We start from the raw sequence: 115,343 nt of genomic DNA on the forward strand, positions 1-115,343 counted from the left end.
GGTCGCGGCGTGGTCGAGGTAAGCCATGGTGAGCCCGATTCTACGGCTCCGGTTCCACGGGCCTCAGAGCAAGGTTGGCCGAACGTGAACCGCTTTCCCGCGCGGCTGCGGCCCGTCGTCCCCGGGCCCGGCCGCGCCGTGCCGGCGCACGGTCGTCCGACGGCGGCTCAGAAGCTCCAGGAGATCGTGCTGTCGAACTCCATGAACGCCGCCAGCACCAGCAGGTCGGCGATGCCCAGGCCCAGACCCAGGTAGGCGCGGCCGGGGCGCGCGGTGCCGCGCCACAGGGCGACGCTCGCCAGCACGATGGCGGTCGGGCCGAGGAAGAGGTTGAGGACGAGCAGGCCGAGGAGGCCGAGGACGAAGGACGCGACGGCCATGCCGTCGGTGTCGCGGATTCCGGTGCGGCGCGTGGCCGGAGCGGTGAGCTGCATGATGATCGACTCCCAGTCGGGTCGGCGGGACGGTGGTCAGTGGGCCTGCGTGTGGCGCCGGCGGCTGTGGCGCTCGCGGATCGCGAAGATGCCGAGCCAGGCGGCGATGACCACGCCGGCGGCGACGGAGAAGGTGAGCGGCGCGTGGGCCACGGTGCCCAGCACGACCCCCAGCAGCAGGAGTGCGGCGACGATGAACAGCATGGGAAGAGCCCCCAGGGTTTCGGTGAACGGTTGTGGTTACAGTTGTTCACTGACTTCCCAGTCTAGCGCCTCCCATGACTTTCCAATTCCAGAGAACAGTTGTTAACTGCATGGTATGAGTCACACCCTCGGCATCCGGCAGGCCCAGAAACAGAAGACCCGGCAGGCACTCCTGGACGCGGCCCTGCGGCTGCTGGAGGAGCAGAGCCTGAGCAGCCTCGGGCTGCGCGAGGTCACGCGCGCCGTGGGTGTCGCCCCGACGGCCTTCTACCGGCACTTCCGCTCCACCGCGGATCTGGGCGTGGCCCTGGTCGAGGAGGCGCTGGGCAGCCTGCACCCGATGATCCGGACGACGGTGTCCGCGACGGGCGACCACGAGGAACGCATCACGCGTGCCATCGAGCTGATCGCCCGTCACGTCGACGGGTACCCCGCACATGTCCGGTTCATCGCCCGTGAACGCCATGGCGGAGTCCAGCCGGTACGGGAGGCGATACGGGAGCAACTGGCCCGCTTCGCGCGGGAGGTCAAGGACGAACTGGCCAAGGACTCGGTGTCCGAGGGCTGGACCGAGGACGACCTTCTGATGCTCGCGCACCTCTACGTCGACCAGATGCTGATCACCGCGTCGCTCTTCCTTGAGGCACTGGAGGGCCCGGAGAAGGAGCGCGCGGAGCGGACCCGGCACGTCACGCAGGTGGCGACCCGCCAGATGCGGCTGATCGGCCTCGGCCGCCACCACTGGCTGGACTGACACCCGGCGCGCAACGCGGCGGGGCGGCACGCCCGTTCGCCGAGCACGCCGCCCCTGTCGTATCCCGGGGCCCGGCCGGGCCCCCGCACCTCTACGCCTACTGCTCCTTCTGCGCCTGCGGGGTCTGCTGCCCCTGCCCGCCCGAGGCCTGACCGCCGCCGCCCGGAGCACCGCAGCCGCCGCCCTGACCCCCGCCGGGACCGCCCTGCCCGCCGCCCTGAGCGCCGCCCGGCGCACCACTGGGCGCGCCCGAAGGCGCCCCGGACGGCGCTCCCGACGGCTTGGCACCTCCGGAAGCGGCTCCCGAAGGCGCCCCGGAGGGAGCCCCCGAGGGCGCACCGGAAGGAACACCCGACGGAGCCCCGGAAGGGGCTCCCGAAGGCGCCCCCGACGGGGCCTGGCAGGCCTGCTGCTGTCCGGAGCCGCCGCCGCTGTTCGAGGACGACGAGGAGTCACCCGAGCCGCAGGCCGCCAGAGCGAGGGGCGACAACGCCAGCAGGGCCACGGCGGGAAGGAGACGAGCACGCTTCATGAGAGACAGCTCCAGGGAGGATGAGGAAGTCCTGAGGCGAGCACTCAACCAACGCCGCTCAGGACTCCCCTCGGGACGCCCTGTGATCTGCCTGTCAGTGAGGCAAAGTTCAGCCGAGCCGGACCCGGGCGAGCTGCCGGGACTGGGCGACCAGCCGGCCGGCGCTGTCCCAGACCTCGGCGTCCTCCTCCAGGAAGCCGCCGGCGAGGTTGCGCGTGGTGATCGAGACGCGCAGGGGGCCCGGCGCGGGGCGGCAGCGGACGTGCACGGTCAGCTCGACCGTGGGGACCCAGCCCTTGATCCCGATCTCGAAGGCGGTGGGCGGCAGGGCGTCCACCGCGAGCAGCACGGAAAGCGGGTCGTGGTCGCGGCCGTCCGCGAGCCCGAACCAGGCGCGCATCTCGCCCTTGCCGGACGGCTGTCCGAGGGCCCAGCCCAGCGTCGAGGGGTCCAGCTTGAGCATCAGGCGGTCGGCGATGGCCGAGCTGCCGTCGACGGGGGCCGGCCCGTCCTCGGGGCCGAAGCATTGCTCCATGGGCGGGATCGCGGGCGGCTCGGCCGTCGTGCGGACGTCGTCGGGCAGGGCGTCCAGGTCGCCGTAGGAGGCGAGGACGCGGATGCGTTCGACCTCGCGGCCCTCGTCGTCGTACTGGAAGAGGGAGGCCTGGCCGGTCGAGAGGGTGCGGCCGGTGCGGGCGACGTCCGTGCGGACGACCGCCGGGCCGGGCTGGGACGCGGTCAGGTAGTGCGCCGAGACGGTGAACGGGTCGGAGTGCGGCAGGGCGTCCGCGAGCGCGCGGCCCAGGACGGCCAGCAGGTAGCCGCCGTTGACGGCGCTGATGATCGTCCAGCCGGCGGAGAGGTCGATGTCGTAGACGCCGGGTGCGCGGAGGGTGAGCGCGGTGTCGCGGTCGAACTCGCTGTCGCCGATCGTGGCCCGGACGGCCGGGGCGGAGGCTGCTTCTGGCATGACTGAACAGTACAAGAACTAACTACTAAGCGGTAGCTTTCTCACCCTGCCCAGCACTCCCGCCGGGTGAGACCCGGGCAATATCTCGGTAAGTGTCCGACTCGTCCGTACACCCGCGGGCCGTTCCCGTCCTCTGTAGGGGCATGAGCCTCACCGGGACCCCGTTCCTCTGCACGCTGGTCGTGCTGTCCGTCGTCGCCCTCGTGCTGCCGCTGGTCCTCTGGTCGCGCCTCCGCGGGCCCCGGCCCCTGCGCGCCGCGGCCCGGACACTGATGCTGCTGTTCGCGCAGGGGACGGCCGTGGCCCTGGTCTTCACCCTGGTCAACAACGCCAACAGCCTGTACGACACCTGGGGCGATCTGCTCGGCACCGGCGACCATGTGCGGCAGGCGGCCGATCTGGGCGCCGACGGCACCGGCGGCCTCGCCCTGAAGCGGCTGCCCAAGGTGCGCCAGGCCTTCGAGCCTGCCACCGGGCCCGGAATGCGCGCGGCCGGCGGGGTACGGGTCACCCAGCTCAAGGGCCGGGTATCGGGCGTGAACGCCGAGGTCTACGTCTGGCTTCCGCCGCAGTACGACGAACCGGCGTATCGGCATCACCGTTTCCCGGTCGTCGAGCTGCTGCCGGGCTACCCCGGCTCGGCGAAGGCCTGGTTCGGCTCGCTGCACGCGCAGGAGCAGCTGCTGCCGCTGATGCGGGACGGGCAGATCGCCCCGTTCATCCTGGTCGCCCCGCGCACCAGCCTGCTGCCCGGGGTGGACACCGGGTGCGCCAACATCCCGGGCACCGTCAACGCCGACACCTGGCTGAGCGTCGATGTGCCGAGGATGGTCATGGACAACTTCCGCGCCGAGTCCGCCCCGGGGGGCTGGGCCGTCGCCGGCTACTCGGCCGGGGCGCACTGCGCGGCCAAGCTCGCCGTCGCCCACCCCGACCGCTACCGGGCCGCCGTCAGCCTGTCCGGCTACAACGACCCGATCGGCGAACGCGACTCGCTCGCCGCGCAGAACCCCGCCCTGCGCGCCGAGAACAACCCCTACCTGCTGCTGCGCGGGGCTCCCGCCCCGCCGCGGATCGCGCTCTACCTCTCCGGCCAGCCGCACGACGGCTACGAGGCTGCCGTGGCTCTGGAACAGGCCGCGAAGGCCCCGACGACCGTGCACGTGGTGTTCGTGCCGAGCAGCGCGGGAGGTCACACCATGGCGCTGTGGCGGCCGCAGGTGGTCCCGGCGTTCCGCTGGCTGACGGAGATGACGGGCGACCATCCCGTCACGGCAGGAGGGGCTGCTCCTCCTCGCTCACCGTCGACCGCCGGTGCCACGCCCGCGGAGCTCGCCAGTGGTATCGCATCGCGAGCAGGCGCAGTACGAAGGCCGTGATCACCGCGAGGGCGCTGGTCAGCGGGGACAGGACGTCGTAGCGGATGCACAGCACGACCATCGTGGCGCCGACGATCGCCGGGACCGCGTACAGGTCGCGGTCCCAGCGCAGCAGCGAGGGCACCTCGTTGGCCAGCACATCACGCAGCACGCCCCCGCCCACCGCGGTCGCCAGGCCCAGACAGGCCGAGGCGGTCAGGCCGAGCCCGTACTCGTACGCCTTCGTCGTCCCGGCGACGCAGAACAGGCCGAGGCCGGCCGCGTCGAAGACGTTCACGGCGACCTGGATGCGTTCCACATGGGGGTGCAGGAAGAAGACCAGGAGGGTGGCGAGGAGCGGGGTGAGGAAGTACCCCAGGTCCGTGAAGGCGGCGGGCGGTACGGCCCCGATGACCAGGTCGCGGAAGAGACCGCCGCCCAGCGCGGTGACCTCGGCGAGGACGGCGATGCCGAACACGTCGAAGTTCTTCCGGACGGCCAGCAGGGCGCCGGAGATCGCGAAGACGAAGATGCCGATCAGCTCGAGCGAGTGCTGGACGGACGGGGTGAAGAGTTCCTGGAGCACCCGAACATTTTTACCCATGGCCGAGCCCCCGCCCCCCGGGTGAGGGGCGGGGGCTCGGACGGAATCACTTCTCGACGGAGGGCGTGCTGTTCTCCGCGGCGGCTTCGTGAGCCGAGGACAGCAGCTTGGTGTCCTGCGGCTGCTGGTCCTCGAAGTTCTCCGGGTGGTGGCAGGCGACGCGCTGCCCGGCCCGCAGCTCCACCAGCGGCGGCTCGGTCGTCTTGCACATCTCGGTCGCCTTCCAGCACCGGGTGTGGAAGCGGCAGCCGCTCGGCGGGGAGATCGGCGAGGGCACGTCGCCCCTCAGCAGGATGCGCTCGCTCTTGGCGCCCCGGCGCTTCGGATCCGGTACCGGCACGGCCGACAGCAGGGCCTTGGAGTAGGGGTGCATCGGCGACTTGTACAGCTGGTCGCGCTCGGCCAGCTCGACGATCTTGCCGAGGTACATCACCGCGATCCGGTCCGAGACATGCCGGACGACCGACAGGTCGTGCGCGATGATCACATACGTCAGGCCCAGCTCCTGCTGGAGGTCGTCCAGCAGGTTCACCACCTGCGCCTGGATCGACACGTCCAGCGCGGAGACCGGCTCGTCCGCCACGACCAGCTTCGGGTTGAGCGCGAGCGCGCGGGCGATGCCGATGCGCTGGCGCTGTCCGCCGGAGAACTCGTGCGGATAGCGGTTGTAGTGCTCGGGGTTGAGGCCGACCACCGACAGCAGCCGCTGGACCTCCTTCTTCACCCCGCCCTCGGGCTCGACGCCCTGGAGCCTGAAGGGGGCGCCGACGATCGTGCCGATCGTGTGCCGGGGGTTCAGCGAGGAGTACGGGTCCTGGAAGATCATCTGCACATCACGGCGCATCGGGCGCAGATCGCTCGTGCCGAGGTGCGTGATGTCCTTGCCCTCGAACTCGACCTTGCCGTCGGTCGGTTCGAGCAGCCGGGTGATCAGCCGGCCCATGGTGGACTTGCCGCAGCCCGACTCGCCCACGACACCGAGCGTCTCGCCCTTGCGGACCTCGAAGTCGATGCCGTCGACGGCGCGCACCGCGCCGGTCTGCCGCTGGAGCAGGCCCTTGCGGATCGGGAAGTGCTTCTGCAGGCCGGTCACCTTCAGCAGGACCTCGCCGTCGGCGGCGGAGTCCTTGGTGAGGGTGGCCCCGCTGGTGTCCGGTTTGCTCACCGGTTTCTCGTCGCTCACAGCTTCGGCGCAATCTCTTCGGTCCAGATACGCTCCCGCTGCTCCTGGGTCATGTGGCAGGCGGCCCAGTGACCGCCGCCGACCTCGGTCAGCTCGGGGCGGACCGTGCGGGTGACGTTGTCCTTCGGGATGTCCGCGTACGGGCAGCGCGGGTTGAAGGCGCAGCCGGACGGGAGGTTGATGAGGGAGGGCGGCGCGCCCTTGATCGGGATGAGCCGGTCGGTCTCCTCCCGGTCCATGCGCGGCATCGAGCCGAGCAGGCCCCAGGTGTAGGGGTGCCGGGGCTCGGAGAACACGTCCTCGGCGGGGCCGCGCTCCACGCACCGGCCGCCGTACATGACCAGCAGGTCGTCGGCCATCTCGGCGACCACGCCCAGGTCGTGCGTGATCATGATGACCGCGGAGCCGAACTCCTTCTGCAGGTCATGGATCAGATCGAGGATCTGCGCCTGCACGGTGACGTCCAGGGCGGTGGTCGGCTCGTCGGCGATGAGGAGCTCGGGGTTGTTCACCAGCGCCATGGCGATCATCGCGCGCTGGCGCATACCGCCGGAGAACTCGTGCGGGTAGCCGTCCACGCGCTTGGCGGGCTCGGGGATGCCGACCCGGTCGAGCATCTCGATCGCCCGCTGCCTGGCGACCTTCTTGTTGACGTCGTGGTGGACCCGGTACGCCTCGACGATCTGCTGCCCCACCGTGTAGTAGGGGTGCATCGCCGACAGCGGGTCCTGGAAGATCATGGCCATCTTCCGGCCGCGCAGCCGCCGCACCTCGTCGGGGTCGGCCGCGATCAGCTCCTGGCCGTCCAGCCACACCTCGCCGGAGACCTTGGCACGCGCCGAGCGGTGCAGGCCCATCACGCCCAGCGAGGTGACGGACTTGCCGGAGCCGGACTCGCCCACGATGCCCAGGGTCTTGCCCTTGCGCACGTCGAAGCTGACGCCGTCCACCGACTTGACCAGACCGTCGTCCGTGTCGAAGTGGATGCGCAGATCCCGTACGGACAGGAACACGTCGTCCGCGGTGGACGGGGCGACGGAGTCCGGTTCGCCGAGCGCGGCTTTGTCGAGCTTGCTCACGAGTACCTCACCCGGGGGTCGATGGCGGCGTACACCAGGTCGACGATCAGATTGCAGAAGACGATGAAGAACGCGGCGACCAGGGTCACGCCCATCACGATGGGCAGGTCGTTGTCCTTGATGGCCTGGACCGAGTAGGCACCGATGCCCTGCAGGGAGAACACGGTCTCGGTGAGCACCGCGGTGCCGACGAGGGTGCCGAAGTCCATGCCGAAGATGGTGACGATCGGGGTGAGCGCGGAGCGCAGGCCGTGCTTGGCCACGACCGTCGTCTCCTTCAGGCCCTTGGCCCTGGCCGTCCGGATGTAGTCCTCGCTCATCGTCTCCAGCATGCCCGCCCGGGTGAGCCTGGCGTAGAGCGCGGAGAAGAGGAAGGCGAGGCTGACCCAGGGAAGCACCATGTGCCAGGCCCATTCGGCCGGGTTCTCGGTGAACGGGACGTAGTCGATGCTCTCCCAGACGGGGATCTCGTAGACGAAGAGCGCGAGCAGGATCTGGCCGGTGAAGAAGATCGGGAGCGAGACGCCGGCGAGCGCGATGAACATCGAGATGCGGTCGATCGGCTTGCCCTTGCGCAGGGCCGAGATCACGCCGGTGGTCACACCGGAGACCAGCCAGATCACCGCCGCACCGACGGCCAGCGAGAAGGAGACCGGAATCCGCTGCTCCAACTGGGGCCACACCTCGATGTGGCTCTTGAAGGAGTAGCCGAAGCAGGGTGCGCCGCAGTGCGTCGCGTCGGGACCGAACTTGTAGTCGGCGCCGATCACGAGGCCCTTGATGAAGTCCCAGTACTGGACGTAGACCGGCTGGTCCAGGCCGAGGTTCTGCTTGATCGCGGCGACGGACTCGGGGTTCGCGTCCTTGCCGACGTACTGGGTGGCCAACTGGTCGGCCGTCTGGCCCCCGAGGCGGGGCACCAGGAAGAAGATGGCGAAAGTGACTGCGCTGACCACCAGCAGCAACAGCACCGCGCCCATGACGCGTCGGAGGATGTACGCAGCCACAGCTGTACGGCCCCGGGTGGCCGCGGCGGGATCGTCCGCCGCGGCCACCCGGTGCCTTCACCTGCCTTTCGAAAGGATCCGGCCTGCTGGGTTACTTCGAGGAGCTCATCAGCAGGTAGTCGTACATGCCGAGGTAGGCCTGCGTGACCGTGACATTGGCCGCGGACGTCGGCCTGAGCAGCAGGTTCTTGCGGTAGATGACGGGAACGACCGAGGCGTTGTCGAGCACCATCTTGTCGATGTCGCCCCACGCCTTGGTGCGGGCCGCGTCGTCGGTGTTGGCGATCGCGTCCGTCAGGGCCTTGTTGATCTTCGGGTCGTCCAGCTCCATCAGGTTGTTGCCGCCCGAGGGCTTGATGGCCGCACCGTTGATGATCTGGTCGAGGAAGCCGTAGCCGGTCGGCCAGTCGGCACCCCACGCCATCGAGAGCATGCCGAGCTTGTTGTCGTGGACGTAGCTCGGGACACCGGCGAAGTTGGAGAAGTACTTGCCGGAGGGGAACTGCTTGATCTCGATGTTGATGCCGATCTTCTTCAGCGACGCCTGGACGGCCGTGGCCTGCGCGACCTCGGCGGGCCGGTCGGAACGGGCCGTCAGGATCGTGTTGAAGCCGTTCGGCTTGCCGCACGCCTTCAGCGCCGCCTTGGCCTTGGCCACGTCACCCTTGTGACCCTCGGTCGCGTAGGTGTCGAACTTGGTGTAGCCGTTGACCGACGGCGGCAGCAGCGTGGTCGCCACGTCGCCCTTCGGCGAACCGCCCATGGCGTCGAGCACCGACTGCTTGTCGAGGCCCCACTGCACGGCCTTGCGGCAGTCGGCGTTGTCGAACGGCTTCACGTTCACGTTCAGCGCGATGTACTGCGTCGCACCGGCGTACGAGCTGTCCGTCTGGTCGGCGTACTTGCCGCGCAGCACCTTCGGCTGGGTCTGCGGCTGCACACCCGTGCCGGCCGCGTCAGCCGTGATCTTGTCGGAGAGCAGGTCGTTGTCGACCGTGACCGGGTTGACCTTGAACTTGATCGTGACCTTGTCCGGCAGGGCCTTGCGGACCGGGTCCGTCTTCGCGTCCCACTGCGGGTTGCGCACGAGGGTGGCGCTGCGGCCCTCCTCGTAGGACTGGAACTGGTACGGGCCCGTGGACTGGATGGCCTGCACGTACTTCGCGCCGGTGTCCTTGGACTGCTGCACCGGGGCCGTCTGCGAGAACGTCGCCAGGTAGTCGAAGTCTGCGAACGGCTGCTTCAGCTTGAAGACGATCGTCTGGTCGTCCGGCGTCTCGATGGACTTGATGCCCTCGGCGGACTTGTCCTTGTAGGGGCCCTTGTACTTGTCGCCGCCCTCCAGGTACGCCTTGAAGTACGTCGGGCCGTTGGACAGCGCCTCGGGCGCGAAGTTGGAACGCTCGATGGCGTACTTCACGTCCTTGGACGTCACCGGGGTGCCGTCCTGGAACTTCACACCCGTACGCAGCTTGTACGTCCAGGTCTTGGCGTCCGTGCTGGCCTTGCCGAGGCCCTCGGCGAGGTCAGGCACGACCTCCAGGCCGTCCTTGCCCGCCGCCGGTTTGAACGTGGTGAGCGTTCTGCCGTAGAGGCGGGAGAAGTTCTGCACCCAGCCGTAGTACGTGTTGCCCGGGTCGAGGGAGTCCGGCACGTCCGAGTGCTCGTACGAGACCGTCCCGCCCTTCTTGCTCGACGCGTTGACGATCGAGTTCAGCGCGGCGTCCTTCTTGCCGTTGCCTCCCCCGTCGTTGTCGTCACCTCCGCCGCCGCACGCGGCAGCACCCAGCGACAGTGCCAGGACCGACGCAACGCCGGCGGTCACCCTTCTCGTCTTCACCTGAGGAAGCCCCCTCATTCGATGGATCACTTGCTGCGAGGGTCGAGGGCGTCACGCAGCCCGTCACCCAGCAGGTTGAAGGCCAGGACGGTGATGAAGATCGCCAGTCCGGGCACGAACATGTACTGCGGATCAGCCGTGTAGAGATCCACAGCGTTGCTGAGCATGCCGCCCCAGGAGGCCTGCGGCGGAGCGATACCGACGCCGAGGAAGCTCAGCGCGGCCTCGAACAGGATGTTCGTCGGGATGATCAGCGTCGAGTAGACGAGGATCGGCGCGACGAGGTTGGGGAGCAGTTCCCTGAACAGGACGTACGGGCCGCGTGCTCCGAGGCTGGTTGCGGCCTCGATGAACTCCCGCTTGCGCAGGGTCATGGTCTGCGCGCGAACGATGCGGCCGATGTACGGCCAGCTGAAGAAGCCGATCACGAAGATCAGCACGCAGATGCGAAGGGGCAGGCCGTCGAGACCGAAGAAGCCGTCCTGCACCGAGGCCGAGATCGAGATGGCGAACAGCAGCAGCGGGAACGCCAGGAAGGTGTCCATCAGCCTGCTGATGACGCTGTCGATCCAGCCGCCGTAGTACCCGGCGACGACACCGAGCACGGTGCCGATGCACACGGACAGCAGCGTGGCGCCGCCCGCGACCAGGAGGGAGACCCAGGAGCCGTCGATGACGCGGGCGAGCATGTCCCGGCCGTACTGGGGGTCCACACCGAGCGGGTGGTCCCAACTCATGCCTCCCCAGCCGCCCTTGGGCGCGAGGAGCGCCGGGTCGATGAGGTCCTGGTTGAACTTGTTGGGATCGAGGTTGAAGATCCACTGGATCGGCTTCGAGAACACCGCCATCAGCACGAGCAGGACGACGACGACGCCTCCCGCCATCGCCACCTTGTCCCGCTTGAAGCGCATCCAGGCGATCTGGGTGAGCGAGCGCCCCTCGATCTGGCTCTTCTTGACCCCGGAGAGCACGGCCTCGGGCTGTGCTCCGGCTTCCGCCCCGGTGGTCTCGATGGGTGCGGTCACGGTGCGATTGACCCCTCTCGGGCCGGCGATCGCCGACCCCCTGGCTGCCGCTGTAGCGGTTTTGTTTGTCTCGTACACGAGACCGACCCGGCCCGTGTCTTGCGGGGAGTCTTCAACGCTTTGGCGATCTGTTGCCAGACTTGGCGATGAAAGGATGCGTAAACGTGATGCTGTCTGCGAGGTTCCGTTATCCGGACAGCGGGTAACAGGGGTCGGACGCGCTGCGACAGGGGCATATTAGGACATCGCTGCCCTTTTCACCCTTATCTACGCGCGGAGAGTTGAGTGGCCGTCGCTTTCGGGGGCGGCCTCGAGGGACCTGCGGAACGGGTCAGTACCTGCCCTGGGCAGGGGGGTATCCGTAGCCCGAAACCGGCGCCTGGACAGGGGCGGTGGCGTGGGCCTCACGGTCGTAGAAGGGGCGTGCGCCGGTGCGCAGCCACATGGCGACCGGGTCATGCTCGTCGGACATCGCGACGGTCGAGACAGGGAGCCCGTCCGGTACGGCGCCGAGGGACTGCTGCATCATCGCGCGCACCGAATCCACGGCCGGCGGCGAGGTGTCGTAGACATCGAGTCCGATGGCGAGATACGGCGCCCCGAGCGCCGGTTGCACCCAGGCCCGGCGCAGCGACCGGACGGCCGGGGTGCGGTGGGCGTTCTGCGCGAGCAGGGCGTAGAACTGCGGGATCTCGATGGCCGGTTCGGACAGCCGCAGGGGTCCGGCGGGCTGGCGGTCCAGGCCCGTGGCGATCCGGCGCAGGTCGAGCCAGGGGATGCCGACGCCGCCGCCCGGGGCGTGCGGGTTGAGCCAGAGGCCGTAGTGGTCGGGGTACAGGGCGCGGGCCACGTCGATTCCGTCGACGACCTCGTAGCTGCGGTTCCAGCCGCTCGCCGAGAGCTCCTGGGCGGAGGTCACACAGGGGGCGTAGCCGTAGCCCTGGACCTCCATGTTTCCGTACTGGGCGTCGGGGGATCCGGCCTGGCCGTGCCACAGGAGCATCCAGATCTGGCCGCTGTGCGGGGTCGCGAGCGCGCGCAGGAGGGCCTCGTAGGCGTCATAACGCCCGGGCGTGACCTGGCGCAGCATGTGCTCGACCTGTCCGGCCGCGGCAGTGCCAGCGCTCACTTTTCTATCGCCCCTTCGTACAACACCCTCGTGCCAGCCGTGCACCTAGCTTAAGCCCGTGCGGGGGCTCGGAGCTTGGTGCCGGTCGGCGGGTGCGGGTCGTATGTGGTCGGGCGCGCCCACGCGGCGGAGCCGCATGATGGTACCGTCCCGCGCCCCTGAGGTATCTGACCTACCGCTGGTAAAAGGGCCGGACCCTGTCCCGCATCCACTCGCCCACCGGGTCCTCCGCGACGTCCAGGAGTACCAGGTTGACCGGCCAGGGAGCCGGGGCGGCGGTGACGGCGCGGGTGAGGGCCTCCAGGGGGAGGGCGCGCAGGTCGCCTTCCCACTGGGAGAGTTCGACGCCGACGAACATCACCGGATCGGCGGTCTCGATCGCGGCGAGGCAGCGGCGGGCGGTGACGACGACGCCGATCGCCTCGAACTCGGCGGAGGCGGCGGCGAGGAAGTCCACCGGGTCGTCCTGCCAGTCGGGCTCGAAGAGGCGCACCCGGCCGCCGCTCGCTGGGCCGTCCAGCGGGGTCCGGCCGGCCCGGCACAGCTCGGCGACGGCCGACGGCGGGAGCGGGATGCCGACGACGCCGCCCGGGTTGATGACCATCCCCGCGTGCGGGGGCAGACCGCGGGCGAACTCCACGGCCGGCGCGATGGTGTACGACATGTGCGAGCCGACGACCTGGCGGAACTGCTCCTCGGAGCTGAACACCGGGACGTACGCCTGGCCTTCGATCTCCATGCCGGGGAGGTCGAGGGGGCCGCTCTGCGGGCCGCCGCCGCTGGGCAGCGGGATCCACACGAAGCTCCGGCCGAGCACCTCGACGATCCGCCCGCCGGCCGAGGGGCCGGCGCCGAGGGAGGCCGAGAGCACCTCCTCCAGCTCGTTGCCGGGCCATCCGCCGTGCGGGTGTGTCTGCGTCTGCGCCGGGAAGTCCGCGGAGAAGTCCGCCGGGAAGTCCATCTGCCTACCGCCTGCCTGGAACCACTGCTGTGGCTCAAAGGCTAGCGGCTCGGGAACGGGGGACGGCCACCCCGTGAACCACGATGGGGGGCCGCGGGCGAACGGTCCGTTGCTCTCCGGGCCGACCGACCACGGTTGCCCGCCCATGAACACGGTTCACCGACCCGTGCCGCCTGCCCCATGAACACGATTCACCGACCACGGCCGCCGACCCCACGAACACGGCTGACCACCTGCGGCCGCCGGCCCTGTGAACCCGGCTCACCCACCGCGGCCGCCAGCCCTGTGACCAGAGCCGCCGGCCGCGGACGGCCGGTCCCGTCCGCGCCGGTTCACGGGCCGGGGCCGTCAGCCCGCGAAGGCGATGCGGTGCAGGGTGTTCGCCGCGTCGCGGTCGGCGAGGATCGCCGAGCCGCAGCCCGTGGGGAGTTCGCCGCGCTCCACCTCTCGCAGGAGGCGGTGGGTGGCCGCGCGGTGGCGCAGGAACGCGTACCGCGACACACCGCGGCCGCGGTCGCGCTGGCCGGCCAGGGCCTGCTCGGGGGTGACGTCGAGCATCAGCAGATGCAGCGTGCCGCCCCGGCGGCGGGCCTCGCGGGCGAGCCAGCGGCGGACCCAGGCCTGTGTGCCGCAGTCGTGCACGACGACGCCCTCGCCGGTGCGCAGGGCGCGCCGCAGCCCGGCGTAGTGGGCGAGGCGGACGAGCGGGCGGTAGACCGCGTACGGCAGGGCGCGCGGCATGCGGCGGTCCCAGTGGTCGCGGGTGTCCTGGGAGTCGATACGCCGGCCCGGCACGGTGCGCCGCATCAGCGTGGACTTGCCGCTGCCTGGCAGGCCCGTGACCACGACGATGTCGCGGGGGCCGAACAGCAGCGCGTGCGGGCCGCGGCCGGCGCGCTCGCGCAGATCGCGGACGACCGGCACCGGCTGCGGGCCGCAGGCCGCGCGTACCGGAGCGGTCGGCTGCTCGGGCAGCGCGATGCCCGACGTCGTGGCGTACGCGGTGGTCCTGTTCACCGTGATCGTCCTCCCCTGGGGCCAGGTACGGAGTCCCATGCCCGCCGAGTGTAAAGAGAAGGTAATGCCCGATGTCTCTGGTTTTAGTCCTCTTCCTGCAACAGGCCTGCTACAGGGTGGTCCCCCTGCCACCCCGCGACGATGCGTGCAATGATGTGCGCGCCAACTGCATACCGGCCGTTTGAATCCGCGCGGGAGAGTCCCCAGCACCGTCCGACGCTGGGGCGCCGAAGGAGCAAGTCCCTCCCTTGAATCTCTCAGGCCCCGTTACCGCGCGGGCGAGGCACATCTGAAAAGCGGGCCGCACCCTTCTCCGGAGTCCGGGGAAACGGCGTGGCCCCACCCAAGGTGCAAGCCGTGTCCCGTGTGGTCATGGCGAACCTCTCAGGTTCCGATGACAGATGGGGAGGAACGACCTCGCCCGTCATGCCTTTGGGAGACGACCGACCGATGAGCAGTACAGGAGAACTCCGCCACACCGCGCTCGATGCCCTGCATCGTGCGCTCGGCGCGACGATGACCGACTTCGCCGGCTGGGACATGCCCCTGCGCTACGGCTCCGAGCGTGACGAGCACAACGCGGTGCGTACGAAGGCCGGGCTGTTCGACCTCTCCCACATGGGGGAGATCACCGTCACCGGGCCGGGGGCCGCCGCCCTCCTCGACCACGCGCTGGTCGGCAACATCGGCGGGGTCAAGCCCGGCCGCGCCCGCTACACCATGATCTGCCAGGCCGACGGCGGCATCCTCGACGACCTGATCGTGTACCGGCTGGCCGAGACCGAGGCCCCCGAGTTCATGGTCGTGGCCAACGCCTCCAACGCCCAGGTGGTCCTGGACGCCCTGGTGGAACGTTCCGCCGGCTTCGACGCCGAGGTGCGCGACGACCGGGACGCCTACGCGCTGCTCGCCGTGCAGGGGCCGGAGTCCCCGGGGATCCTGAAATCCCTCACCGACGCCGACCTCGACGGCCTGAAGTACTACGCCGGTCTGCCCGGCACGGTCGCGGGTGTCCCGGCCCTCATCGCCCGCACCGGATACACCGGCGAGGACGGCTTCGAGCTGTTCGTGAAGCCCGAGCACGCCGTCGAGCTGTGGCAGGCCCTCACCAAGGCGGGCGAGGGCGCCGGTCTGGTCCCGTGCGGGCTGTCCTGCCGCGACACGCTGCGCCTTGAGGCGGGCATGCCGCTGTACGGGCACGAGCTGAGCACCTCCCTGACGCCCTTCGACGCCGGACTCGGCCGGGTGGTGAAGTTCGAGAAGGAGGGCGACTTCGTGGGCCGCCAGGCCCTGACCGAGGCCGCCGCGCGCGCCGAGCAGAACCCGCCCCGCGTCCTGGTCGGCCTCGTCGCCGAGGGCCGTAGGGTCCCGCGCGCCGGGTACCCGGTCGTCACCGGCGGCGAGGTGATCGGCGAGGTCACCTCCGGCGCCCCCTCCCCCACGCTCGGCAAGCCGATCGCGATGGCGTACGTCGACCCCGCGCACGCGGCGCCCGGCACACCCGGTGTGGCCGTGGACATCCGGGGCAGTCACGAGCCGTACGAGGTCGTGGCGCTGCCGTTCTACAAGCGCCAGAAGTAGAGACTGGCCAAGCGCCAGAAGCAGACACCGGCCGCGGGCCGTCACAGCGGTCCCGGGCATCACACCCCCGCTCACCAGCGGTCCCCCTTCATCAGCACTCCCGCGCGTACAGGAGAATCCAGGCCATGAGCAACCCCAAAGAGCTGCGTTACAGCAAGGAGCACGAGTGGCTGTCGGGCGCCGAGGACGGCGTCTCGACGATCGGCATCACGGAGCACGCGGCGAACGCGCTCGGCGACGTCGTCTTCGTCCAGCTCCCGGAGGTCGGTGCCACCCTGTCCGCGGGCGAGACCTGCGGCGAGCTGGAGTCGACCAAGTCGGTGTCCGACCTCTACTCCCCCGTCTCCGGTGAGGTCACCGAGGTCAACGAGGACGTCGTGAACGACCCGTCGCTGGTGAACTCGGCCCCCTTCGAGGGCGGCTGGCTGTTCAAGGTGCGCGTCACGGACGAGCCGGGCGACCTGCTCTCCGCCGACGAGTACACCGCGTTCTCCGCCGGCTGAGAGGTCGTAGCCGTATGTCCGTCCTGAACACATCCCTGCACGAGTTCGACCCGGCCGTCGCCGCCGCGGTCGACGCCGAGCTGCACCGGCAGCAGTCCACGCTCGAGATGATCGCCTCGGAGAACTTCGCCCCGGTCGCGGTCATGGAGGCACAGGGCTCGGTCCTCACCAACAAGTACGCCGAGGGCTACCCGGGCCGCCGCTACTACGGCGGCTGCGAGCACGTCGACGTGGTCGAGCAGATCGCGATCGACCGCGTCAAGGAGCTGTTCGGCGCCGAGCACGCCAACGTCCAGCCGCACTCCGGCGCCCAGGCCAACGCCGCCGCGATGTTCGCGCTGCTCAAGCCGGGCGACACCATCATGGGTCTGAACCTCGCGCACGGCGGGCACCTGACCCACGGTATGAAGATCAACTTCTCCGGCAAGCTCTACGACGTCGTCGCATACCACGTCGGCGACGACGGCCGGGTCGACATGGCCGAGGTGGAGCGGCTGGCGAAGGAGTCCCGGCCGAAGCTGATCGTCGCGGGCTGGTCGGCCTACCCGCGGCAGCTGGACTTCGCCGAGTTCCGCCGGATCGCGGACGAGGTCGGCGCGTACCTGATGGTCGACATGGCGCACTTCGCCGGGCTCGTGGCGGCGGGGCTGCACCCGAACCCCGTTCCGCACGCGCACGTGGTGACCACGACCACCCACAAGACGCTGGGCGGCCCGCGCGGCGGTGTGATCCTCTCCACGGCCGAGCTCGCCAAGAAGATCAACTCCGCTGTCTTCCCCGGTCAGCAGGGCGGACCGCTGGAGCATGTGATCGCGGCCAAGGCGGTCTCGTTCAAGGTCGCGGCCTCCGAGGACTTCAAGGAGCGCCAGCGCCGTACGCTGGAGGGTGCCCGCATCCTGGCCGAGCGTCTGGTGAAGGACGACGTCCGGGCCGTGGGCGTGGACGTCCTGTCCGGCGGCACGGACGTGCACCTCGTCCTGGTCGACCTGCGCCACTCGGAGCTGGACGGACAGCAGGCCGAGGACCGCCTCCACGAGGTGGGCATCACGGTCAACCGCAACGCGATCCCGAACGACCCGCGCCCGCCGATGGTGACGTCCGGTCTGCGGATCGGCACGCCGGCCCTGGCGACCCGGGGCTTCGAGACCGAGGACTTCGCGGAGGTCGCGGACGTCATCGCCGAGACGCTGAAGGCGCCCGCTCCCTTCGGGGCCGCCGACGCGGACGCGCTCAAGGCCCGGGTGAAGGCCCTGGCCGACAGGCACCCGCTGTACCCGGGCCTGAACAAGTAACGAAGAAACCTTTCAGGGCGCCGCGCCCGTCACGAGCGGTCGCGGCGCCCGGCCCACCGCACCACCCCCGTAGTCAGGAGTTCCCGTGGCCATCTCGGTCTTCGACCTGTTCTCGATCGGCATCGGCCCGTCCAGCTCCCACACGGTCGGCCCGATGCGCGCGGCCGGCCTGTTCGCCCGGCGGCTGCGCAACGAAGGGCTGCTGGAGTCGGTCGGCTCGGTCCGTGCCGAGCTGTACGGCTCGCTCGGCGCCACCGGCCACGGCCACGGCACGCCCAAGGCGGTCCTGCTCGGTCTGGAGGGCGACTCGCCGCGCACGGTCGACGTGGAGAAGGCCGACGACCGGGTGGACCGGATCAGGACCGGCGGCCGGCTGAATCTGCTGGGCGAGCACGAGATCGCGATCTCCTTCGACGACGACATGGTCCTGCACCGCCGCAAGGCCCTCCCGTACCACGCGAACGGCATGACCCTGTGGGCGCATGACGCCTCGGGCGCGGAGCTGCTGACGAAGACCTACTACTCGGTCGGCGGCGGCTTCGTCGTCGACGAGGAAGCCGTCGGCGCGGACCGCATCAAACTCGACGACACCGCCCTGAAGTACCCCTTCCGCACGGGCGACGAGCTGCTGCGCATGGCCCAGGAGTCGGGCCTGTCCATCTCGGCGATGATGCTGGAGAACGAGCGTGCCTGGCGCACCGAGGAGGAGATCCGCGAGGGCCTGCTGGAGATCTGGCAGGTGATGCGGGACTGCGTGGCGCGCGGCCTGTCCCAGGAGGGCATCCTGCCCGGCGGCCTCAAGGTGCGCCGCCGCGCCGCGAACACCGCGCGCAAGCTCCGCTCCGAGGGCGATCCGAAGGCCCTCGCCATGGAGTGGATCACCCTCTACGCGATGGCGGTCAACGAGGAGAACGCGGCCGGCGGCCGGGTCGTCACCGCCCCCACCAACGGCGCGGCCGGCATCATCCCCGCGGTCCTGCACTACTACGTCAACTTCGTGCCGGGAGCCGACGAGGAGGGCGTGGTCCGCTTCCTGCTCGCCGCGGGCGCGATCGGCATGCTGTTCAAGGAGAACGCCTCCATCTCCGGTGCCGAGGTCGGCTGCCAGGGCGAGGTCGGCTCCGCCTGCTCGATGGCCGCGGGCGCCCTGGCCGAGGTCCTCGGCGGCTCCCCGGAGCAGGTCGAGAACGCCGCCGAGATCGGCATGGAACACAACCTGGGCCTCACCTGCGACCCGGTCGGCGGGCTGGTCCAGATCCCGTGCATCGAACGCAACGGCATGGCCGCGGTCAAGGCCGTCACCGCCGCCCGCATGGCCATGCGCGGCGACGGCTCCCACAAGGTGTCCCTCGACAAGGTCATCAAGACGATGAAGGACACCGGGGCGGACATGTCGGTGAAGTACAAGGAGACGGCCCGGGGCGGGCTGGCGGTGAACATCATCGAGTGCTGAGCGCCGGGGCACCGGGGCCACCGGTCGTGGTCTTGCGATGCGAGATGGCGATACCGAAAATCAAGATGGCTGACATCGTTGCGGTGACCATGTTTCACGCGTGAAGGACCGAGCGATGCCCGCCCCAGCCACTGGTTCAGCCCCGACGCCCGTCAACCCGCGGTCCCGCGTCCTCGTCGCCAGCCTCATGGGCACGACGATCGAGTTCTACGACTTCTACATCTACGCGACCGCCGCGGTGCTCGTCTTCCCCCAGCTCTTCTTCCCCAGCAGCGACCCGACCACCGCGCTGCTGTCGTCCTTCGCGGTCTTCGGCGCCGCGATGGTCGCCCGCCCGATCGGCGCCGTCGTCTTCGGGCACCTCGGTGACCGGCTCGGCCGCAAGAAGACACTCGTCGTCTCGCTCCTGACCATGGGCATCGCCACGTTCCTCATCGGCGTTCTGCCCACCTACGCCCAGGCCGGCTGGGTGGCCACCGCCCTGCTCGTGCTGATGCGGCTCGCGCAGGGCTTCGCGCTCGGCGGCGAGTGGAGCGGAGCCGCCCTGGTCGCGACCGAGAACGCCCCCAGCGGCAAGCGCGCCCTGTACGGCACCTTCCCGCAGTTGGGCGCCCCGCTCGGGTTCATCATCGGCAACGGCCTGTTCCTGGTCATCGGCGCCCTGCTGCCGTCCGCGGCCGGTGCCGACCCCTCGCAGCCCTCGGACGCCTTCGTCAGCTGGGGCTGGCGCGTCCCCTTCCTGTTCTCCGCCGTGATGGTCGCGATCGGCCTGTGGGTGCGCTCCCGGCTCGTCGAGTCGGCGGTCTTCGCCAAGACCCGCGAGTCCGGCGGGGTGCGGCGGCTGCCGCTCGCCACCGTGGTGCGCAGCCACGGGAAGCAGTTGGTCCTGGGCACCTTCATCATGCTGGCGACCTATGTGCTCTTCTACCTGATGACCACGTTCTCGCTCAGCTACGGACGCACGGCGAAGGATGCCGCCGTGCCCGGACTCGGGTACGACTACACCACGTTCGTGCTCATGATGATCTTCGGCGTGCTGTTCTTCGCCGCGTTCACCCTGATCTCAGGGCCGCTCGCGGACCGGTACGGGCGGCGCGCCACCCTGATCTGGATCACCGCCGCGATCGTGGTCTTCGGACTGGTCTGGGTGCCGCTGATCGAACTGGGCACCCTCGGCGTGGTGCTGTGGCTCGTGCTCGGCTTCACCCTGATGGGCATGACGTTCGGCCCGATGGGCGCGCTGCTGCCCGAGCTCTTCCCGACCAGCGTGCGCTACACCGGCTCCGGCATCGCGTACAACGTCAGCTCGATCCTCGGGGCGGCGGTCGCCCCGTTCATCGCCGTGGCGCTGTGGGAGACCGGCGACGGCTCACCGTGGCTGGTCGGCGTCTACCTCTCGGCGATGGCGGTGCTGACGCTGATCGCGCTTCTGCTCGGCAAGGAGACCAAGCACGTCTCCCTGGACGACCGCGAAGCCGCCTCCGCCGACGACGCGCCCCGCGCCGAGGCCCCCTCCCCCACCGCCTGAAGCCGACCGGCGTTCACCACCGCCGGGCCGCGAGCCTCCTCGCGCCCGGCGTACGGCCGCCCTCGCGGGGCATAACAACAACCCCCGGCCCAAGGGAACTTCAGCCCCACCCGCACCAGAGGGAGCCCCATGCTGCGCGGCATCGACGTGAGCGCCTACCAGTCCTCCTCCTACGACACCGACGGCCTCTCCTTCGTCTTCGTCAAGGCGACCGAGGGGCGGTCCTACGTCAACCCCAAACTGGCCGCCCAGACGAAGCGCGCGCGTGACGCCGGGCTGGTCGTCGGCTTCTACCACTTCCTGTGGCCCGGCAACCTCAGCGCCCAGGCCGAGTACTTCGCCGGCAAGGCCCCGGAGCGGGCGGGCGACATCCTCGCCGTCGACTGGGAGACGACCAGCAACGGAACGCACGCGAGCAACGCGGAGAAGGACCTGTTCATCCGGAAGCTGAAGGACCTCCGGCCGAACAACCAGGTGGTGCTCTACTGCAACCGGAATTTCTGGCTCAACATCGACACGACGTCCTACGCGGGGGACGCCCTGTGGATCGCCGACTACGTCTCCGCGGGCAAGCCCCGCATCAAGGCGAAGTGGCGCTTCCACCAGTACACCGACAACCCGCTGGACAAGAACGTCGCCGACTTCGACAGCAAGGCCGCGCTGCGGAGATGGGCCGAGGACGCCTGACCTATGCGCTGAACTCAGGGGTGCGCTCCGGTGATGCCTCTGCCAGGGCCTTCGTGACGGCCTCGACGCCGGCGCGGAGGCCGTAGACCGGGGTCGCGGGCTGCTGGCGCCAGGAGTCGTCGATGCCGCCCGCGTCCACCGTGTCGAAGCCGAGGGCGTCGACGAGGTCCCGTACCTTGCGCTTGGCCGGCTCGTCGTCGGCGGCCACCGGGAGGGCCATGCGGTCGGGGTCGCCGGGCGGGAGCGGGCGTTCCAGGATGTCCTGGGCGTAGGTGCCGTTGAAGGCCTTGACGACCGCGTGGCCGATCCGGCGTTCCGTCCAGCGGCTCTCGGTGAGGCCGTCGTCCTCGATCCCCGCGATCCTGCCGTCCCGCTCCCGCGGGTAGTAGTTGCCGGTGTCGATGACCGCGACACCGTCCGCCGCCTTGTCGAGGAGGCCGGACGGCAGGTCCGGGACCGCCTTCAGCGGGATGGTGATCACGACGATCTCGGCGCCCTGCGGCGCCTCCTCGACCGTCACGGGCGTCGCGCCGGTCTCCTCCGCGAGGGCCGTGAGGGTGTGCGGGCCCCGGGAGTTGGCGACGGACACGTCATGCCCGAGGGCGGTGAGCCGCCGGGTCAGGTTGCCGCCGATGTTGCCCGCTCCGATGATGCCGATCTTCATGTCTCGCCTCGCCCTTCCGGGGATCGATAGCGCCTGGGCCTCCTCGCGGAGCCTTCGTGACCAGGGTCAACCTCCGGGGCGGAGGGGCTATTCCGGCTTCCCGGTAAGTGCGAACGGGTCCTCCAGTTCCCCGCGCAGCACCTCCGCCGCCCCTTCCTCGTCCCCGTCCGCCACCGCCCGGACGAGCTCCTCGTGGGCCTCGTCGCCGGTGTTCGGGTCGTGGCCGCGCAGGCCGGTCAGGGCCAGGAGTTCGATCAGGCCCTCGCGCAGGACGGGGGTGAACTCGGTGAACAGGTCGGCGAGCACCGGGTTGCGGGCGGCGGCGATCACGGTGGCGTGGAAGGCGATGTCCGCGTCGACGAAGGCCGCGTCGTCGGCGGTGGCGGCGGCGCGGCGGCCCTCCAGCGCCGCCCGCAGCGCCGCGATGTCGTCGGGGGTGCGGCGGCGCGCGGCGAGCCGGGCCGCGTGGACCTCGACCGCCATACGGACCTCGTAGACGTCGGTCACGGCGGCCCGGCGCAGCCGGGTGGGCCAGTCCTCGACCGGCTCGGTCGCGAGGACGAAGACACCGGCGCCCTGGCGCGGCCGCACCAGCCCGGCACCCGCCAGGGCGCGCAGCGCCTCGCGGACGGTCGAGCGGCCGACGCCCAGTTCCTTCGCCAGGGTCGTCTCGCCGGGCAGCTTGGTGCCGACGGGCCAGTGGCCGGCGGTGATCTGCTCGCGCAGCCGGGCGGCGGCCTGCTCGACCAGAGGGCTGGGGCGGACGGCGCCGAGCGGCATGCGCTTCACCAACTTGTCTGAGGAGTGAGGGGATTCTACCGAGGTTTCACTTGTCTGAGGAGCTGAGGAGTGGCTAGCGTACCGGGCATGACGTTCCGCGGTCTCCTTCTTCTCGGCTGCCGCGGCGGGGCCTGACGCGACCGGCACCCCGCCGCGGGGCGCCGTGCCGCCGGTCACCGTCCGACCGAGCCGAAGGCCACAGCCGACGATGACCACCTCCCCTGCCCCGGTCTGGAACCCCCAGCGCCCGGGCCCCATGCCCTTCCACCGCTACCGCCCCTTCCAGGACCGTGTGCGGGTCCCCGCCGCCGGCCGCGACTGGCCCGCCGCCCGGATCGAGCGCGCTCCCCTCTGGGTCCCCGTCGACCTGCGCGACGGCAACCAGGCCCTCGCCGAGCCGATGGACACGTCCCGCAAGCGCCGCTTCTTCGATCTGCTGACCGGCATGGGCTTCAAGGAGATCGAGGTCGGCTACCCCTCGGCCAGCCGCACCGACTTCGACTTCGTACGGCATCTGGCGACCGGCGACGCCGTACCGGACGACGTCACGCCCGTCGTGTTCACCCCGGCCCGCCGGGACCTCATCGACCGCACCTTCGAGGCGATCGAGGGGATGCCGAGGGCCGTCGTGCATCTGTACATCGCGACCTCGCCGGTGTGGCGGGACGTCGTCCTGGGGCGGGACCGGGCGGAGGTGTGGCGGACCGTGCGGGAGGCCGCCGAGCACATGGCCCGCCGGGCGGACCGGGCCTCGTACGTCCGCTTCCAGTTCTCGCCGGAGACCTTCAACCTGACCGAGCCCGACTTCGTCCTGGAACTGTGCGACGGGCTGACCGAGCTGTGGGACGCGAGCCCGGACCGGCCGGTGACCCACAACCTCCCGGCGACCGTGGAGATCGCGACGCCGAACGTCTACGCCGACCAGATCGAGTACACGCACCGCCATCTCTCCCGGCGTGACAGCGTGATCCTCTCCGTGCACCCGCACAACGACCGCGGCACCGGTGTCGCCTGCGCCGAACTGGCCGTCCTGGCCGGTGCCCAGCGCGTCGAGGGCTGTCTGTTCGGCAACGGGGAGCGCACCGGCAACGTCGACCTGGTGACCCTCGCGCTGAACCTGTACGCCCAGGGCGTCGACCCGATGATCGACTTCCGGGACCTCGACACGGTCAGGGAGACGGTCGAGCACTGCAACCGGCTGCCCGTGCACCCGCGCCACCCGTACGCCGGGGACCTCGTCCACACCGCCTTCTCGGGCACCCACCAGGACGCGATCAGCAAGGGCCTGGCCCGGCACGCCGAGCGGGCGCGGGAGCTGGGCGTGCCGGAGCGGCAGGCGCCCTGGTCGGTGCCGTACCTGCCGGTCGACCCGGCCGATGTGGGCCGCTCCTACGAGGCGGTGATCCGCGTGAACTCGCAGTCGGGCAAGGGCGGCACGGCCTATCTGCTGCGCACCCACCACGGCGTCGACCTCCCCGCGCGCATGCGGCCGGACTTCTCCCGGGCCGTGCAGGAGACGACGGACGACAGCGGCCGGGAGATGGCGGCGAAGGAGCTGTACGAGCTGTTCCGTTCGACGTACGTCGTGGCTGACGGGGAGGTGACGCTGGAGGCCTGGTCCGTGCACCCGGACGAGTCCGGCCGGCGCTTCGTGTGCACGCTGCGCACCGGTGAGCGCACCGGCGACTTCGAGGGCACGGGCGGCGGCCCGGTCTCCGCGTTCGTCGACGCGCTGGCCGGAGCGGGAGTCGACGTGGAGGTGCTCGACTTCCATGAGCAGGCCGGTGAGGGCGGTGCGAACGCCTTCGCCGAGTGCCGGGTCGGCGGTACGACGTGCTGGGGCGCGGGCCAGGACTCCTCGGCCCTGGCCGCGTCCGTCCGGGCGGTGCTGTCCGCGGTGAACAGGGCGCTGCGGTGACGGCGGTCGTCCTGCGCGCCGAGGACGCCCATGTCGTACGCGACGGCCGGCCGATCCTCCAGGAGGTGTTTCTCACGGTCCGGGCCGGTGAGCACTGGGCACTGCTCGGGGCCAACGGCGCGGGCAAGTCCACCCTGCTCGGCCTGCTCGGCGCGCGCGTCCATCCCACCCGGGGCACCGTGGAGGTGCTGGGCCACCGGCTGGGCCGGGTCGATCTGCGGGAGTTGCGCGCGCACGTCGGGCATGTCGACCCGCGGCATCCGCTCTGCTCGCCGCTGCGGGTACGGGACGTCGTCCTGACCGGTCTGACCAACTCCGTGGAGCCCCTGCCCCGGTGGCGTCCCACGCCGGAGCAGAAGGAGCGTGCGGAGCGGCTGATCCGGACGCTGGGGCTGTCAGAGCACCGTGAGGCGCGCTGGCCCACCCTCTCCCAGGGGCAGCGCGGCCGGACCCTGATCGCCCGGGCCCTCATGCCCGAGCCCCGGCTGCTGCTTCTGGACGAACCGGCCACCGGCCTCGACCTGCCCGGCCGGGAGCGGCTGATCGGGGCGCTGGCGGAGCTGCGCCGGGACCATCCGCGGCTGGCGACGGTCCTGGTCACCCACCACCTGGAGGAGCTGCCGCCGCACACCACGCACGCCCTGCTGCTGCGCGAGGGCCGTCCGCTGGCCGACGGCCCGGTGGCCGATGTGCTGACCGCCGACCGGCTCGGCAAGTGCTTCGACCTGCCGCTGGTCCTGGAACGGCGGGACGGGCGCTGGAGCGTGCGCACGGCACGCCGGGCATGACGAGGGGCCCGGTCCGACCGAGATCGGACCGGGCCCCTTCGTCCAGGAGGCGGAACGCCTCCGGCAGCGGGCGACTGCCTGCTCGGGCGACTGCCCGTTCAGACGACTACTTGTTCAGGCGACTACTTGTTCAGGTAGGCCCAGAACTCGTCGAAGCTCAGCTTCTTGTCGCCGTCGAGGTCGCGGGTCTTGATGACGACCTCGGCGACCGACTCGGTGACGTTCCAGTCGCCCGACCGGGCCAGGGCGGTCTTGAACTCGGCGGCGGTGATGAATCCGTCGCCGTCCGTATCGATCCGCTCGAACTGCTTGCGTGCTTCCTCGATGTCCGCCACCGATCCGCCCCTACTCTCGTGCTCTCGTGTTCTGCGTCGTACTGACGCAGGTCAGATTAACCGGCCGTGCGTGCCTCCAGCGCGGCGACCACCCACGCGAACTCCTCGTCGTAGGTCGGCTGGGGGCCGAGGCCGTTGACGACGGCCTGGAGTTGGCGGTAGCGGGCGACCCGTACGTTGGAGGCGGCCGTGAGGCGTTCGAGCACGGCGGCCCGGTCGCTGTCGCCGAGCAGGTCCCTCAGGACATCGCCGGCCTCCGGTGCCTGGGGGGCGATGCCGCGCTGCCGCGCCTCGGCCGCGAGCTGTACGAGCCGGCTCATGAACCACAGGGACGAACCGGCCGGGATGTCCGGCCCCCGGTCGGCCGCGTTGAACTCGATCATCTGCCGCATCTGCGCGCGGAAGCCGGGGTCCTGGATCAGCTCGGCGAGCTCCACCCAGGCGTCCACCTGCTCGGGTGTGGGGTCCTCGGGCAGCTCTGCGGCCGCGAAACGCAGCCTGCCGCGGATGTCCGGGTCGGCGGTGTCGATCCCCTCGAAGATCTCCGCCATGAAGTCCTCGACGATCCGCCGTCGTTCGGCCGCCGAGAGCCGTGCCAGTCTGTTCATGAGTGTCATCTCCTCCGCGCCGGAACCCCGCTTCGCGACCGTCGACAGCACCGCACGGGTCACCTTGAGCGACCGGATCTGCGCGTCCAGCGCCACCACGTGCGCGGCGGCGACCTGCGCGATCGTCGTCTCGCCGGCCAGGACCCGGCGGACGTCCGCCAGGCCGAGACCGAGTTCGCGCAGGGTGCGGATCAGCTCCAGGCGGGCCACGGAGGCGGTGTCGTACAGCCGGTAGCCGCCCGCGGACCGGGTCACCGGGGGCAGGGCGCCCTCGTCGGACCAGTAGCGGATGGTGCGCACGGTCAGTCCGGTGACCCGGGCCAGTGCCCCGATGGTGAGCAGTCCGGTGCCGTCGTCGGTCATGTCCGCGAGTCTGGGCCCTCCAGTGGGTGGAGACTCAAGGAGCGCGTCGGTGACGGCTCGGAGGTGCTGCTCAGTGCCAGGGCTCGTAGTGCGGGTTGCTCTCGCACCTGCTCATGATCTCGGTCTTGGTCTGTTTGTCGACCGGGCAGACGCCGATGATGTACTTCCGGGCGATGCCGCCGGGGAACGCGACCTCCTGCTGGTCGGCCCACTTGTGGGTGTCACCGATGGTCTTGTTGACGTCGATGCCGCCGGGGGCGTCGACGTAGTAGTTGAAGCCGGGCCGCCATTGCTTGTACAGGTCGTGGTCGTACGACGTCGACACGTACGGGGAGGGCTGGTTGACCAGGACGTACTTCTCCAGGTCGTACTGGCCGGCGATGACGTCCTTGGGGTGGAAGCCCTCCTCGAAGATGACGGACGGGCCACGGCCGTCGGCGCGGTAGAGGGTGCCGCAACTGGTGCGCCAGGACGGCTCGGGGGTGATGCGGTCGACGTCGACACGGCGGTCGGCGGCGGCCTTGACCTTGTCGTCGAACCGGACGGGACAAGCGGCCGGTGCGGGGGCGGCGGCCGTCGCGACCGTCGGGGCGGGCGCCTGGGCGGGCGTGGCGGCGGTGGTCGTGAGGACGGCCGCGAGGGAGAAGGCGGCGGCAGCGATCCGCCGCCGCAGGGTCATAGTGGTCACGAGGGCACGATGGCGGGTCCGCGGCGCCGGGCCTTGGACCCTCACCCGATCAGGGGCGTGTCAACTGCCCTTGAGTGGACGGCAGATGGGGCTCACCGGAAGATGCCCGTGTGGCCGAGGGAGTAACGGCCGGGCTGCGGGTAGACCGCGAGGCCGTGGGGGCCGCTGCCGACGGGGATGCGGGCGAGCTGGGCGCCGGTGCGGGTGTCGATGGCGTAGACCTCGGCGTCGTAGCGGCCGGAGAGCCACAGGACCTTGCCGTCGGCGGAGACACCGCCCATGTCGGGGCTGCCGCCGTCGGGCAGGTCCCACTTCTTGGTGAGCTTGTTCCGGGTGAAGTCGAAGACGGAGACGGTGCCTTCGCCGCGGTTGGAGACGTACATCTCGCGGGAGTCGCGGCCGACGTAGAGGCCGTGGCAGCCCTTGCCGGTGGGCAGCAGGGTGGGCTGGGTGAACTTGTCGCCGTCCAGGACCCACATGCCGTGGGCCATCATGTCGGCGATGTAGAACCTCTTGCCGTCCGGCGAGACCTTCACGTCCTGCGGCATGGCGCCCTCGAACGGCAGCCGCTGCTGCCCCACGACCTTCATCTTCTCGGTGTCGACCTTGAGAAGCTCGCCGCTGAACTCGCAGGAGACGATGAAGTAGCGGCCGTCCAGGGAGAAGTCGGCGTGGTTGACGCCGTAGCAGGAGACCGGGACCGTCTTCTTCCGGTCCATGGTGTGCGGGTCCCGGAAGACCAGCTCGCGGTCGAGAGAGGCCATCACGATGGCGTACTTGCCGTTGGGCGTGAAGTAGAGGTTGTACGGGTCGTGGACCTCGACCTCCTTGCCCGCCTTGCCGGTCTTGGGATCGATCGGGGTGAGGGTGTGGCCGCGGTTGTTGTTGACCCAGAGCGTCTTCAGGTCCCAGGAGGGCACGACGTGCTGGGGCTGCCGGCCCACGGGGATGGTCTCGATGATCTCGTACGTCTTCGGGTCGATGACGGAGACGGTGTCGGACTCGGTGTTGGGGACGTAGACGCGGGACGGGAAGCCCTTGACCACGGGTGACAGCTTGTTGGGGCGGTCGGCCGCGTACACGTCCTTCGGGTCGAGGACGGGCGGCATGCCCGGCAGGCCCTGGACGGTCTTCTTCTCGGGCGGGGCGGGCACGGCGGCCTTGGTGGGGCGTGTCCCGGAGGTCCGCTCCTCGCCCTGGGTACCGCAGGCGGCGAGGACGGAGAGGGCGGCGCCCGCGACAAGGGCGCGCTTGAGGAAGTGGCGGTGCATTGGACCATTTAAGGGGCGCTCCGCGCGGAAACCGGTGATTCGCCCGATCGACGTCCAGGTGAGTCGTCGCAGGTCACACCCCCGGTCGAGCCCCTGCCCCGCCGGCGGCCGTCAGCGGTCGATGACCCGCATCTCGAACCATGTCGTCTTGCCCCGGGGCAGCAGATCGACCCCCCAGCGGTCGGCCAGCTTGTCGACGAGGAAGAGGCCCCGGCCGCTGACGTCCATCTCCTGGACCGGCATCAGACAGGGCAGCCCCCGGGAGGGGTCGCGGACCTCGACGCGGATCCAGCCGCGGCGCCGGTGCAGACGCAGCCCGAAGACGCGGGCGCCGGTGTGGCGTACGGCGTTGCCGACCAGTTCGGAGACGAGGAGGACCGCCTCCTCGGTGATCTTGGGGGTGAGTCCCCAGTGGCGCAGGACCACGACCTGGGTGAGCCGTCTGGCGGTGGCCGCGGACTCGGGGCGGGACGGCAGCGGAACCTCTGCCTCCGTCGGGTTGCCGTACAACTCCAGCGCCTTCAGCGCGCGTTCGTCCTCGACGGTCGGCGACCAGCGCGCCGCGGCCGCATGTGCGTGTCCCCGCGGCTGTTCCATACCCTCCAGCCCCGCCATGCCCCCCATCATGGCCGTCCGGGGCACCCGACGGGGCCGTTCCCGGGGAATAGACCCCCCGGAACGGGCCCGGAACCGGCAGTCCTACGGCATATGCCTACGGCACTTCGGAGCCTTCCATGGCCCGTATGACCTGCGAATACGGCCCGTTTCGGGGCAAGCGACGAAGTTCCCCGACCGCACACGCTTAAGGCTGCCTTAAGGCTGCCATAAACCGCTCCGTCGAGGGACCCGGATCAGACACCGTGTCAATTGCAAGCCCCTGGAAGGGTGTTCAGACGAAGCGTTCAGAGGAACTTCGCCTTGCCCGGCCCCTCCTCCACGAAGCTGCGCATGCCGCGCTCACGGTCCTCGGTGGCGAACAGGCCCGCGAACCAGTTGCGTTCGATCGTCAGGCCCGTCTCGATGTCCGTCTCCAGGCCGGCGTCGATGGCCTCCTTGGCGGCGCGCAGCGCGAGCGCCGGGCCCTGGGCCAGCTTGGCCGCCCAGACGTGTGCCTGCGCGTACACCTCGTCGGCGGGCACGACCCGGTCCACCAGGCCGATCTCCCGGGCCTCGTCGGCCTTCACCATCCGGCCGGTGAAGATCAGGTCCTTGGCCTTGGAGGGGCCGACCAGGCGGGCCAGGCGCTGGGTGCCGCCCGCGCCGGGGATCAGGCCGAGCAGGATCTCGGGCTGGCCGAGCTTGGCGTTCTCACCGGCGATGCGGTAGTCCGCGCACAGCGCGAGTTCGCAGCCGCCGCCGAGCGCGTAACCCGTCACGGCCGCGACGACCGGCTTGGGGATGCGGGCCACCGCCGTGAACGAGTCCTGCAGGGCGCGGGCGCGCAGGACCATCGCGGCGTGGTCCATCGCCTGCATCTCCTTGATGTCCGCGCCGGCCGCGAACACCTTCTCGCCGCCGTAGACCACCACGGCCCGCACATCCTCGCGGCGCGTGGCCTCCTCGGCGAGTTCCTTCAGCCGGTCCTGCGTGGCGATGTCCAGCGCGTTCATGGGCGGGCGGTCGAGACGCAGCGTGCCGACGCCTTCAGCGACTTCGAGTGTGACGGTCATGGGAGCAGGTTAACGGCGACTAACGGCAAGGGCCCCGGTGCTGTCCGTCACACCGGGACCCTCGTCGTCAGCTCAGCGTCAGCTCGGAGCTACTTCTTCCACTTCTCCCACGACATGTTCCAGCCGTTGAGCCCGTTGTCCGGGTCGACGATCCGGTCCTCGGAGTTCTTGACGACCACCACGTCGCCGACCATCGAGTGGTTGAAGAACCACGCCGCCGGCACCTTCTTGTCCCAGCCGCCGCGCACGTCGCGCAAGCCGATGCAGCCGTGGCTGGCGTTGTACTCGCCGAAGGCGCCGCCCGCCCAGTAGTTGCCGTGCAGGAAGGTGCCGGAGGTGGTGAGGCGGATGGCGTGCGGGACGTCCTTGATGTCGTACTCGCCGCCGTAGCCGACGGTCTCGCCGTTCATCCGGGTCACGGTGAGCATCTCGCTGACGACCATCTGGCCGTTCCAGGTCTCCATGCCGGGCTTGCCGGTGGTGACCGGGATGGTCTTGAACAGCTTGCCGTCGCGCATGACCTTCATCGTGAGCTTCTTGGCGTCCACGACGGAGACCTGGTTGCGGCCGATGGTGAAGTCGACCGTCTTGTCCTGCTCGCCGTAGACGCCGGAGCGCCCCTCGACGCCGTCGAGGTTCAGGTCGACGGTCACCTTGGTGCCTGGCTTCCAGTACTTCTCGGGGCGGAAGTCCAGACGGTCGTTGCCGAACCAGTGGCCCTCCACGTCCACGGCCGGCTCCGTCTTGACGCGGATGGCCTTCTCGACGTCCTCCGGGTTGGTGATGCCCCGGTCGAAGCGGATGGAGAACGGCATCCCCACGCCGACCTTCGAGCCGTCCTCGGGGGTGAAGGTGCCGGTGAAGGTGTTCTCCGGCGTCAGCGTGGTGAAGCCGGCGTCCTCGGCGGCCGTGCGGCCCTCGGAGTCCTTGGCGACCGCGTGGACCGTGTACTTGGTTGCGGCGGCCAGATGGCTGGACGGCGTCCAGGTGGCGCCGTCGCCGGATATCTCGCCGTCGACCTTCTTGCCCTTGGCGTCCTTGACCTCGACCTCGGTCAGCTTGCCCTTGGCGGCGGTGACCTTCAGCTTCCCGCTGGTGTCGACGGACTTGGCGCCGTCCTTGGGGGTGATGCTCACCTCGGCCTCGGACTGTTTGCTCTGCGCGGTGTCCGAGCCCTTGCCCGTGCCGTCGCCCCCGCCGGCTCCGGCTCCGCTCTCCCCGCCGCCACACGCCGTGACGGCGAGGAGCAGCGAGCCGAGTATCAGCGCGAGCAGTCCGTGCCTGCCCCCAACCGACGCCCCCGATATCGGTCGCCCGTTCAAGTCGTTCTCCCCTCCCCGGGCCTGGTCAGGCCCACAACCCCTGCGCGTCCCCCGCGCACCGGCGCATAGTAACCACAAGGCACCGGGCACCGGCGGCCCGCGATTGTCACTGTTCCGTCCCAACGGAACGCCGGGTCGATCCGCCCCTGTCGGTTACTTCACCGCACTGCCCGCTTTCCATGCGTTCCAGGCCATGTTCCAGCCTCCGAGACCATTGTCGGGAGAGACCTCTTTGTCCTTGCTGTTGACGACCTCGACGACGTCCCCGACCAGGCTGCGGTCGAAGAACCAGCCGGCCGGGGTGTCCGAGCCGCCGCCCTTCACATCGCGCAGTCCGATACAGCCGTGACTGACGTTGCTCCGTCCGAAGACGGTGTGGTCCGCCCAGTAGTTGCCGTGCAAAAAGGTCCCGGAGTCGGTCAGGCGCATGGCGTGCGGGACGTCCGGGATGTCGTACTCGCCTTTGCCGTCACGCTTCTTGAAGCCGACCGTGGCGCCGTTCATCCGGGTGACGTCGAGCATCTCGGTCACCACCATCTTCCCGTTGTACGTGGTCGTCTCGGGGGAGCCGGCCGTGACCGGCACGGTGGCGAGGGTCTCGCCGTCGCGCCGGACCTCCATGGTGTGCTGCGCGGCGTCGACCACGGAGACCTGGGCGCGGCCCACGGTGAAGGAGAACGTCTTGTGCTGCAGGCCGTAGACCCCGGGCGCGCCCTCGACGTCGCGCAGACGCAGGTCGACGGTGACCTGGGTGCCGGGTTTCCAGTAGTCCTCGGGGCGGAAGTCGAGGCGGCTCCGGCCGAACCAGTGCGGGCGGATCTCGACGGCCGGGCGGGAGGTGACCCGCACCGCGCGTTCGACGACGGCGCGGTCGGCGATCTCCCGGTTGAACTCCAGGGAGACGATCATGCCGGTGCCGACCGTGGCGCGGTTCTCCGGGGTGACGTAGCCGATGAAGCGTTCCTCGGGGACGTACGTCGTGAACGTGGTGTGCCGGGCCGAGCGGTGGCCGTCGCCGTCCACGGCCACCGCGTCCACCGTGTACTCGGCGGCGAGCGCCAGCCGCTTCTCCTCGGGCTCCCAGGTCAGGCCGTCGGCCGAGACCCGCCCGGGCACCGGGGACTCCTGCGCGTCCTGGGACCTGGTGACCTTCACCGACTCCAGCCTGCCGTCGGGCACGCGCACCCGCAGCGTCCTTCCGGGGCGCACGCCCCTGCTGCCGTCGTCGGGCGAGACCTTGATGACGTCCTCGGGCGCCGGGGGCGCGCCGAACGCCCCGGCGATCCCGCCCGCGTCGTCCGAGGTACAGCCCGTGGCCCCGGCCAGCAGCCCTGCCCATGTCACTACGGCGGCCAGCGCGGCCCTCGCGCGCCGCGCGCGCCCTTGTACGTGCCTCACGGGGTACCCAACGACCGGCCGCGTCCCCGGGAAACGACCATGCCCGCCCCCGGGGAAACGTGAGTGCGACCCACGCTCTGGGCAGAACAGTGTGGAGGACGACGCGCAGGGGAGCCGCGGCCCGGGCCGCAGTACAGGACCGCACCCCTCTGTCCCCCGTCGTTCCACGAGCCGCGGGAGGCTGACAGGTGTCCAGCGCAGCCGAGCAGGAGGCGGTGGCCGGCCATCAGGCCACCGGGAACGGGCGCCAGGCCGCCGCCGCGAACGGCGTACGGCGGCCCGCGCCGCCGCCCATGGTGCCCGCCTGGCCGGGCGCGGCTACACCGCTGGGCGCCCGGTTCCGGGTCGGCCCCGACGGGGTGGCGGGGACCAACTTCGCGTTGTGGGCGGGCGGGGCGGAGGGAGTCGAGCTGTGCCTCTTCGACGAGGCCGGCAAGGAGTCGCGGGCCGGGCTGACCGAGCTGACCCACGAGATCTGGCACGGCTTCGTCCCGGGCGTGCTGCCCGGACAGCGCTACGGCTACCGGGTGTCCGGCCGCTGGGACCCGTGGACCGGCGCCCGCTGGAACCCGGCGAAGCTGCTGCTCGACCCCTACGCGCGGGCGGTGGACGGGGACTTCTCGCTGCCTCCCGAGGTGTACGGGCACGTGCGCGACTGGCCGCAGCAGCACGTCGCCGACACCGTGCGCGACGACCGGGACTCGGCGCCGTACGTCCCCAAGGGCGTCGTCGTCCACGATGACGACGACTGGGCCGACGACCGCCGCCCGAAGACCCCGTGGGCGGACTCGGTGATCTACGAGGTGCACGTCAAGGGCTTCACCCGGCTGCACCCGGGCATCCCCGAGGAACTGCGCGGCACCTACGCCGGACTCGCCCATCCGGCCGCGATCGAGCACCTGGTGAAGCTGGGCGTGACGGCGGTGGAGCTGCTGCCGGTGCACCAGTTCGCGCACGAGGACCATCTGCTGCGCAGAGGCCTCGGGAACTACTGGGGCTACAACTCCATCGGCTACTTCGCCCCGCACGCGGCCTACGCGGCCTCCGGGACGAGGGGCGAGCAGGTCGGCGAGTTCAAGCGCATGGTGCGCGCCCTGCACGCGGCCGGGATCGAGGTCATCCTCGACGTGGTCTACAACCACACGGCGGAGGCGGGCGAACTCGGCCCGACGCTGTCCCTGAAGGGCATCGACAACCGCGGCTACTACCGCCTCCAGGACGACCCGCGCCGCTACGCCGACTACACCGGCTGCGGCAACACCCTGCACGTGGTCCAGCCGCAGGTGCTGCGCCTGATCACGGACTCGCTGCGGTACTGGGTGACGGAGATGGGCGTCGACGGCTTCCGCTTCGACCTGGCGGCGGCGCTGGCCCGCTCGATGCACGATGTCGACATGCTCTCCCCGTTCCTGGCGGTCATCGCGCAGGACCCGGTGCTGCGCCGGGTGAAGCTGATCGCCGAGCCGTGGGACGTGGGGTCGGGCGGCTACCAGGTGGGGGCGTTCCCGCCCCTGTGGACGGAGTGGAACGACCGGTACCGCAACGCCGTACGGGACTTCTGGCGGCACGCGCTGCCCGACGTACGGGAGATGGGCTACCGGCTGTCGGGCTCCAGCGACCTGTACGCCTGGGGCGGGCGCCGGCCGTACGCGTCCGTCAACTTCGTCACCGCGCACGACGGCTTCACCCTGCGCGACCTGGTGTCGTACGAGCGCAAGCACAACGAGGCCAACGGCGAGGGCAATCGCGACGGCACGAACGACAACCGGGCCTGGAACTGCGGGGCCGAGGGCGAGACGGACGACGAGGGGATCAGGGCGCTGCGGCGCCGGCAGCTGCGGAACCTGCTGACCACGCTGCTGCTGTCCACGGGTGTGCCGATGCTGGTAGCGGGAGACGAGCTGGGCCGCACGCAGCGCGGCAACAACAACGCGTACTGCCAGGACAACGAGATCAGCTGGGTCGACTGGGGGCTGCTGGAGGACCCCGGGTGGCGCGCCCTGTTCGAGCTGACCTCCCGGCTGATCGAGCTGCGCCACCGGCACCCGGTGCTGAGGCGCCGGGCGTTCTTCTCGGGCCGGGCCCAGACCGCGGACGGGCTGCGCGATCTGGCCTGGTTCACGTCCCGGGGCACCGAGATGACGGAGCAGGACTGGTACGCGCCGGCCGCCACGCTGGGGATGTACCTGTCCGGCCGGGACATCCCGGGCCGGGACGAGCGCGGGGCGCAGATCCTCGACGACAGCTTCCTCGCCGTGCTGCACGCGGGCGAGGCACCGGTGCGTTTCGAACTGCCGGGGCCGCCCTGGGCGGAGCGGTACGAGGTCGTCGTCGACACGAGCCTGGAGGAGCAGGGGGAGGCACCGGGCGTGGAGCACCGGGCGGGGACGGAGATCACGATGCCGGCCCGGGCGGTGCTGCTGCTGCGGGTGACGGGCTGAGGCATCGTTTCGCCTGGCAGGGCTGCCGCATTGTTGCGGGGTGTTGCGGCGCGTTGCGGGTCCGTGAAGTCGGCGGGGATCTTCTTGACCCCGCCGTCGGACCGCTGGCAGCGTCCCTGCTGAGCCGTGGCGTCTCCCTCCCTCCCTCCTGCTCTCTGATACCTCCAGGACTTCCGCATGCCCGAGATATCCCGTCGTGCCCTCGGTGCCCTCGTCGGCGGTGGTGCCGTGGGCGCCGTCGCCGGTACGGCCACCGGTGCCGAAGCAGCCCCCGCCGAGCGGCCGTTCAGGGCCCGCCCCGGTGCCGGGTCCGGCCGCCGTCCCAACGTCCTCGTCATCCTGGGCGACGACCTCGGCTGGGCCGACCTGTCCTCCTACGGCGCCCCCCACATCAAGACGCCGAACCTGGACCGGCTGGCCCGCCAGGGCGTGCGGTTCACCGACGCCTACTCCGGCTCCTCGACCTGCTCCCCGACCCGGTTCAGCCTCTACACCGGGCGCTATCCCGGCCGTACCGAGGGCGGGCTCGCCGAGCCGATCGCCGACCGGTCGCAGGGCCTGGACCCGAACCACCCCACCCTCGCCTCCCTGCTGAAGAAGGCGGGCTACGCCACCGCGCTCATCGGCAAGTGGCACTGCGGCTGGCTGCCCGACTACAGCCCCACCAAGTCCGGCTGGGACGAGTTCTTCGGCAATCACGGGGGCGTGCTGGAGTACTTCTCCAAGCTCGGCCAGCTCGGCGACCACGACCTCTACGAGGGAGACGCCGAGTACAAGGACCTGCGGTACTACACCACCGTGCTGACGGAGCGGGCCGTGGAGTACGTGAGCCGGGACCACGACCGGCCCTGGCTGCTCAACCTCAACTTCACCACCCCGCACTGGCCCTGGCTCGCCGAGGGCGACGAGGAGACCGGCGCCGAGATCGCGGCGAAGATCCGGGCGGCGACATCCCAGGCCGAGGTCGGCAAGGCCCTGAACCACTACGACGGCGGCTCGGTCGCGAAGTACACCCAGATGGTGGAGAGCCTGGACGCTGCCGTCGGCGAGGTGCTCGCCGCCCTGCGCCGCTCCGGACAGGAGGAGAACACCGTCGTGCTGTTCGCCAGCGACAACGGCGGCGAGCGCTGGTCGTATCTGTGGCCCCTCAGCGGCCAGAAGTTCTCCCTCCAGGAGGGCGGCATCCGGGTGCCCGCGATCCTGCGCTGGCCCGCCCGGATCGACGGCCGGCAGGTCAGCCACGAGCCGAACTTCTCCCCCGACTGGACCGCGACCCTGCTGGAGCTGGCCGGTGCCCGGCCCGACCCGGCGTATCCGCTGGACGGCACGAGCCTCGCCGGGTACCTGCTGCGCGGCGAACGGCTCCCCGAGCGGGACCTGTTCTGGCGGACGCGCGGCAACCGGGCGCTGAGGCGAGGCGACTGGAAATACTACCGGGACGCCAAGGGCACCGACCACCTGTACGACCTGGCCGCCGACTCCCGCGAACAGGCCGACCTCGCCCCCGACGAGCCGGAGTTGCTCACCGAGCTGAAGGCGGCGTGGGAGAAGACCGCCGCGGGTCTGCTGCCGTACCCGGGCTAGCCCAGGATGCCTCGCTCGTAGGCCGTGGCGACCGCCGCCGCCCGGTCCTTCACGCCCAGCTTGGCGTAGAGGTGCGTGAGGTGGGTCTTGACCGTGGCCTCGCTGATGAAGAGTTCGCGGGCGATCTCGCGGTTGGAGGTGCCCTTGGCGACCAGGGCCAGGACCTCACGCTCGCGGGCGGAGAGGGTGTCGCTGCCGGTGGCCCGGGGAGTACGGACCGCCGAGACCAGGCGGGAGGCCACGGCCGGGGACAGGACGGTCCGGCCTTCCGCCGCCGCGCGGACCGCCGCGAACAGTTCGTCCCTCGGGGCGTCCTTCAGGAGGTAGCCCGTCGCGCCCGCCTCGATCGCGGGGAGGGTGTCGGAGTCGGTGTCGTAGGTGGTCAGGACGAGGACCTTGGCGCGGGCGCCGGTGCGGGTCAGCTCGCGGATGGCGTCCACGCCCCCGCCGCCCGGCATGCGCAGGTCCATCAGGATCACGTCCGGGTCCAGGGCGGCGGCGAGCGAGACGGCCTCGACTCCGTTCGCCGCCTCGCCCAGGACGCGGAAGCCCGGCGCGGACTCGAACATGCCGCGCAGGCCGTCCCGTACGACGGGGTGATCGTCGACGATGAGCAGGGTGATCGCGGCGGCGTCAGTCATGGCGGACCAACGGTACGCGAGCGGAGACCGCCGTACCGTGGCCCGGCTCGGACTCGACGGTGAGGGACCCGGCGACGCGTTCGGCGCGGGCGCGCATGCCGTCGAGGCCGAAGCCGCCTGCTCGGTTGCGTTCGGGGACGGCGAGCGGGTCGAAGCCGCGGCCGTCGTCGCGGATGTCGAGGATGACCTCGTCGCCGAGGAAGGACAGGGTGACGCCGACGCGGCCGGCGGCGGCGTGCCGGGTGGTGTTGGAGAGGGCCTCCTGGACGATCCGCAGGAGCGTGGCCGCGATCTCCTCGTGGAGTTGCTCGTCGGTGCCGGTGACCGTGAACTCGGCCCGCACACCCGTCCGTTCGCCCCATTCGGCGACCGTCTTCTTCAGGGCTTCCGGCAGTCCGGCGTCGGCCAGCGCCACGGGGGCCAGGTTGTGCACGGAGCGGCGGGCCTCGCCGAGACTGTGCCGGGCCAGGTCCGAGGCGCGTTCGAGGTGGGTGCGGGCCACGGCCAGGTCGGGGGCGTTCGCGACGACCTGGAGCTGGGCGATGATGCCGGTCAGCCCCTGGGCGATGGTGTCGTGGATCTCGGCGGCCAGCCGCCGGCGCTCGTCGGCGACTCCGGCCTCCCGGGCCTGCACCAGGAGCTGGGCGTGCAGGGCGGCGTTCTCGTCGAGGGCCTGCTGCAGGGCCGCGTTGGTGCGTTCCAGTTCGGTGATGGTCGCGGTCTGGATCCGGGTGCGTTCCTCCTCCCGCCCGGCCAGCTGGCCGAAGACGATCAGCAGCACGATGTAGAAGCACATCAGCCCGCCGAACACCGCCCAGTCCAGAGGCCCGTGCAGGGGCAAGCCGCCGGCCTGGGAACTCGCGAGGATCACCGCGGTGGCCACCAGCCCGACCCTGAGCGGGCGGCCCCGCAGCAGCCGCTCGGGGCCGACGAACCCGGCGGAGCCGTAGAACGCGAAGAACGGGTTGCACCAGCAGAGCGCGAAGGCCAGCGCCCAGCGCAGGAAGTAGTAGCAGGCGCCCGGCACCGACGGTTCCAGAGGCCGTCCGCGGGACCAGCGCCCCCACCACAGTTGGAGGACCACGGCGGCGCCGACCAGGGCGACGGCGGTGTATTGCACGGCCGTGCCCATGCCGACCTCGTCGACCGTGGCCGCGGAGAGCACGGCGCCCGTCGCCAGCATCCCGTACGGCCCCCAGCGGAAGTACGCCGCCCACCGCTGCTCCACACCCGCCACGTCCGTCATGCCCACAGTGTCGGCCACGGCCGTGTCCCCTCCCCGGGCGCCGGTCATTCCCAGCGGAACCAGCGTGCGGCCGACGCCGAGAGCACCGCGGTCCACGCGGCGAGGACGGCCAGATGGCCCCAGCTCGGCCAGTCGCCCGCGGCGGCCTGGTCCAGGGCCCGCGCGGCGGCGCCGAAGGGGGTGCACTGGACGATGCGGCCCAGCAGGTCCGGCATGGCCTGCACGGGCACCCAGACCCCGGCGCAGAACATCATCGGGAAGAACACGGCCGTCCCGATCGCGGTCGCGATCTTCGTCGTGCGGGCCCGTGCCGAGATCACCGCGCCCAGCGAGATGGCGGCGAGCACGGCGAGGAGCAGCGCGAGCAGGTACCCGACGGGCTGTTCGGGCAGCCGTACGCCCCAGGCGAGCCGTCCGACGACGAGCGTGAGCAGCGCGGAGGCCAGCGCCGCCACGCCGTTCACCAGCATCTGGGCGGCCAGCAGGGCCGAGGGCCGGACAGGAGTGGTGGACAGCCGGCGCAGGATGCCGTTCTCGCGGTAGCCGGTGAGGGTCGGCGGCATCGCCTGCACCCCGGCCATGATGAGGGCGACCAGCACGCAGACGGGCACGTAGACATCGACGATCCGCAGCCCGCCGAGCCCGTCCTGCGCCTCGCGGAACGACGGCACGGAACCGAGGATGCCCAGCAGCAGGGCCGGGAACAGCAGGACCCAGAAGAGACTGCCCGGCTCGCGCCGGAAGAGGCGGAACTCGCTGCGCAGCACAGCGGGGTTGATCAGTGCCGTGCTCATGCCGAGGCCTCCGTGAGGTCGAGGAACGCGTCGTCCAGCGTGGCGTCGGTGACGCGGAGTTGACGGGCGGTGATGTGGTGGCGGGCCAGCAGCGACAGCACGGCGTTGACGGTGTCGTCCGTGCCGGACAGCGTGATCCGGCCGTCCTTGTGCTCGACGGCGACCAGGGCGGGGAGCGCTTTCAGCTCGCGGTCGTCCAGGGGCGTGGACGGGGTGAAGCTGATGACGGTGGCGCCCGCCGAGCGGCGGATCAGCCCGGACGGGGTGTCCAGGGCGGCCACCCGGCCCTTGTCGATCACGGCGATCCGGTCGCAGAGCCGCTGCGCCTCCTCCATGAAGTGCGTGACGAGCAGGACGGTGACGCCGTTCGCGCGAATGTCCTCGATCAGCTCCCAGGTGTCGCGGCGGGCGCGCGGGTCGAGGCCGGTGGTGAGCTCGTCCAGGACGACGACCCGGGGGTCGCCGATCAGGGCGAGCGCGATGAACAGGCGCTGCTTCTGACCGCCGGACAGTTTGGCGAAACGGGTGCTCAGCTTCTCCTCGAGGCCGAGGCGTTCGGCCAGCGGACGCCAGTCGACGGGGCGCGGATAGAACGCGGCGTAGAGCTCCAGCGCCTCACGGACGGTGAGCTTGGGCTGGAGCCGGCTCTCCTGGAGCTGGGCGCCGAGGACCTGGGCGACCCGCTCGTGGTCGGCGACCGGGTCGAGGCCGGTGACGCGGACGCGGCCGGAGTCGGGGACACGCAGGCCCTCGACGCATTCGACGGTGGTGGTCTTGCCGGCGCCGTTCGGGCCGAGGATCCCGAAGATCTCGCCCTCCTCGACGGCGAAGGAGACGCCGTCCACGGCCGGGCGGCCGGCATAGGCCTTGCGCAGGTCGGTGACTTCGATGACGGACATGGACCGAGGGTCCCGGTGCGGTGGGTCCGCGCACATCGCCCGTCGCGCTCGAACGGGCATCAGCCGAACGGCTGATGCCTGCCGTACGACCCCCCGAACGCGCAGGTCGTAGGACCAAGGACCGACCCCGGCTCGGAGAAAACTCGGTGGGCAGTGTCAGTGGCGATCCGTAGGCTCACTGCTGATGGCCACCACATCTGCCCCCGCCCGGAACCGTTCTGCCGTGCGCGCGCTGCTGCGCCTGTGGCCGTACGTGCGGCCCGCGCGGGCACGGCTGTTCAGCGCCGCGTTCGTGGCGATAGTCGCCTCCAGCACGGGCCTGGTGATCCCGCTCGTCCTGAAGTGGATGGTGGACGGGCCGGTCGCCGACCGGGACCCGGCCGGGGTGTGGCTCGGGGCGCTCTGCCTGCTGCTGCTCGGCTTCGCGGAGGCCCTGCTGTTCGGGCTGCGGCGCTGGCTGGTCGCTCGGCCGCTGGCACATGTCGAGGCGTCGATGCGGGCGGATCTGTACCGGCACTTGCAACGGCTGCCGGTGTCCTTCCACGACCGGTGGGCCTCCGGGCAGTTGCTGTCGCGGGGGATCGCCGACCTGAGCCTCCTCCGCATGTTCCTTGCCTTCCCGTTGACGTTCCTGCTGGTCAACGGGGTGACGATAGTGATCGGCGTGATCATCATGCTGCTCCAGGACTGGACGCTGGGGCTGGTGATCCTCGGGCCCGCCGTGCCGGTGATGGTGACCTGCGTGATCTTCGAGAAGCGGTACGCCGAGGTGGCGCGGCGCGCGCAGGACCAGGTCGGCGACCTGACCACGGTCGTCGAGGAGAGCGTGCTCGGCATCCGCATCATCAAGGGGTTCGGACGCCACCGCAGCCAGGCGCGGGCGTTCCGCGACCTGGCGGGGAAGCTGCGCGGCACGGAGCTGCGCAAGGCGCGGCTGCTGGCGACGATCTGGGGCGTCATCGTGACGCTGCCCGAGTTGGCGATCGGGGCGGCGCTCGTCGTGGGAGTCGTACAGGTCGCCGACGGGGGCTTGTCGGCGGGGACGCTGGTGGCGTTCCTGTCGACGGCGCTGGCCCTGCGGTGGCCGGTGGAGTCGATCGGCTTCCTGCTGGCCATGAGCCAGGAGGCGGCGACGGCCACCGAGCGGTACTTCGAGGTGATGGACGAGGAGGTGGAGGAGCCGGGGGCGGCTGGAAATCCGGCGTCGCTGCCGGGAGGCTGGGCACGCGACTCGGCGTCGCTGCCGGAGGACCGGGCGCCGGAGGTGGCCGGGACCTCGGCGTCCCTTCCCGCGGGCCCGGCGCACGACTCGGCGTCCCTGCCGGAGGACCGGGCACGCGACTCGGCGTCGCTGCCGGAGGACCGGACGCCGGAGGTGGCCGGGACCTCGGCGTCCCTTCCCGCGGGCCCGGCGCACGACTCGGCGTCCCTACCGGAGGACCGGGCACGCGACTCGGCGTCACGAGGTGCCGACGCGCCCGCACGGGCCGCATCGGCGGTGCGGCCGCCCGCGGCTCAGGCGGGCTTGCGCTTTCACGGCGTCACCTTCCGCTACCCCGACGCACCGCCCGACTCCCCGCCCGTCCTCCAGCACATCGACCTCCACATCCGCCCCGGCGAGTCCATGGCCCTGGTCGGCTCCACCGGCAGCGGCAAGACGACCCTCACCGCGCTCGTCCCCCGTCTCTACGAGGTGACCTCGGGCCGCATCACCCTCGACGGCGTCGACATCACCGGCCTGTCGAGGGACGTGCTGCGTGCCAAGGTCGCCGTCGCCTTCGAGGAGCCCACGCTCTTCTCGGCCGCGGTCGGCGACAACGTTCTCATGGGGGCGGACGGCACGGCCGGGACGCCGGAGCTGGAGCGCGCCCTGGCCGTCGCCCAGGCCGGCTTCGTGCACGCCCTGCCGCAGGGGACGGACACCCAGGTCGGCGAGCAGGGCCTCAGCCTCTCCGGCGGGCAGCGGCAGCGGCTCGCGCTCGCCAGGGCTGTCGTCGGGCAGCCGGAGTTCCTCGTGCTGGACGACCCGCTGTCGGCCCTGGACGTGCACACCGAGGCCGCCGTGGAGGCCGCCCTGCGGCACGTCCTCGCGGACACGACCGCTCTGATCGTGGCGCACCGCCCGTCCACCGTGCTGCTCGCCGACCGGGTCGCACTGCTGTCCGGCGGCCGGATCACCGCGGTCGGCACCCATCACGAACTGCTGCGGACGAACGCCGAGTACGCGCACTTGATGTCCGGAGAGCAGTCAGGGGAACCATCAGGGGAACAGGAGGGCGCACGATGACGGCCGCCACCGGCACACCGGCCGACAGGAAACCCGCGGACGGACCCGACGGCCCGCCCGCCGCCACCGGCGACCCCTTCGACCAGGACGTCCTTCCCACTCCCCCGGGCGCCACCGCCGCCCTGCTGCGCTCGCTCCTCACGCCCCTGAAGGCCCGCGTCACGGTCACGACGGTCCTGCTGCTGCTCCAGCAGGCGGTCGTGCAGGCGGGCCCGCTGCTGGTGGCGTACGCCATCGACCGTGCCGTACCGGCGTTCCGGGCCGGGGACCACGGGCCGCTGATCGCGGTGGGCGCCGGCTATCTGGGGTGCGCGCTGGCCGCGGGCGGGCTGCAGTACGCCTTCGTCTCCGCCGCGGCCCGCGTCAGCCAGGACGTGCTGCTCGACCTGCGCGGCCGGATCTTCCGCCACGCGCAGGCGCTGAGCGTCGACTTCCACGAGCGCTACACCTCGGGCCGGCTCATCTCCCGCTCCACGGCGGACGTGGAGTCGCTGCGCGAACTGCTCGACGAGGGCCTGCAGGAACTGGTGACGGTCATCCTGTCCTTCGTCTACATCTCGGCGATGCTGCTCTGGCTCGACCTGGGCCTCGGCGGCGTGGCGGTGGCGTCCCTGGTGCCGCTCTACGCGCTCGTGCGGCTGTACCAGCGGCGCGCCGGGCGGGTGTACCGGGCGCGGTCCACCGCCATCGCGGCCGTCATCGTGAAGTTCGTCGAGACGATGAACGGCATCCGGCCGGTGCGCGCCTTCCGCCGCGAGGCCGTCAACGACGCGGACTTCGGCGTGCTCAACCAGCGGCACGAACGGACCAACGGCAACGCGCTGCTGGAGATGGCCCGCTACGTCACCGGCTCACGGCTGGTCGCCAACACGGCGGTCGCGGCGATCGTGCTGTGGGGCGCCTACCGGGTCGCGGGCGGCACCCTGGCCCTCGGCGTGCTGGCGGCGGCCGTGCTGTACCTGCGGCGGCTGTACGACCCGATCGACCGGCTCGGGATGTTCCTCAACTCCTACCAGTCGGCGGCGGCCTCGCTGGAGAAGATCGCCGGGCTGCTCGCCCAGACCCCGTCCGTCCCCGAGCCGGCAAACCCCCGGCCGCTCCCGCCCCTGGCGAGCGAGCACCCGGGCCGCGAGGTCGTCTTCGACGGCGTCGGCTTCGGCTACCGCACCGGCGGCGAGGTGCTGCCCCGCTTCGACCTCACGATCCCGGCCGGGCAGACGGTCGCGGTCGTCGGCTCCACGGGCGCCGGAAAGTCGACCCTGGCCAAGCTGCTGGCCAGGTTCTACGACCCCTCCGAGGGCCGGGTGCTGCTGGACGGCGTGGACCTGCGCGACCTCGCCGGGCCCGAGCTGCGGCGCGGGGTGGTCATGGTGACGCAGGAGTCGTTCCTGTTCTCCGGCACGGTCGCCGAGAACATCGCGATCGGCCGCCCGGACGCCACCCGTGCGGAGATGGAGCGGGCGGCGAAGGAGATCGGCGCGCACGACTTCATCAGCGCCCTGCCCGACGGCTACGACACCGACGTACGCAAGCGGGGCGGCCGTATCTCGGCCGGACAGCGGCAACTGGTCGCGTTCGCCCGGGCGTTGCTGGCCGACCCGGCGGTGCTGATCCTCGACGAGGCGACCAGTTCGCTGGACATCCCGGGCGAGCGTGCCGTGCAGCGGGCGATGGCGACGGTGCTGAAGGGGCGCACGGCGGTGGTCATCGCGCACCGGCTGTCGACCGTCGAGATCGCGGACCGTGTCCTGGTGATGGAGCAGGGAAAGATCGTCGAGGACGGCGGCCCGGCCGAACTCGTCGCGGGCACGGGCAGGTTCGCGGATCTGCACCGGGCCTGGCGGGACAGTCTGGCTTAGGGGTTCTCGCGCTGTGAACGGGTCCGTATAGCGAACATGAACTTCCGGTCAACGAACCTTTTCCGGCCATAGTCTTGACGCGGTCCTGACAGAAAGCGCACTCCCCTGCCACGCTTCCCACGACTGCTCTACAGAAACCCCACTGCAACACCTCCACCTCCCCAGGCCGGGCGACCCCCGGCCATGCAGAAGGAGTCAGTGTTGAGAAGCAGTTCCTCGCGAAGAGGCACCTCCCACAGACGCACTCCCCACACCCCTCGCCGTACCGCGGCCGTGGCCCTCGCCGGCGTCGCCGCGCTGATCGCCACCGCCGTCCAGGCCGGCACCGCCACCGCGGCCCCGGAGAACAGGGCTCCGGCGGCCGCTAGCAAGGCGAAGCCGGGCTCGGAATCGGTCCGGCTCACCCCCGCCCAGCGCGCCGCGCTGATCCGGGAGGCGAACGCCGGCAAGGCCGAGACCGCGAAGGACCTGGGCCTCGGCGCCCAGGAGAAGCTGGTGGTCCGCGACGTCCTGAAGGACCGCGACGGCACCGTGCACACACGCTACGAGCGCACCTACGCGGGCCTGCCCGTCCTCGGCGGCGACCTGGTCGTCGAGAGCACGAAGGCGGACGCCACCGCGTCCGTCACGAAGGCCACCCGCACCGCGATCGAGCCGGCCACGACGAAGGCAGCGGTGTCCGCCGCGAAGGCCCGGCAGCAGGCCCTGACCGCGGGGAAGGCCGACGAGGCCAAGAGCCCGGACATCAACCGCGAGCCCCGCAAGGTGATCTGGGCCGCGAGCGGCAAGCCGGTCGTGGCGTACGAGACGGTCGTCGGCGGCTTCCAGCACGACGGCACCCCGCAGGAACTGCACGTGGTCACGGACGCCACCACCGGCGCGAAGCTGTACGAGTGGGAGGCCATCGAGACGGGCACCGGCAACACCGTCTACAGCGGCACGGTCGACCTCACCACGACCCAGTCCGGCTCGACGTACAACCTCACCGACGGCGCCCGCGGCAACCACAAGACGTACAACCTCAACCGCGGCACCTCCGGCACCGGCACCCTCTTCTCCGGCCCCGACGACGTATGGGGCAACGGCACCCCCTCCAACCTGGAGTCGGCCGGCGCCGACGCCCACTACGGGGCCGGGCTGACCTGGGACTACTACAAGAACGTGCACGGCCGCAGCGGCATCCGCGGCGACGGCGTGGGCGCCTACTCGCGGGTCCACTACGGCAACAACTACGTCAACGCGTTCTGGTCGGACAGCTGCTTCTGCATGACCTACGGCGACGGCTCGGGCAACGCGAACCCGCTGACGTCGATCGACGTGGCCGCCCACGAGATGACCCACGGGCTGACGTCGAACACCGCGGGCCTCAACTACAGCGGCGAGTCCGGCGGTCTGAACGAGGCGACGAGCGACATCTTCGGCTCGACCGTCGAGTTCTACGCGAACAACTCCTCCGACGTCGGTGACTACCTCATCGGCGAGGAGATCAACATCAACGGCGACGGGACCCCGCTGCGCTACATGGACAAGCCGAGCAAGGACGGCGCGTCCAAGGACAGCTGGTACTCCGGCATCGGCTCGATCGACGTGCACTACTCCTCGGGCCCCGCGAACCACTTCTTCTACCTGCTGAGCGAGGGCAGCGGCACCAAGACCATCAACGGTGTCACCTACAACTCGGCCACCTCGGACGGGCTTCCGGTCACCGGCATCGGCCGGGACAAGGCGGAGAAGATCTGGTTCCGCGCGCTGACCACGAAGTTCACCTCGACGACCAACTACGCGGGCGCCCGCACCGGCACCCTCGCCGCGACCGGTGAGCTCTACGGCACCGACAGCGCCGAGTACAAGGCGGTCCAGCACGCGTGGGCGGGCATCAACGTCGGCACCCGTCCCGGCGACGGAGGCGGCGGCGGTACGTCCTTCGAGAACGCCGCCGACGTGGCGATCCCGGACCGGGGCGCGGCGGTCACCTCGCCGGTCACCGTCACCGGCCGGACGGGCAACGCGCCCTCCAACCTCCAGGTCGCCGTGGACATCGTCCACACCTACATCGGTGACCTCAAGGTGGATCTGGTCGCCCCCGACGGCACGGCGTACACGCTGAAGGGCTACGGCACCGGCGGCAGCTCGGACAACATCAACGAGACCTACACGGTGAACGCCTCCGCCGAGGTCGCCAACGGCACCTGGCAGCTGCGGGTCCAGGACAACGCGGCCATCGACACCGGCTACATCAACAGCTGGAAGCTCACCTTCCCGTAAGCCGCGACGGCTCCCCGAGTCAGGGCGCCGCCCCGGTGGGTTCGACTCCCCCGGGACGGCGCCCGCTTCACATGCCCGGAACCGTCAGCCTGTCGTCGATTTCCGGCCAACATCACGCGTTACTCCTGACATGTACGCGCCCTTGGTGCCACTCTTCCCCCACCCGCCGCACAGCACCCCAGCAGTTCCCCCACATCAAGGAGCTCGTGTGACCCCCCTCTACGCGCGTCACAAGCGCACCACGCTGGCCATCGCCACCGCCGTCGCCGCCGGCGCCCTGCTCACCACCGGTCTGACCTCCGGCAGCAGCGTCGCCGCCGACTCCTCCTCCAAGCCGGCCCTCGCCGCCGCCCCGGTCCTGCTCTCCGCGCCCGCCCGCACGGCTCTCGTCAAGGAGCAGCAGGCGGACGCCCCGAAGACCGCCGACGAGATAGGCCTCGGCGAACAGGAGAAGCTGGTCGTCAAGGACGTCGTGAAGGACGCCGACGGCACGGTCCACACGCGCTACGAGCGCACCTACGCGGGCCTGCCGGTCCTCGGCGGCGACCTCGTCGTGCACGAGTCGAAGTCCGGCGCGGCCAAGGGCGTGACCAGAGCGACGAAGGCCGCCCTCAAGGTCGCCTCCCTCAAGCCGGCGGTGGCCGCCGCCAAGGCCGAGAAGCAGGCCGTGACGCTCGCCAAGGCGGCCGGCTCGGAGAAGACCGAGGCGAACTCCGCTCCCCGCAAGGTGATCTGGGCGGCCGACGGCAAGCCCGTCCTCGCCTACGAGACCGTCGTCGGGGGCCTCCAGGAGGACGGCACGCCGAACGAGCTGCATGTCATCACCGACGCCGCCACCGGCAAGAAGCTCTACGAGCACCAGGCCATCGAGACCGGCACCGGCAACACCACGTACAGCGGCAAGGTCGACCTCACGACCACCAAGTCCGGGTCGTCGTACAACCTGACGGACAGCACCCGCGGCGGCCACAAGACGTACAACCTCAACCGCGGCACCTCCGGCACCGGCACCCTCTTCTCCGGCACGGACGACGTCTGGGGCACCGGCAACCCCTCCAACCTGGAGACCGCCGGCGCCGACGCGCACTACGGCGCCCAGGTGACCTGGGACTTCTACAAGAGCGCCTTCGGCCGCAGCGGCATCCGCAACGACGGCAAGGCCGCCTACTCGCGCGTCCACTACGGCAACGCCTATGTCAACGCCTTCTGGTCGGACAGCTGCTTCTGCATGACCTACGGCGACGGCGAGGGCAACGCCAACCCGCTGACCTCGCTCGACGTGGCCGCCCACGAGATGAGCCACGGTCTGACGTCGGCCACGGCCGGCCTCAACTACAGCGGCGAGTCCGGCGGTCTCAACGAGGCCACCAGCGACATCTTCGGCGCGGGCGCCGAGTTCTTCGCGAACAACTCCTCCGACGTCGGTGACTACCTCATCGGCGAGGAGATCGACATCAACGGCGACGGCAGCCCGCTGCGCTACATGGACAAGCCCAGCAAGGACGGCGCGTCCAAGGACGCCTGGTCCTCCAGCCTCGGCGGCGTGGACGTCCACTACTCCTCCGGTCCCGCCAACCACTTCTTCTACCTGCTGTCCGAGGGCAGCGGCTCGAAGACCATCAACGGCGTGACCTACGACTCGCCCACCTCCAACGGCTCCACGGTCACCGGCATCGGCCGCACCAAGGCGCTGCAGATCTGGTACAAGGCGCTGACGACGTACATGACGTCGACGACCAAGTACGCGCAGGCCCGCACGGCGACCCTGAACGCGGCCAAGGACCTCTACGGCGCGAGCAGCACCGAGTACAAGACGGTCGCCGCCGCCTGGTCCGCGGTCAACGTCGCCTGACCGAAGCACGACCCACGGGCGGTACCCGGAGCGACAGCGGCTCCGGGTACCGCCCTACTCTTGGGGACCATGTCTTCGGAGGACTTCACCTACGCCGATGTCGGCGCCACCCGCGAGGAGCACTTCTGCCCGCCGGGATTCCACCCCATGAACGTGCGCACCCGCCTCGGGGAGGGCGAGGAGGTCTTCCGACGGGCCTCGGAGGCGGTGCTCACCTGGGAGATGCACCGGGCCATGGGCGTCGGCGTCGACGCGAGCGCGGACCGAGCCGCCCCCGGCGTCGACGTCACCGTCACCCTCGCCGGCATGATCAAGGCCCCCTGCCGCGTGGTGTGGACCCTGGAGGAACCCCGCCGCACCGGCTGGGCCTACGGCACCCTGACGGGCCACCCCGAGTGCGGCGAGGAGTCCTTCGTCGTCGACCGCACGGGAGACGGCACGGTCTGGCTGACGGTCAATGCCTTCAGCAGGGCAGCGAAGTGGTACGCGAGGGCGGGCGGCCTGGCGACCAGGGGCTTGCAGCACGCGTACGCACGGCGATGCGGCAACGTCCTGCGGAACATCGCGACGCAGGGTGTTGAAGATCTTTAGGGGCGCGGGGAACTGCGCGACCAGCCCCCACGCACCCGCAGACAAGACTCAACGCATCAACAACCCGGCCGCCTCCACCAACTCCTCGGACGGCCCGGCCACCAGCCCCAACTCCGCACTGGAAGCCAACAGCCGGTGAGCCGGCAGGATCCGCACCGTGTACCCGAAAGGCCCGGTGCGATCCAGGGACAAGGCCCCTTCGTACACCCACCGCCCGTCCGCCCCGGGGGACCCGACCGGCTTCAGGGAGACAACCGCCGCATCCCCGATCCGGTCCTCCTCGTCCACCCGCCCCGACACCACCTGAACCTCGACATCGTCAGGCCCGAGGTCCCCGAGGCCGACCCGCACCCGCACCCCCAGCGTCGTACCGAGCTCCGCCAGCGCCTCCGACACCGACGTCTCCACATGGTCGACCGTCACGGCCGGCCAGGCGGCCCGCACCCTCCCCTTCCACTCGGCGAGCTCACGCGCGGGATCCGGCCCCATCGAGCGATGTGCGAGGGCCGCAGGCGTGTAGAGACGCTCGACGTACTCGCGGACCATGCGCCCGGCCAGCACCTTCGGACCGAGCAGGCTCAGGGTCTGGCGGACCATCTCGATCCAGCGGTCGGGCAGCCCGCTGCGGCCGCGCTCGTAGAAGCGGGGGGTCACCCGCTGCTCGAGCAGGTCGTACAGCGCCGCGGCCTCTATGTCGTCGCGCCGGTCCGGATCGGTCCCGACACCGTCGGCCGTGGGGATGGCCCAGCCGAAGTCCGGCTGGAACCACTCGTCCCACCATCCGTCGAGAACGGACAGATTGAGACAACCGTTGAGCGCCGCCTTCATGCCGGACGTGCCGCAGGCCTCCAGCGGCCGGAGCGGATTGTTCAGCCAGATGTCGCAGCCCGGGTACAGCTTCTGCGCCATGGCCATGCCGTAGTCGGGCAGGAACACGAGCCGGTGCCGCACCCGTGGGTCGTCCGCGAACCGCACCAGCTCCTGCACCAGCCGCTTCCCGCCGTCGTCCGCGGGGTGCGCCTTGCCCGCCACGACGATCTGGACCGGCCGCTCGGAGTGCAGCAGCAGGTCCATCAGCCGGTCACGGTCGCGCAGCATCAGCGTCAGACGCTTGTACGACGGGACGCGCCGGGCGAAGCCGATGGTGAGGACGTCCGGGTCGAGCACTCCGTCGATCCAGCCCAGCTCGGCCGTACCGGCCCCGCGCTGCCGCCAGGAGGCCCGCAGCCGCTCCCGCACCTCGGTCACGAGCTGCTCGCGCAGGCCACGGCGCAGCTCCCAGATCTCCTGGTCGGCGATGTCCGCCACCGCGTCCCAGCGGTCCGAGCCGCCGACGGTCAGCGCGTCCTCGGCGCGCTGCACACCGATCTGCCGGGCACCGAGCCGGAACACCTCCGGGGCGACCCAGGTGGGCGCGTGCACCCCGTTGGTGACGGACGTGATCGGCACCTCGTCGGCGTCGAAGCCGGGCCACAGGCCGGAGAACATCTCACGGCTGACATTGCCGTGCAGCAGGGACACGCCGTTGGCGCGCTGGGCCAGGCGCAGGCCCATCACGGCCATGTTGAACAGGTTGGGCTCCCCGCCGGGATAGGTCTCCATGCCGAGCTTGAGGACGCGCCCGACATCGATGCGGGGCAGCTCCGCGTCGGGGCCGAAGTGGCGGGCGACCAGCTCGCGGTCGAAGCGGTCGATACCGGCCGGGACGGGGGTGTGGGTGGTGAAGACGGTCCCGGAACGGACCGCCTCCAGCGCCGCGTCGAAGTCCGAGCCCGCCGCGCAGAGTTCGGCGATCCGCTCCAGGCCGAGGAACCCGGCGTGCCCCTCGTTGGTGTGGAACACCTCCGGCGCGGGGTGCCCGGTCAGCCGGCAGTACGTCCGGACCGCCCGCACACCTCCTATCCCCAGCAGCATCTCCTGCAGCAGCCGGTGCTCGCTGCCGCCGCCGTAGAGCCGGTCGGTCACGCCGCGCTCGCCGAGGTCGTTCTCCTCGACGTCCGAGTCCAGCATCAGCAGCGGGACACGGCCGACCTGCGCGAGCCAGATCCGGGCGCGCAACTGCTTGCCGCCGGACAGGGCGAGGGCGACCTGGGCGGGGGTGCCGTCGGGCTCCTCGAGGAGGACCAGGGGCAGCTCGTTCGGGTCGAGGACGGGGTAGTGCTCCTGCTGCCAGCCGTCCCGGGAGAGGGTCTGGCGGAAGTAGCCGTGCCGGTAGAGCAGCCCGACGCCGATCAGCGGGACGCCCAGGTCGCTGGCCGCCTTCAGATGGTCGCCGGCCAGGATGCCGAGGCCGCCGGAGTACTGCGGCAGGGCGGCCGTGATGCCGAACTCGGGCGAGAAGTAGGCGACCGCGGCGGGAAGTTCCTCGGGCTGGGCCTGGTACCAGCGGTCGCCGGTCATGTAGTCGTGCAGATCGCCCGCGACCGCGGCGAGGCGGCGCAGGAACCGGCGGTCCTCGGCCAGGTCCGCGAGCCGCGCGGGCGGCACGCTGCCCAGCAGCCGGACCGGGTCGCACCCGGAGGCGGCCCAGCGCTCGGGGTCGACGGACTGGAACAGATCACGGGTCTCCGCGTGCCACGACCACCGCAGATTGCGGGCCAGATCGCCGATCGGCCGGAGGGGGTCGGGGAGAACGGGTCGGACGGTGAATCGACGGATCGCCTTCACGGGTTCCACCTCGGCGCGTTCGCTGGTTGACGCAGGGCTTTGACACAGGGCTTCATCGACGTCTCCTACGACAGTACCGGCGGATGTGCCGCCGCCGCTGAGGCTCCGCCGTGGCACCCCCGATCGGCCTGAACAGCACCATCAACGGATATGGCCGATTCCACCCCCATAGGCGTCCTTGTGGTGTTTCACGGGCCACGAGAGGCTGCCCCTGGCGTACCGGCCCGCGCCCGCCGCACGCGGCGCCGCGCGGCAGCCGTACGCCGAGTCGAGGAGGGGAACTCGGAGCATGGCACGGACGCGCACACGGCGCCCGCGCTGGACGGGGGGCCTGGCCGCGGCGGTCTGCGCCGCGGCCTTTTCGGCCATCACCCTGCCCGCGCACGCCGTACCGGAGGGGCGGATACTCGGCGCCGGAGGACCCGGCACCGTGCACGGCAGCTATCTGGTGACACTGAAGGAGGGCACGAGGGCACCGTCGGGGGCCGGAAAGGGCCTGGCCGAGACGTACGGGGTGGACATCAGCCACACCTATGGCACGGTCCTGAACGGCTACGCGATCAGGGCGGACGCGAGACAGGCAGCGCGGCTCGCCGCCGATCCGCGGGTCGCCTCGGTCGTCCAGGACACCCGCGTGCGGCTGGACGGCACGCGGCGGAACCCTGCGTCCTGGGGACTGGACCGCGTCGACCAGCCGAGTCTGCCCCTGGACCGGAGCTACACCTGGCCCGAGTCGGCGGGTGCCGGGGTGACGGTGTACGTGATCGACACCGGCGTCCGGACCACCCACCGGGACTTCGGGGGCCGGGCGAGCCACGGCTGGGACTTCGTGGGGAACGACAAGGTCGCGGCGGACGCCAACGGCCACGGCACGCATGTCGCCGGCACGGTCGCCGGGAAGACCCACGGCGTCGCCGGCCGGGCCCGGATCGTCTCCGTGCGCGTCCTCGACGCCGCGGGAGCGGGCACCACGGCCCGGGTGCTCGCCGGGATCGACTGGGTGACCCGGCACGCGAGGAAGCCCGCGGTCGCCAACCTCAGTCTGGGCGGCCCGCGCAACGAACGGCTGGACGCCGCCGTGCGCGCCTCCATCGCCTCCGGCGTCACCTACACGATCGCGGCGGGCAACGACGGCAGGCCGGCCGGGCTCTACTCCCCGGCAGGCGTCAAGCAGGCGATCACGGTCGGCGCGACCGACCGCGGGGATACAAAACCGGCCTTCTCCAACCACGGCCCGGCCCTCGATCTCTTCGCCCCGGGCGTCGGCATCACCTCCGCGGCCGCCGCGAGCGACACCGCGCGGGCCACGTTCTCGGGCACCTCGATGGCCTCTCCGCACGCGGCGGGCGCGGCCGCGCTGTATCTGGCCGACCATCCGGAAGCGGCTCCGTCCCAGGTCGGGAGGGCTCTGACAGCGGGAGCGGCGACCGGGAAGATCTCCGGCCGGGGTATCGGTTCGCCGGACAAGTTACTGCGGGTGCCGCACCCGTAGGGCGAAGGAGCAGCCACAGACAAGGGCCGGCCTCGTCCGTCGCGGACGAGGCCGGTCTTGTGTGTCGACATACCCCTGAGTAGTTAACAAAGTGCCGGATTGCCCACCCGAATAGGGTGGGAAGGCTCCTCCGGGTACCCCTCTCAGGAGCACCACGCAGGACCCACCTCCCCATAGACATCCGCCCACCCACGTTGACGCGGACAGGAGCGGTCATGCCCGCCAAGCACCATTCGTCACCACCCCCGACCCGCCGCACCGGGGCGCGCGCGCCCGGCGGCGAGGAACGTCCCGTGCGCCCTGCCGACGCCGGTCCACCGGTCCCGCAACCACCCCCCGCGGGCGAGGCGACCGCCGTCGGGCGCATACCCGTGCTCGATGTCCGCCCGGTCGTCCAGCAGGGACGCCGGCCGGCCAAGGCTGTGACCGGCGAGACCTTCGAGATCTCGGCGACCGTGTTCCGGGAGGGGCACGACGCGGTCGCCGCCAATGCCGTCCTGAAGGACCCCGAGGGCCGCCCCGGGCCGTGGACACCCCTGCGGGAGCTGGCCCCCGGCACGGACCGGTGGGGCGCCACGGTCACCGCCGGGGAGCCCGGTCTGTGGACGTTCACCGTGGAGGCGTGGGGCGACCCGATCGGCACCTGGCGCCACCACGCACAGATCAAGATCCCGGCCGGCATGGACACGGACGTCGTCCTGGAGGAGGGCGCACGTCTGTACGAGCGTGCGGCCGACGGCGTACCCGAGGAGGCAGGCCTGCGGGACGCGGTCCTGTCCGCCGTCGACGCCCTGCGGGACGAGAGCCGCCCGGCGGCCGCGCGGCTCGCCGGGGCGCTGACGCCGGAGGTGGAGGAGGTGCTGGCCCGGCATCCGCTGCGGGACCTGGTCACGACCTCCGAGCCGCTGCCGCTGCTGGTGGAGCGGGAGCGGGCCCTGTACGGCTCCTGGTACGAGTTCTTCCCCCGCTCCGAGGGCACCCGGCAGCAGCCGCACGGCACGTTCCGCACCGCCGCGCGCCGGCTGCCCGCGATCGCCGCGATGGGCTTCGACGTCGTCTACCTGCCCCCGATCCACCCCATCGGCACCACCTTCCGCAAAGGCAGGAACAACACCCTCTCCCCCGGCCCCGACGACGTCGGCGTGCCCTGGGCCATCGGCTCCCCCGAGGGCGGCCACGACGCCGTCCACCCCGCCCTGGGCACCCTGGAGGACTTCACCTGGTTCGTGGAGCAGGCCCGCGAGCTCGGCATGGAGGTGGCCCTCGACTTCGCGCTGCAGTGCTCCCCGGACCACCCCTGGGTGCAGAAACACCCCGAGTGGTTCCACCACCGCCCCGACGGCACCATCGCCTACGCCGAGAACCCGCCGAAGAAGTACCAGGACATCTACCCCATCGCCTTCGACGCCGACATGGACGGCCTGATCGCCGAGACCGTGCGGGTGCTGCGGCACTGGATGGACAGCGGGGTGCGGATCTTCCGCGTGGACAACCCGCACACCAAGCCGGTGGTGTTCTGGGAGCGGGTGATCGCGGACATCAACCGCACCGACCCGGATGTGATCTTCCTGGCCGAGGCGTTCACCCGCCCGGCGATGATGGCCACCCTGGCCCAGATCGGCTTCCAGCAGTCCTACACCTACTTCACCTGGCGCAACACCAAGCAGGAGCTGACCGACTACCTCACGGAACTGTCCGGCGAGGCGGCCGGCTATATGCGGCCGAACTTCTTCGCCAACACCCCCGACATCCTGCACGCCTATCTCCAGCAGGGCGGCCGGCCCGCCTTCGAGGTCCGGGCCGTCCTCGCCGCGACCCTCTCACCGACCTGGGGCATCTACTCCGGCTACGAACTGTGCGAGAACACCCCGCTCAGAGAAGGCAGCGAGGAGTACCTGAACTCGGAGAAGTACCAGCTCACCCGCCGCGACTGGGACGCCGCCGAGCGCGAGGGACGCACCATCACCCGGCTGCTGACCAGGCTCAACACCATCCGGCGGGAGAACCCGGCCCTCCAGCAGCTGCGCGACATCCACTTCCACGACGCGGACCAGGAGGCGGTGATCGCCTACTCGAAGCGGAAGGGTTCGAACACGGTTCTGGTGGTCGCCAACCTCGACCCCCACCACACCCAGGAGGCGACGGTCTCGTTGGACATGCCGCAACTCGGCCTGGACTGGCACGAGTCGGTGCCGGTGCGGGACGAGCTCACCGGCGAGACCTATCACTGGGGCAGGGCCAACTACGTGCGTCTCGAACCGGGCCGGAGCCCCGCGCACGTCTTCACGGTGCTGCGACCGTCCACCCCGCAGATCGGAGGGTCACCCACAACATGATCGTCAACGAACCCGTTCCGGACACCTTCGAGGACACTCCTGCCAGGGACCGCGACCCGGAGTGGTTCAAGCGCGCCGTCTTCTACGAGGTGCTTGTCCGCTCGTTCCAGGACAGCAACGGCGACGGCGTCGGTGACCTGAAGGGCATCACCGCCAAGCTCGACTACCTCCAGTGGCTCGGCGTCGACTGCCTGTGGCTGCCGCCGTTCTTCAAGTCCCCGCTCCGCGACGGCGGCTACGACGTCTCCGACTACACGGCCGTCCTCCCCGAGTTCGGCGACCTCGCCGACTTCGTGGAATTCGTCGACGCCGCCCACCAGCGCGGCATGCGCGTGATCATCGACTTCGTCATGAACCACACCAGCGACCAGCACCCCTGGTTCCAGGAGTCGCGCAAGGACCCCGACGGGCCCTACGGCGACTACTACGTGTGGGCCGACGACGACAAGCAGTTCCCTGACGCGCGGATCATCTTCGTCGACACCGAGGCCTCCAACTGGACCTTCGACCCGGTCCGCAAGCAGTACTACTGGCATCGTTTCTTCTCCCACCAGCCGGACCTCAACTACGAGAACCCGGCCGTGCAGGAGGAGATGATCTCCGCGCTGAAGTTCTGGCTGGACCTGGGCATCGACGGGTTCCGGCTGGACGCGGTGCCGTACCTGTACCAGCAGGAGGGCACCAACTGCGAGAACCTCCCGGAGACCCACGACTTCCTGAAGCGGGTGCGCAAGGAGATCGACGCCCAGTACCCGGACACGGTGCTGCTCGCCGAGGCCAACCAGTGGCCCGAGGACGTCGTCGACTACTTCGGCGACTACCCCAGCGGCGGCGACGAGTGCCACATGGCCTTCCACTTCCCGGTCATGCCGCGCATCTTCATGGCCGTACGCCGCGAGTCGCGCTACCCGGTCTCCGAGATCCTGGCCAAGACCCCGGCCATCCCCTCCAACTGCCAGTGGGGCATCTTCCTGCGCAACCACGACGAGCTCACGCTCGAGATGGTCACCGACGAAGAGCGCGACTACATGTGGGCCGAGTACGCCAAGGACCCACGGATGCGCGCCAACATCGGCATCCGGCGCAGGCTGGCCCCGCTGCTCGACAACGACCGCAACCAGATCGAGCTGTTCACGGCCCTGCTGCTGGCCCTGCCGGGCTCGCCGATCCTCTACTACGGCGACGAGATCGGCATGGGCGACAACATCTGGCTCGGCGACCGCGACGCGGTGCGCACGCCGATGCAGTGGACGCCCGACCGCAACGCGGGCTTCTCGTCCTGCGACCCGGGACGGCTGTTCCTGCCGACGATCATGGACCCGGTCTACGGCTACCAGGTCACGAACGTCGAGGCGTCGATGTCCTCGCCTTCGTCGCTGCTGCACTGGACCCGCCGCATGATCGAGATCCGCAAGCAGAATCCGGCCTTCGGGCTCGGCACGTACACCGAGCTGCCGTCGACGAACCCGGCGGTGCTGGCCTTCCTCAGGGAGTACGAGGACGACCTGGTGCTGTGCGTGAACAATTTCTCCCGGTTCGCGCAGCCCACGGAGCTGGATCTGAGCGCCTTCGAGGGGCGGCACCCGGTGGAGCTGTTCGGCGGGGTCCGCTTCCCGGCCATCGGCGAGCTGCCCTATCTGCTGACCCTGGCGGGCCACGGCTTCTACTGGTTCCGGCTCCGCGGGGACACCGTATGAGGGCCGCGTGAGGCCTGAAACGGCCTGCTGAGGCCTGATCCGCGGGCCAGGCCGCAAACCCCCGCGGCGGGGCGTTTCTCCTGCCCCGCCCGGGGCACGCATGAAGAACACCCCACCCGCCCGCGTGAGCCGGAGGGGCGCCGCCGGAGCCGGCCGAAGGCGATGGAGGCGCACCGAGAATGGGTGAAAGGACGCGACGCCATGTCGGAAGCCGTCACACGCACCGTCACCACCCCGCCCGGCCTTCTCGCCTCCCTGGATCCACTGCTGCGGGAATGGCTGCCACGGCAGCGCTGGTTCGCCGGCAAGGGACGCCCGGTCACCGGATTCTCGCTGGTCGAGGCCACCGAGCTGCTCCCCGCCAGTGCCAAGCTGGGCCTGTACCACCTGCTCGTCCGCGCCCATCAGCCGCTCGTGCCGTCCCCCGGCGCGCCCGGCCATCCCGGCGACTGCTACCAGCTGTTGATAGGCGTGCGCGAGGCGCTGCCGCCTCGGCTGGCGCCCGCGCTGATCGGACATGTGCCGACGGGGCCGCTGGCCGGCCGCACGGTCTACGACGCCCTGCACGACACCAGGCCCGCCGAGCTGCTCCTGGAGGCGCTGCGCACCCAGGCCCGTATCGGCAGGATCCGCTTCGAGCGGGACCCCGGCCAGGACATCCGGTCCGGCCTTGTGCCCCGCGTGGTGACCGCCGAGCAGTCCAACTCGTCCGTCGTCTACGGAGATACGTTCATCCTGAAGCTGTTGCGCCGGATCGTGCCCGGGGTCAACCCCGATCTGGAGCTGCCGCTGGCGCTGGCCCGCGAGGGCTGCCCCCGGGTGCCCGCGCCGACGGCCTGGATGGTCGCGGACATAGACCCCACGGCGGACCCGGTCGTCTCGGCGGGACAGACGGACCTCGCCGGCCAGCCGTATGTGCTGGGGGTGCTCCAGCCGTTCGTGCAGGGCGCCTCCGACGGCTGGGAGCTGGCGCTGCGCGAGCTGGCCAAGGGCGAGGACTTCGGCGCCGAGGCACGGGCGCTGGGGCGGGCCACCGCCGAGGTGCATACCGCGCTGGCCCGCGCGTTGCCGACGGTCACGCTCGGTCACATGCAGCTCCAGCTCATGGTGGACGGCATGCTCGAACGGCTTGAGGCGGCCGTCCAGGCGGTGCCCGCGCTGCGGCCCTACGCCGACGGGCTGCGGTCGGCGTTCACGGCGCTGGGCGATCTGGCCGCCGAGGGCCGCACCTGGATCGCCCAGCGCGTGCACGGCGATCTGCATCTCGGGCAGTGTCTGCGATCGCCCTCCGGCGAGTGGTGGCTGATCGACTTCGAGGGCGAGCCGGCCCGGCCCCTGCCCGAGCGGCGTATGCCGCAGCCGGCGGTGCGGGATGTCGCCGGCATGCTGCGGTCCTTCGACTACGCGGCCCGCTCGGCCGATCCGCCCCAGCCGGACTGGGCCGAGACCTGCCGGTCCGCGTACTGCTCCGGCTATGCGGAGGCCTCCGGCCGCGATCCGCGCACCGACCCGGTGCTGCTGCGCGCCTACGAGACGGACAAGGCGATCTACGAGGTGGTGTACGAGGCCCGGCACCGCCCCGACTGGCTGCCGGTGCCCCTGGCCGCCATAAGCCGGCTCTCCTCGTCCGGCCATCTGACCTGACTGACCCACCTGCGCCCAGGAGGCTGCGCCCGTGACCCCCCGCTCCGAGTCCAGCGGTTCGCATCCGAAGAAGACCGCCGGGGAGAAGATCCCCGAGCAGCCGACGGCCGCCCAGCAGAAGAGCGCCGCGAAGAAGACGGCGGTACCGAAACAGGCGGCGGCGAAGAAGGCCGCCGCCAGGAAATCGGCCCCGGCACAGTCGCCGGCGACGAAGTCGACGGCCGCGAAGCCGACTGCGAAGCCGGCTGCGGCGAAGAAGGCTGTCGCGAGGAAGGCCGTGGAGAAGAAGGCCGTCGCGAAGAAGGCCGTCGCGAAGAACACGGGCCCCGCGAAGGCGACCGCGGCGCAGTCGACCGCCAAGAAGGTGGCCGCGACGAAGGCGGCCGCCAAGAAGGCCCCTGCGAAGACGGCCGTGAAGAAGGCGGCCGTGAAAAAGGCGACGACGACGAAGGCCGCCGCCAAGAAGGCCACGACCGCGAAGGCGGCGGCCACCAGGGCCACGGCCGCCGGCCCTCCTGCCAAGAAGGCCGTGGCGAAGAAGGCCGTGGCGAAGAAGGCCGCCGCCAAGAAGGCCCCTGCCAAGACCGCGGGCGCCGGGAAAGCCGCTGCCCGGAAGGCCGCCCCCGCCCAGGTCGTCCCGCCGGAGATGGAGATCGCCGTCTCGCCCGCGGTCGACGCGGTGGACCGGGAGCGGCTGCTCGGCGGGACGCATCACGCCCCGCACTCCGTGCTCGGCGCGCACCCCGTGCCCGGCGGGGTCGCCTTCCGGGCGTTCCGGCCGTACGCCCTGTCGGTGACCGTCGTCGCCGGGGAACTGCGGGCCGAGCTGCACGACGACGGGGAGGGGTTCTTCTCCGGGCTGCTGCCGCTGCGGGAGGTCCCGGCGTACCGGCTGCTCGTGGGGTACGAGGGCACGGTCCTGGACACCGAGGACGCTTACCGCTTCCTGCCCACGCTGGGCGACCTCGACCTGCATCTGATCGGCGAGGGCCGGCACGAGGAGCTGTGGACGGCGCTGGGCGCGCACCCGACGACCCACGAGGGCGTGACCGGCACCCGGTTCTCGGTGTGGGCGCCGAACGCGCGCGGCGTGCGCGTGGCCGGCACCTTCAACTTCTGGGACGGCACCGGCCACGCCATGCGGTCGCTGGGCTCGTCGGGCGTGTGGGAGCTGTTCCTGCCGGACATCGGCGAGGGCGAGCTGTACAAGTTCGACATCACCCGCCCCGACGGGTCCAGGACACTGCGCGCCGACCCGCTGGCCCGCCGCACGGAGGTACCGCCCGCGACCTCGTCGGTCATCACCTCCTCGGCGTACGAGTGGGGCGACGCCGAGTGGCTGGACCGGCGCGCCGAGGCCCCGGCACACGAGGCGCCGTTCTCGGTGTACGAGGTGCATCTGGCCTCCTGGCGCCCGGGGCTGACGTACCGGCAGCTCGCCGATCAGCTCCCCGGGTATGTGAAGAACCTGGGCTTCACGCACGTCGAGCTGATGCCGGTCGCCGAGCATCCGTTCGGCGGCTCCTGGGGCTACCAGGTCACCGGCTTCTACGCGCCGACGGCCCGACTCGGCACGCCGGACGACTTCCGGCACCTCGTCGACTCGCTGCACCGGGCCGGGATCGGCGTCCTCATGGACTGGGTGCCGGCCCATTTCCCGCGGGACGACTGGGCGCTGGCCGAGTTCGACGGGCGGCCCCTGTACGAGCACGAGGATCCGCTGCGGGCCGCGCATCCCGACTGGGGCACGCTGGAGTTCGACTTCGGGCGGCGGGAGGTGCGCAACTTCCTCGTCTCGAACGCCCTGTACTGGTGCGAGGAGTTCCATATCGACGGGCTGCGGGTGGACGCGGTGGCCTCGATGCTCTACCTCGACTACTCGCGCGAGGCGGGGCAGTGGACGCCCAACGAGCACGGCGGCCGGGAGAACCTGGACGCGGTGGCGTTCCTGCAGGAGATGAACGCGACGGTGTACCGCAGGGTGCCCGGCGTGGTCACGATCGCCGAGGAGTCGACCGCCTGGGACGGGGTCACCCGGGCCACGCACCACGAGGGTCCGAGCGGCTTCGGCGGGCTCGGGTTCGGGCTGAAGTGGAACATGGGCTGGATGCACGACTCGCTCCAGTACATGAGCCATGAGCCGGTGCACCGCAAGTACCACCACCACGAGATGACGTTCTCGATGGTGTACGCGTACAGCGAGAACTACGTCCTGCCGATCTCCCACGACGAGGTCGTGCACGGCAAGCGCTCCCTGGTGTCGAAGATGCCCGGCGACTGGTGGCAGCAGCGGGCCGGGCACCGGGCCTACCTGGGCTTCATGTGGGCCCACCCGGGCAAGCAACTGCTGTTCATGGGGCAGGAGTTCGCCCAGGGCGCCGAGTGGTCGGAGGCGCACGGCCCGGACTGGTGGCTGCTGGACCCGGGCTACGGGGCCGAGCCCGAGCACCGGGGCGTGCGTGACCTGGTCCGCGACCTCAACACCGTCTACCGGGCCACCCCGGCGCTGTGGCGTCTCGACACCGACCCGGCCGGTTTCGAGTGGATCGTCGGGGACGCCGCCGACGACAACGTCCTCGCGTTCCTGCGGCTGGACCCGGAGGGGACCCCGATCCTGGCGGTGTCGAACTTCGCGCCGGTCGTCCGCCAGGACTACCGCCTGGGCGTTCCCGAGGACGTCCCCGCCTGGCACGAGGCCGTCAACACCGACGCCGCCCGCTACGGCGGCAGCGACATCACCAACCCCGACCCGGTCAAACCCGAGGCCCAGCCCTGGCACGGCCGCCCGGCCAGCATCCGCCTGACCCTGCCGCCGCTGTCGACGGTGTGGCTGCGCCCGGCGTAGACGGCCGCAGCCCGCTGTGACACCTCTGTGACGGGAGGAGTGGCTTCCGCCACAGCCCGTGCGGTCGGGCCCTGGTGGGGTGGCGGCATGCGCCGTGCCACCCCACCGGGCCGTGGGGGTCCGCCCGCGCGGGATGGGGTCACGGCGTGCTGATCGGACTGGGCATCTCCGTCATATGTGCCCTCGGCGCGCTGGTCGCGGCCGCGGGAGTCGTCGCCATGGCGTTTCCCGGCCGCCCCGAACCCTGGCTGCCGCTGCTGCTGCGCCGTGCGGCGGCGATGTTCGCCTGGGCGGCCGTGTCCGTCTACTCCCTGGGGCTCTTCGCCGTGCTGGAATCGCAGTGGGAGTTCGGCGAAGGCGCCTCCTCGGTCCCGGCCCGGGCCTGCCTCGACGGCTTCGACCGGGAGACGACCGAGGGCCTGTCCCACCACCGGGCCTCGTACCTGCCGTTGCGCTTCGACTGCGTACGCCAGGACGGCAGCCTCTACACCGCCGATCCCTCCTACCTGTGGATGAACTGGGCGAGCATGTCCTGCGCCCTGTCCTCCGCCGGGCTCGCCATCGGCGCGGGCTACGCGACCGAGTTCCGCGCGCGGAAGAGCGCGGCGGACTCATGACGCTGCTTCCCGTCTTCGTCGGGCTCGTGGTGATCCTGGTCGCGCTGCGCGGGCTGCTGGCGCATCCGCTGCTGCCGCTGTGGGTGCGGACCGCGGTGTTCTGGGCGGTGCCGTGCGGTGCCGTCACCTGGGTCGTGATCATGACGGCGGACGACCCCGTGCTGTTCCCGGAGACCGCGCCCTGTCCCGCCGAGCCGATGCGGGAGGGCTTCCTCGGGGGCGGAAGGGCCTGGGGAGTCTCCACGCCGTTTCCGCCGCGGGCCTACTGCGAGTGGGAGGACGGCACCACCTACGACCTCACGCCCGGCGCCGAGTTCGTGTTCTGGGTCTTCTTCGCCCTGACGGTCGTACCGCTCGCGGCGGGGCTGTGGCACGCCCTGCGGGATCCGAGGTCGCTGCTGTGACAGGCGGCCTCAGGTCCGGCAGGGCGTCGGAGAGCCCGTGCCGGTCGAGCTACCCGAAGTGTTCGGCCAGCGCCTTCGGCAGCTCCCCGGTGTGCAGCACGCCGAGCCGCTGGGTGGCCCGGGTCAGGGCCACGTACAGGTCGCTGGTGCCGTACCGGCCGGGCTCGACCACCAGGACGGAGTCGAACTCCAGGCCCTTGGCCTGGCGCGGGTCGAGGAGGACGACCGTCTGTGTGAGGTCGGGTTCGGCGCCCGCCGTCACACCGTCCAGCCGGGCCGCGAGGCGGCGGTGGAGGTCGCGCGGCGCGATCACCGCGAGCCGTCCCTCGGCCGGGGTGAGTTCCTCGACCGCCTTGGCGACCGCGCCCGGGAGGTCGTCGGTGGCCCGCGCCCACGGCCGTACACCCGTGGAGCGGACCGAGCTCGGCGGCTCGAACTCCGGGTGCTCGGCGCGGACCACGGACGCCGCCGCGTCCATGATCTCGGCCGGGGTGCGGTAGTTGACGCCCAGTCGGTTGTGCTCCCAGCGGTCCTCGACATACGGGTCGAGGATGCCCGCCCAGGAGCCGACACCGGCCGCCTCCGCCGTCTGCGCGGGGTCGCCGACCAGGGTCATCGAGCGGGTCGGACTGCGGCGCATCAGCAGCCGCCAGGCCATCGGCGACAGCTCCTGCGCCTCGTCGACGATGATGTGCCCGAACGCCCAGGTGCGGTCGGCCGCCGCGCGTTCGGCGGCGCTGCGGTGGTCGTCCTCCTCGTGCCGTTCGGCGAACCGCTCGGCGTCGATGACGTCGTGCGCGGACAGCACCTCGCTGCCGTCGGGGTCGCTGTCCTCCTTGTCCTCGAACTCGTAGGTCCGGGAGGCGTACGACACCTCCAGCACGCCCCGTGCGTAGGCGATCTGCTCCTCCCGTTCGCGCGCGGCGCGCTCCCGGGCCAGCCGGTCGTCGTCGCCGAGGAGTTCGGCGGCCTCGTCGAGCAGCGGCACGTCCGCGACCGTCCAGCGCCGGGTCACCGGGCGGCGTACGGCCTCGGCGTCCTCGGCGGGCAGGAACTCCTCGGGCGCGGCGAGGAAGTCGGCGACGAGCCGCTGCGGGGTGAGCACCGGCCACAGCTGGTCGATGGCGGACCAGACATCGGGGTTCTCGGCGATGTCGTCGCGGATCTGGGTGATGTCGCTGGGGTCGAGCAGGCTGGACCCGTCGAAGGGGTCGGTGCCGATCCGCTCGGCGTACAGGTCCGTGAGCGCGTTGAGGACGTGGCCCTCGAAGTGCTCGCGGGCCGCGTTGTGCGGCAGTTTGGCGGCGCGGGTGCGCTCGCGGGCGACGTTCACCAGACCGTCGTCGAGCATGAGGACCTCGCGGTCGTGCTCGATGGCGATGACGGGGTCGGGCAGCGCCTGCCTGCTGCCAACGACCTCCGCGAGGACGTCGGCCATGTCCGCCCGGCCCTTCACGGCGGCGGCCTCGGGCGTGTCGGTCGCGGTCGCCTTCACGCCGGGGAACAGCTCGCCGACGGTCGCGAGGAGCACGCCCGTCTCGCCGAGGGAGGGCAGCACCTCGCCGATGTAGCCGAGGAACGCCGGGTTGGGCCCGACGATCAGTACGGCACGCTTGGCGAGCAGCTCGCGGTGCTCGTACAGCAGATACGCGGCACGGTGCAGGGCGACGGCCGTCTTGCCGGTGCCCGGACCGCCCTCCACCACCATGACGCCGCGGTGCGGGGCGCGGATGATGCGGTCCTGGTCGGCCTGGATGGTCTGCACGATGTCGCTCATCCGGCCGGTGCGGGCCGAGTCGAGGGCGGCGAGCAGCACGGCGTCGCCCGTCGGGTCCTCGTGGCCGGTGCGGGTCTCGTCGCCGAGGTCGAGGATCTCGTCGTGCAGCTGGGTGACCAGCCGGCCGTCGGTGGCGATGTGCCGCCGGCGCCGCAGGCCCATCGGGGTGTGGCCGGTGGCCAGGTAGAAGGGGCGGGCGACGTCGGCACGCCAGTCGATCAGGACGGGGGTGCGCTCGGCGTCGTCGGTGCGCAGCCCGATCCGGCCGATGTGGTGGGTGACGCCCGAGGTGAGGTCGATCCGGCCGAAGCACAGGGAGCCGTCCACCGCGTTCAGCGCGGCGAGCAGCCCTGAGCGCTCGGCGACGAGGATGTCCCGCTCGAGTCTGGCCTGCATGGGCGTGTTGCCCTGCGCGAGCGCGTCCGTGACGGAGGTCTCGGCGTCGCCGCGCAGCGCGTCCACGCGCGCGTACAACCCGTCGATGAATTCTTGTTCCTGCCGCAATTCATCGTCCGGAAATTCGGTGTTTGACAATTCCGCTCCCGCCCGGATATACTGTGCTCACTGAACTTCACGTGACTTCTTTCGAGTCGAAGTCACGAACAAACAAATATACGCAAGGAAATCCCCCGAGCGCAATTGCTCGGGGGATTTCCTGTTGTCCGGGCGGGTCGCCTAGAGCACGTCGGCCAGCTCCTCCAGCAGCCGCCGCTTGGCCCGCGCGCCCACCATCGACTTCACGGGCTCACCGCCGCGGAACACCATGAAGGTCGGCATCGACAGCACCTTGTAGGCGTTGGTCGTCTCCGGGTTGGCGTCCACGTCCAGCCGCACGACCTTCAGCCGGTCGCCCTCCTCGAATGCGAGGGCCTTCAGCACCGGGGCCATCTGCCGGCACGGCGGGCACCAGTCGGCGGTGAACTCCACCAGCACCGGCAGATCGGCGCCGATCACCTCCGCCTCGAAATCCGCGTCCGTCACGTCGGCCACGTCGGTCACATCGTCGGTCACATCGGTCACCAGGTGTCCCCTCCCAGCTCGCACTGCGGCTCCGGACCGCCCGGAGCCTCCGCCTCGGCGGCCAGCTCGGCCCGCGCCAGCTGCCGCGCGACCGTGTCCCGGACGGTGGTCAGCTCACCGATCAGGGAGTCCAGTTCGCCCAGCTTGCGCCGGTAGACCGCGAGCGACGCCGGGCACGAGTCGCCCTCGGGGTGCCCGGCCCGCAGACACTCCACGAAGGGCCGTGTCTCCTCCAGGTCGAACCCGAAGTCCTGCAGCGTCCGGATCTGCCGGAGCAGCCGCAGATCGCTCTCGTCGTAGGTCCGGTATCCATTGCCGGCGCGCCGCGCGGGCAGCAGCCCCCGCGACTCGTAGTAGCGCAGCGTCCGCGTCGTGGTCCCGGCCCGTGCGGCCAGCTCGCCGATTCGCATGCGTACGAACGTATTCCTTGACGCCCGCGTCAAGGCAACAGCGGTTTCCGCTCCACCGGGGAGGTCAGCACGATCGACGTCGTCGTGCGCCCCAGCGCGGAGACGCCCTCCAGGACCTCCTCCAGGTGGACGGTGTCCCGGACGGCGACCTTGAGGATCCAGCAGTCCTCGCCGACCACGTGGTGCACCTCGGTGATCTCGGGCCGCTCGATCAGCTCCAGGGTCCTCGGGTGCTTCAGGTTGTAGCCGCCGTGCGGGTTGACGCGGATGAACGCCTGGATGCCGTAGCCGAGTCGGGCCGGGACGACCTGGGCGCCGTAGCCGCTGATCACGCCAGCGGCCTCCAGCCGCCGCACCCGCTCGGTGACCGCCGCCGGACTGAGCCGGACCCGGCGGCCCAGCTCGCTGAGCTTGATCCGGCCGTCGGTCTGGAGCAGCTGGAGGATCTGCCGGTCGAGCGCGTCGAAGACCACCGAGGTTTCGTCGGTGGCGGGGCGCAGATGCCGTGGTTCTTTCGGCGCGGCGGCCTGAACTCCCATGGTTCCCCCTTCAGTACGCGGATGTACGCCAGGAGAATTATGGCCATGGAAAAGGTCCGGAACGTACTGGTCATCGGTGGAAACCGCTACGTCGGAAAGCGCCTGATCGCACAGCTGCGGGACGGAGGGCACCGGGTGAGCGTGCTGAACCGGGGGTCCTCCCCGCCGCCGGCCGGGGTGGAGCAGCTGGTCGCCGACCGGGACGACGAGCACGCGCTGACCGAGGCGCTCGGCTCGCGCGTCTTCGACGCCGTCGTCGACCAGGTCTGCTACACCCCGCGCCAGGCGGCACTGGCCCGCCGTGTCTTCTCCGGCCGTACCGGCCGCTATGTGATGACCTCGACGGTCGAGGTGTACGAGTTCGAGGACTCTCCCGCTCTCGTGCGCGAGGAGGCCGTCGACCCGGCCGCGGTCGCCGTCGATCTCGAACTGCCCTGGGACGACCCGGTGTTCCTGGAGGCGCACTACGGGGAGGGCAAGCGGCAGGCCGAGGCGGCCCTCGCGGCCGACGGCCCGGCGCTGCCGTACACGGCGGTGCGGGTGGCCCATGTGCTGGGCGGGGACGACGACTTCACCGGACGGCTGGCCCACTACGCCGAGCGGATACGCACCGGCGAGCCGATCGCTGTGCCTGCCGAGAACCGGCCAGCCACGTACATCCACGTCGAGGAGATCGCCCGCTTCCTCGCCTGGGCGGCGGGCGAGGCGTTCACCGGGCCGGTGAACGCCGCCTCGCACGGGGCGTTGAGCACCGAGGAGCTGTGCGAGGCGGTGGCCGCGCACGTCCCGGGCGGGCGGGCCGTGTTCCGGCCCGTGGAGGTCGGCGAGGTCTCCCCGTTCTCCTTCCGCCGCTCCTACGGCATGGACAACAGCCGTGCCACCCGGCTCGGCCACACCTTCACCGACGCCCGGCAGTGGTTGCCGCGTGCCGTCGCCGAGACGCTCGGGAAGGGCGACTGACATGCGGTACAGGACACTGGGCGGACTGCGGGTGAGCGCGATCGGGCTCGGCGCGATGCCGCTGTCCCTCGAAGGCCGGCCGGACGAGAAGCGCGCCCTGGCCACCGTGCACGCGGCGCTCGACGCGGGCGTGACCCTCCTGGACACGGCCGACTCCTACCATCTGCCGGGCGCCGAGCCCGGCCACAACGAGCGCCTGCTGGCCCGGGCACTCGCCACATACGGCGGTGACACCTCGGGCGTGCTGGTCGCGACGAAGGGCGGCCGCGGCCGTCCGGCGGGCGGGGACTGGACGGTGAACGGCCGGCCGCGCCATCTCAAGGCCGCCGCCGAGGCCTCCCGAAAGCGCCTCGGTGTGGAGGCGATCGGCCTCTACCAGCTCCACAAGCCGGATCCCGCGGTGCCGTTCGAGGAGTCGGTCGGCGCCCTGCGGGAGCTGCTCGACGCGGGCACGATCCGGCTGGCCGGGGTGTCCAACGCGGACGCGGACCTGATCCGCCGGGCGCGCGGGATCCTCGGCGACCGGCTGGTGTCGGTGCAGAACCGGTACTCCCCCGCCGTCCGGGACAGCGAGCCGGAGCTGCGGCTGTGCGCGGAACTGGGGCTGGCGTTCCTGCCGTGGAGTCCGCTGGGCGGGCTGGCCCGCAGCTCCCTGGACGGGCCGTCGCGGACGGAGGGAGCGGACCGCTTCGCCGCCTTCCACGCCGTGGCCGCGGAGCGCGGTGTCAGCCCCCAGCGGGTCGGGCTGGCCTGGCTGCTGGCGCGCTCCCCTGCCGTCATCCCGATCCCGGGTTCGAGCCGGCCGGAGACGGCCAGGGACTCGGCGGCCGCGGCGGACCTGCTCCTCGGCGAAGAGGAACAGGCCCGCCTGGACGAGGCCGCCGAGCCGGAGCCGGTCACGGCCGACCCGGGTCGCTAGTCGACCAGTTCGGGTGCGCGGCGCTGCGGCGCCACCTGCCCGGCCGGGGCCGTGCGGGAGAGCTTCGCGCCTTCGACGTCGAGGTTCGGAAGCAGTCGGTCGAGCCACCGCGGCAGCCACCAGGCCGACTTGCCGAGCAAAGCGAACAGGGCGGGGACGATCGTCATACGGACCAGGAAGGCGTCGAAGAGCACCGCGGCCGCGAGGCCGAAGCCGATCATCTTCACGAAGTCGTTGTCCTCCACGATGAAGCCGGAGAACACGCTGATCATGATGGCGGCGGCCGCGGCGACCACCCGGCCGCCGTAGCGGAAGCCGGTGACGACTGCCTCGGCGGGCCGCGCCCCGTGGACGTAGGCCTCCCGCATGCGGGTCACCAGGAACACCTCGTAGTCCATGGCGAGTCCGAAGACCACACCGATCATGAAGATCGGCATCGTGCTCATGATCGGGCTCGGCTGGTCGACGCCGAAGACATCGGCGAGCCAGCCCCACTGGAAGACCGCGACGACGGCGCCGAGCGCGGCGGTCACCGAGAGCAGGAAGCCGAGCGCGGCCTTGAGCGGCACGAGGACCGAGCGGAAGACCACCATCAGCAGCAGGAACGCCAGGCCCACGACCAGGGCGAGATAGGGCAGCAGCGCGTCGTCGAGGGTCTCGGAGAAGTCGATGAACATCGCGGTCTGGCCGGTGACCAGGACCTCGGCGCCGGTGTCGGCCCGGAAGCCGTCGGCGAGGGAGCGCAGATGGCGCACCAGGTCCTCGGTCGCGGCGTCGGTGGGGCCGGTGTCCGGGACGACGTTCAGGATCGCGGTGTCGCCGGCCTCGTTGGGCGTGGCCGGGGTGACGGTGGCGACGCCGTCCTGGCCGGCGATCCGCTTGCCGACGGTGTCGGCCGCGGCCTTGGCGTCCGGGCCCTCCACGGTGATCGTCAGCGGCCCGTTGAACCCGGGGCCGAAGGAGTCCGAGAGCAGGTCGTAGGCCTTGCGCTGGGTGGTGTCGGGGGCCATGGTGCCCTCGCCGGGCAGTCCGAGCTCCAGACTGGCCGCGGGCACGGCGACCGCGCCGAGGCCGAGGACGGCCAGGAGCAGGACTGCGACGGGGTGGCGCAGGACGTAACCGGCCCAGCGGGAGCCGAGGTTGGGCTTGCGCGTGGCGTCCTTCGCGGCGTGCTTGTCGGCCTTGCGCTGCCGGCGGGCGCTGAGCGGCTTGCCGGAGAACCGGTGGCGGTCCCGGCGGCGCAGGACCTTGACCGGTGCGAAGCCGAGCAGCGCCGGCACGAAGGTGAGGGCGACCAGGACGGCGATGGCGACGGTTCCGGCGGCGGCCAGGCCCATCTTGGTGAGCATCGGGATGTTCACCACGGCCAGGCCCGCGAGGGCCACGATGACGGTGAGCCCGGCGAAGACGACCGCGGAGCCCGCGGTGCCGACCGCCCGCCCCGCGGCATCGGCGCGGTCGCGGCCCTCGGTGAGTTCGGCGCGGTAGCGGGAGACGATGAACAGGGCGTAGTCGATGCCGACGGCGAGGCCGAGCATCATCGCCAGGGTCGATGTGGTGCTGGACAGTCCGAGCGTGGCGCCGAGCGCCGTGATCGCGGATATGCCGACGCCGACGCCGATCAGGGCCGTGAGCAGGGGCATGCCGGCGGCGATCACGGAGCCGAAGGTGAGGAGCAGGACCACGGCGGAGACCAGGATGCCGATCTTCTCGCCCGTGCCGCTCATGGCGGCGTCGATCTTCACGGCGTCGCCGCCGGCCTCCGCGGTCAGGCCGGCGTCACGGGCCTTGGCCAGTGCGTCGTCGAGGGCGTCGTGCGCCTTGTCGCCGACCTCGGTGGCGGGGACCTTGTAGGTGGCGATGGCGTAGGCGGTGGAGCCGTCCTCGCTGACCGCCCTCGTCGTGAACGGGTCGCTCACCGAGGCGACCTGCGGGGACTTCCTCAACTCCGCGACCAGCGCTGCGACATGGGCCTTCCGCTCGGGGTCGGAGATCTTCGCGCCCTCGGACGCACGGACCACGACCCGGGCGCTCGCACCGTCGGCGCTCGCGGCCGGGAACTTCTTCTCCAGCAGGTCGAAGGCCTTCTGCGATTCCGTGCCGGGCATCGAGAAGGTGTCCGCGGGCGGCGCCGGGGCGGCGGAGGCGGCGAAGCCCGCACCGAAGAGGACCACCACCCACAGCAACGCCATCAGCCATCGGCGCCGGAAGGCGAGACGGCCCAGTTCGTAAAGGAAGGTAGCCACGGCTGGGAACTCCTGTCGGTGGGCGAGGGATGGCACCACGGTTTGGCGCTGAAGTGACGCCACCATGGCATCACTTCGGCTCACCCGCAAGCCCGTTCATGACCACGACGGCACAGAAACGCCTCAATCCTAGAGAGAAAGAGCAGGTCAGACGCACTCTGCACAAGCTAGAGCCAGAATGGCTCGCCATGGCGTCATCCGTGTGCCATCATGGCGTCATGGACCTCACGCCCTACGTCGACACCCTTCGGCGCGAGCTGGCGGTCGCCGCGACTGCCGGCGGTGACGACGCCCGCGCCCTGGCCGAGCGGCTCACCGCCCCACTGGAGTCCGCCGCCCGCCTGACCCTCCTCGACGCGCTGTCCGCCGCCATGGGCGAGGTCACGCGGGAGCTGGCGCCGGGCTCGGTCGATGTGCGGCTGCGCGGATCCGAGCCGGAGTTCGTGGTGACGGCGCCGCACGCCCCCGAGCCGTTCCGGAAGGCGCGGGAGCCGGTCGCGGCCCCCGCCGCGCCCGCGCCGCCACCGCCGCCCGCGGAGGCCGACGACGGCACCATGGCGCGGATCAACCTGCGCCTGCCCGCCCAGCTCAAGACCCGCACCGAGGAGGCCGCGGCGGCCGAGGGCCTGTCGGTCAACGCCTGGCTGGTGCGGGCCGTGTCCCTCGCCCTCGACGGCGGGGAGCGCGCCGGCCCGCAGGGCCACGGCAAGGACCCGGCCGGCCGGAGCCTCACCGGCTGGGTCCACTAGCCCCCCCGGCCGCGCCCACCCCATTCGCACCGGCGGATCGCCGATCCCGCCGACATCACTCATCACCCGCCTCACCGGCGGGACCATCCACCCAAGCCAAGAGGACGGGACAGCCATGCCTGCTTTCGACACCCCCGAACCGATCTCCGTCACCCTCGAGCTGGAGGCCGGCACCGCCCGCATCACCGCGGGAAAGCGCACCGACACGGTCGTGGAAGTGCTGCCGCGCAACGGCTCCGACGACAACGACGTACGCGCCGTGCAACAGACCCAGGTCACCTGCTCGGGCGGCCGCCTCACGATCAGGACGCCCAAGAAGCGGTCCCTGTTCGGCAAGCCGGGCGCCATCGAGGTGAGCGTCGAACTGCCCGCGGGATCGGACGTCCGGGGCACCTCGGTCATGGGCGGCATCTTCTGCGAAGGCCGCTTCGGGGACGTCACGCTCAAGACCTCGCTCGGCGACCTCCAGGTCGACGAGGCGGCCGGCGCCGTCCTCAAGACCGACCACGGCGACATCCGCCTGGCCCGCTCGACCGGGGACATCGAGATCACCGGCGCCGGCCGGGTCGAGGTCGGCACGGTCGCGGGCACGGCGACCGTCAAGAACGGCAACGGCGCCACCGAGGTCGGCGAGGTCACCGGCGGGCTGAAGACCAACGCGGCCAACGGCGACATCTCCGTCGGCATCGCACACGGCGACGTGGGCGCCAAGTGCGCCAACGGCCGGATCGAGATCGGCGTCGCCCACGCCGGGGTCGACGCGATGGCCTCCAACGGCCGCATCCGCGTCGGCGACGCCAGGCGCGGCCGGATCGAACTGCGCACCTCCGTCGGCGACCTCGAAGTGGGCATCCACGAGGGCACCGCCGCCTGGCTCGACCTGAACGCCAAGTACGGCACGGTGCGCAACTCGCTCGGCTCCTCGGCCGGCCCCGCGGACTCCGACGAGACCGTCGAGGTGCACGCCCGGACCTCGGCCGGCGACATCGTCATCCGCCGCGCCTGACCTCACCCGCCCCGACCCGCTACGGACCACGCACACCCCGCCCGACGATCGCAGGAGGACCGCATGCCGTACGACCCGACGGCCGCCGACACCACCACGGCCGGAGCCACCGCCGAGGAGCCGCCCACCCTGCCCACCGACCGGCACACCGGCTGCCCCTTCGACCCGCCCGCCGAACTCACCGCGCTGAGCGACCGACCGCTGCGCCCTCTGCGCTATGCCGACGGGCACACGGGCCGGCTGGCCACCGGCCACGCCGCGGCCCGCGCGATCCTGGCCGACCGCCGCTTCAGCTCACGCTACGAGCTCCTGCACATGCCGGTACCGGTCCCCGGGATGCCGGCGGAGCTGCCGCCGGCCCCGGTCGGCGACATCACCGGCCTCGACGCCCCCGAGCACACCCGCTACCGGCGTCTGCTCACCGGTAAGTTCACCGTCCGGCGCATGCGCCGGCTCACCGAGCGCGTCGAGCGGTTCACCACCGAGTGCCTGGACGCCATGGAGCAGGCCGGGCCCGGGGCCGACCTGGTCGAGGCGCTGGCGCGGCCGGTGCCCGCGCTCATGATCTGCGAGCTGCTAGGCGTGCCGTACGCCGACCGCGAACGGTTCCAGAGCCAGGTGGCGACCATCTTCGACCAGGCGGCGGACGCGGAGGCGAGGGGCGGCGCCTATGCGGCGCTGCTCCAGTACCTGAACGAACTGGTCCTCGCCAAGCGCGCCGAACCCACCGACGACCTGCTCAGCGATCTGACCACCTCCGACCTCACCGACGAGGAGCTGGCCGGAATCGGCGGGCTGCTGCTCGCCGCCGGGCTCGACACCACCGCGAACATGCTCGCACTCGGCACCTTCGCCCTGCTGAGCAACCCCGACCAGCTCGACGCGCTGCGCGCCGACCCCGGCCTCGCCGAGCAGGCCGTGGAGGAGCTGCTGCGCTACCTCAGCGTGGCCGACCCGATTCTGCGCTCGGCGCTCGAGGACGTCGAGGTGGAGGGCCGGCTGATCAGGGCGGGCGAGACGGTGACCGTTTCCGTGCAGGCCGCCAACCGCGACCCGCGCAGGTTCCCCGACCCCGACCGGCTCGACATCCGCCGCGAGGCCACCGGGCACCTCTCCTTCGGGCACGGCGCCCACCAGTGCCTGGGCCAGCAGCTCGCCCGCGTCGAGATGGCCGTGGTGTTCCCCGCGCTCTTCGCCCGCTTCCCCACCCTGCGCCTCGCGGTGCCGCCCGAGGAGGTGCCGCTGCGCGAACACGCCAACATCTACGGCGTGGTCAGCCTGCCCGTCACCTGGGACGAGGAGTAGCCCCATGAGCGACCCACGCGAGGCGCTGCGGATCGGGGTCGACCGTGAGCGCTGTGCCGGCGCCGGCATGTGCGCCCTGACGGCTCCCGAGGTCTTCGACCAGGACGACGAGGAGGGCCTGGTGGTGCTCCTGCGCCCCGACCCGGCCCCCGAGCACCGGGCCGCCGCCAGGATGGCCGCCGGCCTCTGCCCGGCCGGAGCCATCGCGCTCGGCACCCCGGATTGACGGGCCCTACTCGAAGTCGTCGCCCTGCCACTCCTCCGCGTCCTCGGCATCACCGCTGTCCCCGGCGCCCGCCACCCCGAGCAGGCGCCGGGTCAGCCGGTCGCGGTCGGAAAGGAGCTCGTCGAGGGCGGCGCGGACGTCCTCCGCCTCCGTACGGGCCGACTCGCGCTCGGCGGAGATCAGTACGGACCTGCGGACCAGCTCCCGGGTGAAGGACGCCGTCGTGCCCTCCGTGCGGGCCACCACCTCGTCGGTGATCTCCTTGCCGAGACCGAGGCCGGAGCCGTACAGATCGAGCAGCCGGGCGCGCCCTTCGGCGTCCGGCAGGGGGATCTCCACGGCGAGGTCGACCCGCCCCGGGCGCTGGGCCAGGGCCGGTTCCAGCAGGTCGGCGCGGTTGGTGGTGAGCAGGAAGGCGACATCGGCGTCGTCGCCGAGGCCGTCCATCTCGTTCAGGACCTGGAAGAGCAGCGGCTGCTCGCCACCGCCGTGGTCGCGGGCCTCGGCGATCAGGTCGCAGTCCTCCAGGACGACCAGCGCCGGCTGGAGCATCCGGGCCAGGGCGCACGCAGGCCCGATGGCGTCGATGCTCGTCCCGGACAGCACGACGACCGTGAACTCGGGGAGGTGGGAGAGGAGATACCGGATGGTGTGGGTCTTGCCGGTGCCGGGCGGGCCGTACAGCAGCAGTCCGCGCCGCAGGTGCTGGCCGGCCGCGCGCAGTCGCGCACGGCGCCGGGCCACTCCCACGACCTGCCGCTCCACGCGCTCCAGCAGCCCGTCGGGGAGCACGATGCCGTCGCGGGCCAGTCCGGGCCTGCGGTGGAAGCGGAACGGTCCGAGGCCGTGGCCGAACTCCGAGCCCTCGAAGGAGAGGACCTGGCCCCGGAAGATGTTGAGTTCGCGCACGAGGGTGTCGAGCTCGGCGAGCAGCCGGTCGGCGAACTCCTTCTCCCCGGCCAGCACCTCGATCTCCACCTTGTCGCGCCCGTACTCGTCCTGCGGCCCGCGCAGCAGCACGGCGAACCGCTCGTCGTCCTCCGCCCCGAGATAGAACCCGCAGGAGACACAGGCAAGTTCCGCGTCGGGCGAGACGGGCAGCTGGGCGTAGTCGACGGCGCCGACGGTGAACCGGTCGTAGCGGTCGGCCGCTTCGAGGATGTCGCCGAGGGTCAGCTCACCGTGATGCTGGGCACCGCGCATGCCGACGAGCTCGTACGACCGCCCGGCCCCCTCGAACCAGCGCTCCAGAGCGAGATGCACATTGGGCAGGTCGTACGGCGGATAGGCGGCCTTGACCACGGGCCGGTCGCCCGGGGTGGAGCCCAGATGCTCACGGAGCCTCTTGGAGAGGTCGCGGCTGCCGTCGTCGTCCCGCCGCTTCGGCCGGGCCACGGCCATCAGGAACTCCTGGAACAGCTCACCGATCTGCTCCATGGAGAGCGCGGACGCCTCCCGTCCGGCCCCGTACCGCGTCTCGTACTCGTCCGAGCTCATGATCTCGACGTGCTGTGAGTCCCCCATGCCCCGCCTCCGTGCGTGCGCGCTGCGGCCAAGGTGTCCCAGCCTGTGCCCCGACGTCCGGACGGGTCAAAGCATTTGGGCGTGCGGGTGACGGGCGGGGGGCGGAAACGGCGACGCCGAGCGGACAGGTCCCAGGGGAGGTGGACCTGTCCGCTCGGCGTTTCACGGACCGGGCGGCTGAGCGACGGGGGGACGCCCAGCCGCCCGGAGTCTCGCGGAGCGCGACGTGACCGTCAGGTCTTCGCCAGCTCCTTCTCGCCGCCCTGCTCGGGCACCTCGACGTGCTCGTCGGACGGGCCGCCGTGGCCGTCGTCCAGCAGCGTCTTCTCGTCGAAGGGCAGCTGGCCGGCGAGGACCTCGTTGACCCGCTCCTTGTCGATCTCCTTCGTCCAGGTACCGATCAGGACGGTGGCGACGGCGTTGCCGGCGAAGTTGGTCAGGGCGCGGGCCTCGCTCATGAAGCGGTCGATGCCGACGATGAGGCCGATGCCGTCCACCAGGGCCGGCTTGTGCGACTGCAGACCACCGGCCAGGGTCGCCAGGCCCGCGCCGGTGACACCGGCGGCGCCCTTGGAGGCGACCAGCAGGAAGAGCAGCAGCGGGATCTGCTCGCCGAGGGACATCGGCGTGCCCATGGCGTCGGCGATGAACAGCGAGGCCATGGTCATGTAGATCATGGTGCCGTCGAGGTTGAAGGAGTAGCCGGTCGGGACGGTGATGCCGACCACCGGCTTGCTGACGCCCAGGTGCTCCATCTTCGCGATGAGCCGCGGCAGCGCGGACTCGGAGGAGGAGGTGGAGAGGATCAGCAGGAACTCCCGGCCCAGGTACTTGAACAGCGTGAGGATGTTCAGGCCGGAGATGACGCGCAGCAGGACGCCGAGCACGATGAAGACGAACAGGAAACAGGTGACGTAGAAGCCCAGCATCAGCACGGCGAGGCTCTTGAGCGCGTCCACGCCGGCGGAACCGGTGACGGCGGCGATGGCGCCGAAGGCACCGATCGGGGCGGCCCACATGACCATGGCGAGGATGCGGAAGACGAGCCGCTGGATGTGCTCGATGCCGCGCAGGATCGGCTGGCCGGCCGAGCCCATGCCCTGCAGGGCGAAGCCGGCGAGCAGGGCGATCAGCAGGGTCTGCAGGACCGACTCGTTGGTGAAGGCGGAGACGATCGTGGTCGGGATGATCCCGAGCAGGAACTCGGTGGTGTCCTTGGCCTCGGAATCGATCTGCGCGTGACCGGCGTCCTTGATCGCGTCGGTCACCGCGAGGCCGGTGCCCGGCTCCAGGATGTTGCCGACGACCAGGCCGATGCCCAGCGCGACCAGCGACATCACGGTGAAGTAGACCAGGGCGATGCCGCCGACGGCACCGACCTTGGCGGCCTTCCGGACCGATCCGATGCCCAGCACGATCGTGCAGAAGATGATCGGCGAGATCATCATCTTGATCAGGTTCACGAAGCCCGTGCCGATCGGCTTCAGCCCGACAGCGAAGTCCGGTGCGGCCAGACCCACCGCGATACCGGCAGCGACCGCGATGATCACCGCGATGTAGAGATAGTGGGTGCGGTCCCGCTTGGGTTTGCGTGCGGCAGGTGCCGTATCGGCTGCGCTGGTCACGGCGGCCCTCCTTGACGACGTCGTCGGCATCACCGGCGTGCGGCTCACGTCCGGAAAACTGGGAGCGGGGCTCCCGGGGATGCGTTATAGGGAATGCCGTGACTATGTCCTGCTCTGTGAGCGCGGTCACCCTTCCGTTCATTTAGTTCACAATCAGCCACGAGGCAGACTGACGACATGCGCTTCTCCGTCCCCCGACCCCGCAGCCTGGCGGCCCAGCTCTTCGCCATGCAGGCGGTGCTGATCGCGGTCGTCGTGGCCGGATGTGCACTGTTCACCTATGTCAGCGACCGCAGCCAGGCCGAGGAGGCCGCGAAGCGCCAGGCCAGGGCCGTGGCGCGCTCCGTCGCCGACTCCCCGTCGGTGCTGGCCGCGACCCGCGCCTCCGACCCGACCGCGGAGCTCCAGCCGTACGCGCTGAAGGTCATGCGGGACACCGAGGTCGACTTCATCACGATCATGAATCCGCGGGGCATCCGCTGGACGCATCCCGACCCGGACCAGATCGGCCAGACCTTCCAGGGCCACACCGAGCGGGCCCTGAGGGGCGAGACCTTCACCGAGACCTACACCGGCACCCTCGGCCCGTCGGTCCGCGCGGTCACCCCGATCAACAACGGCAAGCAGATCGTCGGCCTGGTCAGCGCGGGCATACGGGTCGAGGCGATCAGCGAGCGCGTGCAGAGCCAGGTCACGGCCCTGCTGGGCGTCGCTGCCGGGGCGCTGGCCCTGGGCGCCATCGGCACCTATGTTGTCAACGCCCGGTTGCGCCGCCACACCCACGGGATGAACGCGGCCGAGCTCAGCCGGATGCACGACTACCACCAGGCCGCCCTGCACGCCGTACGGGAGGGGCTGCTGATGCTGGACGGGCAGTACCGTGTGGCGTTGATCAACGACGGGGGGCGTGAGCTGCTCGGCGTGGAGGGGGACGTGGTGGGCAGGTCGGTGGCCGAGCTCGGGCTCCCCGCCCCGCTGACGGGCGCGCTGCTGGCGTCGGAGCCGCGGGTGGACGAGGTGCATCTGACGGCGTCGCGGGTCCTGGTCATCAACACCTCCCCGGTGTCGGGCGGCGAGCGGCGCGGTACGGTCGTCACCCTGCGCGATGTCACCGAACTCCAGTCACTGATGGGCGAGTTGGACTCGGAACGCGGCTTCACGCAGGCGCTGCGCTCGCAGGCGCACGAGGCGGCGAACCGGCTGCACACGGTCGTCTCGCTGATCGAGCTGGGCCGGGCGGAGGAGGCGGTGGACTTCGCGACGGCCGAGCTGGAGCTGGCGCAGGCGCTGACCGACCAGGTCGTGGCGGCGGTGAGCGAGCCGGTGCTGGCGGCACTGCTGCTGGGCAAGACGGCCCAGGCGAACGAGCGGGGCGTGGAGCTGATGGTGTCGGAGGACAGCAGCCTGGACGACGGCCTGCTGCCCGAGACGCTCCCGGCGCGTGACCTGGTGACCATCCTCGGCAACCTGATCGACAACGCCGTGGACGCGGCACAGGGCAGCGTGCGGGCGCGGGTGGCGGTGGCGGCGTACACCCGGGACACCGAGGACTGCCCCGAGCTGGTGCTGCGGGTCTCCGACACGGGCCCGGGCGTCGACCCGGAGCACGCCGAGGCGGTCTTCCAGCGGGGCTTTACGACGAAGCCGTCCGGCCCGGGCGGACGGGGTCTCGGACTGGCCCTCGTACGGCAGGCGGCGCAGCGGCACGAGGGGACGCTGTCGGTGACGGAGGCCGACGGGGGCGGGGCGGAGTTCGAGGTACGGCTGCCGCTGCGGGAGTCCGGCGCGGTCGCCGCGGGCGTGACATCCGGAGGCCCGGTGTCCGAGGGCTCTGGAGGCCCCGCATGACGAGCGACACGACGCACGCGAACGCCATCCGGGTCCTGGTGGTGGAGGACGACCCGGTGGCCGCCGACGCCCATGTCCTGTACGTCGGCCGGGTCCCCGGGTTCGTGGCCGTGGGCAAGGCGCACACGGGCGCGGAGGCCCGCCGGGCCCTGGAGCGCACCCCGGTGGACCTCCTCCTGCTCGACCTGCACCTGCCGGACGTGCACGGTCTGCATCTCGCCCGGTCCCTCAGAGCCGCCGGCCACCACGCGGACGTCATCGCGGTGACCTCGGCGCGCGACCTGGCCGTCGTACGCGAGGGCGTCTCGCTCGGCGTCGTGCAGTACGTCCTGAAGCCGTTCACCTTCGCGACGCTGCGGGACCGCCTCGTGCGGTACGCCGAGTTCCACGCGTCGGTCGGCGAGGCGAGCGGCCAGGACGAGGTGGACCGGGCCCTGGCGGCCCTGCGCGCCCCCGGCCCGGCCGCGCTGCCCAAGGGGCTGAGCGCGCCGACGCTGGAGCGGGTGACGGTGACACTGCGGGACAGCGCGGAGGGCCTCACGGCCGCCGGTGTGGCGGAGACGGTGGGCATCTCCCGCATCACGGCCCGCCGTTATCTCGAACATCTGGTGGACGCGGGCCGCGCGGCCCGCCGCCCGCAGTACGGCACGGTGGGGCGCCCGGAGTTGCAGTACCGCTGGGTCACGGGTCAATGACGGTTCACCGTACGCCGATCAAACCACCGCACACGCATTGACCTGACTAGACCACTCAACTTAGGTTCACGACGCAGCCGTCCCGGCCACAAAGAAGTGCGCCCGTAGGAGGTCGTGCCCGTGCGCCCCACCGCCGCCCTCACACCCTTCCTCGCCCTGGCCCTCGCCGCGACCGCCCTCACCGCCTGCGGCGGGGGCTCCGGCAGCGACCCGGACACCGTGAAGATCTCCTTCAAACAGTCCACGGACAACTCCATCAAGGTGATGGACACCTATCTCGCGGACATCAAGAAGCAGTTCGAGAAGGCCCACCCGGGCAAGAAGGTCGAGCTCGTCCCGATCAAGGCCCCGGACTCGGAGTACTACACCAAGCTCCAGCAGATGCTCCGCTCCCCCAAGACCGCCCCCGACCTGGTCTACGAGGACACGTTCCTCATCAACTCGGACATCACCAGCGGCTATCTCAAGCCCCTCGACCCCTATCTCGCCAAGTGGCCGGACTGGAACAAGTTCATCGACACGGCGAAGGCGGCGGCCAAGGGCGAGGACGGCAAGACGTACGGCGTCCCCGACGGCACCGACACCCGCGGCCTCTGGTTCGACAAGGACATCTTCAAGAAGGCGGGCCTCCCCGCGACTTGGCAGCCGAAGACCTGGAACGACATCCTCACAGCCGCCCGCACCATCAAACGCAAGGTCCCCGACTCGATCCCGCTCAACATCTACACGGGCAAGCCGGTCGGCGAGGCCGCCACCATGCAGACCTTCGAGATGCTGCTCTACGGCACGAACGACGGCACCACGGACCCCCTCTACGACAAGTCGAGCAAGAAGTGGCTCGCCGGCGGCCAGGGCTTCAAGGACGCGCTCTCCTTCGTCGAAACGGTCTACAAGGAGAAGCTCGGCCCGGACGTCTCCGACGCGCTCGACCCGAACGTCATGACCCGGGTCCGCGGCGAGTGGCTCCCGCAGGGCAAGCTCGGCATCGCCCTCGACGGTTCCTGGCTGCCGCAGGACTGGCTGTCCGGCAGCGGCCACGAGTGGCCCGAGTGGTCACAGAAGCTGGGCCTGGCCGCCATGCCGACCCAGAACGGCCAGGCGCCCGGCAAGGTGAGCATGTCCGGCGGCTGGACCTGGTCGATCCCGGCCAAGGCGGGCAACCCGGATCTGGCGTTCGAGTTCATCAAGACGATGCAGACCAAGGCCAACGCGCAGAAGTGGTACGTCGCCAACTCCGGCATCGCGGTCCGCGAGGACGTGGCGAAGGACCCCGCGTACGCCACGGCCCAGCCCGGCATCAAGTTCTTCACGGACCTCGTGGCCAACACCCATTACCGCCCCGCCTACCCGGCCTACCCCAAGGTCTCGGTGGCGATCCAGGAGGCGATGGAAGGCGTCACGACAGGCGACACATCGGTGGACGAGTCGGCACGCGGCTACACGGACGCCCTGAAGGACGCGACGGACAACCAGGTGGCCGAACGGTGAGCGCGCCCCGATGACCACCACCGCCCCACACCCGAGCCCCACCAAAGCTCTCAAGGACACGCACCCGAACCACGGCCCCCGCCTGCCGCTACGCGTCCTGCCCCTGACCCCCGCGGTCGTCCTCCTGCTCCTCTTCCTGGCCGGCCCGATCGCCTACTGCGTCTACATCGCCTTCACCGACCTCCAGCTGACCGGCCAGGCCCAGGAGTCGTTCGTCGGCCTCGACAACTTCACCCGGGCCTTCCGGGACGAGGCGTTCCTGAACGCCGTATGGCTGACCCTGGTGTTCACCGTCCTCTCCTCCCTCATCGGACAGAACACGCTGGGCCTGGCCCTGGCGGCACTGATGCAGCGCGCGTCGAAACCGGTCCGCACGCTCACCGGCGGCATCGTCGTCACGGCATGGGTCCTGCCGGAGGTGGTGGCGGGCTTCCTGCTCTACGCCTTCTTCCGCCGCGAGGGCACCCTGAACGCCATCCTGGACTGGCTGCACCTGCCCTCCCAGAACTGGCTGTTCACGCTCCCGATCCTGGCGGTGTCGTTCGCGAACGTCTGGCGCGGTACGGCCTTCTCCATGCTGGTCTACTCGGCGGCCCTGAACGAGATCCCCAAGGAGATCACCGAGGCGGCCGAGGTCGACGGCGCGGGCGGCTGGCGCCGCCTCTGGCACATCACCCTGCCGATGATCCGCCGCTCCATCGGCACCAACCTGATGCTCAACACTCTCCAGACCCTCTCGGTCTTCGGCCTGATCTGGGTCATGACCAGGGGCGGCCCCGGCGGCAGAAGCCAGACGCTCCCCCTCTTCATGTACGAACAGGCCTTCCAGAACAGCCTGATCGGCTACGGCACGGCGGTCGCCCTGCTGCTCCTGCTGGTCGGCTCCCTGTTCTCCCTGGTCTACCTGCGCCTGCTCCGCACGGAGGTCTGACCGCATGGCCCACACCCTCTCCTCCCGCCGCACGACCCGCCGTCTGGCGGCCGACGCGGGGCTCCTGGTGGTCGCCGCGGCCTTCGTGCTCCCCCTGGCCTGGGTGGTCCTGTCCTCCCTCGACCCCCACGCGGGCCTGCGGGTGAAGGCTCCCGACGGCCTCACCCTGGACAACTTCGACGCGATCCTGACCCCCGAGATCACCTTCACCCCCCTCCTCAACAGCCTGCTCCTGTGCGGCGGCGCGACCCTTCTGACCGTGGCCTCCGCCGCCCTCGCGGCCTACCCGCTCTCCCGCTTCCGCTCCCGCTTCAACCGCCCGTTCCTGCTGACGATCCTCTTCGCCACCAGCCTGCCCATCACGGCGATCATGGTCCCGGTCTACGCGCTCTTCGTTCAGGTGGACCTGATCGACACCATGCAGGGCACGATCTTCTTCTTCGCCGCGTCCCAACTGCCTTTCGCCATCTGGCTGATGAAGAACTTCATGGACGGCGTCCCCAAGGAACTCGAAGAGGCCGCCTGGACCGACGGAGCGAGCCCCCTCCAGTCCCTGCTCCGCATCGTCCTGCCCCTCATGGGCCCCGGCGTGGCCGTCGTGACGGTCTTCTCCTTCGTCATGATGTGGGGCAACTTCTTCGTCCCCTTCATGCTCCTGCTCACCCCCGACCAGATGCCGGCGTCGGTCAGCATCAACGACTTCTTCGGCAACCGGGGCATGGTGGCGTACGGCCAACTGGCCGCGTTCTCCATCATCTACTCGACCCCCGTGATCCTGCTGTACGTCCTGATAGCCCGCCGCCTGGGAGGAGGCTTCGCACTGGGCGGGGCGGTCAAGGGCTGAGCGTGTTGTGGCCGGGCCGGGCGGATGCACAATTCGGCGCGACGAGGAGCCCGGCGTCGTTGCTGAGGCCGGGTGGGTCCGCAACCCGGCGGAACGGGGTGCCGCTGCGCCCACCCGTGCCGCCCTTAGCGGCACGATTGCCCGCAGCTAGGCGGGGCTGGCGCCCGTGGCCAGCGCCCGCGGGGCGTGCGAGCGCAGGTGGGCCGCACGGCGCTGAGCCGAACGCGCCCGCACCCGCCGGCTCACGCAAGGGGACGTGTCGGGGGGTGTCCGCCCGCAGCGGTTGTCGCGTCAACGAACAGTCAGTCGGCGTCCGACCCCATCGCGACGTTCCGAGGACGGACACCCCCCGGCGCGGCCCCGACCCACCACCCGGCGAATAGGCGCTACGCGCACCCCCACCCCACCCGCACAGGCGCCGCAGGCACCCGCCCGCCGCTCACCGCACCAAACACGGCCGCTTGCCGTCGAACTCCCACCCCGGAACCAGATACCGCATCCCCACCGCATCGTCCCGCGCCCCCAGCCCCTTCTCCCGATACAGCTCATGCGCCGCGAGAAGCCGGTCCATATCAACCCGCACCCCCAGCCCCGCAGCATCCGGAACCGCGACCTCCCCACCCACAATGCGCGGCGGAGAAACAGTGAGCCGCTCCAGCCCCTCCTGCCAGATCCAGTGCGTGTCCAGCGCGTTGTACTCCCCCGGAGCCGCCGCCCCACAGTGCGTCACCATCGCCAGCGAGATGTCGAAGTGGTTGTTCGAGTGGCACCCCCACGTCAACCCCATCGCGTTGCACAACTGCGCCACCCGAACCGACCCCCGCATCGTCCAGAAGTGCGGATCGGCCAACGGAATCGACACCGACTGAAGAGCCAACGCATGCGCCAGCTGCCGCCAGTCCGTAGCGATCATGTTCGTCGCCGTAGGCAACCCGGTCGCACGGCGGAACTCCGCGAGGACCTCCCGCCCGGAGTATCCCCCCTCCGCCCCACACGGATCCTCGGCATACGCCAGCGTCCCCACCAGCGGCCGGCACAGCTCAACCGCCTCACGCAACGACCACGCCCCGTTCGGATCGAGCGTGACCCGCGCCTCGGGAAACCGCGCCTTCAGCGCCCGCACCGCCGCGACCTCCTCCGACCCCTCCAGCACACCCCCCTTGAGCTTGAAGTCCCGGAACCCGTACAGGTCGTACGCCGCCTCCGCCTGCCGCACGATCGCCCCCGGCGACAACGCCTCCTCGTGCCGCACCCGGTACCAGTCCACATCCGAGTCCGGCTCCCGGACATACTCCAGATCGGTCCGGTCCGGATCACCCACGTAGAAGAGATAACCCAGCACCCGCACGGAGGACCGCTGCTGCCCGTCCCCCAGCAGCGCCGCGACGGGCACATCGAGGTGCTGCCCGAGCAGATCGAGCAGCGCCGACTCCACCGCGGTCACCGTATGAACCGTGGTCCGCAGATCGAACGTCTGGGCGCCCCGCCCCCCGGCGTCACGGTCGGCGAACCGCTCCCCGATCTCCCGCAGCACCCGCTGGTAGTCCCCCACCTTGGCCCCGACGACGAGCGACTCGGCGTCCCGCAGCGTCCGCGTGATCTTCTCCCCGCCGGGCACCTCCCCCAGCCCCGTACGCCCCTCGGAATCGGTGAGCACGACGACGTTGCGGGTGAAGTACGGCCCGTGCGCACCGGAGAGGTTCAGCTCCATACTGTCCCGCCCGGCGACGGGGTAGACGGCGAACGCGGTGACGGTCGGCTGACTGCTGCTCATGCTGGTCCAAGTCCCTTGCCTCATGGATGAATCGGTCTACAACCGGATGAATCGGCCTACAGCCCAAAAACGTCCAGCGCCCACTCGACCGCGAGCACACCCCCCAGCCCGAGCACGGCAAGCACCGTCGTATAGGACGTACGCACCTTGATCGCCTCGACGACGGACAGGTTGAAGTACTCCTTGAACAGCCAGAACCCGGGGTCGTTCACGTGCGAGAACGCGATGGAGCCACACGCCACGGCGAGCACCATCACCTCCGGGTGCACCCCACCGCCCGCCAGCAGCGGCAGCGCCACACCCGAGGCCGTGACGACGGCGACCGTGGCCGAGCCGAGCGCGATACGGAGGATGACCGCCACGAGCCAGGCGAGGACGATCGGCGAGACGGACCAGCCGTCGGTGACGTCCTTGATGTAGTCGGAGATACCGCCCTCGACGAGGACGTTCTTGAAGGCCCCGCCCGCACCGATCACCAGCAGGATCATCGCCATCGCCTGGGCCGCCGACGCACAGGAGGCCCCGACGTCGCTCAGGCTCCGCCCGATCCGCGGCCCGAACACCCAGATCGCCAGGCACAGGGTCAACAGCAGGGCGATGGGCGCCGACCCGATGAAGGCCACGACATGCAGCAGGGGGCTGTCCCCCGAGGCGGCCATGTCGGTCACAGCCGCGGCCACGATCAGCACCACGGGGAACAGCGCCACGAACAGCGACCACCCGAGCCCCGGCATCTCCTCCTCACTGAACTCGCGCTCACTGACCAGGCCCTTGGGGATGGCGGGCGTCATCCGGGCGACGAACGGAAGACGCGGCCAGGTGAGGGCGATGAGCGCACCCGCGGGTACGGCGATGAACAGGCCGTAGAACAGCGTCAGTCCGACGGAGGCGTGGAAGGTCGCGGCGACGGCGGTGGGGCCGGGGTGCGGCGGAAGGAAGCTGTGCATGGTGGACAGGGCGATGGACATCGGCAGCCCGACCCACAGCAGCTTCGCACCGGTGACCCTGACCAGCGTGAACGCGATGGGCACGATGATGACGAACGCGACCTCGTAGAACATGGTCACGCCGATGAGCATGGATGTGACCACCATGGCCACCTGGACCCACCGCGGGCCGAAGGCGTCGAGGAGCTTGCCGGCTATGCGCTGTGCGGCGCCCGAGTCCCCCATCACCCGGCCGACCATGGCACCGAGCCCGATGGTCAGCATGGTGTCGCCGATCTGGTCCCCGATGCCCTCGGAGAGGACGTCCGGGATGGTCGCCACGGGAATTCCCCGGACGAGCGCGACACCGACCGCGACCAGCAGCAGCGCCGCGAAGCCGTTCATTCTCAGCCTGGTCATGAGGAGGAGCAGGATCACGACACTGATCCCGACGACGAGCAGCGGCAAGGCAGTTCCCCTTTGAACTGGTGGGAGCTCTGAACTGGTGGGAGCTCTGAACTGGGGGGCTCTCATCCCTGTATGCAGATGGCGTCCACGTATGCAGATGGAGGCTAAGTGCGTGAACGGGACGGGTCAATGCCCCGGGCGATCACAGATTGATGAGCGCGATCGACGCGGACCTACGATGAGCCCATGCAGGAGAGCAGAGGCGTCCGCGGCGTGAAGTCGGCGGCCAGAACCGTCGCGCTGCTGGAACTGCTCGCGGAGCGGGGCGAGCAGCCCTCGCGCCTCGACCAGCTCGCGGAGGACCTCGACGTGCCGCGCAGCAGCATGTACCAGCTGCTCCAGACCCTCGTCGACTCCGGCTGGGTCCGCACCGACGCCACCGGCTCCCTCTACGGCATAGGGATCCGCGCGCTGCTCACCGGCACCGGCTATCTCGACGGGGACCGCAGCATCCGGGTGGTCAGGCCGTACCTGGACGAGGCGTCGGACGCGCTCGGCGAGACGATCCACATGGCACGGCTCGACGGCCGGGACGTCGTCTACCTCGCCACCCGCGAGTCCCACGAGTATCTGCGCACCATCAGCCGGGTCGGCCGCCGCGTCCCGGCCCACGCCGGCGCGCTGGGCAAGGCGCTGCTCGCCGAGCGCGCCGACGACGAACTACCCCTGAGCAAAGGCCCGTTGACGGGCCTCACGGAGAACACGCACACCGACCGCGCCGCCCTGCTGGCCGACCTGGCCCGGGTGCGCGAGCGCGGCTACTCCATCGACCGCGAGGAGACGGTGCCGGGCATCGCCGGCTTCGGCTTCGCCCTGCGCTACGGAACACCGGCGGTCGACGCGATCAGCTGCTCGGTCCCGGTGGCCCGGCTGACCCCGGAGCACGAGACCCGCATCGTGTCCGTGATGCAGGAGGTCCGAGCGAAGATCGAGTCACAACTGCCACCGGTCTCGGGCGTGGACTGGCGGTAAGACGCACAGCCCACCCCACAAGAAGGTGCCGGCCACACGATCGTGACCAGCACCTTCTCCACAAAGCCCAAACCCGGACTCAGGCACACACCCCGCTCAGCCGGTCGCCCCGTCCGGCAGGACCCCCGCCCGGAACGGCTCCACCCCTTCGAGCGTCCGCACCCGCGTCGGCTCGATCAGCAGCATCACCCGGCGCTCGCCGGGCAGCATCCACGGATACCGGTCCTGTCCGAGGTACTTGCGCGTCAGCCGGTCCATGCCCCGCTCCGCCTCCTCGCCCTCCACGAAGCGGACGACCTTCCCCCGGATCTCGGCCCGGTCGTACGGGTTCTCCGGGTCGTGATGAGACAGCGAAACGTACGGATTGCGCCGCAGATTCTCCTCCTTCACCCGCCCGATCGAGGTGTTGACCATGACGAACCCGTCTTCGATGTCCGCCCACATGGGCGACACCTGAGGCGCCCCGTCGGCCCCCACCGTCGCGAGATGCCAGAAGTTCGGCGCGAGAAGTCGCTCGCGAATATGCCCGTTGAGCTTGCCGTTCACGTCAGTCACTGCCTTTCCGGACCCATGATCATCGGGCCCGGGGTCATCCCTACCCCCAACCCGCCCCGACCGACAAGCCGATCTTCGGCCCCGGCCGAACCCGCTGGTAGCCGTAGCTTCCTACAATCCGTGATCCTGGCCGAACAGACCGTAGTCAGCGCACCTCCGTCCCCCTAGCTTGTGGCGCGTGCGCCGACCTTCAGCCCGCCCTGGCCAGACCACCCCCACTCCCCATCCCCCGTCCGCCCCGACGGCCCCGCCCTTCAACGCCCCGGCCGCCCGCCGCCTGCGCGCGGCCCTCGGCATGACGCCCGAGCACGTCGCCCACGGCATGCGCGTCTCGTACGGACACCCCCGCGTCACCCCGGACCACGTCATCGACTGGGAGCGCGGGGCCTCGGCCCCGTCCAACTCGGAACTCACCGCTCTCGCAGGCGTGCTGTGGTGCTCCCCCGGAGAACTCATCGGCAGACCCCGCACCCTGCGCGAGCACCGCATCGCCCGCTGCCTCGCCCCGGAGGACGTGGCCCGGGCCGTGGGGCACGAGGTCCACGCGTATCTGCGCATGGAGGAGACCGACACCTGGCGCGGCTCGGAGCGCCAGTCCGGCGCCCTCGCCGACATACTCGGCCTGTGTCTGCGTGACTTCGTCGCCGTCACGGGCCGGAACGCCAAGCTCGGCGAACTGCTGCGCAGCGCGGTCAGCACCCGCTGGCAGGCCTATGTGCGCCCGGTGGCCAAACTCGTACCCCTGGACCGGCCGTTCCTGGAGGGCGCCCTGCGGGCACTGCACGAGGACTACCAGGGCCATATGGCCGCCACCCTGAGCTGGGGCGGCGGCAGCGGCGACGCGGGCGGCACCGCCCGCGACTTCCTCGACCGGATCGTCGAGCACTTCTGGACGAGAATCCAGCAAAGCCCGGCCGGGGGCACCGGCGCCTAGAACCGCGACTCGGCCTCGTCCGGAAGACCGGCTAGAACACCGACTCGGCCTCGTCCATCCGGTCCTTCGGCACCGTCTTCAGCTCGGTCACGGCCTCCGCGAGCGGCACCATCACGATGTCCGTCCCGCGCAGCGCGGTCATCCGGCCGAAGCGACCCTGGTGCGCCGCCTCCACCGCGTGCCAGCCGAACCGCGTGGCGAGCACCCGGTCGTAGGCGGTCGGTGAGCCGCCGCGCTGGACGTGGCCGAGAATGACCGGCTTGGCCTCCTTGCCGAGCCGGCGCTCCAGCTCATGGGCGAGTGCCGCGCCGATGCCCTGGAAGCGCTCGTGGCCGAACTTGTCGATCGCGCCCTTGCCGTAGTCCATGGTGCCGTCCGCGGGGTGGGCACCCTCGGCGACGGCGATGACCGCGAACTTCTTGCCGCGGGCGAAGCGCTCCTCGACCATCTTGACGAGATCGGCCGGATCGAACGGACGCTCCGGCAGACAGATGCCGTGCGCACCCGCCGCCATGCCGGACTCCAGCGCGATCCACCCGGCGTGCCGGCCCATGACCTCCACCACCATCACCCGCTGGTGGGACTCGGCGGTCGTCTTCAGACGGTCCATCGCCTCGGTGGCGACCCCCACCGCCGTGTCGAAGCCGAAGGTGCGGTCCGTGGAGGAGATGTCGTTGTCGATCGTCTTGGGGACGCCCACGACGGGCAGGCCCGCGTCGCTCAGCATGCGCGCGGCCGTCAGCGTGCCCTCGCCGCCGATCGGGATCAGCGCGTCGATGCCGAACTCGTGGATCATGTCGGAGGCGTTCTCGCAGGCCTCGCGGAGCCGGTCGCGCTCCAGCCTGGACGACCCCAGGATGGTGCCGCCGCGGGCCAGGATGCCGCTGACCGCGTTCAGATCGAGGGCGCGGTAGCGGCCGTCCAGCAGGCCCGAGTAACCGTCCTCGAAGCCGATGACCTCGTCGCCGTAATTGTCGACCGCCCGGTGCACGACCGACCGGATCACGGCGTTCAGGCCGGGGCAGTCGCCGCCTGCGGTGAGAACTCCGATACGCATCGTGCTGTGTCTCCTGCTCGCTGTTGACACCGGTGAGCTTCTGCCGATTGTTTCACGCTCCCCAGCCCGGCGGGGTACCCGGCTCTGACGGGCGCCTTATCCATCGGCGGAGGTATTGTCAAGGCGGTTCCGCTCACCTCGATGGGCGATTTTTCGACGTCCCCATAGAGATTCGACGTCCCCATAGAGACATGCCCCTGAGACGAAACGGAGAGCGCGCGTGACCCGCAGCGTGTACGTGACCGGCATCGACCGCGGCGACGGCCGCCAGGTCGTCGAACTGGGGGTCATGGAGCTCCTCACCCGACAGGTCGACCGGGTCGGTGTCTTCCGCCCCCTCGTCCACGACGGACCCGACCGCCTCTTCGAGCTGCTGCGCGCCCGCTACCGGCTCGCCCAGGACCCGGCGACCGTCTACGGCATGGACTACCAAGAGGCGTCCGCCCTCCAGGCCGAGGCCGGCACGGACGAGCTGGTGTCCACGCTCGTCGAACGGTTCCACCTGGTGGCCCGCGAGTACGACGTGGTCCTGGTCCTCGGCACCGACTTCGCCGACACCCAGCTCCCGGACGAGCTGTCGCTCAACGCCCGGCTGGCGAACGAGTTCGGCGCGTCCGTGATCCCGGTCGTGGGCGGCCGCAAGCAGACCGTCGAGTCGGTGCTCGCCGAGACGCGCAACGCCTATCGGGCCTACGACACGCTGGGCTGCGACGTCCTGGCCATGGTCACCAACCGGGTCGCCCGCGAGGACCGCGACGAGATCGCCCGCCGGCTCGACTCCCGGCTCCCCGCGCCCTGTTACGTCCTGCCCGACGAGCCCGCGCTGTCCGCCCCGACCGTCTCGCAGATCAGCCACGCGCTCGGCGGCAGAGTGGTGCTCGGCGACGACTCGGGGCTCGCCCGGGACGTGCTCGGCTTCGTCTTCGGCGGTGCCATGCTGCCGAACTTCCTGGGCGCCCTGACCCCGGGCTGCCTCGTCGTCACCCCGGGCGACCGGGCCGACCTGGTCGTCGGCACGCTGGCCGCGCACAGCGCCGGCACCCCGCCGATAGCCGGTGTGCTGCTCACCCTGGACGAGGTGCCCGGCGCGCACATCCTCACCCTCGCCGACCGCCTCGCGCCGGGCACCCCGGTGCTGTCGGTGGCCGGCACCAGCTTCCCCACCGCCGAGCAGCTCTTCTCTCTGGAGGGGAAGCTGAACGCGGCCACCCCGCGCAAGGCGGAGCGGGCACTCGGCCTGTTCGAGCGGTTCACCGACACCGGCGAGCTGACCCGCCGGGTCTCCGCGCCCAGCAGCGACCGCGTCACACCGATGATGTTCGAGCACAAGCTGCTGGAGCAGGCCCGCTCCGACCTGCGCCGCGTGGTGCTGCCCGAGGGCACCGAGGAGCGGGTGCTGCACGCCGCCGAGGTGCTGCTGCGCCGGGGCGTGTGCGAGCTGACCCTGCTCGGCCCGGTCGACCGGATCCGCAAGAAGGCCGCCGACCTGGGCATCGACCTCGGCGAGTCCCAGCTGATCGACCCCGCCGAATCCGACCTGCGCGACGCCTTCGCCGAGAAGTACGCGGCCCTGCGCGCCCACCGGGGCGTCACCGTGGAGCTGGCGTACGACGTGGTCTCCGACGTGAACTACTTCGGCACGCTGATGGTCCAGGAGGGCCTCGCCGACGGCATGGTCTCGGGCTCGGTGCACTCCACGGCCGCGACCATCCGCCCGGCCTTCGAGATCATCAAGACCAAGCCGGACGCCGACATCGTCTCGTCGGTGTTCTTCATGTGCCTGGCCGACAAGGTCCTCGTCTACGGCGACTGCGCGGTCAACCCCGACCCGAACGCCGAGCAGCTCGCGGACATCGCCATGCAGTCGGCGACGACGGCGGAGCGGTTCGGTGTGGAGCCGCGCATCGCGATGCTGTCGTACTCCACGGGCACATCCGGCTCCGGCGCTGACGTGGACAAGGTCCGCGAGGCCACCGAGCTGGTCCGCTCCCGCCGCCCCGACCTGAAGATCGAGGGCCCGATCCAGTACGACGCCGCCGTGGAGCCCTCGGTCGCGGCGACCAAGCTGCCCGGCTCCGAGGTCGCCGGGCAGGCCAGCGTGCTGATCTTCCCCGACCTGAACACCGGCAACAACACCTACAAGGCCGTGCAGCGCTCGGCAGGCGCGATCGCCATCGGCCCGGTGCTCCAGGGTCTGCGCAAGCCGGTCAACGACCTGTCCCGGGGCGCCATGGTCTCCGACATCGTCAACACCGTCGCCATCACGGCGGTCCAGGCCCAGTCCCCGGCCCCGTCCCCGAGTGAGAAGGCAACCGCCCAGTGAGCGCCTCCCGTGTCCTCGTCCTCAACTCCGGCTCCTCGTCGCTGAAGTACCAGCTGCTCGACATGGGCGACAGCAGCCGGCTCGCGGTGGGGCTGGTCGAACGTATCGGCGAGCAGACCTCCCGGCTCAAGCACAGTCCGGCCGACGGCGAGAGCCGGGAGCGCGGCGGGGCGATCGCCGACCACGACGCCGCGCTGAAGGCCGTGGCCGAGGAGCTCGCCAAGGACGGCCTCGGTCTGGACTCGCCCGAACTGGCCGCGATCGGGCACCGGGTCGTGCACGGCGGGCAGCACTTCACCGAGCCGACGGTCGTCGACGACACCGTGCTCGCCGAGATCGAGCGGCTCATCCCGGTGGCCCCGCTGCACAACCCGGCCAACCTCACCGGGATCCGCACGGCCCAGGCGCTGCGGCCCGACCTGCCGCAGGTCGCCGTCTTCGACACCGCGTTCCACACGACCATGCCGGAGTCGGCCGCCCGCTACGCGATCGACGTGCGGACGGCCAACGAGCACCGCGTGCGGCGCTACGGCTTCCACGGCACCTCGCACGCCTACGTCTCCCGGGCCACCGCCGAGCTGCTGGGCAAGGACCCCGCGGAGACGAACGTGATCGTGCTGCACCTGGGCAACGGGGCGTCCGCCTCGGCCGTGCGGGGCGGCAAGTGCGTGGACACCTCCATGGGGCTGACGCCTTTGGAGGGGCTCGTGATGGGTACGCGCTCCGGAGACATGGACCCGGCTGTCATCTTCCATTTGATGCGTGTTGGTGGAATGTCCGCCGACGAGATCGACACTCTTCTCAACAAGAAGAGCGGTCTGATCGGTCTGTGCGGCGACAACGACATGCGGGAGATCCGCCGTCGCGTCGACGAGGGCGACGAGCAGGCGGAGCTGGCGTTCGACATCTACATTCACCGCCTGAAGAAGTACATCGGCGCCTATTACGCCGTGCTCGGACGGGTGGACGCGGTCGCCTTCACCGCCGGTGTCGGCGAGAACGCTGCCCCCGTACGGGAGGCCGCCCTGGCGGGCCTGGAGGAGCTGGGCCTGGTGGTGGACGGCGAGCGCAACGCCGTACGCGGCGACGAGGCGCGGCTGGTCTCGCCCGACGGAGCCCGGGTGGCGGTGGCGGTGGTGCCTACTGACGAGGAATTGGAGATCGCGACACAGACCTACGCGCTGGTAATTGGTTCGGGGAATCACACCTGAGCGGCATCCCGCCCTTTTGTATTTTCCGCCAGACGGAATATTCCGTTGCGAAACAAACCGATAGGATCGCCCCCATGCGCCGTTCGAAAATCGTCTGTACTCTCGGCCCCGCGGTCGACTCCCACGAGCAGCTTGTCGCGTTGATCGAAGCCGGTATGAACGTGGCCCGCTTCAACTTCAGCCACGGCTCGCACGCCGAGCACCAGGGCCGGTACGACCGGGTCCGTGCCGCCGCCAAGGAGACCGGCCGGGCCATCGGTGTCCTCGCCGACCTCCAGGGCCCGAAGATCCGCCTGGAGACCTTCGCCGAAGGTCCCGTGGAGCTGGTGCGCGGTGACGAGTTCACCATCACCACCGAGGACGTCCCGGGCGACAAGACGATCTGCGGGACGACCTACAAGGGCCTGCCCGGCGACGTGACCAAGGGCGACCAGGTCCTGATCAACGACGGCAACGTCGAACTGAAGGTCACCGAGGTCGAGGGCCCCCGGGTGAAGACGATCGTCATCGAGGGCGGCGTCATCTCCGACCACAAGGGCATCAACCTGCCCGGCGCGGCCGTCAACGTGCCCGCGCTGAGCGAGAAGGACATCGAGGACCTCCGCTTCGCGCTGCGCATGGGCTGCGACCTGGTCGCGCTGTCCTTCGTCCGCGACGCCAAGGACGTCCAGGACGTGCACCGCGTGATGGACGAGGAGGGCCGCCGGGTCCCCGTCGTCGCCAAGGTGGAGAAGCCGCAGGCGGTGCAGAACATGGAGGACGTCGTGATGGCGTTCGACGGTGTGATGGTCGCCCGCGGTGACCTCGCCGTCGAGTACCCGCTCGAGAAGGTCCCCATGGTGCAGAAGCGCCTGATCGAGCTGTGCCGTCGCAACGCCAAGCCGGTGATCGTGGCGACCCAGATGATGGAGTCGATGATCACCAACTCCCGTCCGACCCGCGCCGAGGCCTCCGACGTGGCCAACGCGATCCTGGACGGCGCGGATGCCGTCATGCTGTCGGCGGAGTCTTCGGTCGGCGCGTACCCGATCGAGACGGTCAAGACGATGTCGAAGATCGTCTCGGCGGCCGAGCAGGAGCTGCTGTCCAAGGGCCTGCAGCCGCTCGTCCCGGGCAAGAAGCCGCGCACCCAGGGCGGTTCGGTGGCCCGTGCCGCGTGCGAGATCGCCGACTTCCTCGGCGGCCGGGGCCTGGTGGCCTTCACCCAGTCCGGCGACACCGCCCGCCGGCTGTCCCGCTACCGCGCCCAGCAGCCGATCATCGCCTTCACCACCGACGAGGGCACCCGCAACCAGATGGCGCTCAGCTGGGGCGTCGAGCCGTACGTGGTGCCGTTCGTGAACAGCACCGACGAGATGGTCGACCTGGTCGAGCAGGAGCTGGTCAAGCTCAACCGCTTCAACGACGGCGACATCGTGGTCATCACCGCCGGTTCGCCCCCCGGCGTCCCCGGCACCACCAACATGGTCCGCGTCCACCACCTGGGCGAAGCCAAGTCCTGACCCGGACGGGCCGCAAAGCCCCGTGAACGGCACCGAGGGCGCCCCCTGCGATCCAGGGGGCGCCCTCGCGTCTCGTACGCGGCCTTGCCACTGGAAATCCCTCTACCGCTCAACGAGTCGAAGGTCGTCGCGGAGTTGATGAAGGGGATGACGACGCCGACACTGTCGAGGATGTCGACGCGATCATCCGGGCCAAGGACGGCAAGGGGTGGACCGCGACCGCGAGCTTCATGACCCCTCGGAAGATCGCCGAGGTGGTGGACCGCTGGTCCACCACCGGCGAGTGCGCCGACGGCCTGTACCTCCAGATCCCCGACCTCGTGATCGTCCGTGAAGGCGGCCTCGACGCCATGACCAGAGCCCTGGTCGACCTCTTCGGCGCATTCGGTATGGAGACCAACGTCCTGCCGCGCGTTGCCGCCGACGAGGACGACTGACCTCGGAAGACGCGACTGTGCCCCGCCGGGTCGAACCCGGCGGGGCACAGTCCTTTCGCGGCTCCCGGATAAGTCCGGATCAGTCGGTCACATACTGATGCAGCCCCGGCACGGTCAGCGTGCCGCCGAACTGGCCGGCCTGGACGACCTTCACGTTGGTGAAGTAGATCAGCGGGATGTTCAGGGGCGGCGGGTGTTCCGGGTCGAAGGTGACCGGGATCAGGCCGAGCAGGTTTCCGGAGATGCTCTCCGTGTACATCACCGTCTTGCCGTCGGTGATCGTGGACTTCGAGCCCTTCGCCGCCTGGACGTGGTGGGTCTTGCCGGACGCCTTGTCCGTGACGAGCTGGTGCAGGTCGCCGATGTCGGTCCCGTCGCTGATGACGTACTTCAGGACCTTCTTGGTGGCGCCGCTCGCGGTCTTCACCTGGACGATGCCCTGGTAGTCGGCACCCTTCAGCGTCAGCGAGCTGGCCTCCAGGCGCCAGGGCTCGTCGGGGACGAGGAGCTCGTTGTCCACCCCGCCCTCGGCGTCCGTGGCGGCCGGGCAGTCCTCGGGGTCCACGGAGGGGCTCTCGGACGGGCTGGGGGAGGCGGTGGCCTTCCCTGCCGCGTCCTCGGCCTTCTCGGCCGCCTTCTCGACGGCGTCGGTCGTGTCCCCGGCCGCCTTCGACGCCGCGTCCGTCGTGTCCTTGACGGTGTCCTCGACCGTGTCGGTCGTCTTCTTGACGGTGTCGGCCGCGTCGTCCTTGGTCGTGTCCGAGGACTTCTCGGTGTCCTCGGCCGTGCTGGTGTCGCCGGACGGCGAGGCGGACGCGGAAGGCGTGGGGCTCGGGCTCTCGGTGGACTTGCCGCCCGTGAGGATGCCGCCGATCGCGTCGCCGATGTCCTCGAGGACGTTGCCGCCGCTCTCGGACGGGGACGGGCTGGGCGTCGCCTCGTCGTCCTCGCCCGACGTGCCCTCGGACGCCGAAGGGGTCGGGGTGGGCTCGGTCTTGTCGCCCTCGTCGTCGGAACCTGAATCCGACGAAGAGGACGAGCTGTCCTTGTCCGCACCCGCGTCCGAGCCGGCGGACGCCGAGGGAGTCGGCTCGGCCGTGTCCTTGTCCTCCGCGGCCTCGCTCTCACTCGCCGAGGGCGACGGGGAGGCGCCGTCCTTGTCGTCCTCCATCGCCGCGAGGCAGTCCTTGTACTCGTCGGCCTTCAGGCTGTTGGAGGTCGACGGCTGCTCGTCGGCGAGGGCGAGCGTCGGGGTGAATCCCATGCCCATGAGGACGGCGGTGGGCATCGCCGCCATGGCTATCGCCTTGCCGGCCGGCATCTGGAACCGGGTGAAGAGCGGCTTCTTGGGAGCCGCGTGACGTGGCCCCGTTCTCGCCTTCGCCTGAGCGGCGGGAGAACCGTCGCGGGGGTCAGCCGACACGGTACCCCCCGTTGTGGGCCTCGGACCGGACGCCGTCCGCGGGGCCGCCGTCGCCGGTCCCGAACGGAGGGTGCGTCCCGCCCGTCTCACCGTCCGGGCTCTCGGAAGAGGGCTCCGCGGCTCCTTCTCCCGTCGGTCCCTGACCGGCCGCCCGAGGCCCCTTGCCCGTGTCCTCCGTCTTGCCCGGCACCCAGGCGACGGCGAGAGCACCGCCGAGCATGGCCAGCAGGAAGCCGATGAGGAAGCCTCCGATGTTGGAGACCACCAGCGACACCAGGGCGAGGATGATCGCGGCGACACCGGCGAAGACCCGCGTCGCCTGCTGGAACCACATGGTCAGTCCCAGTGTGATCAGCAGGACCCCGATGATGAGGGAGCCGGCACCCGCGGTGGTCGCCATGGTGAGCGACATGGTGCCCAACTTGAGGGTGGCGTAGGGGAAGTAGGCGATCGGCACCCCGCCGAGGATGGTGAACAGGCCTGCCCAGAACGGCCGGGTGCCCCGCCAGTCACGGAATCGCCGACGCAGCCGGGCGAAAGTCCCGGCGCTCTGGACCGGAGTCTCGGCACTCATGGAAAACAGCTCCCTCGGTCCGATGAAGGTACGTACCGGCTCGGCCGCAGGCGTGGAAGCCGGAAAGTCTAAGTCTGTGTGGTGGCCCGGCGCGGGGCCGGGCCCGAGGGGCGGGGAAGCGACGGCCTCCCCGCCCCTCGAAGGTGACGGGTCAGCCGCCCCCGGACACCCGTGGGACGGAGGCCGTCAGAAGCACTCCATGCCCTTGTCCATGCCGAGCTTCATCGACAGGCCGCTGAGCTTGAACGTGCCCGCCGTGGTTGCCCACGCCGTCTGCTTGACCCCGGTGAGGTCGGCCGTTTCCGCCTGCTGGGCGAAACCACCCGGCAGCACGTTCTCGCCCTTCTTCACGTCGGGGCCACGGGTCTTGTCCCTGACCGCGACACCGATGTCGATGTTCTTGAACTCCGCATCGGCGTCGAGCTGAGCGACGTCGATGTACAGGTTCTCGGCCGTGACCGGCTTCTTGGCGTCGTTCCCCGCCTCAAGACGGAGGTAGACCGTCTTGCCTATGAGGGGGATCGGCGTCGCGACCGACTGGCACATCTTGCTGATCGTCGCGTCGTCGAACGACGAGATCGCGACGGGAACCTGCGTCTTCTTCTCACCGGCGGTCGAGGTGTAGACGCTGTCGATTCCGCCGTACTGCGCGAAACCCTCACCGTGCAGGTGACTGGCCGACACCTTGAACTGCTGGCCGGAGACGCTGAACGACGCGGCCAGCGCACCCTGTGCGAGACCGACACCCACACATGCCGCAGCGGCGACGCTGGGCACCATGACCACAGCGAACCGCTTCCATCTGGTCCCGCCACGCACCTGGGACTCCATATTTCCTCCTTCTCGGACGTACATCTCCTGTCCGGGCTCGCCCCGAATGGCGGCTCAGCCGGGCAGGGATGGGAGAAGTGCTACGTCCTCGGGAAGGAGAGCGCCTGCACTCGGCGGCGCAACTCGCGCCCGAATCACCGGCGATCACCCCCGAGCGACAACCACTGGTCGCGCCTGACACGCATCACGCACAACCCTGCTGGACAGGCTTCGCCGGGTGGGCGAAGACCCCCCTGTCCAAGAGCCGGCGCCACTGCCGCCGGCTCTGCTCGGTGGGGACCCAGGACGTCCCGCGACCCAACCGGCTGCCGGGGTACGGGAATGGACCGAGCGTGGCCGATCGTGGTGCATTCTCGCCGCCCGCACAAGGGGGTTCGTTACTGGCTAGTAACGGCCGTATAACCGAACAACGACCCATCGGTCTCGGCCGACGACACAGGGTGGCCCCCACCGGCGGTACAAAGCTGTTGATCGATGGACAGAAACCGACAGATCAACGCCCACGACTTACTCGCAGTAACAGCGGCCGCGATTACCAAGTTTTGGTAAAGCGCGGCCGCAGTGACGCTCTGTGGGCAAATCTTTCACGTGGGCACCACAAGCCCGCGTGTTTAACGACTGGTCAGAACAGGGCGCGTGCCAGGGCCCTGCGCGCCGCGATCACCCGCGGATCCTCGGGTCCGACCACCTCGAAGAGCTCCAGCAGCCGCATCCGCAGGGTGTCCCGGTCGTCACCCACCGTGCGCTGCACGGTCTCGATCAGACGGCCGAAAGCGTCCTCGACATGGCCGCCCACCAGATCCAGGTCGGCGGCGGCGATCTGCGCCTGCACATCGGCCGGCTTGTCGGCCGCGTCCTTGCGCACCTGCTGTGGGTCGACGCCCTGCACGCGCTGGAGCAACTCGGCCTGGGCGAGACCGAGCTTGGCCTCCTCGTTGGCCGGGTCCTCGTTCAGTACGTTCTTGTACGCCTGGATGGCACCGCTCAGATCACCCGAGTCCAGCGCCTGCACGGCGGCCTCGAGGAGCGCGTCGTACGGACCGGCCGGGCGCTCGGGAGCCGCCGGGGCGCCGCCCGCCTCGGCGTCGGGGTCGACGGTGAGGCCGGTCAGGCCGAAGCGCTGCTCGGCGACCTGCACCAGCTGGTCCAGGGTTCCCCGGATCTGCTCCTCGCCCGCGGCCCCCTGGAAGAGCGGCAGCGCCTGCCCCGCGACGACCGCGAACACCGCGGGGATCCCCTGGATGCCGAACTGCTGCATCAGCATCTGGTTGGCATCGACGTCGATCTTGGCGAGCAGGAACCGGCCGTTGTACTCGACGGCCAGCCGCTCCAGGACCGGGCTCAGCTGCTTGCAGGGCTGACACCACTCGGCCCAGAAGTCGATGACGACGGGCACTTCGGCGGACCGCTGCAGGACTTCGGTCTCGAAGCCCGCCTCATCGACGTCGATGACGAGGTCGGCCGGGGAGATCGCCCCCGCACCACCCTCCCGGGCGGCTTGGGCACGTGCCTGCTCCGCCTTCGCCTTGGCCTCCTGGGCCGCCTTCACCGCGGCGAGGTCGACGACTCCGCTCATGGACATGTTCCGTGGCTGCATGCGTCTATCCTCCCCCGTACTGCGCGCGTGTGTGAAAAACGGTGTGAAAGCCGGGCTGGTCGGGTCCCGTTCGGCGCCGGGTCCCCACCCCACGCCGTGCCGCCGAAGCCCGAGTACGTCCATCACGGGCTTTCGCTACGAGACGTAGCGTAATGCCACGCCGGACCGGCGGACCACCACCCCCCGGTGATCTCCCTCACGGCCACACAGGAACCGCCCGTTATGGTCATGGCATGCAGAGTCGCAGCCCAGCCAGCCGCACGGGGCGCCCGCGCAGCGCCGCGGCCGACGCCGCGATCCTGGCCGCGACGCGGGAGGCACTGGTCGAACTGGGCTGGTCCAAGCTCACCCTGGGAGACGTCGCGACCCGCGCCGGGGTTGCGAAGACAACCCTCTATCGCCGCTGGGCGGGCAAGAACGAGCTGGTCGTCGATGCGGTGGCGGAGCTCTTCGACGAGCTGGAGCTGCCGGACAGCGGCTCGCTGGCCGCTGACATCGAGGGCGTCGTCCTCCAGTTCGCCACGATCCTGGCCCGCCCGGAGGCGAAGAGCGGCCTGATGGCCGTGGTCTCGGAGGCCACCCGCGACGACGCCCTGCGTGAACGCATCCGCGCGTCGGTGGTCGAGCGCCAGAAGCGCCTGGTCCTGGAGGGCCGCTCCCGGGCCCAGGCGAGAGGCGAGCTGCCCCCCGAGCCGGACCCGGAGTCGGCGGCCCGCACGGCAGACCTGATCTTCGACATCGTCGCGGGAGCGGTGGTCCACCGCACCCTGGTCAGCGCGGAGCCGGCGGACGAGGAATGGGTCCGCAGCTTCACCCGGGTGCTGCTGCAGGGCCTGGCCTAGCCCCAGCTGCGGGCATGCGTGCCACTAGGGGCGGCACGGGTGGGCGCAGGCGGCACCCCGCTCCGCCGGGCTGCGCACCCCCGCCCTCAGCACCAACACCGAGCACTCAGAACCCCGCAGGCTCCGTGTACACCCCCCACTCGTCCCGCAGCACCCCACAGATCTCCCCCAGCGTCGCCTCGGCCCGCACAGCCACCAGCATCGGCTCGATCATGTTCGCGCCACTCCGCGCAGCCGCCAGCATCCCGTCCAGGGCCGTCCGGACCGCCGCGTCATCACGCCCCGCCTTCCGCCCGCCGAGCACCCGCACCTGCTCCCGCTCCACCTCATGACTGACCCGCAGAATCTCCAGATCCCCGGTCACGGACCCGTGGTGCGCGTTGACCCCGACGACCCGCTTGTCGCCCTTCTCCAGCGCCCGCTGGTACTGGAACGCCGACTCCGCGATCTCCCCGGTGAACCACCCGTCCTCGATCCCGCGCAGGATCCCGGAGGTGATCGGCCCGATCGGGTGCCGCCCGTCGGGATGCGCCCGCAGCCCCCGCTCCCTTATCTGCTCGAAGATCTTCTCCGCGTCCGCCTCGATCCGGTCGGTGAGCTGCTCTATGTACCAGGAACCGCCCAGCGGATCGGCCACGTTGGCGACCCCGGTCTCCTCCATCAACACCTGCTGCGTCCGCAGTGCGATCTCCGCCGCCTGCTCGCTGGGCAGCGCGAGCGTCTCGTCGAGGGCGTTGGTGTGCAGCGAGTTGGTCCCGCCGAGCACGGCCGCCAGCGCCTCCACGGCCGTCCGTACGACGTTGTTGTACGGCTGCTGCGCGGTGAGGGAGACCCCGGCCGTCTGGGTGTGGAAACGCAGCCACTGCGCCTTCTCGCTCCGCGCCCCGTACACGTCCCGCATCCACCGCGCCCAGATCCGGCGCGCCGCACGGAACTTGGCGATCTCCTCGAAGAAGTCGACGTGCGCGTCGAAGAAGAAGGAGAGCCCGGGGGCGAAGACGTCGACGTCCAGCCCGCGCGACAGCCCCAGCTCCACGTACCCGAAGCCGTCCGCGAGCGTGTACGCCAGCTCCTGCGCGGCCGTCGCCCCGGCCTCGCGGATGTGGTACCCGGAGACGGACAGCGGCTTGTACGCGGGGATGCCGGCCGCGCAGTGCTCCATCAGGTCGCCGATGAGCCGCAGATGGGGTTCGGGCTGGAAGAGCCACTCCTTCTGGGCGATGTACTCCTTGAAGATGTCCGTCTGGAGCGTGCCGTTCAGGACGGCCGGGTCGACGCCCTGCCGTTCCGCGGCGACCAGGTACATGCAGAAGACCGGGACGGCCGGCCCGCTGATGGTCATGGACGTCGTCACGTCGCCCAGCGGGATGTCCTTGAACAGGACCTCCATGTCGGCGGCCGAGTCGATGGCGACACCGCAGTGCCCGACCTCGCCCAGTGAGCGCGGGTCGTCGGAGTCGCGGCCCATGAGCGTCGGCATGTCGAAGGCGACCGAGAGCCCGCCTCCGCCGTTGCGGAGGATCATCTTGTAGCGCTCGTTGGTCTGCTCGGCGTTGCCGAACCCGGCGAACTGCCGGATGGTCCAGGTACGCCCTCGGTACCCGGTCGCGTACAGGCCCCGGGTGAAGGGGTACTCCCCGGGCCACCCGATCCGCTCGAACCCCTCGTACCTGTCTCCGGGCCGTGGCCCGTACACCGGCTCCACGGGATCCCCGGAGAGCGTCGTGAAGTCGGCCTCGCGCTTGCGCGCGGCGTCGTACCGGGCCTGCCAGCGACGGCGGCCTTCCTCTATGGCGTCAGCGTCCATACCTTCGAATTTACTAGGACGTCCAAGTAAATGTCGATGGCAGACCGCCGTACGTTCGTCCGTACGGCGGTGTTGTTACGCCTTGACCGGCGCCGGCGCGTCCTCCGCGATCCGGGACTCGAGCTCGTGGCTGATCTTGCGCTCCACGAAGAACGCGGCCGTGGGGACGGTCCCGGCGAGCAGCACCCACACCTGCTTGCCGACCGGCCACTTCGCCTTGGAGCCCAGGTCGAAGGCGAAGACCAGGTACAGGACGTACAGCCAGCCGTGCGCGATGCTGACGACGCGCGTGAAGTCCGCCGCGCCGTTCAGGTCGAGCACATACTTGCCGATCATGCCCAGGGTCAGCAGGACCAGCAGCACGCCGGTGACATAGGCCATCACGCGGTAGCGCGTCAGCACGCTCTTTTTCATGCCGTCGAGCGTAACGACCCGTTCCGGGGGATCTTGCCCCGGGTCACTGCTCCTCGAAGTCCCCCGCCGAGATCCGCAGCGGCCGCAGCATCGCGAAGATCTCCCCGCACTCCTCGGCGTCGTACGCCCCGAGCCCGAAGTCCATCGCCATCAGGTCGCGGGTGGCCGCCTCGACCACCTCGCGGCCCTTCTCGGTGATGCTCGCCAGGGTGCCGCGCCCGTCGTTGGGGTTGGGCCGCTTGTCGACGAGACCCGACTTCACCAGCCGGTCCACGGTGTTCGTCACGGACGTGGGGTGCACCATGAGCCGCTCGCCGATCTTGGACATCGGCAGCTCGCCGGACTTGGAGAAGGTGAGCAGCACCAGCGCCTCGTAGCGCGCGAACGTCAGCCCGTACGGCTTGACCACCGCGTCGACCTCGGCGAGGAGGATCTGCTGGGCGCGCATGATCGAGGTGATCGCGCCCATGGACGGCACGTTTCCCCAGCGCTGCTTCCAGCGTTCGTCGGCGCGCGCGATCGGATCGAAGGAGAGACTGAGCGGCTTCGGCACGAACCCGACCTTACCGGCCGGTCACATGGTGGTCAGCCCTGTCTCGCCCTTCGGTCCGCCCGCCTTCCGGCTGCGCCATCCGGGGGCAGGGCAAGGCCATGTCCTTTAGATATCGATTCATACGAGTATGTAACTATTGGCATCCGATTCATCACCGAACGTCACCTTCCTCACAGGGAGCGGCATGAGACGGCTGAACCACGCCCTCGCGGTCCTCGCGGTGCTCGGTCTCGCTGCGGGCTGCTCGTCCGCTCACGGCCGCACCGACACGGCGTCCGACACCGGCGACGACACCACGAAGGCCGGCTACGCGGCCGGCTCCCCCTTCTGGGTCGACCCCGAGAGCCCCGCGGCCCAGCAGGCAGAGCTCTGGCAGCAGCAGGACCGGGAGGACGACGCCGAGCTGATCCGGCGGATCGCCGACCGGCCACTCGCGCTGTGGCCGCCCGGCGAGACCGATCCGGCACCGACGGTGCGGGCGGCGGCCTCGGCCGCGAGCGAGGAGGGGAAGACGGCGGTCTTCGTCGCGTACAACATCCCGCACCGGGACTGCGGTCAGCACTCGGCGGGCGGGTCGGAGGACGCGGACGCCTACCGGGAGTGGATCGGGCAGTTCGCCGACGCCCTCGGCGAGGCGGAGGCCCTGGTCGTCCTGGAGCCCGACGCGGTCGCGCACATCGTGGACGGCTGCACGCCCGGCGAGTACCACGCCGAGCGCGAACAGCTGCTCAGCGAGGCGATCACCCGGCTGCAACAGCAGCCGAACACCAAGGTGTACCTGGACGCGGGCAACGCGGACTGGATCCGGGAGCCGGACAAGCTGGTGGAGCCGCTGCGGCGGGCCGGGATCGAACAGGCCGACGGCTTCGCGCTCAACGTCTCCAACTTCCAGACCGACGACGAGACCACGGAGTACGGCGTCCAGCTCGCCGAGGCCCTCGACGGCAAGCACTTCGTCGTCGACACCAGCCGCAACGGCAACGGCCCCCTGCCCGGCGTCTGGTGCAACCCGCCGGGCCGGGCGCTCGGCACCCCGCCCACGACCCAGACCGGCGAACGGACCCTCGACGCCTACCTGTGGATCAAGCGGCCCGGCGAGTCGGACGGAGACTGCGAGGGCGGCCCGGACGCCGGACGCTGGTGGCCGGAGTACGCCCTGGAGCTGGCGCGCAACGCGGAGGACTGAGCCGGCCCCCTCCCGCCTCGCCCCTCCGGCCTCGCCCTTCCGGCCTCGCCCTTCCCGCCTCGCCCCCTCCCCCTCGCTCACTCCACGTGGATCCACTTGGCCCGGGAGGGCGTGCCCGCTCCGTCCGTCACGAACAGCATGTACCAGCCGGGCGGGACCAGGGCCGGGTCGCGCGGCACCTCGAAGGTCACCGCGCCGCCCTTCCTGGTGATGTCCAGCTCGATGGAGCGCTGCTCGACGTCGGTCGTGTGCGTGACCGCGCTGGGCCGCATCAGCCGCGCCTCGGCCACGCGCTCCGGGTGGTCCGTACGGAACGTGATGCTGTGGTTCTTGTCCAGCTTCCCCGGGCCGCCCTTCAGTACGGGGCGGTTCCGGGGGTTCTTGTGCAGCGCGGGCGGGGTGAAGACCTCCATGCGCTGCTCGAAGTGGCCCAGCTTGGTGTTCTGCTGGTTGTCGAAGAGCGGGTCGGAACCGAAGGTGGCGATCCTGCCGTCGGGCAGCAACAGCGCCTCGGAGTGGTAGTTGCGCCCCACTCTCGGAGCGGCGGCCTCCCGGAAGGCGTTGCTCCTCGGGTCGTAGAACTGCGCCTTGAGGATGTTGCTGGCGCTGCGGCCGCGGTAGTCCCTGGAGCCGTTGGACGTGAACACCGTGTCGTCCGGCATGATCACGCTGTTCAGGTAGCGCGTGCCCTGCGGCAGGTCGGGGCCGTCCCGGAAGGCCGGGTCGTCCTTGTTCAGGTCCACGACGGCCGTGCGCGGGGTCGCCTTGCTCGACTCGCCGACGCCGCCTCCGCCCAGGATCATCACCTTCTGGTCCTGCGCCGGGGGCAGCAGCAGGGAGGCCGAGGTCTCGGTCTGGTCGAGGTCCGTCAGCCCCGGCACCTTGCGGAACGTGTTCTTCTCCAGGTCCCACAGGCCCGGCTCACGGCCCCGGTCGGCGGGCCCGTAACCGGCGTTGGAGGCCGGGTAGAACAGCTTGCCGCCCTTGGTGAGGAACAGGGCGGGGTACGTCGGGAAGTACCGCTTGGGTCCCGGCGACCACTTCTTGGTCTCCGGGTCGTAGATCTCGTTGTCGCCCGGGTCGATCATGCCGACGTCGTCCAGGCCGGACACCGCCAGGACCCGGCCGTCGTCGAGGCCGACGAGCGTCGGGTACCAGCGGGCCTTGTCCATCGGCTCGACGGGGATGTACTTCTCCGCCTTCGGGTCGAACTCGTAGGCGCCGCGGATGCCCTGGAAGTCCTGCTTGTCGAGAGTGATCTTCTCCGACAGGCCGTACGCGTTGTCACCCGCCTTGCCCGTCAGGCCGACGATGGCGTACTGCGCCTGCTTCTGAATGGCCGACAGGGGGCCCTTGTCCACGGCCTCCACCCAGACGCGGGCCTCGCTGGCGGTGACCTTGGTCTTCCAGGGCTGCATCACACCGCGGCTGTTGTACGTGATCTTCTGGGTGCGCTTGGCCTTCGGGACGGTGACATCGAACTTGGTGACGTACTCGAAGCCGGCCGGTGAGCGGAAGCGGGTGCCCTTCTTCAGGAACAGCGCCTTGTCGGGGCTCTCGTTCTTCACGCGCATGCCGCCGCCCGCCCGGGTCACCTCGGCGCCCAGGCGTTCGTAGCGGGCGGTACCACCGGCCACCAGCAGGCGGCCGTCGGGCAGCTGGGCGTGGCCGGCGCAGAAGAAGTCCTCCGGGGTGGGGATCTTCTTGTACGTGTTCTTCTCCGGGTCCCACAGGATGGTGTCGAACTCGCCCGCGTCGAACTTGCGCTGCTCGTTGCCCGACCCGGCGACGATCAGCACCTTGCCCGTGTGCAGCAGGGCCGCGTGGATGGCGTTGGTGCGGAACTCCTCCGGGATGTCGAGCTGAGTCCAGGAGCCGTACTTCGCCATGTACTCGGGCTGGGCGATCTTGTACTCGTGGTACCGGGTGGAGACGAAGTCCAGCGCGGCCGGGGCGTTGAGGCCCGCCAGGACCGCGATGCCGCCGATCCCCAGGACGGTCTTCTTGGTCTTCTGCGAGAGCTGGTAGGCCATGGCCTAGCTGCCTCCTGTCGGGGTGCCGGAGACCGGGGCCGCGGGGGACGCGGTGGCGAGGGCGGGGGCGGGCTCGTTGCCTTCGGGCACGCGTGGGTGCGGGTGCGCGGGTGCCTGTTCCTGTACCTGTTCCTGTGCCTGCGCGTCGGCGTGGGTGAGCCGCCGCTGCCGCTCCCGGTGGTCCTTCCAGGCCGTGGCGGCCCATACCGCGGCCGGTGCCAGGGAGATGACCATGCCGAGCAGGGCCCAGGTGCGCATCGCGGCATGCGTGTGGTCCAGGGCCACCGAGGCGGCCAGGGACGTGGCCAGCAGGGCCGCCCAGAAGAGGTGGATACGGAAGGTGGCCAGCTGGTCGGGGGAGGCGTCGTTGCCCTTGGGCGTGACGACGAACCGGCTGGGGCGGCGCATGACCGCCTCACTGAGGGACTTGAGGTAGATCGGCGCGGACAGGGCCGACATCCCCATGCCGGCCAGGCCGCCCGAGCCCTCCGGTTCGTGCGGCGAGACGTTGTGGCGGCGGTTCCACAGGTACAGCCCGATCTGGCAGGCGGCGGCGTCGCTGTAGAGCATCATCCAGACCGACACGGCGACCTCGGTTCCGGAGGCGCCGAACCAGAGGAAGAGGAAGCAGCTGAAGATCCCGAGGAACCAGTTGACGGCCGTCATCGGGTAGTACACGAGCATGAGCGTGTAGGACAGCAGCCGGCCCGGCGGCATGCTGAGGGGCGCCTTCCAGTACTGCGTGATGAGGGTCTCGTAGGTGCCGCGCGACCAGCGCATCTGCTGGGTGAAGAAGTCGGTCCAGGAGGCGGGGCCCTCGCCGACGGCGAGCACGTCCGGGGTGTAGACGGACTGCCAGAAGCGGTTCGTGTCCGGGTTGCGGTGCTGGTGGATCTCGAAGCCGGTGGCCATGTCCTCGGTGATGGAGTCGTACAGCCCGCCGATCTGCTTGACGACGGAGATCCGTACGACGTTGTTCGTGCCGACGAACATGGGGGCGCGATAGTGGTTGCCGGCGCGCTGGATGAGGGCGTGGAAGAGGAACTGCTGGGACTCGGCGGCCTTGGTGACGGGGTTGTGGTAGTTGCCGTACACCTGGGGGCCGACGACGAAGGCCACGTCGGGGTCCCTGAAGTAGCCCATCATCCGTTCCAGGTAGTTGGGCATCGGGATGTGGTCGGTGTCGACGGACGCGAAGAAGTCGTACCCGTCGCCGTGCATGGCGATCCAGGCGTTGTAGTTGCCGTGCTTGGTGCGGGCCTTGTGGACGCCCGTGTCGCGGTTCCACTCGGGGATGCCGCGCCGGGTGAAGTGGCGTACGCCCAGTTCCGTGCACATGGCCTTGACCTCGGCGTCGTCGCCCTCATCGAGGAGCCAGACGTCGAGGGTTCCGGTGTGGTGGATGCGGGTGGCTCCTTCCAGGGTCGCGCGGACCATGGCGAGGGGTTCCTTGCCGGGGACGTAGGTGGTGAGGAAGGCGACGCGGGTGTCCGGTTCGGGGACCACGGGGACGGGGTCGCAGGCGACCATCGTGGCGTGGGCGACGGAGGCGACGTTGACGAGCATGAAGAGTTCGATCAGGCCGATCGCCATCAGCATGGTGACGTCGAGTCCGATGAGCCAGCGCTGGGCACCCTCGCGTTCCACCCAGTGGGTGGGCCAGACGAGGTAGACCATCAAGGCGCCGGTGAGCAGTGGCGCCAGGCACATCAGGAGGACGGCTCGTATTCGGCGGGGCTCGCGGGCGAGGAGCGAGACGTACTGCACCCGGTACTCCTCACCGGACGGCTCCGTGAGCGGTCCGGCGAGTCGGCTGTAGGAGTCGTAGTCGTAGCCCTCCGGCCGCACAGTGCCCTCCAGTCATTGAGGCCTGATCGGAGAACCGATACCCCGATACCCATACAAAAATGGATCTTTGGGGCGGTGTCGAACTGAGAGCGTCCAGGTGGGTGGGGTTACGCATATGCCCGCGGCAGTAACGCGAAGGAACCCCGGCCCGTATCGGACCAGGGTTCCCGTCGAGGCTGCCGCTCTCGAATACGCCTACTCGGCGAGATGCCGCTCCACTGTCGCGACCTTCGAGGTCAGACCGTCCGTCACTCCGGGCCGGATGTCCGCCTTGAGGACGAGGGACACCCGGGGCGCCCGCCGCTCGACCGCGGCCACCGCACGCCGGACGACGTCCATGACCTCGTCCCACTCCCCCTCGACGGTCGTGAACATCGCGTCGGTCCGGTTGGGCAACCCCGACTCGCGGACCACCCGCACGGCGTCGGCGACGTACTCCCCCACGTCCTCACCGACCCCCAGCGGCGTCACGGAAAAGGCGACGATCACGCCTTCACAGCCCCTTCCTGGCGCGCCCGGGACGCGATGACCGCGTCCTCGGCCTCACGCCGCAGCTTGCGGTCGGCGAAGAAGCCGCCGGTGGGCAGCACCGAGAGCACGAAGTACAGCGCGGCGGTCTTCACCGGCCACTTCGTCCGGTTCCACGCGTCGGCCCAGAAGATCACGTACAGGATGAACAGAACACCGTGCACCATGCCCATCACCGGCACGGCGTTGAAGTCCGTGGTCCGCTTCAGCACCGAGCAGATCAGCAGGAGGAGGAAGGAGATCGCCTCGGGCGCCGAGACCAGGCGGAGGCGGCGGAGGGCGGTGGCGGTCTTGAGGTCCACGGGTCACCTTCGGTGGGAGAGAAATAGTTTGTGAACACGCGCACAAGCGTCCCGCCCATTGTGGCAAACCGCCTCGGAACCCGGCCCCTAGGGGTGCACTCAGGGACGTTCTCCACCCACGGGCCCTGTCCCGGGGGCCCGGCCTGCGGCTACCTTCCCGTACGTGGCGATGTTCCGACTTCAGAGCAACAAGGTGCTCGCCGTCGAGATGACCGGAGATGCCGTGAAGGCGAAGAACGGCTCGATGGTCGCGTACGACGGCGAGATGGCCTTCAAGAAGCTCAGCGGCGGCGGCGAGGGCATCCGGGGCATGGTGACCCGGCGGCTGACCGGTGAGCAGATGACGTTGATGGAGGTGAAGGGGCGCGGCACCTGCTGGTTCGCGGACCGCGCCTCCGAGATCAACCTGGTGGGCCTCCAGGGGGACAAGCTCTACGTCGAGTCGAGCAATCTGCTCGCGACCGACGGCGGGCTGCGCACGGGGACGGAGTTCACGGGCCTGCGCGGCGCCTCGCAGGGAAACGGGCTGTTCACGACGTCCGTCGAGGGCCACGGCCAGGCGGCGATCATGTCGGACGGGCCGGCGGTGGTGCTGCGGGTGAGCCCCCAGTACCCGCTGACCGTCGACCCGGGGGCGTATGTGGCGCACCAGGGCAATCTCCGGCAGTCCTTCCAGTCCGGTGTGACGTTCCGCACGTTGCTCGGGGAGGGCGGCGGCGAGGCCTTCCAGATGCGCTTCGAGGGGGACGGGCTGGTGTACGTACAGCCGAGCGAGCGGAACACGATCGCGGGAGACGTGTGACATGGCCTTCCGGGAGATCAACGCGAAGATGGTCGAGGCGACGGTGTCGCCCGGTCAGCGGCTGTTCAGTCAGCGCGGCGCGATGCTCGCGTACAAGGGCGAGGTGTCCTTCACGCCCAACACGGCGGGCGGCCAGGGCGGGGTCATGTCGATGATCGGCCGCCGGGTCGCCGACGAGGACACGCCCCTGATGACCGTGGAGGGCAGCGGCACCGTCCTCTTCGGGCACGGCGGGCATCACATCCAGGTGATCCGGCTCGCCGGCGACACGCTGTACGTCGAGGCGGACCGCCTGCTGGCCTTCGAGGGCTCGCTCCAGCAGGGCACGATGTTCCTCGGCTCGCAGGGCGGCGTCATGGGCATGGTCCGCGGTCAGGTCAGCGGCCAGGGGCTGTTCACGACCACGCTGAAGGGGCAGGGGGCCGTCGCGGTCATGGCCCACGGCGGGGTGATCGAGATCCCCATCACACCCCAGCGGCCGGTGCATGTGGACCCGCAGGCCTACGTCGCCCATCACGGCGACGTCCGCAACAAGCTGTCCACCGCGCTGGGCTGGCGGGACATGGTGGGCCGCGGCTCGGGCGAGGCGTTCCAGCTGGAGCTCAGCGGCAGCGGTGCGGTGTACGTCCAGGCGTCGGAGGAGAAGCTGTGAGCACCTACGGAACTCCGGGCGCCGGCCCCGCGGTCTTCGACCCGGCATCGCTGCCGCCCGACGACAACGTCAACCCGTACACCTTCTGCGTGGAACTGAAGGGGAGCCAGTGGTTCCTGCAGAAGGGGAAGATGATCGCCTACTACGGCTCGATCGACTTCAACGGCGTCGGACACGGCCGACTGGACCGTCTGGTCCGTACGTCGTTCCATTCGCCTCTGCACGCGAGCGACTGGGTCGTGGCGGAGGGCTCGGGCAAGATGCTCCTCGCCGACCGGGCCTTCGATGTGAATTCGTTCGACCTCGAGGACGGCAATCTGACCATTCGCTCGGGCAACCTCCTCGCTTTTCAGCCAACTCTCTCGCTGAAGCAATCAATCGTGCCGGGTTTTCTGACCCTCATCGGAACCGGAAAGTTCGTGGCCGCGTCGAACGGCCCGGTGGTGTTCATGGAACCCCCGATCCGGGTCGACCCCCAGGCCCTGGTCGGATGGGCCGACTGCCCCTCGCCCTGCCACCACTACGACCACGGGTACATGACCGGCGTCATGGGCGGTCTACGTGCGCTGACCGGCCTCGGAGGGGTCTCCGGCGAGGAGCACCAGTTCGAGTTCGTCGGCGCCGGCACAGTGCTGCTCCAGTCGTCCGAGACCCTGATGGCCGAGCAGGCCACGGGGGCCGTTCCGCACCAGGCCGGTGTGCCCGGCGGCGGGGCATCCGGCCCCCGGCCCGGTCAATCCGGCGCACCGCGTCTTCCCGGACAGCTGGGGGACCTCCAGCGTCGCTTCGGGCTGTGAGCGGTAGTCTGCGGAGTGTGACATCGAACGCCTGCGCACCAATGTTCGGCAGGTGTGCTCCGTCACATGAAAACCCTCACTAGTTCGCCTTTCAACCTTTTAGGTAGACTTCATTCATGGAGACCGAGACGGCCACGCGCTGGCTGACCGATGCGGAGCAGTGCGCTTGGCGCACCCACCTGGAGGTCAACAGGCTGTTGACGTACCAGCTCGAGAAGGACCTGCAGCCGTTCGGACTGACAATGAACGACTACGAGATCCTGGTGAACCTCTCCGAGTCGGAGGACCAGCGGATGCGGATGAGCGACCTCGCCTCCGCCACCCTCCAGTCCAAGAGCCGCCTCTCACACCAGATCACGCGCATGGAGAACGCGAACCTGGTCCGGCGGGAGAACTGCGAATCCGACCGCCGTGGGCTCTACGCGGTCCTCACCGACCACGGCATGGCGACGATGCAGAAGGTGGCGCCCCACCATGTGGCGTCCGTGCGCAGGCACTTCATCGACCTGCTGTCCCCCGAGGCCCTGACGGAGCTCGACAAGGGCCTCAAGCCCATCGCGGAGCACCTGCGCGGACAGCGCGGGCGCCCCTGACCCAGACGGCACACCCGCGCCGGTCCGGTTAGGCGAGCGGCAGGCGGAGTTCGAACAGGGCTCCGCCTGCGGGTCCCTGTCCGGCCGTGAGCGTGCCGCCGTGCCGTACGGCGACGTCCCGGGCGATGGCGAGTCCCAGTCCGGCACCGCCGTCGTCCCGGCTGCGGGCGGCGTCCAGTCGTACGAACCGTTCGAAGATCCGCTCCCGGTCGGCCTCGGGCACCCCGTCCCCGTCGTCCGCCACGCCGACCACGGCCCGGTCCCCCTCCCGCCGCACGCTCACGGTGACGGCCGACCGGGCATGCCGCTGGGCGTTGTCGAGCAGATTGGCCAGCACCCGCCCCAGCTGCCCCCGCGATCCGGCCACTTCCACCGGCTCCGCGTCCACCGTCACACCCGTGCGTCCCTCGGCCTCCTCCCGGGCCAGCCCGGCGAGGTCGACCCCCGCGTCGTTGGGCCGCTCCCCCGCGTCCAGCCGGGCGAGCAGCAGCAGATCGGCGGCCAGGTGCTGGAGCCGCACGGTGTCCTCCACGGCCCCGTCGAGGTCCAGCAGCTCGGGATGCGCGGCGGCCACTTCCAACTGTGTGCGCAGCGAGGCGATGGGACTGCGCAGCTCGTGGGACGCGTCGGCGACGAAGCGCCGCTGCCGCTCCACGGAGGTCTCCAGCGCCGCGAGCGTCTCATTCGTGGTGCTGGCCAGCCGGGCGATCTCGTCGTGCGTGTCCGGCTCCGGGACGCGCCGCGCGAGATCCTCGGAGTGGGTGATCGCGGCCATCTCGCTCCGGATGCCCTCGACCGGCCGCAGGGCCCGCCGGGTGACCAGCCAGGTCACTCCCGCGACGACGCCGAGCAGCAGCGGGAACCCGATCAGCATCACCGTCAGAGCGGTCCGCACGGCCCCGTGCTCGGCGGCCAGCGGTGAACCGGCGTAGACCTTGAGGGTCCCCCGGTCCTGGGTCTCCACCTCCACGGCAGCGAACCGGTAGTCCTCCGCGTCACCGTCGATCGTCGCGGCCCCATTGCTGAAGACGCTCTCCCCGGCGATCTCCCCGGGCTCGAGGGCCTCTTCGTGGTCGTCGGAGTCGTCGTCGTCCGTACGGGGCGAGGCCGGCGGCTGCGGCTTCACCTGGCCGGAGTCGGTGCCGCTGATCTTCTGGAGATCCTCGCTGGCCGCGACCAGCCGCTTGTGCTCGTCGAGGACCTGCACCGGCCCGTCGTCACCGTCCAGCCCGGACAGCTTGTCGTACGGCGTCCCGGCGGCGAGCTCGGAGGCGACGGCCCGGGCGGACTGCTCGGCCTGCGTCCCGGCCTCGCCGATCAGATTGGACCGCAGCGACAGCAGCACGGCGGCCCCGGCCGCGACGAGCGCCACCGCGACCACGAGCGTGGCGCCCAGCGTGGCCCGCGCCCGGACGGACCCGAACAGCCGCCTCATGGCGACTTCTCCAGCCGGTACCCGGCCCCGCGCACGGTCCGGATCAGCCCCGGCCGCAGCTTCCGCCGCAGGGTGCTGATGTACACCTCGACGATGTTGGGATCACCCTCGTACGCGAAGTCCCACACATGTTCGAGGATCTCGGACTTGGACACGACCTCCCCGGCCCGGAGCACAAGCTGCTCCAGCACGGAGAACTCCTTGGTGGTCAGGGAGACTTCGTCCTCCCCCAGAAACACCCGCCGAGCAGCCGTGTCCACCTTCAGATCCCCGTGCACATGCACGGGCGAGGCCCCGGCACCCACCCCACGCCGCCGCAGCAGCGCCTTGATCCGGGCGACGAGCACGACATACGAGAAGGGCTTGGTCAGATAGTCGTCCGCCCCGGTGTCGAGCCCCTCTGCCTCGTCGTACTCACCGTCCTTGGCGGTCAGCATCAGGATCGGCACCTCGTGCCCGGCGGCGCGCAGGGCGGCGCAGACCCGGTAGCCGTTGAGGCCGGGCAGCATGATGTCGAGGATCACCAGGTCGTACGTCCCCTCCGAGGCCTGGTACAACCCCTCCCGTCCGTCGTGGACGACGTCCACGGCGTACCCCTCGGCCGTCAGGCCCCTGGCGAGCGACAGGGCCAGCCGCTTCTCGTCCTCCACGATCAACAGGCGCATGGGTAAAGAGTGGCAAAACCAAGCTGAAGATCCCTTCAGGGGGCTTCAGGTTCCTCTCAGCCTCGATCAGCCACCTTGGAACACGTCGAAAACGAACCGACTCGGGAGGAACCCCCATGAAGCGCAACATCGTGATCGCCGCTGTGACCGCTGCCGCTCTGATCGGAGGCGGTACGGCCACGGCCCTCGCGACCACGGGAGACGGCGGGGGCTCGGCGCGGCAGGCGGCGAACACGCGACTGTCGGACGACGACGTCCGTGACGACCAGGACGACCGCGACGACGACGCGCAGGCGGCTTCCGGCGACGTGACGGCGCCCGAGGCGATCGCCTCCGCGCTGAAGCACACGTCCGGCACGGTCGTGTCCGCCGAGCTGGACGACGAGGACGACAGCGACAAGGTGATCTGGAAGGTCGACGTCCTGTCCGGTGACAACACCTGGCACAGCGTCCGCGTCGACCCGTCCAACGGCAAGGTCCTCGGTGCGCAGACCGACGACGAGGACGACACGGCGCAGGTGCGGGCGGCCCTGAAGGGTTCCTCCGTGACCGCCGAGGAGGCGGCGAAGGCTGCCGCGGGCAAGGGCACGGTGACGTCCGTCGACCTGGACGAGGACGGCAAGAACAAGTCCTGGGAGGCCGAGACCCGCACGTCCGGCGGCGCCGAGCAGGACTGGAAGATAGACCTCACCACGGGCAAGGTCACGGCGGACCGCTCGGACGACCAGGACGACACGGACGACCAGGACTGACCGCTCCTGCCGCCGCATTCCAACCGCCCCGGCGTCTCCACAGGCGCCGGGGCGTCCCACGTCTCGGCGCGACGAGGCACCCGGCGTCGTTGCTGAGGCCGGGTGGGTCCGCAGCCCGGCGGAACGGGGTGCCGCTGCGCCCACCCGTGCCGCCCTTAGCGGCACGATTGCCCGCAGCTAGGCGTGACCGGCGGCCCGCGCAGCCAAGCGGGACCGGCGGCCCACAGCCAAGCGGGGCTGACGGGGCACAGCTAGGCGGGGCAGGCGGCCCACAGCTAGGCGGGGCTGGCGGCCCGGAGCTAAGCGGGGCTGGCGGCCCGGAGCTAAGCGG

General features: G+C 70.6%; 100 protein-coding genes and 2 riboswitches (1 of these 102 cut by a window edge). Of the genes, 48 read left to right on the plus strand and 52 right to left on the minus strand.

Features of this window, described 5'->3' with window-relative positions; genetic code table 11:
- From ACFT32_RS34480 to ACFT32_RS34490, 3 genes are all read right to left on the minus strand, one after another.
- Positions 1-27, minus strand: the 5' end (the start) of a protein-coding gene (locus ACFT32_RS34480) for a cysteine desulfurase family protein (RefSeq protein WP_382497110.1). It extends 1,143 nt beyond the left edge of the window; 27 of the gene's 1,170 nt are visible here — the first part of the coding sequence; its start codon is at positions 25-27; its stop codon lies beyond the left edge, outside the window.
- 140 nt (positions 28-167) lie between these two features.
- The gene (locus ACFT32_RS34485; protein ID WP_382497112.1) at positions 168-434 is read right to left on the minus strand and encodes a DUF4190 domain-containing protein; all 267 of its coding nucleotides are present in this window, start codon (positions 432-434) and stop codon (positions 168-170) included.
- A 36-nt stretch (positions 435-470) separates the two neighbouring features.
- The gene (locus ACFT32_RS34490) at positions 471-638 is read right to left on the minus strand and encodes a hypothetical protein (protein WP_184598666.1); all 168 of its coding nucleotides are present in this window, start codon (positions 636-638) and stop codon (positions 471-473) included.
- Between the two features lie 115 nt (positions 639-753).
- Between ACFT32_RS34490 and ACFT32_RS34495 the strand changes: the two genes are divergently transcribed.
- Positions 754-1,392, plus strand: a complete 639-nt coding sequence (locus ACFT32_RS34495; RefSeq protein WP_382497114.1) for a TetR family transcriptional regulator — start codon at positions 754-756, stop codon at positions 1,390-1,392.
- Between the two features lie 641 nt (positions 1,393-2,033).
- On the opposite strand, the gene ACFT32_RS34500 is transcribed toward ACFT32_RS34495, so the two are convergent.
- Positions 2,034-2,894, minus strand: a complete 861-nt coding sequence (locus ACFT32_RS34500; RefSeq protein ID WP_382497116.1) for a thioesterase family protein — start codon at positions 2,892-2,894, stop codon at positions 2,034-2,036.
- Positions 2,895-3,037: 143 nt separating this feature from the next.
- Between ACFT32_RS34500 and ACFT32_RS34505 the strand changes: the two genes are divergently transcribed.
- A complete protein-coding gene (locus tag ACFT32_RS34505) occupies positions 3,038-4,273 on the plus strand; it encodes an alpha/beta hydrolase (protein WP_382497118.1) in 1,236 nt (411 codons plus the stop codon).
- On the opposite strand, the gene ACFT32_RS34510 is transcribed toward ACFT32_RS34505, so the two are convergent.
- The 9 genes from ACFT32_RS34510 to ACFT32_RS34550 form a co-directional block, all read right to left on the minus strand.
- Positions 4,164-4,856, minus strand: a complete 693-nt coding sequence (locus ACFT32_RS34510) for a trimeric intracellular cation channel family protein (protein ID WP_382497120.1) — start codon at positions 4,854-4,856, stop codon at positions 4,164-4,166. The two genes, ACFT32_RS34505 and ACFT32_RS34510, sit on opposite strands and share 110 nt — an antisense overlap.
- 46 nt (positions 4,857-4,902) lie before the next feature.
- The gene (locus ACFT32_RS34515; protein WP_382497122.1) at positions 4,903-6,021 is read right to left on the minus strand and encodes an ABC transporter ATP-binding protein; all 1,119 of its coding nucleotides are present in this window, start codon (positions 6,019-6,021) and stop codon (positions 4,903-4,905) included.
- Positions 6,022-6,035: 14 nt separating this feature from the next.
- Positions 6,036-7,118: an ABC transporter ATP-binding protein gene (locus ACFT32_RS34520; protein WP_382497124.1), complete on the minus strand. Its 1,083-nt coding sequence runs from the start codon at positions 7,116-7,118 to the stop codon at positions 6,036-6,038.
- Positions 7,115-8,125 (minus strand): ABC transporter permease, encoded by a 1,011-nt coding sequence (locus ACFT32_RS34525; protein WP_382497126.1) that lies wholly within the window; start codon positions 8,123-8,125, stop codon positions 7,115-7,117. The genes ACFT32_RS34520 and ACFT32_RS34525 overlap by 4 nt, the downstream gene beginning before the upstream one ends.
- Positions 8,126-8,216: 91 nt before the next feature.
- Positions 8,217-9,983 carry an ABC transporter substrate-binding protein gene (locus tag ACFT32_RS34530; RefSeq protein ID WP_382497128.1) on the minus strand — a complete coding sequence of 589 codons (1,767 nt, stop codon included), beginning with the start codon at positions 9,981-9,983 and terminating at the stop codon, positions 8,217-8,219.
- An 8-nt stretch (positions 9,984-9,991) separates the two neighbouring features.
- Positions 9,992-10,990: an ABC transporter permease gene (locus ACFT32_RS34535; RefSeq protein ID WP_382497130.1), complete on the minus strand. Its 999-nt coding sequence runs from the start codon at positions 10,988-10,990 to the stop codon at positions 9,992-9,994.
- A 331-nt stretch (positions 10,991-11,321) separates the two neighbouring features.
- Positions 11,322-12,080 (minus strand): enhanced serine sensitivity protein SseB C-terminal domain-containing protein, encoded by a 759-nt coding sequence (locus ACFT32_RS34540; protein ID WP_382497423.1) that lies wholly within the window; start codon positions 12,078-12,080, stop codon positions 11,322-11,324.
- Between the two features lie 211 nt (positions 12,081-12,291).
- Positions 12,292-13,080 (minus strand): enhanced serine sensitivity protein SseB, encoded by a 789-nt coding sequence (locus tag ACFT32_RS34545; protein ID WP_382497132.1) that lies wholly within the window; start codon positions 13,078-13,080, stop codon positions 12,292-12,294.
- Positions 13,081-13,428: 348 nt separating this feature from the next.
- Positions 13,429-14,097, minus strand: coding sequence for an AAA family ATPase (locus ACFT32_RS34550; protein WP_382497425.1), 669 nt, complete (start codon positions 14,095-14,097; stop codon positions 13,429-13,431).
- 182 nt (positions 14,098-14,279) lie between these two features.
- A riboswitch (glycine riboswitch) is annotated at positions 14,280-14,380 on the plus strand.
- 1 nt (position 14,381) lies between these two features.
- Positions 14,382-14,508: riboswitch (glycine riboswitch) on the plus strand.
- 39 nt (positions 14,509-14,547) lie between these two features.
- On the opposite strand from ACFT32_RS34550, the gene gcvT reads away from it, so the two are divergent.
- The 6 genes from gcvT (at position 14,548) to ACFT32_RS34580 (ending at position 21,141) form a co-directional block, all read left to right on the plus strand.
- A complete protein-coding gene (gene gcvT / locus ACFT32_RS34555) occupies positions 14,548-15,678 on the plus strand; it encodes a glycine cleavage system aminomethyltransferase GcvT (RefSeq protein WP_382497134.1) in 1,131 nt (376 codons plus the stop codon).
- A gap of 125 nt (positions 15,679-15,803) precedes the next feature.
- On the plus strand, positions 15,804-16,181 hold the full coding sequence (gcvH, locus tag ACFT32_RS34560) for a glycine cleavage system protein GcvH (RefSeq protein WP_382497136.1): 378 nt from the start codon (positions 15,804-15,806) through the stop codon (positions 16,179-16,181).
- A gap of 14 nt (positions 16,182-16,195) precedes the next feature.
- The gene (glyA, locus tag ACFT32_RS34565; protein ID WP_382497138.1) at positions 16,196-17,473 is read left to right on the plus strand and encodes a serine hydroxymethyltransferase; all 1,278 of its coding nucleotides are present in this window, start codon (positions 16,196-16,198) and stop codon (positions 17,471-17,473) included.
- Positions 17,474-17,558: 85 nt separating this feature from the next.
- Positions 17,559-18,926, plus strand: a complete 1,368-nt coding sequence (locus ACFT32_RS34570; protein ID WP_382497140.1) for an L-serine ammonia-lyase — start codon at positions 17,559-17,561, stop codon at positions 18,924-18,926.
- Between the two features lie 115 nt (positions 18,927-19,041).
- Complete coding sequence (locus ACFT32_RS34575) at positions 19,042-20,454, plus strand: MFS transporter (protein WP_382497142.1); 1,413 nt, start codon at positions 19,042-19,044, stop codon at positions 20,452-20,454.
- A gap of 129 nt (positions 20,455-20,583) precedes the next feature.
- Positions 20,584-21,141, plus strand: a complete 558-nt coding sequence (locus tag ACFT32_RS34580; protein WP_382497144.1) for a glycoside hydrolase family 25 protein — start codon at positions 20,584-20,586, stop codon at positions 21,139-21,141.
- 1 nt (position 21,142) lies between these two features.
- On the opposite strand, the gene ACFT32_RS34585 is transcribed toward ACFT32_RS34580, so the two are convergent.
- Both ACFT32_RS34585 and ACFT32_RS34590 read right to left on the minus strand, forming a co-directional pair.
- On the minus strand, positions 21,143-21,829 hold the full coding sequence (locus ACFT32_RS34585) for an NADPH-dependent F420 reductase (protein ID WP_382497427.1): 687 nt from the start codon (positions 21,827-21,829) through the stop codon (positions 21,143-21,145).
- Positions 21,830-21,892: 63 nt separating this feature from the next.
- On the minus strand, positions 21,893-22,585 hold the full coding sequence (locus ACFT32_RS34590; protein ID WP_382497146.1) for a FadR/GntR family transcriptional regulator: 693 nt from the start codon (positions 22,583-22,585) through the stop codon (positions 21,893-21,895).
- Positions 22,586-22,793: 208 nt separating this feature from the next.
- On the opposite strand from ACFT32_RS34590, the gene ACFT32_RS34595 reads away from it, so the two are divergent.
- Together ACFT32_RS34595 and ACFT32_RS34600 are read left to right on the plus strand one after the other, a co-directional pair.
- Positions 22,794-24,503, plus strand: coding sequence for a 2-isopropylmalate synthase (locus ACFT32_RS34595; protein ID WP_382497148.1), 1,710 nt, complete (start codon positions 22,794-22,796; stop codon positions 24,501-24,503).
- Entirely contained in the window at positions 24,500-25,291 is a 792-nt protein-coding gene (locus tag ACFT32_RS34600) for an ABC transporter ATP-binding protein (protein WP_382497150.1), read from the plus strand. The genes ACFT32_RS34595 and ACFT32_RS34600 overlap by 4 nt, the downstream gene beginning before the upstream one ends.
- 122 nt (positions 25,292-25,413) lie before the next feature.
- Here the strand turns inward: ACFT32_RS34600 and ACFT32_RS34605 are convergent, their stop codons facing one another.
- The 8 genes from ACFT32_RS34605 to ACFT32_RS34640 form a co-directional block, all read right to left on the minus strand.
- Positions 25,414-25,626: an EF-hand domain-containing protein gene (locus ACFT32_RS34605; RefSeq protein WP_020271014.1), complete on the minus strand. Its 213-nt coding sequence runs from the start codon at positions 25,624-25,626 to the stop codon at positions 25,414-25,416.
- A gap of 56 nt (positions 25,627-25,682) precedes the next feature.
- Complete coding sequence (locus tag ACFT32_RS34610) at positions 25,683-26,597, minus strand: MerR family transcriptional regulator (protein ID WP_382497152.1); 915 nt, start codon at positions 26,595-26,597, stop codon at positions 25,683-25,685.
- A gap of 70 nt (positions 26,598-26,667) precedes the next feature.
- Entirely contained in the window at positions 26,668-27,285 is a 618-nt protein-coding gene (locus ACFT32_RS34615) for an ADP-ribosyltransferase (RefSeq protein WP_382497154.1), read from the minus strand.
- 92 nt (positions 27,286-27,377) lie between these two features.
- Positions 27,378-28,556, minus strand: a complete 1,179-nt coding sequence (locus ACFT32_RS34620; RefSeq protein ID WP_382497156.1) for a YncE family protein — start codon at positions 28,554-28,556, stop codon at positions 27,378-27,380.
- Between the two features lie 111 nt (positions 28,557-28,667).
- On the minus strand, positions 28,668-29,171 hold the full coding sequence (locus ACFT32_RS34625; protein ID WP_382497158.1) for an ATP-binding protein: 504 nt from the start codon (positions 29,169-29,171) through the stop codon (positions 28,668-28,670).
- Positions 29,172-29,458: 287 nt separating this feature from the next.
- Positions 29,459-30,226: an enoyl-CoA hydratase/isomerase family protein gene (locus tag ACFT32_RS34630; protein ID WP_382497160.1), complete on the minus strand. Its 768-nt coding sequence runs from the start codon at positions 30,224-30,226 to the stop codon at positions 29,459-29,461.
- Between the two features lie 89 nt (positions 30,227-30,315).
- Positions 30,316-31,548, minus strand: a complete 1,233-nt coding sequence (locus tag ACFT32_RS34635) for an Ig-like domain-containing protein (protein ID WP_382497161.1) — start codon at positions 31,546-31,548, stop codon at positions 30,316-30,318.
- 153 nt (positions 31,549-31,701) lie between these two features.
- Positions 31,702-32,946, minus strand: a complete 1,245-nt coding sequence (locus ACFT32_RS34640) for an Ig-like domain-containing protein (RefSeq protein ID WP_382497163.1) — start codon at positions 32,944-32,946, stop codon at positions 31,702-31,704.
- Positions 32,947-33,134: 188 nt separating this feature from the next.
- On the opposite strand from ACFT32_RS34640, the gene glgX reads away from it, so the two are divergent.
- Positions 33,135-35,387: a glycogen debranching protein GlgX gene (glgX, locus tag ACFT32_RS34645; protein ID WP_382497165.1), complete on the plus strand. Its 2,253-nt coding sequence runs from the start codon at positions 33,135-33,137 to the stop codon at positions 35,385-35,387.
- A gap of 177 nt (positions 35,388-35,564) precedes the next feature.
- Positions 35,565-36,971, plus strand: coding sequence for a sulfatase (locus ACFT32_RS34650; RefSeq protein ID WP_382497167.1), 1,407 nt, complete (start codon positions 35,565-35,567; stop codon positions 36,969-36,971).
- Here the strand turns inward: ACFT32_RS34650 and ACFT32_RS34655 are convergent.
- From ACFT32_RS34655 to ACFT32_RS34670, 4 genes are read right to left on the minus strand one after another with little or no spacing between them, the layout of a single operon-like run.
- Complete coding sequence (locus tag ACFT32_RS34655) at positions 36,968-37,612, minus strand: response regulator (RefSeq protein ID WP_382497169.1); 645 nt, start codon at positions 37,610-37,612, stop codon at positions 36,968-36,970. The two genes, ACFT32_RS34650 and ACFT32_RS34655, sit on opposite strands and share 4 nt — an antisense overlap.
- Positions 37,605-38,858 carry a sensor histidine kinase gene (locus ACFT32_RS34660; protein ID WP_382497429.1) on the minus strand — a complete coding sequence of 418 codons (1,254 nt, stop codon included), beginning with the start codon at positions 38,856-38,858 and terminating at the stop codon, positions 37,605-37,607. The genes ACFT32_RS34655 and ACFT32_RS34660 overlap by 8 nt, the downstream gene beginning before the upstream one ends.
- A gap of 44 nt (positions 38,859-38,902) precedes the next feature.
- A complete protein-coding gene (locus ACFT32_RS34665) occupies positions 38,903-39,652 on the minus strand; it encodes an ABC transporter permease (RefSeq protein WP_382497171.1) in 750 nt (249 codons plus the stop codon).
- A complete protein-coding gene (locus ACFT32_RS34670; protein WP_382497173.1) occupies positions 39,649-40,551 on the minus strand; it encodes an ATP-binding cassette domain-containing protein in 903 nt (300 codons plus the stop codon). The genes ACFT32_RS34665 and ACFT32_RS34670 overlap by 4 nt, the downstream gene beginning before the upstream one ends.
- Positions 40,552-40,735: 184 nt before the next feature.
- Between ACFT32_RS34670 and ACFT32_RS34675 the strand changes: the two genes are divergently transcribed.
- The 5 genes from ACFT32_RS34675 (at position 40,736) to ACFT32_RS34695 (ending at position 49,405) form a co-directional block, all read left to right on the plus strand.
- Positions 40,736-42,838: an ABC transporter ATP-binding protein gene (locus tag ACFT32_RS34675; RefSeq protein ID WP_382497175.1), complete on the plus strand. Its 2,103-nt coding sequence runs from the start codon at positions 40,736-40,738 to the stop codon at positions 42,836-42,838.
- Complete coding sequence (locus ACFT32_RS34680) at positions 42,835-44,697, plus strand: ABC transporter ATP-binding protein (protein WP_382497177.1); 1,863 nt, start codon at positions 42,835-42,837, stop codon at positions 44,695-44,697. The genes ACFT32_RS34675 and ACFT32_RS34680 overlap by 4 nt, the downstream gene beginning before the upstream one ends.
- Positions 44,698-44,880: 183 nt before the next feature.
- The gene (locus ACFT32_RS34685) at positions 44,881-46,962 is read left to right on the plus strand and encodes a M4 family metallopeptidase (RefSeq protein ID WP_382497179.1); all 2,082 of its coding nucleotides are present in this window, start codon (positions 44,881-44,883) and stop codon (positions 46,960-46,962) included.
- A 208-nt stretch (positions 46,963-47,170) separates the two neighbouring features.
- On the plus strand, positions 47,171-48,814 hold the full coding sequence (locus tag ACFT32_RS34690) for a M4 family metallopeptidase (protein WP_382497181.1): 1,644 nt from the start codon (positions 47,171-47,173) through the stop codon (positions 48,812-48,814).
- A 69-nt stretch (positions 48,815-48,883) separates the two neighbouring features.
- Entirely contained in the window at positions 48,884-49,405 is a 522-nt protein-coding gene (locus ACFT32_RS34695; RefSeq protein ID WP_382497183.1) for a DUF1990 domain-containing protein, read from the plus strand.
- 48 nt (positions 49,406-49,453) lie between these two features.
- Here the strand turns inward: ACFT32_RS34695 and ACFT32_RS34700 are convergent, their stop codons facing one another.
- A complete protein-coding gene (locus ACFT32_RS34700; RefSeq protein WP_382497185.1) occupies positions 49,454-52,072 on the minus strand; it encodes a glycosyltransferase family 1 protein in 2,619 nt (872 codons plus the stop codon).
- A 289-nt stretch (positions 52,073-52,361) separates the two neighbouring features.
- On the opposite strand from ACFT32_RS34700, the gene ACFT32_RS34705 reads away from it, so the two are divergent.
- From ACFT32_RS34705 to ACFT32_RS34735, 7 genes are all read left to right on the plus strand, one after another.
- Positions 52,362-53,564, plus strand: coding sequence for a S8 family peptidase (locus ACFT32_RS34705; protein WP_382497187.1), 1,203 nt, complete (start codon positions 52,362-52,364; stop codon positions 53,562-53,564).
- A gap of 215 nt (positions 53,565-53,779) precedes the next feature.
- Positions 53,780-55,900 carry a maltotransferase domain-containing protein gene (locus ACFT32_RS34710; protein ID WP_382497189.1) on the plus strand — a complete coding sequence of 707 codons (2,121 nt, stop codon included), beginning with the start codon at positions 53,780-53,782 and terminating at the stop codon, positions 55,898-55,900.
- Complete coding sequence (gene treS, locus ACFT32_RS34715; protein WP_382497191.1) at positions 55,897-57,597, plus strand: maltose alpha-D-glucosyltransferase; 1,701 nt, start codon at positions 55,897-55,899, stop codon at positions 57,595-57,597. Before ACFT32_RS34710 ends, treS begins: the two co-directional genes overlap by 4 nt.
- A 201-nt stretch (positions 57,598-57,798) precedes the next feature.
- Complete coding sequence (locus ACFT32_RS34720; protein ID WP_382497193.1) at positions 57,799-59,241, plus strand: maltokinase; 1,443 nt, start codon at positions 57,799-57,801, stop codon at positions 59,239-59,241.
- Positions 59,242-59,272: 31 nt separating this feature from the next.
- On the plus strand, positions 59,273-62,086 hold the full coding sequence (gene glgB / locus ACFT32_RS34725; protein ID WP_382497195.1) for a 1,4-alpha-glucan branching enzyme: 2,814 nt from the start codon (positions 59,273-59,275) through the stop codon (positions 62,084-62,086).
- 146 nt (positions 62,087-62,232) lie between these two features.
- Entirely contained in the window at positions 62,233-62,703 is a 471-nt protein-coding gene (locus tag ACFT32_RS34730; RefSeq protein ID WP_382497196.1) for a hypothetical protein, read from the plus strand.
- On the plus strand, positions 62,700-63,107 hold the full coding sequence (locus ACFT32_RS34735; RefSeq protein ID WP_382497198.1) for a hypothetical protein: 408 nt from the start codon (positions 62,700-62,702) through the stop codon (positions 63,105-63,107). The genes ACFT32_RS34730 and ACFT32_RS34735 overlap by 4 nt, the downstream gene beginning before the upstream one ends.
- A 49-nt stretch (positions 63,108-63,156) precedes the next feature.
- Here the strand turns inward: ACFT32_RS34735 and ACFT32_RS34740 are convergent, their stop codons facing one another.
- The 4 genes from ACFT32_RS34740 to ACFT32_RS34755 form a co-directional block, all read right to left on the minus strand.
- On the minus strand, positions 63,157-65,418 hold the full coding sequence (locus ACFT32_RS34740) for a HelD family protein (protein ID WP_382497200.1): 2,262 nt from the start codon (positions 65,416-65,418) through the stop codon (positions 63,157-63,159).
- Between the two features lie 141 nt (positions 65,419-65,559).
- The gene (locus ACFT32_RS34745; RefSeq protein WP_382497431.1) at positions 65,560-65,874 is read right to left on the minus strand and encodes a thioredoxin family protein; all 315 of its coding nucleotides are present in this window, start codon (positions 65,872-65,874) and stop codon (positions 65,560-65,562) included.
- Positions 65,875-65,900: 26 nt separating this feature from the next.
- Positions 65,901-66,314: a MerR family transcriptional regulator gene (locus ACFT32_RS34750; protein ID WP_382497202.1), complete on the minus strand. Its 414-nt coding sequence runs from the start codon at positions 66,312-66,314 to the stop codon at positions 65,901-65,903.
- A 29-nt stretch (positions 66,315-66,343) separates the two neighbouring features.
- On the minus strand, positions 66,344-66,853 hold the full coding sequence (locus tag ACFT32_RS34755; RefSeq protein WP_382497204.1) for an Lrp/AsnC family transcriptional regulator: 510 nt from the start codon (positions 66,851-66,853) through the stop codon (positions 66,344-66,346).
- 45 nt (positions 66,854-66,898) lie between these two features.
- Between ACFT32_RS34755 and ACFT32_RS34760 the strand changes: the two genes are divergently transcribed.
- Positions 66,899-67,813, plus strand: coding sequence for an NAD-dependent epimerase/dehydratase family protein (locus tag ACFT32_RS34760; protein WP_382497206.1), 915 nt, complete (start codon positions 66,899-66,901; stop codon positions 67,811-67,813).
- A 1-nt stretch (position 67,814) separates the two neighbouring features.
- On the plus strand, positions 67,815-68,732 hold the full coding sequence (locus ACFT32_RS34765) for an aldo/keto reductase (RefSeq protein WP_382497208.1): 918 nt from the start codon (positions 67,815-67,817) through the stop codon (positions 68,730-68,732).
- Here the strand turns inward: ACFT32_RS34765 and ACFT32_RS34770 are convergent.
- Positions 68,729-70,978 carry an MMPL family transporter gene (locus ACFT32_RS34770; RefSeq protein WP_382497210.1) on the minus strand — a complete coding sequence of 750 codons (2,250 nt, stop codon included), beginning with the start codon at positions 70,976-70,978 and terminating at the stop codon, positions 68,729-68,731. The genes ACFT32_RS34765 and ACFT32_RS34770 overlap by 4 nt on opposite strands.
- A gap of 218 nt (positions 70,979-71,196) precedes the next feature.
- Between ACFT32_RS34770 and ACFT32_RS34775 the strand changes: the two genes are divergently transcribed.
- From ACFT32_RS34775 to ACFT32_RS34790, 4 genes are all read left to right on the plus strand, one after another.
- Positions 71,197-71,727: a toxin-antitoxin system HicB family antitoxin gene (locus ACFT32_RS34775; protein WP_382497211.1), complete on the plus strand. Its 531-nt coding sequence runs from the start codon at positions 71,197-71,199 to the stop codon at positions 71,725-71,727.
- 115 nt (positions 71,728-71,842) lie between these two features.
- Positions 71,843-72,733 (plus strand): DUF4097 domain-containing protein, encoded by an 891-nt coding sequence (locus tag ACFT32_RS34780; RefSeq protein WP_382497213.1) that lies wholly within the window; start codon positions 71,843-71,845, stop codon positions 72,731-72,733.
- Positions 72,734-72,796: 63 nt separating this feature from the next.
- The gene (locus ACFT32_RS34785) at positions 72,797-74,038 is read left to right on the plus strand and encodes a cytochrome P450 (protein ID WP_382497215.1); all 1,242 of its coding nucleotides are present in this window, start codon (positions 72,797-72,799) and stop codon (positions 74,036-74,038) included.
- A gap of 4 nt (positions 74,039-74,042) precedes the next feature.
- Positions 74,043-74,264: a ferredoxin gene (locus ACFT32_RS34790; protein ID WP_382497217.1), complete on the plus strand. Its 222-nt coding sequence runs from the start codon at positions 74,043-74,045 to the stop codon at positions 74,262-74,264.
- Positions 74,265-74,270: 6 nt separating this feature from the next.
- Here ACFT32_RS34790 and ACFT32_RS34795 read toward each other — a convergent pair whose 3' ends face one another.
- Together ACFT32_RS34795 and ACFT32_RS34800 are read right to left on the minus strand one after the other, a co-directional pair.
- The gene (locus ACFT32_RS34795; RefSeq protein ID WP_382497219.1) at positions 74,271-75,788 is read right to left on the minus strand and encodes an AAA family ATPase; all 1,518 of its coding nucleotides are present in this window, start codon (positions 75,786-75,788) and stop codon (positions 74,271-74,273) included.
- 233 nt (positions 75,789-76,021) lie between these two features.
- Positions 76,022-77,413, minus strand: a complete 1,392-nt coding sequence (locus tag ACFT32_RS34800) for a cation:dicarboxylate symporter family transporter (RefSeq protein ID WP_382497221.1) — start codon at positions 77,411-77,413, stop codon at positions 76,022-76,024.
- Between the two features lie 177 nt (positions 77,414-77,590).
- Between ACFT32_RS34800 and ACFT32_RS34805 the strand changes: the two genes are divergently transcribed.
- The 5 genes from ACFT32_RS34805 to ACFT32_RS34825 all read left to right on the plus strand — a co-directional run bounded on the left by ACFT32_RS34805 (position 77,591) and on the right by ACFT32_RS34825 (position 83,219).
- On the plus strand, positions 77,591-79,261 hold the full coding sequence (locus ACFT32_RS34805) for an ATP-binding protein (RefSeq protein WP_382497223.1): 1,671 nt from the start codon (positions 77,591-77,593) through the stop codon (positions 79,259-79,261).
- The gene (locus ACFT32_RS34810) at positions 79,258-79,956 is read left to right on the plus strand and encodes a response regulator (protein WP_382497225.1); all 699 of its coding nucleotides are present in this window, start codon (positions 79,258-79,260) and stop codon (positions 79,954-79,956) included. Before ACFT32_RS34805 ends, ACFT32_RS34810 begins: the two co-directional genes overlap by 4 nt.
- A gap of 114 nt (positions 79,957-80,070) precedes the next feature.
- Positions 80,071-81,444, plus strand: coding sequence for an extracellular solute-binding protein (locus ACFT32_RS34815; protein WP_382497227.1), 1,374 nt, complete (start codon positions 80,071-80,073; stop codon positions 81,442-81,444).
- Positions 81,445-81,454: 10 nt separating this feature from the next.
- Positions 81,455-82,375, plus strand: coding sequence for a carbohydrate ABC transporter permease (locus ACFT32_RS34820; protein WP_382497229.1), 921 nt, complete (start codon positions 81,455-81,457; stop codon positions 82,373-82,375).
- A 4-nt stretch (positions 82,376-82,379) separates the two neighbouring features.
- The gene (locus ACFT32_RS34825; protein ID WP_382497230.1) at positions 82,380-83,219 is read left to right on the plus strand and encodes a carbohydrate ABC transporter permease; all 840 of its coding nucleotides are present in this window, start codon (positions 82,380-82,382) and stop codon (positions 83,217-83,219) included.
- Between the two features lie 439 nt (positions 83,220-83,658).
- Here the strand turns inward: ACFT32_RS34825 and ACFT32_RS34830 are convergent, their stop codons facing one another.
- The gene (locus ACFT32_RS34830; protein WP_382497232.1) at positions 83,659-84,993 is read right to left on the minus strand and encodes an enolase C-terminal domain-like protein; all 1,335 of its coding nucleotides are present in this window, start codon (positions 84,991-84,993) and stop codon (positions 83,659-83,661) included.
- 56 nt (positions 84,994-85,049) lie between these two features.
- Positions 85,050-86,387, minus strand: a complete 1,338-nt coding sequence (locus tag ACFT32_RS34835) for a gluconate:H+ symporter (protein WP_382497234.1) — start codon at positions 86,385-86,387, stop codon at positions 85,050-85,052.
- Positions 86,388-86,573: 186 nt separating this feature from the next.
- Here ACFT32_RS34835 and ACFT32_RS34840 point away from each other — a divergent pair, with 186 nt between their 5' ends.
- Positions 86,574-87,359 carry an IclR family transcriptional regulator gene (locus ACFT32_RS34840; protein ID WP_382497236.1) on the plus strand — a complete coding sequence of 262 codons (786 nt, stop codon included), beginning with the start codon at positions 86,574-86,576 and terminating at the stop codon, positions 87,357-87,359.
- 96 nt (positions 87,360-87,455) lie between these two features.
- Here the strand turns inward: ACFT32_RS34840 and ACFT32_RS34845 are convergent, their stop codons facing one another.
- Entirely contained in the window at positions 87,456-87,914 is a 459-nt protein-coding gene (locus ACFT32_RS34845) for a PPOX class F420-dependent oxidoreductase (protein WP_382497238.1), read from the minus strand.
- A 169-nt stretch (positions 87,915-88,083) separates the two neighbouring features.
- Between ACFT32_RS34845 and ACFT32_RS34850 the strand changes: the two genes are divergently transcribed.
- Positions 88,084-88,848, plus strand: a complete 765-nt coding sequence (locus ACFT32_RS34850; RefSeq protein WP_382497240.1) for a helix-turn-helix domain-containing protein — start codon at positions 88,084-88,086, stop codon at positions 88,846-88,848.
- A 31-nt stretch (positions 88,849-88,879) separates the two neighbouring features.
- Here ACFT32_RS34850 and ACFT32_RS34855 read toward each other — a convergent pair whose 3' ends face one another.
- Complete coding sequence (locus tag ACFT32_RS34855; RefSeq protein ID WP_382497242.1) at positions 88,880-89,905, minus strand: ATP-dependent 6-phosphofructokinase; 1,026 nt, start codon at positions 89,903-89,905, stop codon at positions 88,880-88,882.
- A 220-nt stretch (positions 89,906-90,125) separates the two neighbouring features.
- On the opposite strand from ACFT32_RS34855, the gene pta reads away from it, so the two are divergent.
- From pta to ACFT32_RS34875, 4 genes are all read left to right on the plus strand, one after another.
- Entirely contained in the window at positions 90,126-92,228 is a 2,103-nt protein-coding gene (gene pta, locus ACFT32_RS34860; protein ID WP_382497243.1) for a phosphate acetyltransferase, read from the plus strand.
- Complete coding sequence (locus tag ACFT32_RS34865) at positions 92,225-93,439, plus strand: acetate kinase (RefSeq protein ID WP_382497245.1); 1,215 nt, start codon at positions 92,225-92,227, stop codon at positions 93,437-93,439. Before pta ends, ACFT32_RS34865 begins: the two co-directional genes overlap by 4 nt.
- A 74-nt stretch (positions 93,440-93,513) precedes the next feature.
- Positions 93,514-94,941, plus strand: coding sequence for a pyruvate kinase (gene pyk / locus ACFT32_RS34870; RefSeq protein ID WP_382497247.1), 1,428 nt, complete (start codon positions 93,514-93,516; stop codon positions 94,939-94,941).
- A 230-nt stretch (positions 94,942-95,171) separates the two neighbouring features.
- Entirely contained in the window at positions 95,172-95,378 is a 207-nt protein-coding gene (locus ACFT32_RS34875; RefSeq protein ID WP_382497249.1) for a hypothetical protein, read from the plus strand.
- A gap of 79 nt (positions 95,379-95,457) precedes the next feature.
- Here ACFT32_RS34875 and ACFT32_RS34880 read toward each other — a convergent pair whose 3' ends face one another.
- From ACFT32_RS34880 to ACFT32_RS34895, 4 genes are all read right to left on the minus strand, one after another.
- Entirely contained in the window at positions 95,458-96,801 is a 1,344-nt protein-coding gene (locus ACFT32_RS34880) for a hypothetical protein (RefSeq protein ID WP_382497251.1), read from the minus strand.
- A complete protein-coding gene (locus ACFT32_RS34885; protein WP_382497253.1) occupies positions 96,791-97,375 on the minus strand; it encodes a DUF6114 domain-containing protein in 585 nt (194 codons plus the stop codon). The genes ACFT32_RS34880 and ACFT32_RS34885 overlap by 11 nt, the downstream gene beginning before the upstream one ends.
- A gap of 186 nt (positions 97,376-97,561) precedes the next feature.
- Positions 97,562-98,206, minus strand: a complete 645-nt coding sequence (locus ACFT32_RS34890) for a DUF6230 family protein (RefSeq protein WP_382497255.1) — start codon at positions 98,204-98,206, stop codon at positions 97,562-97,564.
- A gap of 622 nt (positions 98,207-98,828) precedes the next feature.
- Positions 98,829-99,803 carry a tetratricopeptide repeat protein gene (locus ACFT32_RS34895; RefSeq protein WP_382497257.1) on the minus strand — a complete coding sequence of 325 codons (975 nt, stop codon included), beginning with the start codon at positions 99,801-99,803 and terminating at the stop codon, positions 98,829-98,831.
- A 233-nt stretch (positions 99,804-100,036) separates the two neighbouring features.
- On the opposite strand from ACFT32_RS34895, the gene ACFT32_RS34900 reads away from it, so the two are divergent.
- A complete protein-coding gene (locus ACFT32_RS34900) occupies positions 100,037-100,645 on the plus strand; it encodes a TetR/AcrR family transcriptional regulator (RefSeq protein ID WP_382497259.1) in 609 nt (202 codons plus the stop codon).
- Positions 100,646-100,751: 106 nt separating this feature from the next.
- Here ACFT32_RS34900 and ACFT32_RS34905 read toward each other — a convergent pair whose 3' ends face one another.
- From ACFT32_RS34905 to ACFT32_RS34915, 3 genes are all read right to left on the minus strand, one after another.
- The gene (locus ACFT32_RS34905) at positions 100,752-102,452 is read right to left on the minus strand and encodes a methylmalonyl-CoA mutase (RefSeq protein WP_382497261.1); all 1,701 of its coding nucleotides are present in this window, start codon (positions 102,450-102,452) and stop codon (positions 100,752-100,754) included.
- A 75-nt stretch (positions 102,453-102,527) separates the two neighbouring features.
- A complete protein-coding gene (locus ACFT32_RS34910; RefSeq protein WP_382497263.1) occupies positions 102,528-102,866 on the minus strand; it encodes a DUF3817 domain-containing protein in 339 nt (112 codons plus the stop codon).
- A 43-nt stretch (positions 102,867-102,909) separates the two neighbouring features.
- Positions 102,910-103,419 carry a MarR family winged helix-turn-helix transcriptional regulator gene (locus tag ACFT32_RS34915; RefSeq protein WP_382497265.1) on the minus strand — a complete coding sequence of 170 codons (510 nt, stop codon included), beginning with the start codon at positions 103,417-103,419 and terminating at the stop codon, positions 102,910-102,912.
- Positions 103,420-103,603: 184 nt separating this feature from the next.
- On the opposite strand from ACFT32_RS34915, the gene ACFT32_RS34920 reads away from it, so the two are divergent.
- Entirely contained in the window at positions 103,604-104,605 is a 1,002-nt protein-coding gene (locus tag ACFT32_RS34920; RefSeq protein ID WP_382497267.1) for a glycoside hydrolase family 6 protein, read from the plus strand.
- Between the two features lie 77 nt (positions 104,606-104,682).
- On the opposite strand, the gene ACFT32_RS34925 is transcribed toward ACFT32_RS34920, so the two are convergent.
- From ACFT32_RS34925 to ACFT32_RS34940, 4 genes are all read right to left on the minus strand, one after another.
- Positions 104,683-106,638: a galactose oxidase-like domain-containing protein gene (locus ACFT32_RS34925; protein WP_382497269.1), complete on the minus strand. Its 1,956-nt coding sequence runs from the start codon at positions 106,636-106,638 to the stop codon at positions 104,683-104,685.
- A gap of 3 nt (positions 106,639-106,641) precedes the next feature.
- Complete coding sequence (locus ACFT32_RS34930) at positions 106,642-108,486, minus strand: glycosyltransferase family 2 protein (RefSeq protein ID WP_382497270.1); 1,845 nt, start codon at positions 108,484-108,486, stop codon at positions 106,642-106,644.
- A 195-nt stretch (positions 108,487-108,681) separates the two neighbouring features.
- The gene (locus tag ACFT32_RS34935) at positions 108,682-108,975 is read right to left on the minus strand and encodes an MTH1187 family thiamine-binding protein (RefSeq protein ID WP_382497272.1); all 294 of its coding nucleotides are present in this window, start codon (positions 108,973-108,975) and stop codon (positions 108,682-108,684) included.
- On the minus strand, positions 108,972-109,316 hold the full coding sequence (locus ACFT32_RS34940) for a DUF3817 domain-containing protein (protein WP_382497274.1): 345 nt from the start codon (positions 109,314-109,316) through the stop codon (positions 108,972-108,974). The genes ACFT32_RS34935 and ACFT32_RS34940 overlap by 4 nt, the downstream gene beginning before the upstream one ends.
- Before the next feature lie 169 nt (positions 109,317-109,485).
- Here ACFT32_RS34940 and ACFT32_RS34945 point away from each other — a divergent pair, with 169 nt between their 5' ends.
- The 4 genes from ACFT32_RS34945 to ACFT32_RS34960 all read left to right on the plus strand — a co-directional run bounded on the left by ACFT32_RS34945 (position 109,486) and on the right by ACFT32_RS34960 (position 112,160).
- Positions 109,486-110,118: an AIM24 family protein gene (locus tag ACFT32_RS34945; RefSeq protein WP_382497433.1), complete on the plus strand. Its 633-nt coding sequence runs from the start codon at positions 109,486-109,488 to the stop codon at positions 110,116-110,118.
- Position 110,119: 1 nt separating this feature from the next.
- The gene (locus tag ACFT32_RS34950) at positions 110,120-110,770 is read left to right on the plus strand and encodes an AIM24 family protein (RefSeq protein WP_382497276.1); all 651 of its coding nucleotides are present in this window, start codon (positions 110,120-110,122) and stop codon (positions 110,768-110,770) included.
- The gene (locus tag ACFT32_RS34955) at positions 110,767-111,567 is read left to right on the plus strand and encodes an AIM24 family protein (RefSeq protein ID WP_382497277.1); all 801 of its coding nucleotides are present in this window, start codon (positions 110,767-110,769) and stop codon (positions 111,565-111,567) included. The genes ACFT32_RS34950 and ACFT32_RS34955 overlap by 4 nt, the downstream gene beginning before the upstream one ends.
- Positions 111,568-111,683: 116 nt before the next feature.
- Positions 111,684-112,160 carry a MarR family transcriptional regulator gene (locus tag ACFT32_RS34960; RefSeq protein ID WP_361302278.1) on the plus strand — a complete coding sequence of 159 codons (477 nt, stop codon included), beginning with the start codon at positions 111,684-111,686 and terminating at the stop codon, positions 112,158-112,160.
- A gap of 28 nt (positions 112,161-112,188) precedes the next feature.
- On the opposite strand, the gene ACFT32_RS34965 is transcribed toward ACFT32_RS34960, so the two are convergent.
- Positions 112,189-113,595, minus strand: a complete 1,407-nt coding sequence (locus ACFT32_RS34965; RefSeq protein WP_382497278.1) for a sensor histidine kinase — start codon at positions 113,593-113,595, stop codon at positions 112,189-112,191.
- The gene (locus tag ACFT32_RS34970; protein ID WP_382497280.1) at positions 113,592-114,260 is read right to left on the minus strand and encodes a response regulator transcription factor; all 669 of its coding nucleotides are present in this window, start codon (positions 114,258-114,260) and stop codon (positions 113,592-113,594) included. The genes ACFT32_RS34965 and ACFT32_RS34970 overlap by 4 nt, the downstream gene beginning before the upstream one ends.
- Before the next feature lie 116 nt (positions 114,261-114,376).
- On the opposite strand from ACFT32_RS34970, the gene ACFT32_RS34975 reads away from it, so the two are divergent.
- Positions 114,377-115,012, plus strand: a complete 636-nt coding sequence (locus ACFT32_RS34975; RefSeq protein ID WP_382497282.1) for a PepSY domain-containing protein — start codon at positions 114,377-114,379, stop codon at positions 115,010-115,012.
- Positions 115,013-115,343: the final 331 nt, after the last annotated feature.

The sequence above is a fragment of the Streptomyces sp. NPDC057002 genome (genome assembly GCF_042673825.1).
Lineage (GTDB): Bacteria > Actinomycetota > Actinomycetes > Streptomycetales > Streptomycetaceae > Streptomyces.

Coding starts and splice junctions, on each gene's coding strand:
- ACFT32_RS34485 (WP_382497112.1), bottom strand. CDS start 434: ATGCAGCTCACCGCTCCGGCCACGCGCCGCACCGGAATCCGCGACACC.
- ACFT32_RS34490 (WP_184598666.1), bottom strand. CDS start 638: ATGCTGTTCATCGTCGCCGCACTCCTGCTGCTGGGGGTCGTGCTGGGC.
- ACFT32_RS34495 (WP_382497114.1), top strand. CDS start 754: ATGAGTCACACCCTCGGCATCCGGCAGGCCCAGAAACAGAAGACCCGG.
- ACFT32_RS34500 (WP_382497116.1), bottom strand. CDS start 2,894: ATGCCAGAAGCAGCCTCCGCCCCGGCCGTCCGGGCCACGATCGGCGAC.
- ACFT32_RS34505 (WP_382497118.1), top strand. CDS start 3,038: ATGAGCCTCACCGGGACCCCGTTCCTCTGCACGCTGGTCGTGCTGTCC.
- ACFT32_RS34510 (WP_382497120.1), bottom strand. CDS start 4,856: ATGGGTAAAAATGTTCGGGTGCTCCAGGAACTCTTCACCCCGTCCGTC.
- ACFT32_RS34530 (WP_382497128.1), bottom strand. CDS start 9,983: ATGAGGGGGCTTCCTCAGGTGAAGACGAGAAGGGTGACCGCCGGCGTT.
- ACFT32_RS34540 (WP_382497423.1), bottom strand. CDS start 12,080: ATGCTGCGCCAGGTCACGCCCGGGCGTTATGACGCCTACGAGGCCCTC.
- ACFT32_RS34545 (WP_382497132.1), bottom strand. CDS start 13,080: ATGGACTTCCCGGCGGACTTCTCCGCGGACTTCCCGGCGCAGACGCAG.
- gcvT (WP_382497134.1), top strand. CDS start 14,548: ATGAGCAGTACAGGAGAACTCCGCCACACCGCGCTCGATGCCCTGCAT.
- gcvH (WP_382497136.1), top strand. CDS start 15,804: ATGAGCAACCCCAAAGAGCTGCGTTACAGCAAGGAGCACGAGTGGCTG.
- glyA (WP_382497138.1), top strand. CDS start 16,196: ATGTCCGTCCTGAACACATCCCTGCACGAGTTCGACCCGGCCGTCGCC.
- ACFT32_RS34575 (WP_382497142.1), top strand. CDS start 19,042: ATGCCCGCCCCAGCCACTGGTTCAGCCCCGACGCCCGTCAACCCGCGG.
- ACFT32_RS34580 (WP_382497144.1), top strand. CDS start 20,584: ATGCTGCGCGGCATCGACGTGAGCGCCTACCAGTCCTCCTCCTACGAC.
- ACFT32_RS34590 (WP_382497146.1), bottom strand. CDS start 22,585: ATGCCGCTCGGCGCCGTCCGCCCCAGCCCTCTGGTCGAGCAGGCCGCC.
- ACFT32_RS34595 (WP_382497148.1), top strand. CDS start 22,794: ATGACCACCTCCCCTGCCCCGGTCTGGAACCCCCAGCGCCCGGGCCCC.
- ACFT32_RS34610 (WP_382497152.1), bottom strand. CDS start 26,597: ATGACCGACGACGGCACCGGACTGCTCACCATCGGGGCACTGGCCCGG.
- ACFT32_RS34620 (WP_382497156.1), bottom strand. CDS start 28,556: ATGCACCGCCACTTCCTCAAGCGCGCCCTTGTCGCGGGCGCCGCCCTC.
- ACFT32_RS34625 (WP_382497158.1), bottom strand. CDS start 29,171: ATGGCGGGGCTGGAGGGTATGGAACAGCCGCGGGGACACGCACATGCG.
- ACFT32_RS34630 (WP_382497160.1), bottom strand. CDS start 30,226: ATGACCGTCACACTCGAAGTCGCTGAAGGCGTCGGCACGCTGCGTCTC.
- ACFT32_RS34650 (WP_382497167.1), top strand. CDS start 35,565: ATGCCCGAGATATCCCGTCGTGCCCTCGGTGCCCTCGTCGGCGGTGGT.
- ACFT32_RS34655 (WP_382497169.1), bottom strand. CDS start 37,612: ATGACTGACGCCGCCGCGATCACCCTGCTCATCGTCGACGATCACCCC.
- ACFT32_RS34660 (WP_382497429.1), bottom strand. CDS start 38,858: ATGACGGACGTGGCGGGTGTGGAGCAGCGGTGGGCGGCGTACTTCCGC.
- ACFT32_RS34665 (WP_382497171.1), bottom strand. CDS start 39,652: ATGAGCACGGCACTGATCAACCCCGCTGTGCTGCGCAGCGAGTTCCGC.
- ACFT32_RS34670 (WP_382497173.1), bottom strand. CDS start 40,551: ATGTCCGTCATCGAAGTCACCGACCTGCGCAAGGCCTATGCCGGCCGC.
- ACFT32_RS34675 (WP_382497175.1), top strand. CDS start 40,736: ATGGCCACCACATCTGCCCCCGCCCGGAACCGTTCTGCCGTGCGCGCG.
- ACFT32_RS34680 (WP_382497177.1), top strand. CDS start 42,835: ATGACGGCCGCCACCGGCACACCGGCCGACAGGAAACCCGCGGACGGA.
- ACFT32_RS34685 (WP_382497179.1), top strand. CDS start 44,881: ATGCAGAAGGAGTCAGTGTTGAGAAGCAGTTCCTCGCGAAGAGGCACC.
- ACFT32_RS34695 (WP_382497183.1), top strand. CDS start 48,884: ATGTCTTCGGAGGACTTCACCTACGCCGATGTCGGCGCCACCCGCGAG.
- ACFT32_RS34705 (WP_382497187.1), top strand. CDS start 52,362: ATGGCACGGACGCGCACACGGCGCCCGCGCTGGACGGGGGGCCTGGCC.
- ACFT32_RS34710 (WP_382497189.1), top strand. CDS start 53,780: ATGCCCGCCAAGCACCATTCGTCACCACCCCCGACCCGCCGCACCGGG.
- treS (WP_382497191.1), top strand. CDS start 55,897: ATGATCGTCAACGAACCCGTTCCGGACACCTTCGAGGACACTCCTGCC.
- ACFT32_RS34720 (WP_382497193.1), top strand. CDS start 57,799: ATGTCGGAAGCCGTCACACGCACCGTCACCACCCCGCCCGGCCTTCTC.
- ACFT32_RS34735 (WP_382497198.1), top strand. CDS start 62,700: ATGACGCTGCTTCCCGTCTTCGTCGGGCTCGTGGTGATCCTGGTCGCG.
- ACFT32_RS34750 (WP_382497202.1), bottom strand. CDS start 66,314: ATGCGAATCGGCGAGCTGGCCGCACGGGCCGGGACCACGACGCGGACG.
- ACFT32_RS34755 (WP_382497204.1), bottom strand. CDS start 66,853: ATGGGAGTTCAGGCCGCCGCGCCGAAAGAACCACGGCATCTGCGCCCC.
- ACFT32_RS34760 (WP_382497206.1), top strand. CDS start 66,899: ATGGAAAAGGTCCGGAACGTACTGGTCATCGGTGGAAACCGCTACGTC.
- ACFT32_RS34765 (WP_382497208.1), top strand. CDS start 67,815: ATGCGGTACAGGACACTGGGCGGACTGCGGGTGAGCGCGATCGGGCTC.
- ACFT32_RS34775 (WP_382497211.1), top strand. CDS start 71,197: ATGGACCTCACGCCCTACGTCGACACCCTTCGGCGCGAGCTGGCGGTC.
- ACFT32_RS34780 (WP_382497213.1), top strand. CDS start 71,843: ATGCCTGCTTTCGACACCCCCGAACCGATCTCCGTCACCCTCGAGCTG.
- ACFT32_RS34785 (WP_382497215.1), top strand. CDS start 72,797: ATGCCGTACGACCCGACGGCCGCCGACACCACCACGGCCGGAGCCACC.
- ACFT32_RS34790 (WP_382497217.1), top strand. CDS start 74,043: ATGAGCGACCCACGCGAGGCGCTGCGGATCGGGGTCGACCGTGAGCGC.
- ACFT32_RS34795 (WP_382497219.1), bottom strand. CDS start 75,788: ATGGGGGACTCACAGCACGTCGAGATCATGAGCTCGGACGAGTACGAG.
- ACFT32_RS34805 (WP_382497223.1), top strand. CDS start 77,591: ATGCGCTTCTCCGTCCCCCGACCCCGCAGCCTGGCGGCCCAGCTCTTC.
- ACFT32_RS34810 (WP_382497225.1), top strand. CDS start 79,258: ATGACGAGCGACACGACGCACGCGAACGCCATCCGGGTCCTGGTGGTG.
- ACFT32_RS34820 (WP_382497229.1), top strand. CDS start 81,455: ATGACCACCACCGCCCCACACCCGAGCCCCACCAAAGCTCTCAAGGAC.
- ACFT32_RS34825 (WP_382497230.1), top strand. CDS start 82,380: ATGGCCCACACCCTCTCCTCCCGCCGCACGACCCGCCGTCTGGCGGCC.
- ACFT32_RS34830 (WP_382497232.1), bottom strand. CDS start 84,993: ATGAGCAGCAGTCAGCCGACCGTCACCGCGTTCGCCGTCTACCCCGTC.
- ACFT32_RS34840 (WP_382497236.1), top strand. CDS start 86,574: ATGCAGGAGAGCAGAGGCGTCCGCGGCGTGAAGTCGGCGGCCAGAACC.
- ACFT32_RS34855 (WP_382497242.1), bottom strand. CDS start 89,905: ATGCGTATCGGAGTTCTCACCGCAGGCGGCGACTGCCCCGGCCTGAAC.
- pyk (WP_382497247.1), top strand. CDS start 93,514: ATGCGCCGTTCGAAAATCGTCTGTACTCTCGGCCCCGCGGTCGACTCC.
- ACFT32_RS34875 (WP_382497249.1), top strand. CDS start 95,172: ATGACCCCTCGGAAGATCGCCGAGGTGGTGGACCGCTGGTCCACCACC.
- ACFT32_RS34885 (WP_382497253.1), bottom strand. CDS start 97,375: ATGAGTGCCGAGACTCCGGTCCAGAGCGCCGGGACTTTCGCCCGGCTG.
- ACFT32_RS34890 (WP_382497255.1), bottom strand. CDS start 98,206: ATGGAGTCCCAGGTGCGTGGCGGGACCAGATGGAAGCGGTTCGCTGTG.
- ACFT32_RS34895 (WP_382497257.1), bottom strand. CDS start 99,803: ATGCAGCCACGGAACATGTCCATGAGCGGAGTCGTCGACCTCGCCGCG.
- ACFT32_RS34900 (WP_382497259.1), top strand. CDS start 100,037: ATGCAGAGTCGCAGCCCAGCCAGCCGCACGGGGCGCCCGCGCAGCGCC.
- ACFT32_RS34905 (WP_382497261.1), bottom strand. CDS start 102,452: ATGGACGCTGACGCCATAGAGGAAGGCCGCCGTCGCTGGCAGGCCCGG.
- ACFT32_RS34910 (WP_382497263.1), bottom strand. CDS start 102,866: ATGAAAAAGAGCGTGCTGACGCGCTACCGCGTGATGGCCTATGTCACC.
- ACFT32_RS34920 (WP_382497267.1), top strand. CDS start 103,604: ATGAGACGGCTGAACCACGCCCTCGCGGTCCTCGCGGTGCTCGGTCTC.
- ACFT32_RS34925 (WP_382497269.1), bottom strand. CDS start 106,638: ATGGCCTACCAGCTCTCGCAGAAGACCAAGAAGACCGTCCTGGGGATC.
- ACFT32_RS34945 (WP_382497433.1), top strand. CDS start 109,486: ATGTTCCGACTTCAGAGCAACAAGGTGCTCGCCGTCGAGATGACCGGA.
- ACFT32_RS34950 (WP_382497276.1), top strand. CDS start 110,120: ATGGCCTTCCGGGAGATCAACGCGAAGATGGTCGAGGCGACGGTGTCG.
- ACFT32_RS34960 (WP_361302278.1), top strand. CDS start 111,684: ATGGAGACCGAGACGGCCACGCGCTGGCTGACCGATGCGGAGCAGTGC.
- ACFT32_RS34965 (WP_382497278.1), bottom strand. CDS start 113,595: ATGAGGCGGCTGTTCGGGTCCGTCCGGGCGCGGGCCACGCTGGGCGCC.
- ACFT32_RS34970 (WP_382497280.1), bottom strand. CDS start 114,260: ATGCGCCTGTTGATCGTGGAGGACGAGAAGCGGCTGGCCCTGTCGCTC.
- ACFT32_RS34975 (WP_382497282.1), top strand. CDS start 114,377: ATGAAGCGCAACATCGTGATCGCCGCTGTGACCGCTGCCGCTCTGATC.